Below are 112,103 nucleotides of genomic sequence, written 5' to 3'. Positions count from 1 at the left end.
CGCTCGTCCGCGATCGCCGCCATCGCATCGACGAAGCCGCGCTGGCGTTCTCGCGCGTCGCGGTTGTGCTTCGGTCCCGCGATATGGACGATCCGCCGTGCGCCGGCGGCCAGCAGCGCCTCGGTCATCGTCCAGGCGCCGCGATAATTGTCGACCGCGACATAGGGCCGGTCGAGCGTCGCCGCGTCATAGTTGAGCAGCACCGTCGGCAGCACCGGGTCGAGATGCTGGGCCAGCGTTTCGGGCTTGAGTTCGGGTGGCATGACGAGCAGCCCGTCGACCCGTCCGCGCATCGCCGCGATCGCCGCCGCCGTCTCGTGCGCGCTGCCGTGCATGTTGCCGAGCAGCAGGTGCATCCCCGATTCATGCGCGATAAGGTCGATGCCGCGGATGATCTCCGAAAAGAATTCGCCGAACAGATCGGGCAGGATCACCCCGACCGTGTCGGTGCGCCGCCGCGTCAGGCTGCGCGCGCCGCTGTGCGGCACGAAATTGAGCTTCTTGACCGCCGCGAGCACCGCCGCGCGCGTTGGCGCGGTGACGTTGCCGAGCCCGTTGATCGCGCGCGATGCGGTCGCGACCGACACGCCGGCTTCGCGGGCGACGTCCCTCAAGGTTGCCATGCGCTTTGCCCCCTCTCTCCCCGAGCCACGATGGCGACTCCATCTGGTTTTTCCGGGTGCGGACAGGTTAATAAGTAACCGGTTACATTACGGAAGTGCAAGGTCATTCGTCCACGCTCCGCAGCCTTTTTCCCGCCGCGTCGAACAGATGGAGGCGCGCCGGCGGCAGCGTCACCGGCACCGCATCGCCTTCGTTCAGACTGCCGTCGTCGCGGATCTGGCAGGTCAGCACCCCGCCCGGCCCCTCCAGATGCAGGGTCGCCAGCCCGCCGAGCCGCTCGGCGAAGGCGATGGTGAAGGGCAGGGCATTCGCCGTGGCGCCGATCGCGACATCCTCCGGCCGGATGCCGAGCGTCACTGCGGCGCCCGGCGGCGGCGGCGCGGCGAGGGGGGGCAGCGCGACGGCATGGCCGCCGGCGAGCCGCGCGCGGCCGTCCTCGGCCATGGTCGCGGGCAGGGCGGTCATTTGCGGCGTGCCGAGAAATTGCGCGACGAAGAGAGTGTCGGGCCGCGCATAGAGGTCGCGCGGCGCCCCCGCCTGCTCGATCCGCCCGTCGCGCAGCACGACGATGCGGTCGGCGAGCGTCATCGCCTCGATCTGGTCGTGGGTGACGTAGAGGGTGGTCGTGCCGAGCGTGCGGTGCAGTGCCGCGAATTCGTGGCGCATCCGCCCGCGCAGGTCGGCGTCGAGGTTCGACAGCGGCTCGTCGAACAGGAAGAGCTGCGGCTGGCGGACGATAGCGCGACCGATCGCGACGCGCTGCCGCTGCCCGCCCGACAGCGCGGCGGGCTTGCGGTCGAGCAGGCTTTCGATGGAGAGGATGGCGGCGGCTCGGCGCACCGCGGCGTCGATTTCGGCTCGACCCGCCTTCGCGATCCGCAGGCCGAACGCCATATTCTCATAGGCCGTCAGATGGGGATAGAGCGCGTAGGACTGGAACACCATCGCGATGCCGCGCTGCGACGGTGGCAGCGCGGTGACGTCGCGCGCGCCGATGCGGATGCGGCCGCTCGTCAGATGCTCGAGCCCCGCGACCGCGCGCAGCAGCGTGGACTTGCCGCAGCCCGAAGGGCCGACGATGACCGCGAACTCGCCGTCGGCGACCTCGATCGATACGTCGCGCAGCACCTCGGTCTCGCCGAAGCGCTTGCACGCGGCTGCGATCGACAGGTCCGCCACGGTTCAGCCCCCCGGCGCGCAGCGGTTCAATGCACCGTCGCGCTTGCGGCCGCCTGCGTCGGCGCCGTCCGCGCGGCGGCGATGGCGAAGACGAAGAGCAGGACATAGCAGGCCGCGGGCAGGATCAGGGCCGCCGCATAGCCGACCGCGCCCGACAGCAGGCCGATGAAATAGGGGATCACCGCGCCGCCGACGATCGCGGTGCAGAGCAGCCCCGACGTCGCCTCGGCCCGCGCGCCCGCGCGCTCGAGGGTCAGGGTGAAGATCACCGGGAACATGATCGAGTTGAACAGGCCGATCGACAGCGCGACGAAGCCGGCGGTCGCGCCGCCGACGGTCACGACATAGAGGCACAGCATCGCGGCGATCGCGGTGGAGAGCGCGAGCAGTCGCGCGGCCGACACGCGCGCGAGCAGGATCGAGCCGATCGCGCGCCCGACCATCGCGCCGCCCCAGTAGAAGGCGACCGCCTTGCCCGCCTCCTGCAGCGATACGCCGGGGACACCGTCGCTGCCCATCGCGAAGCCGAGCAGCGGGACGCCGAAGGGGGCGTCGGATTGTCCCCAGATCGCGTCGCTGTTGAGGAACAGCGCCATCTGCGTCCCGATCGCAACCTCTGCGCCGACATAGAAGAAGATGGCGAGCGCGCCGAGCCTGGCCCAGCGCGAGGCGAAGGCCTCGCCGAGCAGCGCGCCCATGGTGCCGCGCGCGCCGAACGGCGCCGGCGGCACCGCGGCATCGACGATGCGGCGGCTGAACCAGAAGAAGAGGAAGAGCGCGACGATCAGCCCGCAGATCCAGAAATAGGCCGAATCGATGCCGCCGAGCGCCTCGGCGCGCACTGCGTCGGTCACCACCGCGCCTTCCTTGACCTCGACCCCCTTCAGGAAGAGATGGGCGCCGATCAGCGGGCCGATGAAAGTGCCGAAGCTGTTGAAGGTCTGGCTGAGCGTCAGGCGGAAATGGCTGCGCTTCGGGTCGCCGAGCGCCGCGGCGAGCGGGTTCGCCGCGACCTGCAGCACGGTGATGCCGCTCGCCAGCATGAACAGGCCGAGCAGCACGAGCGGATAGACCGCGAGATTGGCAGCCGCGAGCATGACGAGGCAGCCGCCGACCATCGTCGCGAGCGCGATCAGGATCGAGGGCACCGAATGGACGCGCGCGATCAGCGCCGCCGCCGGAAAGGACATGACGAAATAGGCGATGAAGAAGGCCGAGGCCGAAAGCTGCGCCTCTGCATCGCTGAGCGTGAAGATGCCCTTCACCGCCGCGACGAGCGGGTCGATCAGCGAGGTGATGAAACCCCAGGCGAAGAAGAGGACGGTCACCGCGGAAAAGGCGGCGAGGGCGGTCGACCGGCCGCCGGGCGCGGCGGATGTCTGGCTGGGTAATTCCATCGGCTTGTCCTCTTCCCCGATCATCCTACAGGGCCGGAGGTCTAACCGGCGTTCGGACCCGTTGCAACCGGTTGCAACGGCGTCGTTTCCCGCGCATCGCCGCCGCTTTTTGCCGATCGCGAAATAATCGTGCGCGCCCTCTGGCGCGCCGCCGCGCGACTGGTTACATGGGCCGCCACCAAATGATTCGCGCGTGCCGCCCCTCGCGAGCCGGGGCAGGTGCCGCCTCGCAGCAGAAAGTGGCGCCCCATGGAAATCATCACCGGCCTGACCTTTGACGATGTGTTGCTGGTCCCCGGTCCGTCGGACATCCTGCCATCCGATGCCAATCTGTCGACGCAACTGACGAGCGAGATCAGCCTGAACATGCCGATCCTGTCGTCGGCGATGGACACGGTGACCGAGGCCGACATGGCGATATTGATGGCACAGATCGGCGGCATCGGCGTGCTCCACCGCAATCTGACGGTGGAGGAACAGGCGGCGGCGGTGCGGCAGGTCAAGCGTTTCGAGAGCGGCATGATCGTCAACCCGATCACCATCACCCCCGACGCGCCGCTATCCTATGCCACCGCGCTGATGGACCAGCACAAGATTTCCGGCATTCCCGTGGTCGAGCCGGGCGGCAAGCTGGTCGGCATCCTGACCCATCGCGACGTCCGCTTTGCCGACAATCCCGGCCAGCCGGTGCGCGAGCTGATGACCGCCGACAATCTGGCCACCGTGCGCCCCGGCGTCAGCCAGGAGGAAGCGCGCAAGCTGCTCCACCAGCGCCGTATCGAGAAACTGCTCGTGGTCGATGGCGACTATCGCTGTATCGGCCTGATCACCGTCAAGGACATGGAAAAGGCGGTGAATTTCCCCGACGCGACCAAGGACGAAAGCGGTCGGCTGCGCGTTGCGGCGGCGACCAATACCGGCGACAGCGGGGTCGAGCGTGCCGAGGCGCTGATCGACGCCGAATGCGACCTGATCGTCGTCGACACCGCGCACGGCCACAGCAAGATGGTCGGGGTGACGGTCGAGAAGATCAAGAAATTGTCGAACCGGGTGCAGGTGCTGGCGGGCAATGTCGCGACCGGCGAGGCGACCAGGGCGCTGATCGACTGCGGCGCCGACGGGGTGAAGGTCGGCATCGGTCCCGGATCGATCTGCACGACGCGCATCGTTGCCGGGGTCGGCGTGCCGCAGCTCACCGCCATCCTCGACAGCGTCGAGGCGGCATCGAAACTGAACGTGCCGGTCATCGCCGATGGCGGCCTGCGCACCTCGGGCGATATCGCCAAAGCTCTGGCCGCGGGCGCGTCGAGCGTGATGGTCGGATCGCTGCTCGCGGGCACGGCCGAGGCACCGGGCGAAACCTTCCTCTATCAGGGCCGCACCTACAAGAGCTATCGCGGCATGGGCAGCGTCGGCGCGATGGCGCGCGGGTCGGCCGACCGTTATTTCCAGCAGGATATCAAGGACCAGATGAAGCTGGTCCCCGAAGGTATCGAGGGGCAGGTGCCCTTCAAGGGACCGGCCAAGGATGTGATCCATCAGCTCGTCGGCGGCGTGAAGGCGGCAATGGGCTATACGGGCAGCCGCACGCTGAAGGATCTGCGCGAGCGCGCGAAATTCGTGCAGATCACCAATGCGGGTCTGCGTGAGAGCCATGTCCACGATGTCGCGATCACCCGCGAGGCACCCAATTATCCGGTAGGGTGAGGTGGCCGTGAATTCGTCCTCTCTGTATCCCCTCCCGCTTGCGGGAGGGGCCGCGAGACTTGCGGGCTTGCCCGCTAGTCGCAGCGGGGAGGGCCTGTGGCATAGTGTCGTCCCGGCAGCCCCCACCCCAACCCCTCCCCTGAAGGGGAGGGGCTTTGGCACGCCATGACCCCCGCCGCGCGCCTGCAGACTGCGATCGAGATTCTCGATGCCATCGCCGCCGCGGCCCGCGAGGGCGGGGCGCCGGCTGACACGATCTTTGCCGGGGCGATGCGCGCGCGGCGCTATGCGGGGTCGAAGGATCGCCGCGCGATCCGCAGTCATGTCTATGACGCGATCCGCCTCGTTCGTTCGGCGCCGCCATCGGGACGCGCGGCGATGCTGGCGCTGGCCGACCGCGATCCGGCGCTGGCGGCTTTGTTCGACGGCTCGCCCTATGGCCCCGCGCCGGTCGCGTCCGACGAGGCGCGTGCGGAAACCGGGCTGGCTTCGCCGGCGCTGATCGACCTGTTCGATCCGCTGATCGGTGCGGACGAGACGGAGGCGATGCTGGCGCGCGCGCCGCTCGACCTGCGCACCAACCGTCCTGCCGGCACGCGCGACGACCTCGCCGCGCTCTTCCCCGAGGGGCAGGCGATCGCGGGGGCGCCCGATGGTTGGCGGCTGCCGCCCGAGACCGCTGCGGTGCAGAATCCTGCCTATGCCGAGGGGCGTTTCGAGGTGCAGGACGCCGCCAGCCAATATGCGTCGTCGGCACTCGATGCCGCGCCGGACATGGCGATCGTCGACCTGTGCGCGGGCGGCGGCGGCAAGACGCTCGCCATCGCATCACTGACCGCCGATCGCGCCGATATCCTGGCCTGCGACGTCAACCGCGCGCGGCTGCGGCAATTGCCGCCGCGGGCGGAGCGGGCGAGCGCAACGCGCATCGCGACGCGGCTGCTCGACCCCGGCAAGGAAGCGGCGATGCTCGCCGACTGGCAAGGCCGCGCGACCCGCGTCTTCATCGACGCGCCCTGTTCGGGCAGCGGCACCTGGCGGCGCAGCCCCGAACTGCGCTGGCGCCTGACCCCCGCGCGGCTCGACCGCCATGTCGCCGATCAGGCGCGGCTCGTCGATATCGGCGCGGATCTGGTGGCGCCGGGGGGCAAACTCCTTTATGCCGTCTGCTCGATCATCGCGCGCGAGGGGCGAGCCCAGGTGGACGAATTTCTGAACCGGCATCCCGGCTGGACGGCCGACGACGACATGCTTCCGGCGGGCATCGGCCGCGCCGCGGGGCGCGGTTTTCTGCTGACTCCGGCGCGGGACGGCTGCGACGGCTTTTTCCTCGCAAGGCTGACGGCGCCATGTTAGCTTCCCCGCGGATCAAACGATGGGAGTATGCCATGCGCGTCAGTTTTCTGGCTATCGGAGCCGGCCTGGTCCTTGCGAGCCTGCCCACGGCCTCGGACGCGCAGCGTGCCGACAATGATATTTTTCCGGCCTCGATCGCGCTTCAAAAGCAGGGCGAGGCGGCGCAGGCGAAGGGCGACCTGAACGGCGCGGTCGACTATTATGAATCGGCGCTCGCCGCCGACCCGCGCAACCGTTCGGCGATCATCGCGCTGGCGCAGGTGGCGCGCGCGCAGGGACTGCCGGGCAAGGCGATCGGCCTTTATCGCGAAGCGCTGCTGCTCGAACCCAACGACCTCGTCGCGCTGACCGGTCAGGGCGAGGCGCTCGCCGCCAAGGGCGCGCTGGAGATCGCGCGCGAAAAGCTCGCCGACGCGCAGCGCCTGTGCAAGAGCGACTGCCCGCAGGTCGCGGCGCTGGAAAAGGCCATCGCGACCGGCGCCTCGCGGCACGTGGTCGCCGCCGAGGCGATCGCGCCGAAGCCGGTGGTAACGACCGTGACCAGCGGGCAGAACTGACGGGCGCGCATTGGCCGGTGTTGAAGGTCGCCATTCGCTAGTCTGTTCGTGTCGAGCAGAATGGAGAGGTGTCCGGAAACGACCGATAGGCGACGATCGGCGCTTTATAACCTTGTCTTTCCCGCCTTCGCGGGAATGACGAAGCTGGGGTATGGCCGCTTTCCACCCCTAACCGGTCTCGGTGCCAAGGCCGCCATTTCCCATCGCCTAACCGCCCGCCGATCCGCCCAGAACCCGCGCCAGCGCCACCCATTCGGCGACGCATACCGTTTCGGCGCGTCGCGTCGCGTCGATGCCGATGGCTTCGAGCGCGTCGACGGCGCCCGCGACGCCCTTGAGGCTCTGGCGCAGCATCTTGCGGCGCTGGCCGAAGCCCTTTTCGGTCAGGCGCGACAGCAAAGCGGGATCGACGCCCTCGGGCTGCGCCGCGGGGACGAGGTGGACGATGGCCGACATGACCTTGGGCGGCGGGGTGAAGGCGGAGCGGTGGACCTTCATCGCGATGCGCGCGGTCGCGCGCCACTGGGCGAGGACGCTGAGCCGGCCATAGGCGGGCGTGCCGACGGGGGCGACGATCCGCTCGGCGACCTCCTGCTGGAACATCAGGGTCAGCGAGCGCCATGAAGGCGGCCAGGCTGGGGGCTCGAGCCAGCGGGTGAACAGCGCGGTGCCGACATTATAGGGGAGGTTGGCGACGATGTGATAGGGACCACCGGCGGCCGCGTCGGCGTCGATCGCCATCGCGTCGCCGTCGATCACCGTCAGCCGGCCATCGAACGCCTCCGACAATTCGCCGAGGAGGGGCAGGCAGCGGTGGTCGCGCTCGACCGCGATCACCCGTGCGCCGGCACGGAGCAGCGCGCGCGTCAGGCCGCCGGGACCGGGACCGACCTCGAACACCGTCGCGCCGTCGAGATCGCCGGGCAGTGCGGCGATGCGGTCGAGGAGCTGTTCGTCGAACAGGAAATTCTGCCCGAGCGCCTTGCTCGCCGAGAGGCCGTGCGCGCGCACCGTGTCGCGAAGCGGCGGGAGCGGGCGGCGCGGCTGCGTCGTCACTTGGCGGGCGCGCAGCTTTGCTCGCGCGCCGCCGCCATCCGCGCCGCCATCGCGATCGCCGCGATCGTCGGCCCCGGATCGGCCCGGCCGCGGCCCGCGATGTTGAACGCCGTCCCGTGATCGGGCGAGGTGCGGACGATGGGCAGGCCGAGCGTCAGGTTGACGCCGTCGTGGAAATGCAGCGCCTTGAACGGCGCGAGCGCCTGATCGTGATAGGGGCAGAGCAGGGCGTCATACTGGTCGCGGATGCCCGGCGCGAACAGCGCATCGGCGGCAAGCGGCCCGTCGACGACCAGCCCTTCCTCCGCCAATTGCTCGACCGCGGGGGCGACGATGCGGATTTCCTCGTCGCCGAGCCGGCCGCTTTCGCCGGCATGGGGGTTGAGGCCCGCGATGGCAAGGCGCGGCGCGGCGACGGCGAAATCGCGGCGGAGCCCGCGCGCGACGATCCGCGCCTTGGCGACGATCAGCTCGCCGGTCAGCCGTTCGGGCACCTCGGCGAGCGGGATGTGGACGGTCAGCGGCACGACGCGCAGGGCGGGGCCTGCAAGCATCATCACCGCATTGGTCGCGGCGACACCGCAGCGTTCGGCGATGAATTCGGTCTGGCCGGGGTGGGTATAGCCGATCCCTTGCAGCGCGTGCTTCGACACCGGCCCGGTGACGAGCGCGGCGCTCGCCTGGGTGCGGGTCAGCCCGATCCCGGTCTCGAGCGCGTGGAGCGCGCAGGTCGCGCCCGCCGGCGTCGGCTCGCCCGGCGTCAGCGGTCCGCTGTCCTCCAGGTGCCAGACGGGCAGCGCCTCGGCAAAGGTCCGCACCGCCTCCTCCATGTCGCCGACGCGGGCGACCGGCCCGTCCCAGACGGCATCGATCGCCGCGATGTCGCCGATGGCGACGAAGGGCGGCAGTCCATGTTCGCGCCGCGCTGCCCAGGCACGCGCCGCGACTTCGGGGCCGACGCCGGCCGGGTCACCCATGGTGACCGCGATCGGACGTCGATGCGAAAAATCACTCATCAGCTATATTCGATCACGGCATCCCGGCGCAGGTCGCGCAGATAGCGCTGAGCCCGCTTGTTGACCTTTTCGTCGAGAAGCTGCTGCTCGATCTGCTCGGCGCTCGGCGCGCCGGCTGCCTGCGGCATGTCGCGGCCGCACAGGACGAGGACGCTGATGCCCTCATTCTCGGCACCGAAGGGCTGGGTGGTCTGGCCGACCTGCAGTGTCGCGAGCGTCTGTTGCAGCGGGGCGGGCAGTTGCCGCATCGAAATATTGTCGCGCGACACGATCTGCGCGCCCAGCGACTGCGCGACCTGATCGGCGGCGCCGCAGCCGGAAATCGCGCCCGTCGCCGTGGTGAATTTGCTCGCCAGTTCGGTCGCCTGCGCCGGGGTGGTGCCGGCCGGGAAGTCGAGCGAAATCTGCTTGAGGCTGAGGAGCGCGTCGCGCGGATCGGCGGTCAGCACCTGGCGCCGATCGACCATCAGCATGATCGAGACGCCGCCCGGCACCTCGATCGGCCCGACGAGCTGGCCTGGCCCCATCTGCGCCGCTGCCTCCGCCATCGATGCCGGGAGCTGGCCGGCGCGGACCCAGCCGAGATCGCCGCCGACGACCGCGGTCGACGCTTCGGAGAATTGGCGCGCATAGGCGGCGAAGGAGCCGCCCGCCTGCAGCGCTTCCATGATCTTGCGCGCATTCTCGACCACCGCGGCGACATTGTCCTGCGTCGCCGACAGATAGATTTCGCCGAGATGATATTCGTCCTGCCCCTTCGCCGCCTCGAGCCGCTTGAGCACCGAATCGACCTCATCGGTCGATACGTTGGTGGTCGATTGAATATTGCTCGACAGCAGGCGGTCCCACGCAAATTCGCCGCGAATCTGTTGCTTGACCGCCGCGGCGGACGAGCCCTTGGACGTCAGATATTTGGAAAAATCCTCGGGCGACTGCTTGAAGCGCGCGGCGAGCTGGGCATATTGCTGATTGATCAGATTCTCGTCGATCGTGATCTCGGCCTGCTTCGCGGCCTGAATCTGCAATTTTTCGTCGATCAGGTTGCTGAACACCTGCTGGCGCAGCCGCTCCTCTTCCTCGGGGCTGAGCTTCAGGTTCGAGTTGGCGATGCGGATCAGCGCCATGCGCTGCTCGATGTCGGTCGAGGTGATGATCTCGCCATTCACGGTTGCCGAGGGGCGATAGACGTTGGGCTTGGCATCGCCATAGAGTTTGACGTTGCCGGGAATGTCGAGGCTGGTGGTGGGCACCTCATTATCGGAAACGGTGGTTTCGGAAGCGGTCTGGGCGATCACCGGCGTCGCGCTGACGGCCGCCACGGCGATCAGGCCGATCATGGTCGAAAATCTGGTCATCTTCACCCTATTCGAGAAACAGTGGCACGCTCCGTATCAGCGGATGCGCCCGATGGTCCAGCGCAATCCGCCATCCGGACCCTTTGGCGGCACGGATAGGCTCGCGACGCTGAACGCAGGCTGAGCGAGCGGGCAGGCGAGCAAGCTAGAACCCCAGGTTGCGGAAGGCGACGCGGAAGGAGAAGCTGTTGCCGCGCCGCGCATCGCCGGTGTCGATATAGTCGCGGCGCCAGGTCAGTGCGATCGACAGGCAATCATCGTCATAGGCAAGGCCGAGCCGGTGGCGAATCGGCTCGAACCCGTCGCCGGTGCTGAGCGGGTCCTCTTTGGCGCTCGTCAGGTCGACGATCGCCGAACCGAAGATCGACCAGTTGCGCGCAAAGGCGACGCGGCCGCCGGCGCGCACTTCCTCGCGGTCCTGCAGATCCTCGGCCACGCTGACGATGTCGCGGTTGAGGCGCGAATAGCCGAGCACGGCGTAGGTCGACCGGCCGCCGATCGTCGCATCGAATTCGTTGCGGCGGACGGCCAGGCTGTCCTTGTCGAGCCGGAAGCGGTGGGTGAGGCGCAGAAAATCCCGGTAGGCGACGGTGGTGCGCCCGACGATGTCGGAGGTGCGGTCGGTCAGACCAGTGCCGTCGGGGAACAGCGTCGGCTTGCTCGACAGGCGATAGCTTTGCCCGACCACGGTGCTGATGTTGAAGCCGGGGCGGCTGTAGTTCCATTCGAAGCCATAGGTGACGCGCGCGCCGTCCTCGAACCGGTCGTAACCGTTGAAGCGGTTGATCGCGAACAGATTGCTGTCTTCGAGGTCGAAGGCGCGCGCATCCTCGTTCGGAATATCCAGATTCTCGATCGGCGGCGTCGCGACGATCTGGACGCGCGGCGTCAGCGTTTGCGTGCCGCCCAGAAATTCGCCGATGAAGGGCCAGCGCATGTCGGCCGCGACCGCGGCGATGCCGCGCGCTTGCCACCCCGACGCGCCGCGATAGCCGGGGATGGCGGTGAGGAGATTCTCGTCGCTGTGATAGACGTCGCCCCGCACCATGGCGGTCAGCGTCACCTCTTGTCCCAGCCCGGTCAGACGGCGCAGATCCCAGCGCGCGCCGGCGAAGGCACGCTGCGTATCCTGCCCCGCGGTGCGGCCAATCGCGACGGTGTTGAGTTGCAGCTCGAACTGACCGCCCAGCCACGGATCGTCGAGCCGCTGGCGGAAATCGATGATCGGCAGCGCAATCGGCTGTTGCCCCTGTTCGTCGTTGAAGCGCAGCGTCTGGGTCGCCCAGCCGGCGATCGACAAATAGCTCTGCCCGCCGATCCGCTCGACCTCGAAGGTCGAGCGCAACCGGTCGTCGCGGCTGATGTCGTAGCGGCGCATGAAGGTGCGGTCGGTCGCGATGCGACCCGAATAGCTGACGCTCCATTGGGGATCGATCTGGAACTTGCCCGCACTCTCCAGATAGCCGCGGAACTCGTTGGTCGAGGTCGTCGGCGTTCCGACCAGCGGCACGACCGAGCTATAGGTCGCATAGCCGTTGATACGGAACGATCCGAAATCGGTGAGCGCCCGGAATTCGCCCTCCAGCATCGGCGCCGCATCGGTATAGAGGTGCGGCGTGATCGTCATGTCGCGGTTCGGCGCGAGGCGAAGATAATAGGGAACCGCGATCTCGAAGCCGTTGGTGCGGTCGAGCCGGACATTGGGGACCAGAAGGCCGCTGCCCGCCTCGCTCGTCGCCGGGTGGCTGAGACCCGGCAGTGGGATCAGCGGCAGTCCGAAGACCTCGACCCGCGCACCCTTGTACTTCACCTTGTTCTTCGCCCGGTCGTACAGCACGCGCACCGCGCGAATCTGCCAGCTCGGCTTCTTGGGGCAGCCCGCCTCGTCGACGACGGGGCAGGGGGTGTAGGCGGCGTTCTCAAGCTCGATATTGCCGTTGTCGAAGCGGGTGCCGCGCACCGCGGCCAGCCGCGAGCCGTTCTCGAGCACGACGAGCAGATCCTCGACCACCCCGTCGTGCAGGCTGTCGGTCAGTTCGATCCGGTCGCCATAGGCGGTATCGCCCTCCGGATTGCGGATCGCGACGTCGCCTTCGGCGACGACCTGTCCGCTCCGGCGGTCCCATGTAACCTTGTCGGCGCGCATCGAAATGGCGTCGCGGTTCATCTCGACATTGCCCTCGGCAATCACGACGTCGCTGTCGCTGTCGTAGTGAAGATTGTCGGCGGCGAAACCGACCTGGTCCTCGGCGGCGACTTTCGGCGCATCGGTGATCACCGGCGACACGTCGGGGGTCTGCAGATCGGGCTCGCCGGGCGGGACGCTGTCGTCCGGCAGGGTCGGGACGGCGGGCGGCGGGACGACCTGCTCTTCGGGGGCGTCCTGTGCGACGGCCGGGCTTGCGGCGAACGCCAGCAAGCTTGCAGTCGCCAGCCAGAGCCGACGCTTGCCGGTCGCGCGAGGGAACAAAGCCCAGCTCATGTAAACCCTTCGTGCCAAACCTTAGGGTCCTGACCCTATATTGCGTCCACCGGACTCGAAACGGCTGCTTTGTTTTTGCAACTCGCAGGCGAAACCCCTATCGGTCCCACACGTTGCAATCAATCACCGCATAAGAGAGTTAAGGCATGGACATTCAATTTGTCGCGCAAATCGACGCGTCTGCCGACGTCGTCGCCTTTCCGGTCCGCAAGGGCGGGCTTTCGGCCGTCGCCGGCGCGCAGGCGCCGCTGCTGACGGCGGCGGCCTCGCAGGCGCGGTTCGACGGTGCGGCAGGCGCGATCGCCGAGACGACCGTGTTGGCGGGCAGCGGGGCGCAGCGGTTGCTGCTCGTCGGCATCGGCGAGGGCGGCGAGCATGATCTGGAGCGCGGCGGTGCGGCGCTGACGGCGCGGCTGCAGACCAGCGGCGTCCAGACGGTCCATGTCGATTTCGCGAGCGCCGGACAGAGCGATGCCGAGGATGTGCTGTCCTTTGCCATGGGCGCGAAGCTGCGGAACTGGCGGATCGACACCTATCGCACGCGGCTGGCCGATACTGCGAAGCCCAGCCTGACGACGGTCGTGATCGCGTCGCCCGCCGGCGACCTGTCGGCGCGCTGGGGCCGTTATTCGGCGGTCGCGGACGGCGTCGCGCTGACCCAGACGCTGGTCGCCGAGCCGCCGAACCTCCTCTATCCCGAAACCTTCGTCGAGCGCTGCCAGCATCTCGCCGACCTGGGGATCGAGCTCGAAATCCTCGACGAGCGGCAGATGAAAGCGCTCGGCATGGGGGCGCTGCTCGGCGTCGCGCAGGGCTCGACGCGGCCGCCGCGACTGCTCGCGATGCGCTGGAACGGCGGCGCGGCGGGGGAGGCGCCGGTGGTGTTCGTCGGCAAGGGCGTCACCTTCGACACCGGCGGCATCAGCCTGAAGCCAGGGCCGGGCATGGACATGATGAAGTGGGACATGGGCGGCGCGGGTGCGGTAGCGGGCGCGATGAAGGCGATCGCGGGCCGCAAGGCGAAGGCGAATGTCGTCGGCGTCGTCGGGCTGGTCGAGAATATGCCCGACGGCAACGCGCAGCGTCCGGGCGACATCGTCACCACCATGTCGGGGCAGACGGTCGAGGTGCTCAACACCGACGCCGAGGGACGGCTGGTTCTGTGCGACGCGATCGCCTGGGCGCAGAAGAGCTATGACCCCAAGGTCATCGTCGACCTTGCGACGCTGACCGGCGCGATGGTCATCTCGCTCGGCCACGAATATGCCGGCATGTTCGCGAACGACGAGGACCTGGCGGCGAAGCTGCTGAGCGCTGCGGATGCGAGCAACGACAAATTGTGGCGTTTCCCGCTGTCGCCTGCCTACGACAAGTTGCTCGACAGTCCGATCGCCGACATCAAGAATATCGGCCCGCGCGAGGCCGGCTCGATCACCGCAGCGCAGTTTCTGAAGCGCTTCGTGAACGAGGGGGTCGCCTGGGCGCATCTCGATATCGCGGGCATGGCATGGCACGACAAGGACGGTCCGACCTATGTCAAGGGCGCGACCGGCTATGGTGTGCGCCTGCTCGACCGGTTCATCGCCGATCATTGCGAAGGATAGGCTTGTGGCCTCGTCATTGCGAGCGAAGCGAAGCAATCCAGGGCGGTTACCGCCTGCTCTGGATTGCCGCGTCGCCTCCGGCTCCTCGCAATGACGACCGTGAGCTAGGCAGAAAATGGCGCGCGTCGATTTCTATCGGCTGACCCGCGATCCCGCCGAGCGGGTACTCCCCGCCATCGCGGGCCGGATATTGGACAGCGGCGAGCGGCTGTTGGTCGTCGCCGGGCCGGCGATGCAGCGTCAGGCGATCGACGAGGCGCTGTGGACGCTTCAGCCCGCGAGTTTCCTGCCGCACGCCATGGCCGAGACGGCCGATGCCGCGCTCGAACCGATCCTGATCGCCGGCGCGCTGGTGCCGCCCGCCGCCAATGGTGCGCATCATGTCGCGCTGGCCGATGGCGAATGGCGCGAAGAGGCGCTGACATTTGACCGCGTCTTTTTTCTCTTCGATAACAGCCGCATCGACGACGCGCGCGCGACCTGGCGAAAACTGGGCGCGGCGGAGGGCGTCGAACGGCATTTCTGGAAGCAGGACGACCGCGGTCGCTGGTCGGAAGGCCCCTGATCGAGAGGAGAATGAGGATGCGTACCCTGGTCCTGACGGCGGCGCTGCTGCTCGCCGCGTGCGGCTCGCAATCGGAGAAGGAGGTCGCCAGCGGCACCGTCACCGACCCCGAGACCGGCGAAACCACCGACTATAAGGTCACCGCGAGCGGCGAGGGCGACGAGGGCAATGTCAGCATCAAGACCGAAGACGGCGAGATGAGCTTTGGGGGCGGCGCTGCCAATGCGAAGCTGCCCGACGGCTTCGCGCCCTATCCAGGGTCGAAGATGACCGGCGGCTTCACCGCGACGGGCAAGGGCAGCCAGTCGGGCATGGCGAGCTTCGAGGCGCCCGGAAAGGCCGAGGACGTGATCGCCCATTTCCGCAAGCAGGCGGAAGCCGCGGGCTTCAAGGTCAATGCCGAGGTGAAGTCGGGCGACACGCTGATGATCGGTGCCGCAAAGCCGGACGACGACAAGTCCGGGGTCCAGGTCACCGCGACGCAGGAGGGCGGCAAGGTGACGGGCAGCGTCACCTATGGCGTGGGCGGATAGTCGGTTGGGGAAGCTTTCCTTCGTTCTTGCGGTGCAGCAAAAGCGCGGCTAGAGGCGCGCGCAACCCAAAGCACGATAACGCAGGAGCTTCTCTCATGGCGGTCACCCGCACCTTTTCGATCATCAAGCCCGACGCGACGCGCCGCAATCTGACCGGCGCGGTCACCAGGATGCTGGAGGAAGCCGGCCTGCGCGTCGTCGCCTCGAAGCGCATCCGCATGACCCGCGAGCAGGCCGAAGGCTTCTATGCCGTCCACAAGGAGCGCCCCTTCTTTGGCGAACTCGTCGAATTCATGACCTCGGGTCCTGTGGTCGTGCAGGTCCTCGAAGGCGAGGATGCGATGCAGCGCAACCGCGACGTCATGGGCGCGACCAACCCCAAGGACGCCGCGCCGGGCACGATCCGCAAGGAACTGGCCGAAAGCATCGAGGCGAACACGGTCCACGGGTCGGACAGCGACGAGAATGCCGCGATCGAGATCGCCTATTTCTTCAAGCCCGAAGAAATCGTCGGCTGAGCATCGCGCGAACGCAAACGTAAAAAAGGGGCCGCCGGAGCGATCCGGCGTCCCCTTTTTTGCGTCAGAACTCGTCCGCCGCCGCCATCAGCCCGGCAAGGCGTTTCGGCGCGATGGACAGCCAGCTCTTGCGCAGCCAGTCGCCGATCGCGTCCCAGTCGGTGTCGCCGAGGTCGAGGCGGATGCCGATCCAGCCATCGCCGAAATAGGCCGGGCGGTAATAACGATCGGCGTCCATCTCGATCAGCGCCGCCTGCTCGTCGGCGCCGCTGATCTTGACCAGCAGCGCGATCTTGCCGTCGCCGTGATGGTCTTCGGTGAAGTAAGCGAATTTCTTGCCCTTCACGATCCCGAAGCAGGGCATGCCGTGCGAGGTCACCTCGTCGGTTTCGGGCAGCGCCAGCGCGAGATCGCGCACGCGGCCGAGCAGCCAGCCCGCCGAGCGTTCGCGCGTCACATAGGCGGCGAGGGTCGGCGGATAGAGCTGATGCTCGGCGATCAGGACCCGCGCGGCGAGGCTGTCCGGCGTGTCGCCGGGCAGGATCGCGACCGGCGTCTGCGCGAGCACCGGGCCGTCGTCGAGGTCCGCGGTCACGACATGGACGCTGCAGCCGCCGTGGCGGTCGCCCGCCTCGATCGCCTTGCGGTGGGTGTCGAGTCCCTTGTAGAGCGGCAGCAGGCTGGGATGGATGTTGAGCATCCGGTCCTGCCATTTCGCGACGAAATCGCTGCTCAGGATGCGCATATAGCCCGCGAGTGCGACATAGTCGGCACCCACGGCGCGAAGCTGGTCGTCGACCAGCGCGTCGAAGGCGTCGCGGTTCATCCCCTTGTGCGAAAGGCTCCAGGTCGCGATGCCCTCTGCCGCGGCGAGTGCGAGCCCCGCCGCGTCGGGATTGTTGCTGGCGACAAGGACGATCTCATAAGGGCAGCTTTCGGCCTTCGCGGCGTAGAGCAGCGCGGCCATGTTCGTGCCGGTGCCCGAGATCAGGACGGCGACGCGCGCTTTCGTCATGACGCTTTCCCCTCAATCCGTCCGTGCTGAGCTTGTCGAAGCACTGTTCTGTCTTTCAACCTCAAAAGAAAAAGAGCGGCCCTTCGACAAGCTCAGGGCGAACGGGGAAAGGGGTCAGCCTTGGTACGTCGCGCTCCACGCCGCCATCGCGCTCCATGTGTCGGACCCGCCAGCCACGGTGCAGCCCTTGGCGCCCTTGGCGATATGGCCGATGCGGTGCACCGTCTCGCCCGCCGCTTCGAGCGCGGCGGTCACGTCCGCGGCGTCGTCCGGCGCGACCACGACCGCCATGCCGATGCCGCAGTTGAAAGTGCGCGCCATTTCCTCCGGCTCGATATGCCCCTGCGCCTGGAGGAAGGCCATCAGCCGCGGCTGCGGCCAGGCGTCGGCGTCGATATGCGCGTGCAGTGTCTTCGGCAGGACGCGCGGGATATTTTCGAGCAGGCCGCCGCCGGTGATATGCGCGAGCGCGTGGACCTTGCCGGTCTTCACCAGCGGCAGCAGGCTCTTCACATAGATACGCGTCGGCGCCATCAGCGCGTCGATCAGCAAAAGATTCTGGTCGAACAGGGCGGGGCGGTCGAGTTTCCACCCCTTGTCCGCCGCGAGGCGCCGCACCAGCGAAAAGCCGTTCGAATGGACGCCCGACGAGGCGAGGCCCAGGATCACGTCGCCTGCCGCGACCTTGTCGGCGGTCAGCACCGCATCGCGCTCGACCGCGCCGACGCAAAAGCCCGCAAGGTCGTAATCGCCCTCGGCATACATGCCCGGCATCTCGGCCGTCTCGCCGCCGATCAGCGCGCATCCCGCCTGCTTGCAGCCCTCGGCAATGCTGGCGACCACCGCCGTTGCGGTGTCGTTGTCGAGCTTGTCGGTCGCGTAATAGTCGAGGAAGAACAGCGGTTCGGCACCCTGGACGATCAGGTCGTTCACGCACATGGCGACGAGGTCGATGCCGACCCCGTCGTGCCGTCCCGAATCGATCGCGAGCTTGAGCTTGGTACCGACCCCGTCGTTCGCGGCGACGAGCAGCGGGTCGCGGAACCCCGCCGCCTTCAGGTCGAAGAAGCCGCCGAAGCCGCCGAGATCGGCGTCGGCGCCCGGCCGGCGCGTCGCACGGGCCAGCGGGGCGATGGCACGGACCAGCGCATTGCCGGCGTCGATCGATACGCCGGCCTGGGCATAAGTGTAGGAGGCGGGCTCGTTGTGCTTGGAATCCATGGCACGCGCGACTAACGGTTCCAGCCGACAAATGCCACGATTTCCTTGTCGCGGTCGCCGCTTCGGGGCAGAGAATAGAGAAGAGATGATTTCGGCCGTCCCCCTTCGCCCCGCTTCGCGCCTCGACCTGGCTGGCCTTTTGCGCCGCGACTGGCGAGTCGCCGCAATGATCGGCCTGCTTTTGCTCGTGCTTGGCGCCGGGATCGTCGAGGGGCAGATCGCGCGCGGCGACCGCGGTATCACCCCGATCAATAGCAGCGGCGATTTTCTGGCCAGCGGAATCAAGGTGGATGTCACCGCGAAGACCAGCGAGGAAGCGCGGCAGCTCGGGTGGCGCGAGGCGCAGCGCAAGGGTTGGGCGCAGCTCTATCGTCAGACCAATGGCAGCGCTGGCCCGGCGCTGACCGATTCGGTGCTCGACGGCATCGTCACCGCGATCGTCGTCGAACGGGAACAGATCGGCCCGCGCCGCTATATCGCGACGCTCGGCGTCCAGTTCGACCGCGTGCGCGCCGGACAGATTCTGGGCGTCAGCGGCCGGACGCTGCGCTCGCCGCCGCTGCTTGTCATTCCCGTCTATTCGGTCGCGGGCATCCCGCAGGTGTTCGAACAGCGCAGCGAATGGCAGCGCGCCTGGGCCGAATATCACACCGGGCAGAGCGCGATCGACTATGTCCGCACCGCCGGCACCGGCGTCGACACGCTGCTGCTCAATGCCGGGCAGACCGGGCGGCGCGGGCGCGTGTGGTGGCGCGTGATCCTCGATCAATATGGCGCCGCCGACGTGCTGATGCCGACCGCACGGGTCGAATACAGCTATCCGGGCGGACCGATCGCCGGCCATTTCGCGGCGCGTTTCGGCCCCGACGACAAGCTGATCGCCACCTTCACCATGACCGGCCCCAGCGCCAGGGCGTTGCCCGACATGATGGAAAAGGCGGTCGCGCGGATGGATCGCATCTATACCGACGCGCTCGCCGCCGGCGTCCTTCGCACCGACCGCTATCTGGTCCTCGAAAAGCCGGTCGAGAAGGAGGACCTGCCCGAGGAGACGATCGCCGAGGTGCCGGCGGGCGAGGTCGACGCGAGCGTGACGCCGCCCGTGGCGCAGCCCGGCGTTGTCAGCTTCACCGTCCAATATGCCTCGCCCGACGTCGGGTCGGTGTCGGCGACCGAAAGCGCGATCGGCGGCATCCCCGGCGTCCAGTCGGCGGCGACGACCAGCCTCGCGCTCGGCGGCACGTCGGTGATGCGCGTGACCTTCCGCGGCGATATCGCGGCGCTCAAGGCCGCGCTCGAAGCGCGCGGCTACAAGGTGCAGCAGGGCGGCAGTACGCTGCGGATCAGCCGCTGATGGCACGCGCCCCCCGGGATCGCCCCGCCTCCCAGATCGCCCTCCCGCTCGACTGGAGCGCCGGCGGCGCCAATGACGGGCCGCTGCTCGTCGGCACCAGCAACGCCGATGCGGTGCGCTATCTGCGTCACGTCTCGACCTGGCCGGTGCGCACCGCGGTGCTCACCGGGCCGCGCGGGTCGGGGCGCAGCCTGATGGGGCGGCTCTTCGCGCGCGAGACCGGCGGCCGGGTGATCGACGGGCATGACAGCGTGCCCGAAGAGGCGATGTTCCACGCCTGGAACGCCGCGCAGGCGAGCGGCACACCGCTGCTGATCGTCGCCGATGCGCCGCCCGCCGACTGGCAGGTCGCGCTTCCCGACCTTGCGTCGCGGCTGCGCGCGGTACCGGTGCTGACGATCGGCGAGCCCGACGACTGCCTGGCGCGCGACCTGATCGAGGCGCTGTTCGCGCAGCGCGGCATGGCGATTTCGCCCGAGGTCGCGTCCTATATCGTGCCGCGGATGGAGCGCAGCTATGCGATGCTCCACCGCATCGTCGCCGCGCTCGACGCGGCCTCGCTCGAACAGGGGCGGCGCGTGGGAGTCCGTCTTACGCGTGAAACATTACTGTCACAGGGGCTGATCGATCCCGATTTGCTCGAAAGGCAGGAACCAGGACAATGTCGTTAAACAGCAGCCCCTTGCGCGCCGACAATGACGCCGATGCGTCGCCGCCCGATTTCGGCCCCGACCGCTTCTTCAATCGCGAGCTGAGTTGGCTCGCCTTCAACCGCCGGGTGATGGAAGAGGCGCTCAATCCGGCGCATCCTTTGCTCGAACGGCTGCGTTTCCTGTCGATCTCGGGCAGCAATCTCGACGAATTCTTCATGGTCCGCGTCGCGGGCCTCAAGGGCCAGCAGCTTCAGGGAATCGACGACCCCTCGGCCGACGGCCGCTCGCCGGGACAGCAACTCGCCGAGATCGAGGCCGAGGTGAACCGCCTCGTCGACCAGCAGCAGTCCGAATGGCAACGGCTGCACCGCCTGCTCGCCGCGCAGGGAATCGTCGTTCATGGTGCGGGATCGGATGCGGAGGCGCTGCGCGCCGCGCTGCGACCCTATTTCCTCGACCAGATCTTTCCGATCCTGACCCCGCAGGTGCTCGATCCGGCGCACCCCTTTCCCTTCATCCCCAACCGCGGGCTCGGGGTGATCTTCGACCTGCAGCGCAAGGCGACCGGCGATACGGTCCGCGAACTGGTGATGATCCCCGCCTCGCTGCCGCGCTTCGCGCCGGTGCCGGGGGAAACCACGAGCTTCGTGCCGATCGAATATCTGATCGAGCTGTTCGCCGACCTGCTCTTTCCGGGCTTCACGATCCGCGCGCGCGGTGTCTTTCGCATCATCCGCGACAGCGACATCGAGATCGAGGAAGAAGCCGAGGATCTGGTGCGCCTGTTCCGCACCGCGATCCGCCGGCGCCGCCGCGGCCGCGTCATCCTGCTCGAACTCGCGGCCGACATGCCGGGCGAGCTCGCCGCGGTGCTCGGCGACGATATTCAGGGACATGAGGCGATCGTCGCGAAGCTCGACGGCTTCGTCGGGCTTGCAGCCCTCTCGGCGCTGGTCGAGGTTGATCGCCCCGACCTGAAATTCCCGGCCTATTCGCCGCGTTTCCCCGAACGCATCCGCGAACATGGCGGCGACTGTTTCGCGGCGATCCGCAGCAAGGACATCGTCGTCCACCATCCCTATGAAAGCTTCGACGTCGTCCTCTCCTTCCTCCGTCAGGCGGCGGCCGATCCCGACGTGGTGGCGATCAAGCAGACGCTCTATCGCGCCGGCAACCAGTCGCCGGTGATCCGTGCGCTGATCGAGGCGGCGGAGGCCGGCAAGTCGGTGACCGCGGTGGTCGAGCTGAAGGCGCGTTTCGACGAAGAGCAGAACATGCTGTGGGCGAACCAGCTCGAACGCGCCGGCGTGCAGGTCGTCTACGGCTTCATCGAGTGGAAGACGCACGCGAAGATCTCGATGGTCGTGCGCCGCGAGGGGCAGGGCTATCGCACCTATTGCCACTTCGGCACCGGCAACTATCACCCGATCACCGCGCGCATCTATACCGACCTCAGCTTCTTCACCGCCGACCCGCGCGCGGGGCGCGACGCGGCGCAACTGTTCAATTACATCACCGGCTATGTCGAGCCAGAGCGGCTCGAAATGCTGACCATGTCGCCGCTCAACATGCGGCAAAACATCTGCAATCTGATCGACGCAGAGATTGTCGCGGCGCGGGCCGGGCGTGCGTCGGGGCTATGGGCGAAGATGAACAGCCTCGTCGATCCCGACATCATCGACAAGCTCTATGAAGCGAGCATGGCCGGGGTGCCGATCGAACTGGTCGTGCGCGGCATCTGCTGCCTGCGGCCGGGCGTGCCGGGCCTGTCGGAAACGATCCGGGTCAAGTCGGTCGTCGGCCGCTTTCTGGAGCACAGCCGCATCTGGGCCTTTGCCAACGGTGCGCTCCTGCCGCATCAGGGGGTGAAGCTCTTCATCTCGTCGGCCGACTGGATGCCGCGCAATTTCGATCGCCGCGTCGAATATATGATTCCGATCGAGAATCCGACCGTCCACGACCAGATTCTCGATCAGGTACTCGTGGCCAATCTGATCGATAACGAGCAAAGCTGGGTATTGCAGCCAGACGGCACCTATATTCGCTTAACTCCGGATGACAAACCATTCAACTTGCATCATTATTTCATGAACAATCCTTCGCTGTCGGGGCGCGGAACCGCGCTCCACAAGCGTCACGACGTTCCGACGCTCGCTTTCACCACGCGGGATGATTGACATTTTGCCGCATCGATCCGCCGTCATCGACATCGGGTCCAACTCGGTCCGTCTCGTCGTCTATGAAGGGCCGCGGCGCGCGCCGGCGGTGATCTTCAACGAGAAGGTACCCGCCGGGCTCGGCCGCGGCCTGGCGATCGACGGGCGCATCGCCGAAGAGGACGCCGCGCGCGGCCTGTTCGCGCTGCGCCGCTATGCGCTGCTCGCGCGCCACATGGGGGTACAGGATCTGCAATGCGTCGCGACCGCCGCGGTGCGCGACGCGACCAACGGCGGCGACTTCATTGCCGGCGCCGCCGAGGCCGGTCTCGACATCCGCTTGCTCTCGGGCACGGAAGAGGCCGAGGCGGCAGGTTGCGGTGTGTTGTCCGCCATTCCCGACGCGCACGGCATCTCGGTCGACCTCGGCGGTGGCAGCCTCGAGCTTGCCGAAATAGCGAACGGCGCCGTCGGTCGCTGCGCCTCTTTTCCGCTCGGCGTGCTGAGGCTGCCGGCGCTGCGCAAGGACGGGCAGCAGGCGTTCGAACGCGCAGTACGCAAGATGCTGCGCGCGGCGGGGTGGCCAGGCGATCTGGCGGGATTGCCGCTCTATCTGGTCGGCGGTTCGTGGCGCGCGCTGGCGCGCCTCGACCTCGAACTGACCAAGAGTCCGCTCGCGGTGCTCGATCAGCACCAATTGCCGCGTCCTGCGCTGCGCCGCCTGCTCCGCGCGACCCGGCGGATGAGCTTCGAGGAATTGAAGGCGATCCCCGGCATGGCGTCGAACCGCGCCGCGACATTGCCCGATGCCGCGGCGCTGCTTGCCGCGCTGGTCAACATCATCGACGTGCCCGACATGACGGTGTCGTCCTCGGGGCTGCGCGAAGGGCTGCTCTATCAGGCGCTCGACGAGCGGACGCGCGCGCAGGACCCGCTGATCGTGGCGGCGGAGTTCGAGGGGCGCCGGCTCGCGCGCTTCGCTCCGCACGGGCGCGCGGTCGCCGACTGGATCGCGCCGCTGTTCGCCGGGGAAGCGCCCGCCGACGGCCGCGTCCGGCTCGCCGCGAGCCTGCTCAGCGACGTCGCCTGGTCGGCGAACCCCGATTTCCGGGCCGAGCGCGGAACCGAGATCGGCCTGCACGGCAACTGGCGCGGCACCGATATCGCGGGCCGTATCCTGCTCGCCCGTGCGCTGCACGCCGGTTTCGGCGGCGCCGACGCCGATTTCCCGGCGATGGGCGCGCTGGTGTCGGCCGAGCGGCTGGCGCGGGCGCGGCAATGGGGTCTGGCGATCCGCCTTGCGCAACGGCTGACCGGTGGCGTCGAGGCGCCGCTCAAGGCCAGCGCGATCGCGCGGCGGGGCGACAGCCTCGTCCTCGGCCTCGATCCCGACTGGCATCATCTGGCGGGGGAATCGGTCGACCGCCGCCTGCGCGCGCTCGCCCAGGCGCTCGACGCGAAGCCCGAACTGGTGCTGCTTTATACCAAGGTGCGGTGATCTTGACCGATGAGGATTGCCAGTCCCGCCTGCTGGACCGCGTCGGCGCGTCGCAGCGATGAACCACATCGCCGCTTCCGCTCCTCCTCGCCAGCAAGCGGGACTGGCAACCCGGCGGGCGGTTTCTGGCGGCTCTCGGACAGCGTCGCCTGCTTGGGACGATGACCCACATCGTCCCGGCGCGGCCTCCTCGCCGAGAACCACCAGAAACCGTCCTCATCGGTCAAGATCACCGCACCTTGGTATTAGGCGGCGTCGGCCGCGGCGCTTTCGATCCGGCTCATCACCAGCTTGCCGTTCTTGACGGCGAAGCCCATGCGTCCCTCGACCAGATCGAGCGCGGCGCCGCCGAACACCTCGAAGCGCCAGCCCTGCATCAGCGGGATATCGTCGCGCCGCCCCGCCGCCAGCGCTTCCAGATCGTCGCTCCGCGCGATCAGCCGCGCCGCGATGTTGAGCTCGCGCGCGCGAATCTTGAGCAGCAGCTTGAGCAGGTCGCCGACCAGCGCGCCTTCCTTGCCCAGCCCCGGTCCGCGCGGCGCGCGGTCGGGCATGTCCTCTTTCGCCAGCGGCTTGGCGACCGCGAGCGCGTCCATCAGCCGGCCGCCGATATCGTTCGTCTTCCAGGTCGCCGACAGGCCGCGCACCCCCCCGAGCCCGTCCTGGTTCTTCGGCGGATGGGCGGCGAGGTCGGCGAGCGTCTCGTCCTTGACGATGCGGCCGCGGGGCAGGTTCTTGGTCCGCGCCTCGCGCTCGCGCCACGCGGCGAGCGCCTTGAGCCGCCCGAGCACCTCCGGCTTGCGTGACGGCGCCTTGATCCGGTGCCATGCATTATCGGGGTCGACGCTGTAATGGGACGGGTCGGCGAGCTTTTCCATTTCCTCGTCGAGCCAGTGGCCGCGGCCGGTCTTGATGAGCTTCTGGAGCATCATCGGAAAGATTTTGGCGAGGTGCGTGACGTCGCCGATCGCATAGTCGATCTGCCGCTTGTCGAGCGGGCGGCGGCTCCAGTCGGTGAAGCGCGCGCCCTTGTCGAGCTGAATGCCGAGCCAGGCCTCGACCAGGTTCGAATAACCGACCTGTTCGGCCTGGCCGAGCGCCATCTGGCCGATCTGCGTGTCGAAGATGGCGTGCGGCGTCTTGCCGGTCAGATTGTAGATGATCTCGACATCCTGACCGCCGGCGTGGAAGACCTTGAGCACCGCTTCATTGTCGACGAGGAGGTCGAGCAGCGGTTTCAGGTCGATGCCGGACGCCATCGGGTCGATCGCAGCGGCATGGTGGCTGTCGGCGACCTGGATCAGGCACAATTCGGGCCAGAAGGTGTTTTCGCGCATGAATTCGGTATCGACCGCGATGAAATCGCTGTCCTTGATGAGGTCGCAGAATTCGGAGAGCGCGGTGCTGGACTCGATAAGCGGATGAATTTGCATGCGGCGCCTATACAGCGAGTCGGCGCCGACGGGCAGGAAAAATTGCCACCGCTTCGCGCAGCTATCGAAGGCGGCGCAGCAGGCGCCGAACGCCCGCCGCGAGCAGCCGCTGCGCCGCGATGCCGAGGATCACGCCGGCGAACTTGCGGCCAGGGCTTGGCGGCGATGGCGGAAGGGGTTTCGCCGGCGCCGCGGCGCGGGCAGGGGAACGCGTCTTTTCCGGTTTCGGCACGGGCGCTGTCGGCCTTGTCGCTGCCTTCCTGTCGGCGGATTTTGCCATTGCTGCCCCCTTTCGCATCCGGTCGCCCCTATCGAACCGGGTTGCGCGGGCCGAGTCAACCGCGGGCGCGGAAACTTTGCGCCCTTGACAAAAGCGCCGCTGCCCTGCCTTAGGCGCGGCCATATTGGCGCGGATCATGCCTTGCGCCTTCCCGGACATTGAAAGACGACAATATGCACGCCTATCGCACCCATCATTGCGGCCAGCTTCGCAGTCAGGACGTCGGTCAGACCGTCCGCCTTTCGGGCTGGGTGCATCGCAAGCGCGACCATGGCGGGCTGTTGTTCGTCGATCTGCGCGACCATTATGGGCTGACCCAGATCGTCGCCGACAGCAGCGATGCGGCCTTCGCGACGCTCGACGGGCTGCGCGCGGAGAGCGTGGTGACGATCACCGGCGACGTCGTCGCGCGCTCGGCCGAGACGGTCAACGCGAACCTGCCCACCGGCGAGATCGAGGTGCGCGCGCGCGAAGTGTCGGTGCAGTCGGCCGCCGCCGAACTGCCGCTGCCGGTCGCGAGCGAGCAGGAATATCCCGAGGATATCCGGCTGAAATACCGCTTCCTAGACCTGCGCCGCGACCGGCTGCACGCCAATATCCTGCTGCGCTCGAACGTGATCGCCAGCCTGCGCCGCCGCATGGTCGAACAGGGCTTCACCGAATATCAGACGCCGATCCTGACGGCTTCGTCGCCCGAAGGCGCGCGCGACTATCTGGTGCCGAGCCGCGTCCACCCCGGCAAATTCTATGCGCTGCCGCAGGCTCCCCAGATGTTCAAGCAGTTGCTGATGGTCGCGGGCTTCGACCGCTATTTCCAGATCGCGCCCTGCTTCCGCGACGAGGATGCGCGCGCCGACCGCTCGCCCGGCGAATTCTATCAGCTCGACTTCGAGATGAGCTTCGTGACGCAGGACGACGTGTTCAACGCGATCGAGCCGGTGCTGGCGGGCGTGTTCGAGGAGTTTGCGAACGGCAAGACGGTGACCCCCGCGGGATCGTTCCCGCGCATCCCCTATCGGGAATCGATGCTGAAATATGGCAACGACAAGCCGGATTTGCGCAACCCGCTGGTCATCAGCGACGTGTCGGCGCATTTCACCGGGTCGGGCTTCGGCCGCTTTGCCGATATCGTCGCGGCGGGCGACGTGGTGCGCGCCATCCCGGCACCGGGGACGGCGGAAAAGAGCCGCAAATTCTTCGACGACATGAATAGCTGGGCGCAGGGCGAAGGCTTTGCGGGGCTGGGCTATGCGACGCGCAAGGGCGGCGAATGGGGCGGGCCGATCGCCAAGAATCACGGCCCGGAGAAGATGGACGCGCTGGCCGCCGAACTGGGTCTCGGCCCCGACGACGGGCTGTTCTTTGCCGCCGGCAAGGAAGCGGTCGCCGCGAAGCTCGCGGGACTGGCGCGCACCCGCGTCGCCGAGCAACTCGACCTGATCGACGCGAACCGGTTCGCCATGTGCTGGATCGTCGATTTCCCGATGTTCGAGGCCGACGAGGACACCGGCAAGATCGACTTCAGTCACAACCCGTTTTCGATGCCGCAGGGCGAGCTCGAAGCGCTGGAGACCAAGGACCCGCTCGACATCCTCGCGTGGCAATATGACATCGTCTGCAACGGCGTCGAACTGTCGTCGGGCGCGATCCGGAACCACCGCCCCGACATCATGTACAAGGCGTTCGAGATCGCGGGCTATAGCCAGGCCGAGGTCGATGCGAACTTCAGCGGCATGATCAACGCCTTCAAGTTCGGCGCCCCGCCGCACGGCGGGTCGGCGCCGGGGGTCGACCGTATCGTGATGCTGCTCGCCGACGAGCCCAACATCCGCGAGGTCGTCGTCTTCCCGATGAACCAGAAGGCCGAGGATTTGATGATGGGCGCCCCGGCGCCGGTCACCGACAAGCAGCTCAAGGAACTCAGCATCCGGCTGGTCGACGGGCCGAAGAACTGAGCGTGAGCACCGCGCCCCGCGAACACCGGCTTGCGACGCCGGGCGGCGACATCTGCTGGTTCGAGTGGGGAACGCCGGGGGAGGGGGCTTCGCTGCTGCTGCTCCACGCGACCGGCTTTCACGCCCGGCTGTGGGATCGGGTCGTCGCGGCGCTTCCGGCAGGCACGCATGTCGTCGCGCCCGATCATCGCGGGCATGGGCGCAGCTTCCGGCCCGCGACGCTCGCCGACTGGGGCGCCAACGCCGACGTGCTGTTGCCGCTGGTCGACCGGTTCGCGGGACGGCCGCTTGTCGGCTGCGGGCACAGCATGGGCGGCTATGTGCTGACGCGCCTTTCCGCCGAGCGACCCGACGCCTTCGGGCATCTCGTCCTGATCGACCCCGTCATCATGGCCCCGGAGCTTTACGGGGGCGCCGACGCGCTGCCCGTGCCCGATCCGGCCGAGCATCCCGTCGCGCGCCGCCGCAACCGGTGGACCGGCGCGGAGGAGATGCGCGATCGCTTCGCCGATCGGGCGCCCTACAGCGGCTGGGTGCCCGAAGTCCTGGGCGATTATTGCACCCACGGGCTGCTTCCCGTCGGGGACGGTTATGAACTGGCCTGTCCGCCGGCACTCGAAGCCTCGATGTACCAGAATGCGCTGCGCACCGATCCATATCGCTGGCTCGGCGACCTCGGCGCACCGGCAACGCTGATCCGTGCGCCGACGGGAACGCGCGGCGACATGATGGATTTCTCGCAAAGCCCGACCTGGACCGGGCTCGGTCCGCATCTGGGTGTGGTGCGCGACGAATTGTGGGACGCGAACAGCCATTTCATCCCGATGGAGGACCCGGCGCGGATCGCGGCGCTGCTCGCCGAGGCGACGGCCAATCAGGGTTAACCGCGTCGCCTCGCAGCCTTCGCTGTGGTAGCAGCGGCGGGATTTCAAGGGGACGACGCGATGACCATCGAACTCGCCGATTATGAAGACGGCGCCAAATATGACGGCCAATATGGCGATGATCTGGTCGCACTCCAGGAGCGGCTCGAGCGCATCCAGGCGGCGCATATCACCCACGGCCAGCGCAGCGTCCTCATGTTCGAAGGCTGGGATGCGGCGGGCAAGGGTGGCATCATCCAGCGGCTGACCGCGCAGCTCGACCCGCGCTATTTCGAGGTGTGGCCGATCGGCGCCCCGAGCGACGAGGAAAAGGCGCGCCATTTCCTCTGGCGCTTCTGGAAGCGGCTGCCTGGCAACCGCGAGATCTCGATCTTCGACCGGAGCTGGTACGGCCGGGTGCTGGTCGAGCGCGTCGAGGGTTTCGCGAGCGAGGCCGAATGGCGCAAGGGTTATGACGAGATCAACGAGTTCGAGGCGCAACTGACCGGCAGCGGAACCAATCTGGTCAAGCTGTTCGTCCACATCACCCAGGCGGAGCAGGACGAACGCTTCGCCGACCGGCTCGACGATCCGTGGAAACGCTGGAAGACCGGGGCCGAGGATTATCGTAACCGGGCCAAGCGCAAGGATTATCTCGCCGCTATGCACGAGATGTTCGTGCAGACCGACACGCGCTGGGCGCCGTGGAAGGTGATCGACGGCAACAACAAGAAGGCGGCGCGCATCGCCGCGCTGACCCATGTCGCCGAGGCGCTGGAGGCCGCGGTGCCGATGACCCCGCCCGACCGCGATCCGGCGGTGGTGAAGCTGGCGCAGAAGGCGTTCGGATACACCGCCAAGGACTAGGGCGGATCGACACTCAGCTCTGACAGCCCGCAAATTCACCATTTTCGGCTCGCCATCCTCCGAATGTCGATCAGTCCTAGCTTTTCGGCTTCGCGCCTAGCCATGGCGAGGCGCAATCGCTACATGGGCCGGATGAGCCGCGCCAAGAGATCCGATGACTGGGGATTTCCCCGCTGGCGCGCCTATGGGCAGGGGCGCGAGGCGCAGCAGGTGCGGCTGTGCGACCGGCACGGATGCAGCGAGCCCGGCAACTGTCCCGCGCCCAAGTCGCCGAACAGCCCCGAACGCTGGTATTTCTGCGAAACGCACGCCGCCGAATATAATCGCGGCTGGGACTATTTCGCGGGGCTCAGCGCCGAGGAGGCGGCCGACCGTGCCGCCGAGGAAGCCCGTGGCGCGCGCAGCTATGCCCGTGCGCAGCATTATGGCTGGGGCGGAGCGGGCGACGGCAGCCGCAGCGCCGACGAGATGCGCGCGCTGGAGGTTCTCGATCTGGAACCCGACGCCGATTTCGAGGCGGCGAAGAAGGCGTGGCGCGGACTGGCCAAGGAGTGCCATCCCGACGTGAAACCGGGCGATGCCGAGGCGGCAAAACGCTTCGCGGCGGGGCAGGCGGCGTTCGAGGTGCTGAAGCAGGCGGAAGAACGGAAGAGCTGGAAGCCGGCGTAGGGGGTTGCTTTCCGACCGTTATACGACGATCGGCGCTTTATAACCTTGTCATTCCCGCGAAGGCGGGAATCCCGAGCGTGCGTCGGCTGACCCTACACTGGATTCCCGCCTTCGCGGGAATGACGAAGATGGGGGTATGGCAGCTTTCCACTCCAAGCGGACAACCAGCGTCACCGATAAACGCAGGCGTCCAGCCCGTCGCGCCCGACTACCCCGATCCGGGCGCGGATCGTGTTGCCGTAGCGGCGGGTGAAACCCGAGGGGCTGATCGCCTCGCGCTTCTTGGGCAGCGGCAGGATCGCGGCGATGCGCGCGGCTTCGGAGGGGGTGAGCCTGGCGGCGCCGTGCCGGAAATAGCGTTGCGCGCCCGCCTCGACGCCATAGGTACCGATGCCGGTCTCGGCGACGTTCAGATAGACCTCCATGATCCGGCGCTTTCCCCAGATCGTCTCGATCAGGAAGGTGAACCACACCTCGGGCACCTTGCGGACATAGCGGGTCCAGCCGCTGCCCTGCCACAGGAAGACATTCTTCGCGGTCTGCTGGCTGATGGTCGAGCCGCCGCGCAGCTTCCTGCCCTTCGCATTGCGCTCGATCGCATCTTCGATCGCCGCGCGGTCGAAGCCGTCATGGTTGCAGAACTTGCCGTCCTCGGCCGCGATGACCGCGCGCACCATGTTGCGGTCGATGTCCGAAAGACCGGTCCAGTCCTTGATGATGCCGCTGCTGTCGGCGAGCATGGTGAAGGTCACCGGGGGCGGCACGACGGCGTAGACCAGCACCCAGGCGATGCTGATCAGGATGAACCAGAGCAGCCATTTGAAGGGCCGCAGATACCAGGGGAGCCTGCGCTTGGTCGCGCGCGATTTGGTTGCCATGCGCGCAAACTAGCCGCTTGCCGCGGCGAGGCAAGCGGGCTTGATCGGCAGGGCGCATTGCTCGACAAGAAGCGGGGAGTGCAGGCAAGGGAGGACGGATGCCGCTTCGATCGATCATGCTGGTCGCCGCACTGGCGGCCGCGACCCCCGCGCTGGCGGAAGAGGGGCGTGCGCTTTGCCCCGACCGGCCAGGGCTCGGTACGCCGGCCTGCACCGTTGATGTCGGGGCCGTCGTGCTGGAGGTCGGGGTCGCCGACTGGACGCTCGACGACAATGCGGACAGCCGCACCGATAGCTGGGCCTTCGGCGATACGCTGCTGCGCGCGGGACTGACGCCCTCGCTCGAGGTGCAGGTCGGCTGGACGATGCTGGGCCATGTCCGCGAGCGGGACCGGGCGACGGGCGATCGGACGGGGCGGACGCGGACCGGCGACGTCACGCTGGCGCTGCGGCAAAATCTGCGCAGCCCCGACGGGTCGGGCTTCTCGCTGGCGATCATGCCTTATGCGACGCTGCCGTTGGGCGGCGATGGTGTCGGCGCGGGCGACTGGGGCGCGGGGCTGATCGTACCGGTCAGTTTCGAGCTTGGAGCGCTGTCGCTCGGGCTCTCGCCGCATGTCGACGCGGCGGTCGATGCTGACGGCGACGGACGCCATCTGGCCTATGGGTCGGTCGCCGGGCTGGGGTTCGACCTGTCGGACGATGTATCGGCGGCGGTCGAACTGTCGCTGACGCGCGACCGCGATCCGGCGGGTCATGCGACCGCGGCGCTGGCGGGCGTGTCGCTGGGATGGCAGCCCGGAGCCGACAGCCAATGGGACATCGGCGTCAATGCCGGGCTCAACCGTGCCAGCCCGGACGTTCAGCTCTACGCGGGCTACGTCCGGCGTTTCTGACCGGTCAGGCGCCGATCAGGCGGCGTTCGCCGGCCAGCTTGAGCATCGCCTTCTGAAGTTTCTCGAAGGCGCGGACCTCGATCTGGCGGACGCGTTCGCGGCTGACGTCATAGACCTGGCTCAAATCCTCGAGCGTCTTGGGGTCGTCGGTCAGGCGGCGTTCGGTCAGAATATGGCGCTCGCGCTCGTTCAGCGTTTCGAGCGCCTCGTTGAGCAGGTCGTGGCGCACGCTGCGTTCCTCGGCCTCGGCGACGCGCTCGTCCTGCAGCGGTTCCTCGTCGCCGAGCAGGTCCTGCCACTGGCTGTCGCCATCCTCGCCCATCGGCACGTTGAGCGACGTGTCGCCGCCCATCGCCATGCGGCGGTTCATGCTGACCACCTCATCCTCGGTGACGCCGAGGTCGGTCGCGATCTTGGCGACATTTTCAGGGGATAGGTCGCCATCCTCGAACGCTTCGAGGTTGTTCTTCATCCGGCGGAGGTTGAAGAACAGCTTCTTCTGCGCCGCGGTGGTGCCCATTTTGACGAGGCTCCACGAGCGCAGGATGAATTCCTGGATCGAGGCGCGAATCCACCACATCGCATAGGTGGCAAGGCGAAAGCCGCGCTCGGGGTCGAACTTCTTCACGCCCTGCATCAGGCCGATATTGCCCTCGCTGATCAGCTCGCTGACCGGCAGGCCGTAGCCGCGATAGCCCATCGCGATCTTGGCGACGAGGCGGAGGTGCGAGGTGACGAGCTGCGCCGCCGCCTCATTATCGCCATGCTCCTGAAAGCGCTTGGCGAGCATATATTCCTGCTCGGGCGTCAGCAGCGGAAATTTGCGGATTTCGGCCAGGTAGCGGTTCAGGCTCGCCTCTCCGCCGAGTGCGGGCACCGTGGCCGGAACATTGCTTTTGTCAGCCATGAAAAGCGTCTTCCCTAAATATCCAGAGGAGAAATATGCCGCGGTTGCATCCGGCGGTCGAGATAGATTTTCATTCGAAACTTAAACGCGCAATTCATCGATCAGTTCCCGCATATCGGGGGGGATTTCGCTGTCGAGCGCGATCTTCGTACCGGTGACCGGATGAATAAAACCCAAATGGGCCGCGTGCAATGCCTGACGGGCGAAGTTCCTGGCCTTGAGCAGGTCCGACAGCGGCTTTCTGGCGCGGCCATAGACCGGGTCGCCGACGAGCGGGTGGCCGATATGCGCCATATGGACGCGCACCTGATGGGTACGGCCGGTTTCGAGGCGGCATTCGACGAGCGTGGCGCCGTTCAACGGCTCGATCGTACGGTAATGGGTGATCGCATGCTTGCCGCGGCCCGCTGTGACGACCGCCATCTTCTTGCGGTTGGTCGGCGAGCGGCCGAGCGCCGCGTCGACGGTGCCGTTCGCGGGTATCGGACGCCCGGTCGCGAGCGCCAGATAGCGGCGGTCGATGCTGTGCGCGGCGAATTGTTTGGCAAGGCCTTCGTGCGCCTTGTCGTGCTTGGCAGCGACGATCAGGCCGCTGGTGTCCTTGTCGATGCGGTGGACGATGCCGGGGCGGGCGACGCCGCCGATGCCCGAAAGCTGGCCCGCGCAATGGTGGAGCAGTGCGTTGACGAGCGTGCCGTCGGCATTGCCCGCGGCGGGGTGGACGACCATGCCCGCGGGTTTGTCGACGACGATCAGATGCTCGTCCTCATAGGCGATGACGAGACTCAGGTCCTGCGCGACGTTATGCGCCGGGGCTGGGGCGGGAAGGCGGACCGCCAGCGTCGCGGGTACCGCGGCCTTCGCCGACGGGTCCCAGAGCACCGCGCCGCGTTCGTCGGCGACGCGGCCGCCCTTGATCAGCGTCTTCAGTCGTTCGCGCGAGAGGTTGGGGAGCGCTTCGGCGAGCGCCCGGTCGAGCCGCAGCCCGGCCGCGCCGACACCCAGCGTCACGGTCAAGATATCCTCGTCCCCCTGCATCGGGGAAGATGTGGTTTTGGGGCGCGGAAATTCAAGGGGGTTCGCCCTTGCTCTCGGGGGCGCGCTTGCCCTAGGGACCGGACAAGCCGGAAACGTCCGGAACCTGCGCTGGGGAGCCCATTCATCCATGACCGACGATCGCGTCGATTTCGCCTCCATGCTGGCCTCGCGCCTGTGCCACGACCTGCTGAGTCCGGTGGGGGCGTTCGCCAACGGGTTGGAACTGCTCGCCGACGAGAAGGACCCGGAGATGCGCGCGCGGTGCATCGACCTGCTCGAACAGAGCGCGCGGACCTCGGCGGCGAAGCTGAAATTCTTCCGCCTCGCCTTCGGGTCGGCGGGCGGCTTCGGCGAGGCGGTGCCGCCGGGCGAGGCCAAGGCGGCGATCGAGGGGATCATGGCCGACCGGCCGATTACGCTGAACTGGATGATCGGCGACGAGCCGCTGCCCAAGCCGGCGGTCAAGATCATCCTGAACCTCGCGCTGATCCTGGTCGACGCGCTGGTACGCGGCGGACGGCTCGACATCGGCTGCGAGCGGCAGGGCGAGGGGATCGAAATCGCGCTTCACGCCGAAGCCGAGCGCATCCTGGTCGACGCCGACGTCGAGCGCATTCTGAAGGATGGCGAGGCCAGCGCCGCCATGACGTCGCGCACCGCGCCCGCGGTGCTGGTGCAGGCGGTCGCGGCGCAGAACGGCGGGCAGGTCATGCTGGCGCGCGAGACGCCGACCTCGCTGCTCGTCGGTGCGGTGCTGAAGGGCGGCGGGTAAAGTCTCCCTTAACCATTGTCGGGCATGGTCGCGCTTCGATTTTGGGGCGCACCGGTTACCGCGATGGATGATCTGCTGAACGACTTTCTCGCCGAGACGGCGGAAATCCTTGCCGAGGCGGGGGGCGCCATCGTCGCGTGGGAGGCGGACCCCGGCGACCGCGAGCGGCTCGACGCGATCTTTCGCTTCGTTCACACGATCAAGGGCAGCTCGGGATTCCTGTCGCTGCCGCGCGTCACCGCGCTGTCGCACGCGGCCGAGGATGCGCTCGACCAGGTACGGCGCGGCAACCGGCCCGCCAATGCGGCGCTGGTCACTGCTATCCTGGGCATCGTCGATCGGTTGAGCCTGCTCTGCGACGCGCTCGGCAACGGCGGGGTCGAGCCGGCGGGCGACGATGCCGACGTGATCGACGCGCTCGCCTTCGTGAGCGAAGAACCGGCGGCGCCAGAGCCGGCCGAGATCCGGCTGCGCCGCGAGGACGATCTGGCGGCCGAATTGCAGGCTTGGCGGTCGATCCGCGTGCCGCTGCCGCTGCTAGACAGCATGATGACGGGGGTCACCGACATCGTCCTCGCGCGCAATGAATTCGCGCGGATGCTGCGCGAGGCGGGCGCCGATCCGTCAACGATCGCCGCCTTCGACCGTCTGTCCGATTCGATCGCCGCGATGCGCCAGTCGGTCAGCCAAATGCGGATGCAGCGCATCGACAAGCTGTTCGCGCCGTTGCCGCGCATCGTGCGCGATCTGGCGCAGGATCTGGGCAAGAAGATCGCGTTCAGCACCAGCGGCGGCGAGGTCGAGCTGGATCGCGAGATGATGGAGAATATCCGCGATCCGTTGATCCACATCGTCCGCAACGCCGTCGATCATGGCATCGAGCCGCTCGATCAGCGCGTCGCGGCGGGCAAGGGCGTGACGGCGAACCTGTCGGTGTCGGCGCGCCAGTCGGGCAATCAGATCGAGATCGTCGTACGCGACGACGGCCGCGGCCTGTCGCCCGACGCGCTGGTCGCCAAGGCGGTCGCGGCGCAGGTCGTCACCGCCACCGAGGCGCGGGGACTGACCCCGCGCGAGCGGCTGGAACTGATCTTCCGCCCGGGCTTTTCGACCGCGGCGAAGGTCACCTCCATCTCCGGCCGCGGCGTCGGCATGGATATCGTCAAATCGAACATCGAGAAGATCGGCGGCGTGGTCGAGCTACGCAACGAGGAGGGGCGCGGGCTGACCATCATCCTGCGCGTACCGATGACGCTGACGATCATATCGGGTCTGATGGTGCGCGCGGCAGGGCAATATTTCGCGATTCCCAGGGGCGCGGTACGCGAAATCCTGCTCGAAAGCAGCGATAGCGCGCGCGTCGACCGCGTCGGCGGCGGCGAACTGGTCACGGTGCGCGGCGAGCAATTTCCCCTGCTGCGGCTGGAAACCATCCTCGGTCGCGCGGTCGATGCCGACGACGATACCGACGACCGCGCGGTGGTGATCGTGCGGCCGGGGCAGGGACAAAGCTATGCGTTGAGTGTCGCCGCGATCCACGACCATGAGGAACTGGTCATCAAGCCCGCCGCGCCGCTGATCATGACGACGGGGCTTTATGCGGGCACGACGCTGCCCGACAGCGGGCGTCCGGTGCTGTTGCTCGACGTCCAGGGGCTGCTGGCGGCCGCCGGGGTCGATGCGTCGGAGGCCGGACGGAACCGCGAGGAAGCGGCCGAGACCGAGGCAAGTGCGCGCGGCGCGACGCAGCTCTTGTTGTTCCGCGATGCCAGCGAGCGCGTGCGCGGCGTCCGCCTGTCGGTGATCGAGCGCGTCGAGGAGGTGCCGGCGCTGGCGCTGTTCGAGAGCGCGGGCGCGATCCAGGCCCAGATCGGCGACGCTATCTTCCCGGTTCACGCCGCCGCGCTGCCCGAGGGACACGGTACGGTAAAGCTGCTCCGCCTGCACGACGGGCGGTCGGTGCTCTGCTATCCGATCGAGGCGGTGATCGACATCGTGCGGATGCCCGACGCGATGCAGCCCGCGGCGGCGCCGGGCCTGATCGCGGGCGTTGCGCTGATCGGCGGCGACCCGGTCGAACTGATCGATCCCTTCTGGCTGATGGAGCAATATGAGACGACGCGCGCCGCCGGTGCCGGGCCGCGCCGGCCGCTCTGCCGGCTGGCCGACGATGCCGACGGCTGGGGCGAGAATTTCCTGGCGCCGATCCTGCGCGACGCCGGCTATCGCGTCGCGTCGGACAAGGAGTCCGGGGACGAGGCGCCTGACGTGCTGCTCTGCCTGTCGGATGACGGCGACGCCTGCGCGAATCTGGGCGGCGACGCGCCGGTGATCCGGCTGCGCGCCTCGGTCGCCGCGGCGGGTGCCGACGACGACACCATCTATCGCTACGATCGTCAGGCGCTGCTCGATGCGCTGCGCCGCCGGGTCGGGGGAGAGCGGCGATGATGGAGAAATTATATCTGGTCGCGCGCATCGCCGACACGCGCGTCGCGCTACGCAGTCGCACCATTCATTCGGTGGTTACGGTCGGCCAGCCGGTCGAGGTGCCCGCCGCGCCGCCGCACGTCGCGGGGCTGTTCGCGCTCAGGAGCCGGGTCTTTACGCTGATCGACCCGCATGTCGTCGTCGGCCTGCCGCCGGTGGCGGTCGCGCAGGGACAGCGGGTGATTGTCGTCGACGTCGCCGATCACGGCTATGCGCTGATTGCCGACGAGATCGAGGACGTCTGCTTCATCGAGACGCCCGAAACGCGGATCGCCGGCCGGCTGTCGCCGGGCTGGGCGCGCGTCGCCGACGCGATGATCGAGCATCGGGGCGCGTCGCTGCTGGTCGTCGATCCCGCGCAGTTCGTGACCCTGCCGGTCGCGAGCGCCGCATGAATCTTGTCGCTTATTAACGGGCTGCACACCCCTTTGCCGTAGCTAGACGCAAACCCCGGGGGGTCGGAGGAACAATATGTCGAAATCCTGTCTGGTCGTCGATGACAGCAAGGTCATCCGCAAGGTCGCGCGCCATATATTGGAGAGCATGGCCTTTGCGGTCGAGGAGGCCGCCGATGGGCAGGAGGCACTGACCTTCTGCCGTGCCAACCGGCCCGACGTGATCCTGCTCGACTGGAACATGCCGGTGATGAGCGGCATGGAATTCCTGGGCGCTTTCAATGACCTGGATTTCGGAATTGCGGAGCGGCCGCGGGTCGTCTTCTGCACCACCGAGAACAGCATCGACCATATCCGCGCCGCGATCGAGGCCGGCGCCGACGAATATGTGATGAAGCCGTTCGACCGCGAAACGCTGGAAGGAAAATTGCAGCTCGTCGGCGTTGCCTGAGGTCGCGGTGAGTCAGCAATCCCCCATCATCGCCGATCCCGCATCGGCCACCGAAATTGCCTCCGTCCGCACCGTCCGCGTCATGCTGGTCGACGACAGCCTCGTCGTCCGCAGCATCCTGGAGCGCATCGTCGAGCAACGGCCCGAACTCAAGATCTGCGCCTCGGTCGCGTCGGCGCGCGAGGCGCTTGCCTATCTGGCCTGCGAACCGGTCGACGTCGTGGTTCTCGATATCGAGATGCCGGGGATGAACGGCATCGATGCGCTGCCGCACATCATCGAACGCGCGCATAATGCCCGCGTGCTGATCCTGTCGTCGAACTGCGTCGAGGGCGGACCGGCGGCGATCGAGGCACTGTCGCTCGGCGCGAGCGATACGCTCGCCAAGCCGGGGCGCGGCAGCTTTTCGGGTCGCTTCGCCGAGATATTGACCGAGCGTATCCTAACGCTGGGACAGCAGTCGGCGGCGCTGCCGGTGCTTTGCGCGCTGCCGCAGGCCGAACCGAAGCCCGTGCCGCAGATCGACACCGATCAGCCGCTCGAGTGCATTGCGGTCGCGGCGTCGACCGGCGGCATTCCGGCCTTTGCCAATTTCCTGGCCCATCTCGACCCGCGCATCGCGGCGCCGATCCTGCTGACCCAGCATCTTCCCGACGCCTTCATGGAATTCTATGCGCGCCAGATCGGGTTGACGACGCAGCGCCGGGTGCGGGTCGCCGAGGCGGGAATGGCGGTCGAGCCGCGCCACATCTATCTGGCGCCGGGCGATGCGCATCTGATGGTGGTCGCGAACGGCCGCCGCCGTGAGATCGCGCTCGACCGGCGGCCCGTCGAGAACGGCTGCTGTCCGTCGGCCGACCCCATGCTCGATTCGGTCGCCGAGGTTTATGGCAAGGGCGGCGTCGCGGTGATCCTGAGCGGCATGGGCCGCGATGGCGCGAACGGTGCGGCGCGGCTGAAGGCCGCGGGCGGCACCATCTTTGCGCAGGCGCCCGAAAGCTGCGTGATCTGGGGGATGCCGGGCGCAGTGAGCAAGGCGGGTATTGCCGCCGCGACGCTGAACCCCGACGCGATCGCGCTGATGCTCGGCGGCTTCCTGCCAAGGCGCAAGCCATGATGGGTGGCGGCAATGCGAGCGAATCGGCCTATCGCGTGCTGATGGGCGTGCTCGAATCGCGCACCGGGCAGACGCTGTCGCCCAACCGCATCTGGCGCATCGAAATGTCGCTGAAGCCGGTGATGCAGCGGCACGGCATCGAGGATCTCGACGCGCTGGTCGCGGCGCTCGTCACCTCGACGAGCCGGCAGTTGCTCGACGATACGGTCGACGCGATGCTCAACAACGAAACCTTCTTCTATCGCGAGCACAGCGTCTTCGACGATATCGCGGTGAAGGCGCTCGACCATGTCCGCGCGGCGAATGCGGCAACGCGGCGGCTGACCATCTGGCATTGCGGCGTGTCGACCGGGCAGGAAGCCTATTCGATGGCGATGCTGCTGGCCGAGCAGGGCGAGAAATGGGCCGGCTGGACGGCGCAGATCGTCGGCACCGACGTCAGCTATCAGGCGATTTCGCGGGCACGGGTCGGGCTCTATACCCAGTTCGAGATTCAGCGCGGGCTGCCGGTGCAGCGGATGGTGCGCTGGTTCGACCAGACCGAGGCGGGCTGGCTGGCCAAGGCCGACCTGCGGCGCCGGATCGACTTCACGGTGCAGAACATGCTGGTCGACCGGCCGCCGCTGACCGCGCCGGCGGACCTGATCTTCTGCCGCAACCTGCTGCTCTATTTCGCCAAGCCGATGCGCGAGAAGGCCTTTGCCCGCCTGCGCGCGATGGCAGCACCGCAGAGCTTCCTCGTGCTCGGCGCGGGGGAGACGGTGCTGGGCCAGACCGACCAGTTCGTCGCGAGCCCGCGGTTGCGCGGCCTTTACGAGCCCGCCGATCAGCAGGTTCGCCGCGTCGCGGCCTGACCTTGCAATTTGGCCGGCGCTGGCGCAAGCGGAAGGCGAGGCGGGGCAGAGACGGGCAACGACAGGCATGAGCGATTTCATCGAACGCTGGTCCCCCAATTTCGACGAGCGGTCCCTGCCTATCTCCATGATCGTGCTGCACTATACCGGCATGAAGACGGGCGCCGAGGCGATCGACCGGCTCGCCGATCCGGCCGCCAAGGTATCGGCGCATTATGTCGTCAGCGAGGATGGGCAGATCACCCATATGGTGCCCGAAGAGAAGCGCGCATGGCACGCGGGCGCGTCGCACTGGCGCGGGATCAGCGACGTCAATTCGGCGAGCGTCGGCATCGAGATCGTCAATCCGGGGCACGAATGGGGCTATGTCCCCTTTCCCGCCGAGCAGGTCGCGTCGGTGGTGCGGCTGGTCCATCTGGTCAAGGACCGGCACGCGATCACGCGCGGCAATGTCGTCGGCCATTCGGACATCGCGCCGCGGCGCAAGCAGGACCCGGGCGAGTTGTTCCCGTGGGAGGAACTGGCGCGCCGCCGCCTCGCGCTGCCGCGGCCGACCCGCAAGCTGACCGATCCGCTGTGGACCGACGCGGGCTTCCTGCTCGCGCTCGAGCGCTTCGGTTACGACGTGACCGACGGCTTCGCGGCGACGGTGGCGTTCCAGCGGCGCTTTCGGACCGAACTGATCGACGGGACGATCGACGGCGAATGCCGGGCGATCCTGCTGGCGCTGCTGCTGCCGCAGCCGGAGGGGGACTGAGACGGCGCTCGCAAATCGCGTCGAACATCGCTATATTATGCTTCGCCAGAGGGTCGGGCGATCGCCGCTTCGCGCAAGCGAGGGGGAGGAAAGTCCGGGCTCCACGGAAACCACGGTGCCGGATAACGTCCGGCGGCTTCGGGCAACCGGAGTCAGGGAAAGTGCCACAGAGAGCAGACCGCCAACGGCTTCGGCCCGGCGAAAGGTGAAAGGGTGCGGTAAGAGCGCACCGCGCGGACGGCAACGGACGCGGCATGGCAAACCCCACCGGGAGCAAGGTCGAATAGGGATGGCACGGGTTCGATCCCAGGGCTGGTTCCGGCCCCGCCGTCCGGGTTGACTGCTTGAGCGTCCGGGCAACCGGCCGCCTAGAGGAATGATCGCCCATCCCCTGAAAAGGGGTGGACAGAACCCGGCTTACAGACCCTCTGGCGCTTCTCTCCCATCGACATCGCGGGGAACGGCCGTGCGCGCGGCGCGTTTCGATCAAGGCAGACGAGAGGGAGACGCGTGATGAAAGTCGTCGACGACCATATCGAAGTCACCGATGAGGAAGCCACCAGCGCCATCAAGGGACAGGGAGTGCGCTATGTCCTGGGCATATCGCTGACCGCGGTGATTGTCGTGCTGTCCGCGATCTGGATCATCCCGGCGCTGTTGCGGACCTAGGCTCAAGCCGGATAGGCAATCGCGACGATTTCCCATTCCTTTGGACCTGCGGGCAGCACGACGGTGCGCAGATCGCCGACCGCTGCGCCGCGGAGCGCGCGGGCGAGCGGGCTGTTCCAGCCGATGCGACCGGCGCCGGCATCGGCCTCGTCGTCGCCGACCAGCGTGACGGTGCGCCGGGCGTCGTCCTCGTCGGCAAGCTCGACGGTGGCGCCGAACCGGATGCGGTCCTTGTCGAGCTGCGCCGCGGGGTCGACGACGCGCGCGGCCTTCATGCGCCGGGCGAGGAAGGCGAGGCGGCGGTCGATCTCGCGCAGCCGCTTGCGGCCATAGATATAGTCGCCATTCTCGCTGCGGTCGCCGTTGCCCGCGGCCCAACTGATGATCTCGACCAGCTTCGGGCGTTCCTCGCCCAGCAGCGCGTCATATTCGGCGCGCAGCGCGGCGAAGCCCGCCGGGCTGATGATGTTCGACCTTTCCCCCGCCATCGCCGGTCAGCCCGGATGGGACTTGCCGAGGTAGAAGCTGAGCGGCGCCTTGGGCAGCGAGCGGCCGTCCTCGCGCAGCGTGTCGTAGACGACGGCGTTTTCGAGCACGCGCTGGACGTAGTTCTTTGTCTCGAAGATCGGGATCGCCTCGATCCAGTCGAGGATGGGAACCGACCCCGTGCGCGGGTCGCCATTGGCGCGCAGCCATTTGTTCACATTGCCCGGTCCGGCGTTGTAGGCAGCGATGGCGAGCGGGTAGCTGCCGCCATAATAGCTGAGCATCTGCCGGAAATAGGTCGACCCCAGGGTCAGGTTGTAATTGGTGTCGCTGGTCAGCGAGGCGGCATTGTAGCCGAGGCCGAGCTTGCCCGCGACCTCGCGCGCGGTGCCGGGCATCAACTGCATCATGCCGCGCGCGCCGGCGTGGCTGACCGCCTGCCGGTCGAACTGGCTTTCCTGCCGCGCGATCGCGTGGATGAAGGTCCAGTTGGATTCATGGCCCGCGGGAACGCGCACGGTCGGAAAGCCCGAGACCTCGACCGCGTCGAGGCTGTTCGCCTGCGCGCTGCGACCGATCATCACGCCGAGGTCGGGGCGGCCGATCTGCGCCGCGAGCTGGCCGGCGAGAACATGGTCGGCGGGCGTCATCGCCTCTTGCGCGAGGGCGCGCAGGAAGAGCGACTGTTCGCGCCACGCGCCGATCTCTCCGAGCGCGCGCGCGGCACGGACGAGGCGGTCATCCTCGAATTCGGCCTTTTCGGTCGGGGTGACCTGAAGGGTCGGGGTCGCCGTCGGCCGGGGCTGCGGCTGGCCGAGACGTTCGAGCGAGAGTTGGCCGTAGAACTGGTCGTAATGCTGCGCAGCGTCCGCGAAATAGCTGTTGGCGGCCGTCTTGTCGCCCGCCGCGAGCGCGGCGCGGCCGGCCCAATAATAACCCTTGGTCCGCGTCTGTGCCGAACGCGCGGCGTCGCCATAGGCACGATACAGACGGGCGGCCTCGGCCGGGCGATGCAGATCCTGGAACGCGATCTGACCGGCGAGCCAGGCGAGCGAGGTGTAATCGTCGCGCACGCCGAGCGGGGTTTCGCGCACGACGGTGCCGGGCGGCAGCGCATCGTCGAGCTGCTTCGCGATATTATAGGCGGTGCGCTTGTCGCCGCCCTGATCGGCAAGCCGGGCGTTGGTGAGCAGCGTTTCGAGCCATTCCTCGGCATCGAGCGGCGCTTCTGTCAGCGCGCGCGGGCCGGCGAGCAGCGTTCGCGCCTCTCCGTCGCGGCCCGAACGGCGCAGCCAGGTCGCCTTGGCGGTGATATAGCCGGGATCGGTACGGAGGAGCGAGGGATCGGCCGCCTCGACCGCCGCTGCCTGAAGCGCCGCGTCGACGGCGCCGCTGCGCATCGCGAGGCGCGCGGCGAAGACGGCGCGCTTCGCCGGCGAGGTGAAGGCGAGCTGGCGCGCCGCGGCGCCGCTGTTGTTCGACCAAAGCAGCCGGTCCATGCGCGCGTCATGATCGGCGGGGGTGATCGCGCCGGGGAAGAGGGTAAGCACGCGGCTGACCTCGTCGTCGCTGAGCGGCCCCGAAATCCACGCACGGCGCACCGCGGCATTCGCCTCGTCGCGGCGGCCGGAGGCCTTGAGCGCGAGCGCCATGCGCAACTCGCCGCTCGGCGTCTTCGGCGGATAAGCGGCGAAATAGGCGAGGGTGCGCGCTGGGTCGAAGCTGTCGATCGCAATCGCCTTTTCGGCGCGCGCGCGCATCTTTTCGGCGTCGGGCCAGCCCTTGTTCGCCATCAGGAAGCGCGATAGCCGGTCGAAGGAGGCGGTCTGGTCCTGCGTCAGCCGGCGCCATTCGATCAGCGCGTCGCCGACCGAATTGGTCGCCGAGGGCGGCGCGGCCGACATCGAGGCGAGGCCCATCTGGGCGCGATACCAGGCCATTTGTTCGGGGGTGAGTTCGCTGGCATGGGCGATGCCGGGGATCAACAGCGCGGCGGCGAGAGCGAGGGGGGAAATCGAGGACAGCTTAATCATGCCGGGCATGTTAGTGGCAAACTCCTTGCGGGGCGCTGAATAGGCGTCCATTAGGCGGCGCGCCGTCCCTTCCTATCGGTCGCGGGGCGATTCTTGTAAAGGAGCGGAGCATGTTTTCCGGGTCGATTCCCGCCTTGGTGACCCCCTTTCGCGACGGTGCGTTCGACGCGCCTGCCTTCGCGCGGCTGGTCGAATGGCAGATCGGCGAGGGAACGAGCGCGCTGGTGCCGTGCGGGACGACCGGCGAAAGCCCGACGCTGGGCTTCGAGGAACATTATCGCGTCATCGACTGTTGCATCGAGGCCGCTGCCGGCCGCGTGCCGGTGATCGCCGGATGCGGGTCGAACGATACCGCGACCGCGATCCGCCATATGCGCCACGCTCAGGCGGCGGGCGCCGACGCCGCGCTGATCGTCGCCCCCTATTACAACCGGCCGACGCAGGAGGGGCTGCTCGCGCATTTCCGGGCGCTGGCCGAGGCGAGCGACCTGCCGATGGTCGTCTATAACGTGCCCGCGCGCACCGTGACCGACATCGGCGCCGAGACGATGTGCAAGCTGGCCGAGATTCCCTCTGTCGTCGCGGTCAAGGATGCGAGCGGCGATCTGGCGCGGGTGACGATCCATCGCGCGGGGGCGGGCCCCGATTTCTGCCAGCTCAGCGGCAATGACGATCTGTGGCTGCCGCATGCGGTGATGGGCGGCGCGGGCTGCATCTCCGTCACCGCCAATGTCGCGCCGCGACTGTGCGCCGATTTCGCCGCCGCCTGCGCCGCGAATGACTGGCCGCGCGCCCGCGCGCTGCACGACCGGCTGTTCCCGCTGCACAAGGCGATGTTCTCCGACGCCTCGCCGGCACCGCTCAAATATGCGCTGTCGCGCATCCACGACTGGTTCCATCCCGAGGTGCGCCTGCCGATCATCCCGGCGTCCGACGCGTCGCGCGTCGCCGTCGATGCGGCGCTGGACGCGGCAGGAGTGCTATAGAGCCATGGTCATGAGACTCGTCATTGCGAGCGAAGCGAAGCAATCCAGGGCTGGCGGTAACCGCCCTGGATTGCTTCGCTTCGCTCGCAATGACGATTCGGTTTCGATGACGCAAAGATATTCCTAGGTTTCGCCATGGCCCGCCCGCAGTCCGCCGCAGAATTCGACAAGAAGAAGGTCGTCGCCGAGAACCGGCGCGCGCGCTTCGACTTTGCGATCGAGCAGGTATTCGAGGCGGGGATCGCACTGCAGGGTACAGAGGTCAAATCGCTTCGGTTCGGCGAGGGAACGATCGCCGAAAGCTACGCCGAGGTGAAGGGCAATGAGGTGTGGCTGATCAACAGCAATATTCCCGAGTTCAGTCACGGCAACCGCTTCAACCACGAGCCGCGGCGGCCGCGCAAATTGCTGCTCAACGGCCGCGAGATCAACAAGCTGCACGCCGCCGTCGCGCGCCAGGGCATGACGCTGGTGCCGCTGTCGATCTATTTCAACGGCCGGGGCCGGGCGAAGGTCGAACTCGCGCTCGCCAAGGGCAAGAAAGCTCATGACAAGCGCGAATCGATCAAGGAACGCGACTGGAAGCGCGACAAGCAGCGGCTGCTGAAAGACCGCGGGTGAGCGGGAACAAGCCTCGCGACAAGGCGGCCTTGATGAACTGGATCCGCCGCAACTCGCCGACGCGCGAGGAACTGCTCGCGAGCCGTTTCATCCGGCCGTTCGCGCACCGCGTCGCGCACAGCCATTTGTGGCGCTTCACGCGCACGTCGGTGCCGCGCGGGACCGCGCTGGGCCTGTTCGTCGGCATCTTCTTCCTGATCCCAGGCGTGCAGATATTGGGAGTCGCGCTGCTCGCGCTGCCGTTTCGCGCCAATATCCCGATCGGCGCGGCGATGACCTTTTTGTCCAACCCGGTGACGACACCGTTCATCATCGCGGCCTCGGTGTGGCTCGGCGACCGGATGTTTGGGCTTCACGCCAATGTGGCGACCTTTTCGGTGATGATCGAGCAGGGCGCGACGGTTGGGCAATGGCTGCGCTGGCTGCTGTCCGATGCCGCGCCCGCGCTGATGGCGGGGCTGTTCGTCATTTCGGCGGTGTCGGCGCTCGTCGGCTATGTGTTGGCGACGCTGATCTGGGACAATTGGATCCGGCTGCGCTGGCGGCGCAAGCTGCACCGCGCGCGCGACCAACGACTTGAGGCGTCGACGAGCGACACATCGGCCGGTTGAACCCGCCCCTTGCCCGGCTATAGCTGGTGCATCCCGGTCCTGCCTGCCGAATGGCGGGCGCGGCCGATCTTTCTTGAATTGGGGACTATCATGATCCGTCTGACTTTCGATTCGCGCCTGCTGGCGAGCGCGGCGCTCGGCGTCATTTTGCTGGGAACTGTTCCCGCCTCGGCGCAGGAGGCTGCCGATCCGGCCGCCGCAGCCGCGGCGGCGGGCAAGCCTGCGATCGGCGCCTATGGCTTCGACGCCAAGGGCATGGACAGGACCGTGCTGCCGGGCAACGATTTCTATGCCTATGCCAACGGCGCGTGGGCGAAGGCGACGGCGATCCCGGCCGACAAGTCGAATTACGGCATGTTCACCGAGCTCGCCGACCTGTCGCAGCAGCGCACGCGCGACATATTGGAAGCGGCAAAGAGCGACCCGAACAGCAAGATCGGCCGCGCCTACACCGCCTATCTCGACAATGGGGCGGTCGAGGCGAAGGGGCTGGCGCCGATCGAGACGTGGCTGACCAAGGTGCGCAGCGTCGACAAGGCGGGGCTGGCAGGGCTGCTCGCCGAGGCTGACCGCAACGGCGTATCGCATTTCTTCGGCGGCTATGTCGGACAGGACGACAAGAATCCCGACGTCTATATCTATTCGCTCTATCAGGGCGGTCTGGGGATGCCCGACCGCGATTTCTATCTGAAGCCCGGCGAGCGGAACGACACGTTGCAGGCCGCCTATCTGAAGCATCTGGAAAATATGCTGGTGCTGGCAGGCGAGGCCAATGCTGCGGCGCGCGCCAAGGCGATCTACGATCTCGAAAAGCAGATCGCGACCGTCCACTGGGACAAGAACGACAGCAGCGACGCGACCAAGGTCTATAACAAGATGACGATCGCCGAGCTGGCCCAGGCGGCGCCCGGCTTCGACTGGGCCGGCTTCATCCGCGGCGTCGGCGTCAACGAGGATATGATCCTCGTCGCGCAGCCGAGCGCCTTCACCGGGGAAGCGAAGCTGATTTCCGAGGCGCCGATCGCGGTGATCCGCGACCTGCTGCTCGTCCGCAGCCTCGACGATTTTTCGGACGTGCTGCCCGACGCGGTCGCGAAGGAAAGCTTTGCCTTTTACGGCACCGCGCTGTCGGGGACGCCCGAGATGCAGGAACGCTGGAAGCGCGCGGTCGATTTCACGACCGGCAATCTCGGCGAGGCGGTCGGCCAGGACTATGTCGCCAGATATTTCCCGCCCGAAACCAAGGCGGCGATGGACAAATTGGTCAAAAATGTCATCGCCGCGCTCGGCGAGCGGATCGACCGGCTGAGCTGGATGCAACCCGAAACCAAGGTGAAGGCGCGCGCGAAGCTCGCCAGTTTCACCACCAAGATCGGCTATCCCGACAAGTGGAAGGATTACAGCAAACTGGACATCGAGGCGGACGATCTGTTCGGCAACGCCCTGCGCTCCAACCAGTTCGCGCACGACGACAATATCAGCCGCCTCGGCGGGCCGATCCGGCGCTGGGAATGGTCGATGACCCCGATGACGGTCAACGCCTATGCCAATTTCGGCATGAACGAGATTGTCTTTCCGGCCGCGATCCTGCAGCCGCCCTTCTTCGACCCCAACGCCGATCCCGCGATCAACTATGGCGGCATCGGGGCGGTCATCGGTCACGAGATCAGCCATCATTTCGACGATCAGGGCGCGAAATACGACCAGACCGGCAAGCTCGCCGACTGGTGGACGCCCGCTGACGTCAAGGCGTTCGAGGCGGCGGGCAAGGCGCTGGTCGCGCAATATGATGCCTATGAGGTGCTGCCCGGCGAGCATCTCGACGGCACTTTCACTCTGGGCGAGAATATCGGCGACCTCGCGGGGCTGACCATCGCTTATGACGCCTATAAGAAGGCGCTGGGCGGCAAGGAAGCGCCGGTGATCGACGGCACGACCGGCGACCAGCGCTTCTTCCTCGGCTGGGCGCAGGTGTGGCGGCGCAACTATCGCGAGCAGAATCTGTCGCAGCGCATCACCACCGATCCGCATTCGCCGTCGATCCAGCGGGCTTGGGTCTCGCGCAATCTTGACCCTTGGTATAAGGCCTTTCAGGTAAAGCCGGGCCAGACGCTGTATCTGGCGCCGGAAGACCGCGTCCGCATCTGGTGAGGCGCCAGCAAGGGAAAGACCAGCATTGACCGCGACGAGCCTGCCTTCCGCTGACGCAGATTTCGGCAGGGGGGCGGGTTCCGTCGCGCCGACGCTGGTGCCGGCCAGCCTGTCGCGCACCGACATGGCGCTGATCGGCGGGCTGGCTTTGCTGTCGGTCGCGCTGCTGTTCTGGGCGACGCGCGATCCGGTTCTGGCGGGCGGCTTCCTGGCGGGACTCGCGGTGGCGGCGAGCGGGCTGCTGTTCGTACGGCGGCTGTTTCCCGCGGCGGCGGCGGGCGAGGTCGCGGCACCCGACTGGGCGATGCTGCGTCAGGCGCTCGCGCACGACGATATCGCGATCGCGATTACCGACCGCGCCGGGCGGATGGTCTGCGCCAACGACCTGTTCGCGACCTGGTTCGGCGGCTTCGTGACGCCGCCCGGGCTGCCGCTGGAAGGGCAGGGCGCCGACCGACTCAAGAATGCCGGCCGCGCCGCGTGGCGCGACGGCGAAGGGCATGCCGACGATATCGCGGTCGGCGCGCTACATCTTCGCGCGCAAGTAACGCGCAGCGGACAGGCCGAAGATTATCTGGTCTGGCGCTTTTCGGCGCCCGAGCAGCTCGACCTGTTGTCGGAGATCGCGCGCCATCTCGACGGGCCGGCGGGGCGGACGCTGGGCCAGGCGGGGGTCATGGGCGCGCTGGTCAGCGCCGAGGGGCGGCTGCGCGCCGCCAATCCGGCCTTTCTGCTGCGCGCGCTCGGTGAGGGCGATCAGGCGCATTATGCGGGGCGCGACGTGTCGCCGATGCTGCGGCTGGGCGAGGGCGGGTCGCTGTTCTTCGCGCGCGAGGGCGAACGGGCGACGCCGCTGCGGCTGATCCAGATCCCGCTGGCGCCCGCCGACAGCGGCGGGCCGATCTTCCTCGCGCTGATCGACGAGGAATTCGGGCCGGCCGATCGCGGCACCGCGCAGACTTATGTCGAGACCCTGCTGTCGCTGCTGCCCTTCGGTCTTGCGATGGTCGATCGCGATGGGCGCTTCCTTTATATGAACCGCGCCTTCATTCGCGCCGCCGGCGTCGCCGAGGGGCGGATGCCGCGCTATCCGGGCGACCTTGTCGTCGGCGAGGACAAGGGGCCGCTCGCCGACATGATCCGCCGCCACAGCAGCGGCCAGCAGGTCGGCGGCGACCTGTCGATCCGCCTCGCGGGTCAGAGCGACGAGCCGGTGTCGATGCGCGTCGTCGGCGTGCGCGGGCTGGGCGAGGCGGCCGTGCTGCTGAGCCTCAAGGATTCGAGCGAGGAATCGCGCCTCAAGCGGCAGGTCGCGCAGCAGTCCAAGATGCAGGCGGTCGGTCAGCTCGCGGGCGGGGTCGCGCATGATTTCAACAATATCTTGACCGCGGTTCTTGGGAGCTGCGACCTGATGCTGATGCGCCACACGCCGGGCGACAGCGATTATGACGATATCCAGCATATCCGCAGCAACGCCAATCGCGCCGCGAGTTTGACCCGGCAATTGCTCGCCTTTTCGCGGCAGCAGACGTTGCGGCCGCAGATATTGCAGTTGCCCGACGTGATTTCGGAAGTCTCGCACCTGCTCAAGCGGCTGATGGGCGACACGGTCGAGCTGGCGGTGCATCACGGCCGCGGGCTCGGCGCGGTGCGCGCCGATCCGGTGCAGCTCGAACAGGTCATCATCAACCTTGCGGTCAACGCGCGCGACGCGATGATGCCGGGCGGCGGGACGCTGACGATCGAGACCTATCCGGTCGCGGCCTCGACGGTGCGCGAGATGGGCAGCGAGATCATGCCGCCCGCCGATTACAGCGCGCTCAAGATCAGCGACACCGGCGCCGGTATCCCTGCCGACGTGCTGCCCAAGATCTTCGAGCCCTTCTTCACCACCAAGGATGTCGGCAAGGGCACGGGGCTGGGCCTGTCGACCGTCTATGGTATCGTCAAGCAGTCGGCGGGCTTCATCTTCGCCGACAGCAAGCCGGGCGAAGGCGCCAGCTTCACCATCTATCTGCCCGTCCACCGCGCGGCCGGCGATACGCCCGCGACGCCGCCGCCCGCCGCCCGGCCGAAGAAGAGCCAGTGGGGCACCGGCACCATCCTGCTCGTCGAGGACGAGGATATGGTGCGCGCGGTCGCGGAACGTGCGCTGACCCGTGCGGGTTATAGCGTCGTGGCGGCGCGGCAGGGTGAGGAAGGGCTCGAGCGGTTCGAGACGATGGACACAGTAGACCTGGTAATCAGCGACGTGGTGATGCCGGTGATGGACGGCCCCGCGATGGTGCGCGCGATGCGCGCCAAGCGGCCGGGCCTGCCGGTGTTGTTCATGTCGGGCTATGCCGAAGAGCAGCTTCGCCAGTCGATCGACATCGCCAACGTCGCCTTCCTGCCGAAGCCCTTCTCGGTCGCGCAGTTGGCCGAGGCGGTGTCGATGGCGCTCGACGAGGCGGCGCACCGGGGCGATCATGGCTGACGAGCGCCGCATTCTGCTCGTCGAGGACGATGTGCTGATCGGCATGATGCTGGTCGATATGCTCGACACGCTCGGCTATCCCGAGCCGGCGCAGGCGGCGGCGATCGACGAGGCGCTGGCGATCGTCGATGCCGGGCCGGTCGCCGCGGCGCTGATCGACATCAACCTGGGCGAGACCAAGGGCTGGCCGGTCGCCGACGCGCTGGCCGAGCGCGGCATTCCCTTTGCCTTCACCTCGGGCGGCGGCGACGCGATCCCGCCCGTCCATGCCCATCGCCGGCTGGTGACCAAGCCATTCCGGCTGAGCGAGATCGAGACAGTGCTGGCGGAATTGTTCGCGGAATAGGCGGGGATTCGGCTGTTCAGATCGATGACATGTTCCCCCCTTGTTCTTTGAGAACAAATGCCGTACAGAGGTCGGGCGTTGCGATGCCTCTGCTGTCGCTCTAGAGCAGGAAAGGGACGGTCATGGCCGGACAATTGTCACTCGTCGAATCGGGGAAATCAGTGAACGGAACGGACAGGCAGAAGGCGCTCGACGCCGCATTGGCGCAGATCGACCGCGCCTTCGGCAAGGGCTCGGTGATGAAATTGGGCTCGAAGGAGGCGATGCAGGTCGAGGCGATCTCGACCGGTTCGCTCGGGCTCGACATCGCCCTAGGGGTCGGCGGGCTGCCGCGCGGCCGCGTCATCGAAATCTATGGACCCGAAAGCTCGGGCAAGACCACGCTGGCCCTGCATGCGATCGCCGAGGCGCAGAAGACCGGCGGCACCGCGGCCTTCGTCGATGCCGAGCATGCGCTCGATCCCGTCTATGCGAAGAAGCTGGGGGTCGATATCGACGAACTGATCGTGTCGCAGCCCGACACCGGCGAACAGGCGCTCGAAATCGTCGATACGCTGGTGCGCTCGAACGCGATCGACATCCTTGTCGTCGACTCGGTCGCAGCGCTGGTACCGCGCGCCGAGATCGAGGGCGAGATGGGCGATAGCCATGTCGGCCTGCAGGCGCGGCTGATGTCGCAGAGCCTGCGCAAGCTCACCGGTTCGATCAGCCGCTCGCGCTGCATGGTGATCTTCATCAACCAGCTTCGCATGAAGATCGGCGTGATGTACGGCAATCCCGAGACGACGACGGGCGGCAACGCACTGAAATTCTATGCCTCGGTCCGCCTCGACATCCGCCGCACCGGCCAGATCAAGGACCGCGACGAGATCGTCGGCAACACCACCCGCGTCAAGGTGGTCAAGAACAAGGTCGCGCCGCCGTTCAAGCAGGTCGAATTCGACATCATGTACGGGCAGGGCATTTCCAAGATCGGCGAGATCCTCGACCTCGGCGTCAAGGCCGGACTGGTTGAGAAATCGGGCGCCTGGTTCAGCTATGACTCGATCCGCATCGGGCAGGGCCGCGAGAATGCGAAGACCTTCCTCGCCGAAAATCCCGAACTGATGACGCGGCTCGAAACCGCGATCCGCGGCCGCACCGACGAGGTGGCCGAGGAAATGATGACCGGCCCCGACGGGGACGACGATCTGTGACCCCATCCGGCCGGGCCGCACCCGCGACCCGGCCGGCCGACGGCGGCGGGCCCTACGCCCCTTGGACCTGCATGCGGGATCGAGATTTATGCGAAGGCGTATCGGAAGCATTATTGGCTCCCGGCCACCCAGAGTATTGTGCGACAAGTCAGCGCCGTGATTCCGTTCGTGTCGAGCGAAATCGAGACACCGTGGGTCTTGCGTTGCATCGATGAGTGTCTCGACCTCCGGCAAAGCCGGAAGTGCATTCCGGGCGCCTGCAGGATGGTCGAAGGTTTGATACGCACGAGCAGATAGGCCGGATTACGCACGCTGCTCCAGGCACCGAATTTCTGGCAGCTCAATGCGAGCTGTGGCATAAGTTGGCGCGGGAGGATCGCGCTATGCGACTGGCGAATCGCAGGTGGGCTGTTGCGCGAATATTGTTCGGCCTGTTCTTCCTTTATGCGCCATTGATGGTGATCGTCCAATTCGGTGGACAGAATCCGCCCGAAACAATGCCGGCCGCCAGTGATTTCGCATCGGCGCTGGACAGGACGGGGTTCATGAACCCCCTGATCATCGGCACGATGCTGATGGGCGGTGCGGCCTTGCTGTTCGAACGCAGCGCTCCGGTCGGCCTGATTTTGCTCGGCCCTTCGATCGCCGTCATTGCGGGTTTTCACTGGTTCCTGACCGGAAAGCTTGTGTGGGGGAGCATCTGGCCCGTCTGGTTCCTGCTGTTGGTCTGGCACCATCGCGATGTTTTTTCTCGGCTCTGGGTGCCGCGAATGCGAGAGGATTGATCGCCCCGCGTTCGAAAATTCTCGGTCGGTGGCGGAGATTCGCCGAACCTCTTTCCTTTGGCGCAGGGGCGTCCCACATTGTCATCCGACCGACGTGATCCGGGGAGCGCGATATGAGCCTGATCGTCCATCACCTCAACAACAGCCGTTCGCAGCGCATATTGTGGCTGCTCGAGGAAATCGGCGCGCCTTATGAGATCAAATTCTACGACCGCGATCCGGAAACCAATCTCGCACCGCCCGAACTGCTCGCGGTGCATCCGCTCGGAAAGTCGCCGGTGATCGAGGACGATGGGCGCGTTGTCGTCGAATCGGGAGCGATCACCGAATATCTGTGCGAGCGGCACGGCGGGGGCAGTCTGGTCCCCGCGCGCGGCACCGACGATCATATCCGCCACCTCGAATGGCTGCATTTTGCGGAGGGGTCGGCGATGACGCCGATCCTGCTGCGCATCTACACCGCGAGGCTCGGCGCGGCGGCGGCGCCGATCGAGGCGCGGATCGCGCAGCAGCTCGATTCGCATTTCGCCTATATGGAAAGCCGGCTCGGTCCGAGCGGCCATTTCATCGGCGACGATCTGTCGGCCGCCGACATCATGCTGAGTTTCCCGGCAGAGATCGCGGTGATGCAGGGCATGGCGCCGCGTTATCCGGGGCTCGCCGGTTTCGTGAACATGTGTCACTCGCGCCCGGCGTGGCGGCGCGCCCGCGAGAAGGGCGGCGCCTATTATGGCTATTGACCGCCGGCATCTGGCGATGGCGGCGGCGGTCCTGGCGGCGGTCGTCGTCCCGGTCGCCGCGCAGCCGCCGCAGCTCGCGCCCGAGGTCGAGCGCGCGACGGTTGCCCCCGAGGGACGTAGCTTCGTGTCGACGCCGGCCGACGAGCGGGCCGCGATGGAGCGCTTCACCACCTATACGTTCGCGCTCGCACGGCGCGATTTCGATGCCGCCTATGCGATGCTGCGGCCAACATTGCAGGCGGCCAGCCCACGCGCGGAGTGGATCGCGACGCTGCATGCGCGCGGAGCGCTGTGGGCAGACGGGACGATCCGCATCCTGCGCCTGACCTGGTATCTCGACCCCGCGGGCCAGCCGCCGGGCGTCTATGCCGCCTTCGATTTCCGCGGCGACCGCAAGGACGGGACGATGGATTGCGGCTATATCGTCGTCCACCGTGCTGCACCGGGCGCGGCTTTCACCATCGTCCGTACCGACACCTCCGAGGTTTCACTCGACCGGATGGAGGAGGGTGTGCCCAAGGCCGACGTGCTGCACCAGCTTCCCTGCTATCTGGGCAAGGGAATCGCGACGGATTTCTGATCGAGCGGCCCGATGAGGGTGACGGTTGTTTCCCCGCTTGTCGCATACCGATAAAATCCCTAATTCGCGCGCATGACATCGACCAACGACATTCGCCGTTCCTTCCTCGACTATTTCGCGGGAACCGGGCATCATATCGAGCCATCGGCGCCGCTGGTGCCGTTCAACGACCCGACGCTGATGTTCGTCAACGCGGGCATGGTGCCGTTCAAGAATGTCTTCACGGGGCTGGAGACGCGCCCCTACAGCACCGCGGCGTCGTCGCAGAAATGTGTGCGCGCGGGCGGCAAACACAATGACCTCGATAATGTCGGCTTCACCGCGCGGCACCATACATTCTTTGAAATGTTGGGGAATTTCTCGTTCGGCGATTATTTCAAGGAACAGGCGATCCATCATGCCTGGACCCTCGTGCACAAGACCTGGGGGCTGCCGGCCGAAAAGCTGACCGCTACCGTCTATCACACCGACGACGAGGCGTATGACCTGTGGCGCAAGATTTCGGGGCTGCCCGAAGAGCGCATCATCCGCATCCCGACCAGCGACAATTTCTGGTCGATGGGCGACACCGGTCCGTGCGGGCCATGCAGCGAAATCTTCTATGACCATGGCGATCATATCTGGGGCGGCCCGCCGGGATCGCCCGAGGAGGACGGCGACCGCTTCGTCGAGATCTGGAACCTGGTGTTCATGCAATACGATCAGCAGCCGGGCGGCGCGCGCGTCGACCTGCCGCGGCCGAGCATCGACACCGGCATGGGGCTGGAGCGCGTTGCGGCGGTGCTGCAGGGCGTCCATGACAATTATGACACCGACACTTTCAAGGCACTGATCGCGGCGTCGGTCGAGCTGACCGGCGTGCCCGCCGACGAGACGCACAAGGCCAGCCACCGTGTGATCGCAGACCATCTGCGTGCGGCGAGCTTCCTGGTTGCCGACGGCGTGCTGCCGTCGAACGAGGGGCGCGGCTATGTGCTGCGCCGGATCATGCGCCGCGCGATGCGCCACGCGCATCTGCTGGGGGCGAAGGACCCGCTGATGTACCGGCTGCTGCCCGCGCTGAGCGCCGAGATGGGCGCCGCCTATCCCGAGCTGATCCGCGCCCAGCCGCTGATTTCCGAAACGCTGGAGCGCGAGGAGGTCAAGTTCCGCCAGACGCTCGACAAGGGGCTGCGGCTGCTCGACGAGGCGACGGTGGGAATGGGCGAGGGCGCGACGCTGCCCGGCGACGTCGCGTTCAGGCTTTATGACACTTTCGGCTTTCCCTATGACCTGACCGAGGATGCGCTGCGCACGCAGGGCATCACCGTCGACCGCGCGGGCTTCGACGCGGCGATGGCGCAGCAGAAGGCGGCGGCGCGCGCGGCGTGGAAGGGCAGCGGCGAAAAGGCGTCGGACGAGATCTGGTTCGACCTCGCCGAAGCGAACGGCGGCACCGAATTCACCGGCTATACGTCGACCGAGGGCGAGGGCGAGGTGATCGCGCTGGTCCGGGACGGGGCGCCGGTCGACGAGGCGAAGGTGGGCGACACGGTCGCGGTGCTGACCAACCAGACGCCCTTCTATGGAGAAAGCGGCGGCCAGATGGGCGACAGCGGCACGATCACGACGCTGGGCGGCATGACCGCGGCGGTCGGCGACACCGGCAAGCCGCTGGGGCGGCTGCACACGCATCAGGCGACGATCGAGAGCGGCGCGCTGAAGGTCGGCGACACGGTCCACCTGTCGGTCGATGCCGCGCGCCGCGACCGCATCCGCGCCAATCACAGCGCGACGCACCTGCTGCACGCCGCGCTTCGCAATCGACTGGGCGGCCATGTAACGCAGAAGGGCAGCCTGGTCGCCGAGGATCGTTTCCGTTTCGACTTTTCGCATCCCAAGGCGCTGACCGCGGACGAGATTGCCGCGGTCGAGGCCGATGTGAACGCGCAGATCCGCGCCAACGAGCCGGTGACGACGCGGCTGATGACCCCCGACGATGCGATCGAGGCGGGGGCGATGGCGCTGTTCGGCGAGAAATATGGCGACGAGGTGCGGGTGCTCTCCATGGGCAAGGCCGACGATAGAAGCTATTCGGTCGAGTTGTGCGGCGGCACCCACGTCCGGGCGCTCGGCGACATCGCGCTGTTCAAGATCGTGAGCGAAAGCGCGGTGTCCTCCGGCGTGCGGCGCATCGAGGCGCTGACCGGCGAAGCGGCGCGCGCGTGGCTGATCTGCCGAGACGAGGCGCTGAAGGCGGCGGCGGCGGCGCTCAAGACGTCGCCCGACGAGGTACCGGCGCGTGTCGCGGCGCTGGCCGATGCGCTGAAGAAGGCCGAGCGCGAGCTGGCCGAAGCGAAGAAGGCGCTGGCCCTTAGTGGTGCTGGCGGCCGCGGCGCGGCGAGTGGCGGGCCGGAGGTCGAAGAGGTCGGCGGCACGAAGTTCCTGGCGCAGGTCGTCGACGGGCTCGACCCCAAGGGGCTGCGCGGCGCGGTCGACGAGATGAAGAAGCAGGTCGGCAGCGGTGTCGCGATGCTGGTCGCGGTTAACGACGGCCGCGCTTCGGTCGCGGTCGGCGTGACCGACGATGCGACCGGCAGCCGCAACGCGGTCGATCTGGTCAAGACCGCGGTTGCGGCGCTCGGCGGGCAGGGCGGCGGCGGCCGCCCCGACATGGCGCAAGGCGGAGGGCCGGACGGCGGCGCGGCCGATGCGGCGGTGGCGGCGGTCAAGGCGGCGCTGGCGGCGTAACCTTTCCTAACTCCGTTCGTGCCGAGCCTGTGGAAGCACCGTTCTTCTTCTTGCGGCGCTGAAAGAAAGAACGGCCCTTCGATAAGCTCAGGGCGAACGGTTGTTTTAGAAGGTTCCGCTATGAGGACCGTCCTTCCGCCCATTCGGCGGCGAGGCGGGCGACGGCGGCGAGCACGGCTTCATCCTCGTCGCGCATGGTGTCGGTCGCGACCGGGCCTTCGTAATAGGCGGCGATCAGTAGCGGTGCGCCCTGCGGCGGGAAGGCGACCGCGATGTCGTTATATTTGTTCATCATGCCCGGCGCGGCGGCGGTACCGGTCTTGTGGCCGATCCGCCAGCCCGCGGGCAGACCGGCGCGCAGGCGCTTGGTGCCGGTCGTCGTCGCGAGGCCCCAGTCGACCAGCCGCGTCCGCGACGCGGGGCTGAGCGCATCGCCGAGCAGGATGGTGCGCAGCAGCGCAGCCATGGCGGCGGGGGTGGTGGTGTCGCGCACCTCGTCAGGGCCGACGCGGTTCAAATGGGGCTCGAGGCGGTCGAGGCGCGTGACCGGATCGCCCCAGGCGCGGAATTGGCGCGTCACCGCATCGGGACCGCCGACGAGCGGCAGCAGCAGGTTGGCGGCGGCGTTGTCGCTGGTCGTGATCGTCGCCTCCATCAGGTCGCCGACGGTCATGCCGCCCTTTCCGACATGGCTTTCGGTGACGGACGAATTGGGCAACAGGTCGGCCTTGCCATAGGGAATGCGCCGGTCGAGCGTCAGCTTACCGTCATCGATCGCCTTCAGCACCACCGCCGACAGCGGCCATTTGAACGTCGAGCAGAGCGCGAAGCGTTCGTCGGTGCGGTGTCCGGTCGTGCGGCCGCTGGCCGAATCGAGGAAGGCGACGCCGAGCCGACCGCCAGACTGGCGTTCGAGTCCGGCGAGATGACCGGCGATCGGGTCGGACTCTTGCGGTTCCTTCGCCGGCGCATCGCTCGCATCGGGAGTGCAGCCCGAGAGCAGAGCCCAGCCGGCCAAGCCCGCGGCGGGGACAAGCGATAGCAGGTGGCGGCGCGACAGCGAAGCGATGGTCATATCATTTTCCTCATGGGCTCGGGTTGGTGGAGCGATATTTCGCGACTTCGACCTTGCATCCAAGCGATGTTAGGTCAGAAGCGGCATTAGATTTTCTAAGGGGCCGGCATGGCGATCACCGAAATCTCGCTCAACCTGCTGCGGGCCTTCGACGCGGCGGCGCGGCTGGGGAGCTTTACCGAGGCGGCGAAGGACTTGTTCGTCACCCAGGCGGCGGTGAGCCACCAGGTCAAGGCGCTCGAAAGCTGGCTGGGCAAGAGCCTGTTCCACCGCACCTCGCGCGGGCTGATGCTGACCGACGAGGGGCTGCTGCTCGCGCCGACCGTCGCCGATGCGCTGGCGCGGATCGAGCAGGGGATCGACCTGCTGCGTGGCGGCGTCGCGCGCGAATTGCTGACGGTCGGGGTCGTCGGCACTTTCGCGGTCGGCTTCCTGATGCGACACCTGCCCGATTTCCGGCGCCGCTTTCCGCATATCGAGCTGCGGCTGCTGACCAACAACAACAAGCCCGACGCCTCGACCGACAGCCTCGACCTGTCGATCCGCTTCGGCGACGGCGCGTGGCGCAGCGTCGAGGCGGTGCGGGTGATGGCCGCGCCGATGGCGCCGCTTTGCCCGCCGGCGATCGCCGAGACGCTGCATCACCCCGCCGACCTCGCGCGCTGGCCGCTGCTGCGGTCCTATCGGGCGCAGGATTGGCCGGCGTGGTTCGCAGCGGCGGGGGTTCCGCCGGTCGTCGCGCGCGGGCCGCAGTTCGACACCTCGATCATCATGGCGCAGGCGGCGCTGATGGGTGAGGGGGTCGCGCTGGCGCCGCCCGCGATGTTCGAAAGCGAACTGGCCGACGGGCGGCTGGTGCAGCCCTTTGCCGTCGATGTCGATGTCGGCGCCTATTGGCTGACGCGGCCGCTGGCACGGGTCGAGCGCGCGGCGGAGCGGGCGTTTGCCGAATGGCTGATCGAGCGGGCGGGGGAGAGAGCGGGTGATCGTTACCCTTCGATACCCTTCGCCTTCCCCCACGCCCGCGCCGCGGTGTAGCCGAGGTAGCCGGTGCCGAAGAGCGCGTAGAGTGGTTCGGGGATGCCGGCGAGATAGGCGTTCATGCCGTCGGCGACGCCCTTCGCCATGTCGGGGCGCGCGGCGGCGATCAGGCCCATCGGGATCGCCCACAGCAGCAGCGCGTACATGACGTAGAGGAAGCTGGGCCGCGCGCGACTGGTCCACGGGTCGGCGCTGCCGGCCTCGGCGACGATCGCGGTCATTCGGGTCTTGATCGCCTCCATCTCCTGGCTGCCCTCGAGCTTGAGCAGTTCGAGCTTGGCGCGGTCGCGCGCCTCGGGGTCGGGAATGATCTTGTCGATCAGTCTGGCGACGGGGCCGATCAGGCCTTCGATGATGCTCATGATTCGATATCCTTTTGCTGAAAGGTCACAAAGGTCACGCTACCTACCCCCTCTCTTTGGAGATTCAGGCGTCGCCGACCCGGTTCGCCAGCCAGCCGTAAAGGAAGGCTTCCTGGCTGGGGCGGCGCTCGGCGAGCGCGATGTAGCGTTCGCCCTGCAGCGCCTCCATCGCGCGCAGCAGCACGGTCTCGCCGCCCGCGTGGCGCACGCGCAGGAAGGCGTCGAGCGCGGCGAGGGTGCGCGGGCCGATGATGCGGTCGACGGCGATGTCGGGATAGTCGCGCGCGGTGCGGTTGAGCGCGTTGAGCGCGCGCTGGAGAAAGCCCGCGGCGATCGCAATGCCCATGTTGACGCCGGTGTCGAACAGTTCCGCGGCGATGCGCGGGGCGCGCAGCGCGACCTTATCGAAGCCGGGGCGCTGCCAATAGAGGCGGCGATAGATGGACGCCGCCATATCGCGCGGCAGGTCGCGCATCGCGCCGACATGGCCCTCGGCGCGCGCGACCGCTTCGGTGATGCCCCAGCAGGTCGGGCCGCCGCGGTCGGCGGGATGGTTTACATAGCGGCCTTCGCGGTCGATGACGGCATCGATCAAGGCGTCGGCGTCACAGGCGGACGGGTCCGGTTTCGGCATGATTCGCTCCTTTGGTTCATGAGGATTATTAAACGAACCATATCGGGATATTGTAGGAAAGGATTTTCTTCGATGCGGGCATTGCAGGTGCGCGAACTGGCGGCGGATCACGCGGGCTGCGGCCTTGTCGATTTGCCGCGGCCCGAGCCGGGACCCGGCGAGGTGCGCGTGCGCGTCCGCGCGGCGGCGGTGAATTTCCCCGACCTGCTGATGACGCGCGGCGGCTATCAGCTCAAGCCCGAGCTGCCCTTCACGCCCGGCCTTGAATTTTCGGGCGAGGTCGACGCGCTGGGTACGGGCGTCGGGGACTGGGCGGTCGGCGACGCAGTGCTCGGCGGCAATCGGTTCGGCGCGATGGCGGACTATTGCATCGTCCCGGCGGCGGCGCTGCGCGGCAAGCCCGAGCGCTTGGGTTGGGAGGAAGCCGCCGCCTATGGCGTCGCCTATCTGACCGCCTGGGTATCGCTGGTGCGCTGCGGCCGCGTTCAGGCGGGCGAGTGGGTGCTGGTGCACGGCGCGGCGGGCGGCGTCGGGCTGGCGACCGTCGATCTGGCCGGGGCGCTCGGCGCGCGGGTGATTGCGGCGGCGAGCAGCGCGGTCAAGCGCGAGGCGATTGCACAACTCTATGCCCCCGATGCGGCGATCGCGGCGGAACCCGGCTTTCGCGAAACGGTGAAAGAACTGACCGGCGGGCGGGGCGCCGATGTGATCTTCGATCCCGTTGGCGGCGACGTCTTCGACGAATCGACGCGCTGCATTGCCTTCGACGGCCGGCTACTCGTCGTCGGTTTCGCGTCGGGACGGATTCCGCAGATTTCGGTCAACCGGCCGCTGATCAAGGGCTTCGCGATCGTCGGGGTGCGCGCGGGCGAATATGGCCGGCGCTTTCCCGAACGCGGCGCGGAGAATATTGCGGCGATCGACGCGCTTGCCGCCGAGGGTCGCATCCGGCCGCATGTCCATGCGGTGCTCGACCTCGCCGACTGGCGCGAGGGCTTTGCGATGCTCGAGCGGCGCGAGGTGGTGGGAAAGGTGGTTTTGCGGCCTTAGGACGCGGGGCAGCCTCGGAGCCAAAGCTCGACATTCATTGGCCTCGTCATTCCCGCGAAAGCGGGAATGGCCAAGAGGAAGGTGGGGCACGCGCGCTCTTGATACCATTCCCTGCATAGCTATTCGCCGGGATGTGCGGATGGTCAGCGGCGCGGGGCGGGGTTAGCGTTCGCTTCATACAGGGGGATCGATCTCCCGGACCGAACGATCAGGGAGACGATGATGGCCCTTGTGCCCGAAGCCGCCAGCAGCACCGATCCGCGCCCGTCGGACGACGGCGGAACCCATGTCGATGCGCCCGAGCTACGGCTGTTCGTGATGGGGTTGTTCTTCATCTTCGGCGGCATCACTTCGCTGAACGACGTCATCATCCCGAAGCTGAAGGAGATGTTCACGCTCAACTACACGCAGGCGATGCTGGTGCAGTTCTGCTTCTTCACCGCCTATCTGGTGATCGGCATTCCGGGAGCGAAGCTGGTCAAGAAGATCGGCTATATGCGCGGCGCGGTCGCGGGGCTGCTGACAATGCTGGTCGGCTGCCTGCTGTTCATCCCGGCGTCGCAGAACGCGATCTATGAATTGTTCCTGCTCGCGCTCTTCGTGCTCGCGAGCGGGGTGGTGATCGTGCAGGTGGTGTCCAACCCGCTGATTTCTTTGCTCGGAAAACCCGAAACGGCGCACAGCCGGTTGACCTTTGCGCAAGCGTTCAATTCGCTGGGGACGACGCTGTTTCCGCTGTTCGGCGCGGCGCTGATCCTGGGCAGCATCGCCGATGTGAAGGCCGAGGATCTGTCCGGCGCGGCGCTGGATGCGTATCGCGTGGCCGAAAGCCAGGCGATCGTCCACGGTTATCTGGGCATCGCGGCGGCGCTTGCGGTGGTCGCGGCGGCGGTGTGGCTGTTCCGCAACCGGCTGAAGGGCGAACGGCACGAAGCGAGCGCGGGGCTGGCGGGGTTCGACCTGCTGAAGCGGCCGCGCTTCGGTTTCGGCGCGCTGTGCATCTTCCTCTATGTCGGCGCCGAGGTGTCGATCGGGTCGCTGATCATCAACTATCTGGCGCAGGACCGCGTGCTCGGCCAGCCCGAGGCGGTCGTCGGCTGGATGGTCTTCTTCTATTGGGGCGGGGCGATGGTCGGCCGGTTCATCGGCTCTTTCCTGATGTATCTGCGGATCAGCCCCGGCAAGCTGCTCGCCTTCAATGCGATCGGGGCGATCGTGCTGATCCTGATCTCGGCAAACAGCAGCGGGGCGGCTGCGGCCTATTCGCTGCTCGCCATCGGCCTGATGAACTCGATCATGTTCCCGACGATCTTCAGCCTCGCGTGCGAAAGGCTCGGTCGCCGCGCGGCCGACGGGTCAGGGATCATCAACGTCGCAATCTTCGGCGGTGCGGTGGTACCGGTGGCGACCGGTGCGCTCGCCGACGCGACCGGCGGCAATCTGGCGCTCGCGCTCGGGTTGCCCGCGCTCTGCTATGCGATCATCGCGGCGTTCGGACTTTATGCGCGGCGGCCCGCCGCTGACGAGCCTGCGGTCGTCGCCGACTCCTTCGCCTGACGCCTAGGCGGAGATCGGCGCGACGACGGCGTTCAGCACCTTCGCCGCATCGCGTGGGTCGAGCCTCGCCTGCAAACCGCGCTGGCCGGCGTTGATATAGACGCGCGGGTGGGTCAGCGCATCGGCGTCGATCGCCACCGGCACGCGGCGCGGCTGACCGAAGGGGCTGACGCCGCCGACCTTGTAGCCCGAGACGCGCTCGGCCTGCGCCGCCGGCATCATCGCCGCCGACTTGCCGCCGAGCGCCGCGGCGAGCCGCTTCATCGACAACTCGCGGTCGGAGGCGAGGATCGCGCAGGCAGGCTTGCCGTCGAGGAGCAGCATCAGCGTCTTGAGCACGCGCGCGGGCGCTTCGCCGAGCGCCTCCGCGGCTTGCAGGCCAACGCGTTCGGCCGACGGATCATAGGCATAATTGTGGACGGTGAAGGCGATTCCCGCCCGTTCGAGCGCCGTGGTGGCGCGTGTCGCTCGCGACATGCCCTGCCTTTCGAGGAGATAGCGATGCGGCGGATAAATTGGTCGGGACGAGAGGATTCGAACCTCCGACCCCCACACCCCCAGTGTGATGCGCTACCAGGCTGCGCTACGTCCCGACCGGCCCATGCTGGGCAGGCGTGGCCCCTAGCGCGGCTTCGCCGGTGATGCAAGACTCTCCATGCGCGAAGGCGGAGGGTGAGCGGCGGGGCGGCGCAAAATGACGGCGCCCGGTCTTGACCGCCCCCGCGCGCACCCCATCTGCGCCTTGCCGATCCGGGGGAGGGCGCAGCCACCGGTTGCGCGCCGCGCCCCTGCGTGATAGGCGCCGCGCCATCATTTCGCGCGCCGTGATCCCGCGGGAGGCCGGCGCTTTCGAACGGAAAGTCTTTCATTCATGTCGACGAACTTGCTTCTGACCCAGGCGGCCGGATCGGGGGGCGGGGCGGCCGGTTTCATCATGCTGGTCCCCTATCTGCTGGTCTTCGTCGTGATCTGGTTCTTCATGATCCGCCCGCAGCAGGTGCGGATGAAGGATCATCGCGCCAAGGTGGCATCGGTCAAGCCGCGCGACCAGGTCGTCACCGGCGGCGGCATCGTCGGCAAGGTCACGCGCGTCGACGATGATTATGTCGACGTCGAAATCGCGCAGGGGGTGAAGATCAAGGTCGTAAAATCGACCCTGTCGGACGTCCTGCAGCCCGGCGCCAAGCCCGCCAACGACTGAGCCGGCGCGGCCCGCGCGTGCGGGTCGGCCTTCGCGAACGGACCCACACCATGCTCGATTTCCCGCGCTGGAAAACCGTCGGCATCAGCATCATCCTGCTGCTCGGCATCCTCTTCACCATCCCGAGCTTCCTGCCCGACAAGGTCTTCAACCAGCTGCCGTCCTTCGCGCAGATGAAGGTCAATCTGGGTCTCGACCTGGCTGGCGGCAGCCACCTGCTGCTCGAGGCCGACCTTGCCGACCTGCAGAAGACGCAGCTTTCCAATATGGAAAAGACGGTGCGGACCGCGATGCGCGGCGAGCATGGAGCGGACGACGATATCGCGATCGGCGAGCTCAGGCGCACCGCCAACCAGGTCAGCTTCCTGGTCCGCGACCAGCGGCAGCTCGACGAGGCGCGCGAGCGGATGTTCCGCGAAACGCGCGGCGCCGCGATGACCGGCCAGCGCGACTGGAACGTCAACATCGTCGACACGACGCGCATCGTGATGACACCGACCCGCGCGGGCCAGCAGCAGGCGATCAGCCGCGCGATGGACACCGCGCGCGACATCATCGACCGCCGCGTCAACGCGCTCGGCACGCGCGAGCCGACGATCATCCGCGAAGGCGACGACCGCATCGTCGTCCAGGTGCCGGGACTCGACGATCCGCAGCAACTGAAGGACCTGATCGGCAAGACCGCGAAGCTGGAATTCCGCATGGTCGACGCCAATGCCGACCCTGCCGCCGCGGCCGCCGGCCGTCCGCCGGTCGGCAGCGAGATCGTCCCCTATGCTCCCGGCGAGGGCAATGGGGCCGCGTTCGAGGTGCTGCGGCGCGAGGTGATGATCAACGGCGAGCAGTTGATCGACGCGCAGCAGAGCTTCGACCCGCAGAGCAATCTGCCGGTCGTCACCATCCGCTTCGATTCGGGCGGGTCGGCGACCTTCGCGCGGGTGACGTCGCAGAATGTCGGCAAGCGCTTTGCGATGGTGCTCGACGGACAGGTGCTGTCCGCGCCGTCGATCAACGAGCCGATCCTGGGCGGCAGCGCGCAGATTTCGGGCAGCTTCTCGGTCGCCAGCGCCAACGCACTTGCCATCTCGCTGCGTTCGGGCGCGCTGCCGGTGAAGATGACGGTGGTTGAGGAGCGGACGGTCAGCCCCGAACTGGGCGCCGATTCGATCGAGAAGGGCGTGATCGCGGGCATCATCGCGACCGTGTCGGTGCTCGCGCTGATGCTGGTCGTCTATGGCCGCTTCGGCGTCTATGCGAACATCGCGCTGATCTTCAACGTCTTCCTGATCATCGCGACGATGGCGGCGTTCAACGCGACGCTGACCCTCCCCGGCATTGCCGGCTTCGTACTGACCATCGGCGCCGCGGTCGATGCCAACGTGCTGATCAACGAGCGCATCCGCGAGGAACTGAAACGCGGGCGAAGGCCGTTCCAGGCGGTCGAACTCGGCTATACCGAGGCGAGCCGCGCGATTTTCGACGCCAACGTCACCAACGTCATCGCCGCCGCGCTGATGTTCTGGTTCGGCTCCGGCCCGATCAAGGGCTTTGCCGTGGTGCTGACCATCGGCATCGTCACCAGCGTCTTTACCGCCGTCACCGTCACGCGCATGTTCGTCGCCCACTGGCTGCGTGCGAAGCGCCCGGCGTCGATTCACATTTAAGGGAGCGAAACGATGCGCCTGCTGAAACTCGTCCCCGACGATACGAACATCGATTTTCTGAAGTGGCGCAAGGTCGCGTCCTTCATGAGCTTCTTTCTGGTCGTCATCTCGATCGCGCTGGTCGCGGTGCGGGGGCTGAATCTGGGCGTCGACTTCGTCGGCGGCCAGTCGGTCCACGTCGAATTCACCGGGGAGATGCCGGAGATCGGCGACATCCGCGAGGAGGTCGGCAAGATCGGCCTGGGCGAAGCGACGATCCAGCAATTCGGGTCGGACAAGGCAGTGTCGATCCGCACGGCGCTACCCGAAGGCGACCAGGCGGCCGCCGAACGCGCCGGCCAGCAACTCGTCGCCGGCATTCAGAAGGCGTTCCCGACCGCACACACCGGGCAGGTCGAGACGGTGTCGGGCAAGGTGTCGGAAGAACTGCTGCGCACCGGCGCGATCAGCCTTGCGCTCGCGATGCTGGGCATCTCCATCTATATCTGGGTTCGCTTCGAATGGCAGTTCGGTGTCGGCGCGCTTGGCCGCCTGTTCCACGAGGTGGCGCTGACCTTCGGCTTCTTTGCCGTGACCCAGATCCAGTTCGATCTGAACAGCGTCGCGGCGCTGCTGACGATCGTTGGCTATTCGCTGAACGACACGATCGTAGTGTATGACCGCATCCGCGAAAATCTGAAGAAATATCGCAAGATGGAGATCGTTCCGCTGCTCAACCTGAGCATCAACGAAACGCTTTCGCGCACGGTGATGACCAGCGTTGCGGTGCTGATGGCGCTGACGGTGCTGCTGATCTTCGGCCCCGACGTGATCTTCGGCTTTACCGCTGCGATGCTGCTTGGTGTGTTTGTCGGCACCTATTCGTCGATCCTGATGTCGACGCCGGTGCTGGTGTGGCTGAAGGTCGGTCCGCACAGCTTCGTGCCCCGTACCTCCGCCGGAGCCGACGGCGCGGAGCGGGTGGCAAGCCGGAATGACGACGGGGCGGTGGTTTGAACCGCGCCCGTTAAATTCGCAGCTTTGACTTCCCTTCGCGTCGAGCGAAGTCGAGGCACGAGCGGGGATGTGAATCCTCTTTAAAGCATCACGTTCCGGCTTCTGCGCAGCGGCGGAGGTGGTCGGCCAGCTCGCGGCCGTTGCGATCCCAGTTGAAGCGGCCGGCGAGGCTGGCGGCGACGGCGGAAGGGAGCGGCGGATCGGCGAGAATCGTCGATATGGCATCGGCGATCGTAGGCGCATCGCGCGCGACGATGCGGCCCGCGGCGGGTGAGGTGACGAGTTCGGCCGCGCCGCCCGCATCGCTGATGACGATCGGCGTGCCGCAGGCGAGTGCCTCGACCCACGCATTGGCGAGCCCTTCGCTCGCCGAGGGCATGACCACGACATCGGCGGCGCGGTAAAGCTGCGGCAGGTCGGCGTGTGCGACCGGGCCGATCAGATGGACGCGGTCGGCGACGCCGAGCCTTTGCGCGAGGGCGCGGTAATGGCCCTCTTCCTCTCCCGCGCCGGCAAGCCAGTAATGGACGCCGGGCAGCGTTGCCAGCGCCTCGATCACTAGCGCCTGGCCCTTGCGCGGGATCAGCGCGCCGACGGTGAGGATTGCGGGCGCGGCGCCCATGCCGCGCACCGCGCGCGCGGTGGCTCGGTCGCCGGGGGCGAAGCGGTCGGTGTCGATGCCGGTGTAATGGACCGCCACCTTGCCTGCGTCGATGCCGATCGCCGCCATGTCGCGGCGCAGCGCATCGGACACGGCGAGCAGGTTCGCAGCCTTGTCGGCCGCCGCCAGGAGCTGTGGACGGCTGGCGGGATCGTGACCGAAATGGCTGATATCGGCGCCGCGTGCCTTGATCGAGAAGGGGACGCCGAGCGCCGCGGCGACGCGCATCGCGGCAGGGCCGTCGGGATAGAAGAATTCGGCATCGATGATGTCGGGCGCCGCGGCACGGGCGAGCGGCATCACCGCGCCGGCGATGGCGGCGGGGTTGAAGCGCGCGCCGATGCGCGGGAGCAGCCGGAAGCGCGGACGATGGACGATGAGGCCGTTCCATTGTTCGCTGCGCGGCAGGCGGCGCAGCGCGCGATAGCGCGGATGCAGCGACAGCGGCCAGGGGGGCAGGCCGACCGGCGCGACGACGGTGAGGTCGATGCCCGGCTGCGCGGCGAGCGCGCGCAGGCTGCGCTCGACGAACAGGCCGAAATTGGGGCGCGCCGCATCGGGGAAGAGGGTGGCGATCGAGAGGACGCGTAGCGGAGCGGTCATCTCCAACTCTCGATCCGTGCGTGCCGGGCCTGTCGAAGCACTGTCCTGCCTTATCGCTCGAAGAAAAGAACGGCCCTTCGACAAGCTCAGGGCGAACGGAGATCAGAGAGTCCTTATGAGACGAACGGCGACCGCCGCCCAAGGCGGATTGCTGACCACCTGCTGCCGCTGGCCAGTGCCGAGCGGGAGCAGGTGGAGCTTTTCGCCGTCGACATTGAGCAGGCGCGCGAAGAAGAAGCGGCCGGCGGGGCGGGGGACGAGAAGGTCGCGGTTGAGCGCGCCGATCCAGTCGCCCTCGATGCGGCGGCACCAGATTTCGTCGCCGGCGCGATAGTCGCCGATCGACGAGGTGACGCGCACCGCGACCATATCTTCGCCCGGCCGCGCGGTGAGCGCCTGTTCGGTGCGTGTCGGTGCGTGCGCGCCGTCGGCGCCGAGGTGAGCGGTGATGGTGAGCTGCGTGTCCTGCGGCAGTTGCACGAGTTCGGCGGCTTCGACGCCGAGCGCCTTGGCGATGCGGTTCATCCAGCCGAGCGAGAGGGTGCGGGTGCCGGTTTCGAGGCGGCCGATCGTCTGCGCAGTGGTCGGCGGCTCGCAGCGCTGCGCGACCTCTTCCAGCGTCAGACCCTTGGCGCGGCGCACAGTACGGATGCTGTTGATCATGCAATTGTCCTGATAACCAGATTGGTTTCTTCTTTCCTACAAAATCATCCAATGTCAAGCGGGACATGTAAAGGAGATTCGCATGATCGCACGCCGCCTGGAAACCCGCCCGCATCCCGACGACCGGATCGACCCCGGCAAGACCGGCCCGCAGGTGATGCGGCATGTGACGGTCAATGTCGCCGAAAGCCCGATCGCGTGGCTCGCGGCGCGCGGCCACCTGAACGCTGCGCAGCTTGGCGCGGGCGAGCGGCTGCGTGCCGATTATGAACGCGCTGGGCTGGCGGCGCGGGTCACGATGCGCTGGGACGCGGCGCCGCCCGCCCGGAGCCGCGGCGGGGCGCGGGCGTCGGACGCCTCGCTCGCCCGGATCGACGCGCATAGGCGCTTTCACGCGGCGCTCGACGCCGCGGGGCCGGGACTTGCCGACATCTGCTGGCGGGTGATCTGCGCGGGCGAGGGGATCGGCTGCGCCGAAAAGGGGCTGGGCTGGCCGGCGCGGTCGGGGAAACTGGTGCTGGGGCTGGCGCTCGACCGGCTGGCGCGGTTTTACGGGACGGGGTGAGTGGCGACTTTCGACCGGAAGGCGACGTTTCCATCATCGTCACCCTGAACTTGTTTCAGGGTCCATGGCCTGCCGTTTCCTTCGGCGCAGCGCAGGGTGAGAGGTCCGGCCATGGATGCTGAAACAAGTTCAGCATGACGAGGCCGCGAGGCAGTTTCCCACCCCAATGCCGCCGAACATCGCTTCACCGATGCTGATATTATTGCAGCGCCTCCACCTCTTCGGCCAGCGCCAGCCAGCGGTCTTCGGCAGCGGCTTTTTCCTGGCGCAGCATTTCGAGTTTTTCTGTCAGCGCGGTGAAGCGGGCGTTGTCGCGGGTGAAGAGGCCGCCGTCGGAGAGTTCGGTTCCGATGGCCGCCATTTCCGCCTCGATCTCGTCGATGCGGCCGGGGAGGCGGTCGTAGTCACGCTGGTCTTTGTAGCTGAGTTTCTTGCGCTGTTGTGGAACAGGCCCGCCCCCGGCCCCTCCCGCAAGCGGGAGGGGGGATTTCTTTGCCTTCGCCGCGGCGGGCTTTGCGCGCTTCGCTTCCCAGTCGGCATAGCCGCCCGCGACGATGTCGATCTTGCCCGAACCGTCGAGACCGAGGGTCACGGTGACGGTGCGGTCGAGGAAATCGCGGTCGTGGCTGACGAGCAGGACGGTGCCGTCGTAATCGGCGATCACCTCTTGCAACAGGTCGAGCGTTTCGAGGTCGAGGTCGTTGGTCGGCTCGTCGAGGACGAGCAGGTTCGATTCGCGGGCGAATTCGCGCGCGAGCAGCAGGCGCGAACGCTCGCCGCCCGACAGCGCGGCGACGCTGGTTTCGGCGATGCCGGGGTCGAAGAGAAAATCCTTCAGATACCCCTGGATGTGCTTTCTGACGCCGCGCACCTCGACCCAGTCGCCGCCGTCGGCGAGGATGTCGCGTACTTTCTTGTCGGGCGACAGCAGGCTGCGCTGCTGGTCGATGACGATCCCGTCGAGCGTCGGCGCGAGGGTGATCTTGCCCTCGTCGGGCGGAATCTCGCCGGTCAGCAGCTTGAGCAGGGTCGACTTGCCCGCGCCGTTGGCGCCGACGATGCCGATGCGGTCGCCGCGCTGGATGCGGAAGGTGAAATCCCGGATGATCGTGCGGTCGCCGAAGCGCTTCGTGATTTGATCGGCCACGATCACCGATTTCGAGCGGACGTCGTCATTGGCGAGGCCGAGCTTGGCGACGCCGGGGCCGCCGATCATCGCGGCGCGGGTGGCGCGCATCTCCATCAGCTTTTCGAGCCGGCCCTGGTTGCGGCGGCGGCGCGCGGTGACGCCGCGTTCGAGCCAGTGCACCTCGAGCCGCAGTTTTGCGTCGAGTTTTTCGGCGGCGCGCGTTTCCTCGGCGGTGATCGCCTCCATCCAGGCGTCGAAGCCGCCGAAGCCGATTTCCTTGCGGCGGATATGGCCGCGGTCGAGCCACAGCGTCTGGCGCGTCAGGCGGGTCAGGAAGGTGCGGTCGTGGCTGATGACGACGAAGGCGCCCGCGAAGCGCGACAGCCAGGATTCGAGCCAGTCGATCGCGGCGAGGTCGAGGTGGTTGGTCGGCTCGTCGAGCAGCAGCACGTCTGGATTCTGCGCGAGCGCGCGGGCGATGGCGGCGCGGCGGCGCTCGCCGCCCGAGGCGCTCGCGGCCTCGCGCGCCATGTCGATGCCGAGCTGGTCGGCGATCGCGGCGACTTCATGGCTTTCGGGGGCGTGGTCGCCGCCGGTCGCATAGTCCATCAGCGTCGCATAGCCGGTGAAGTCGGGTTCCTGCTCGAGCAGCACGACATGGGTGCCGGGAACGATGGTGCGCTTGCCCTCGTCAGGGTCGATGCGGCCGGCGAGCAGCTTCAGCAGCGTCGTCTTGCCGGCGCCGTTGCGGCCGATCAGCGCGAGCCGGTCGCGCGCGCCGACATAGATGTCGAGCTCGCGGAACAGCCAGCCGCTGCCCTGGACCAGGCCGAGGCCTTCATATGATAAAATCGGTGCCGCCATGATGAACGGCTCGCTACCGATGCGTTCAGCCTGATGCAAGCGGCCTCGGCGCAAAGGCCGGAACGGGTCCGCTCCGTCGGCGTTACGAGGGTGGGCAACGAACAGGAGATTCTTACATGACGAAGCAGATGTTCATGGCCATGACGGCCGCGCTTTCGCTGGTGGCAGCGACGCCGGCGATCGCGCAACAGGGAGGGACGATGGTGACGGCAGCGACGGCGCAGGGGCCGATATTGAGCTTTTCGGTGAGCGAGGAGGTGCGCGCCCGCCCTGACCAGGCGACCATCGGTGCCGGAGTGCAAACGACCGCGCCGACCGCGGTCGCGGCGATGCAGGCCAATGCCGCCGCCATGGATAAGCTGATCGCCGCCACCAAGGCGCAGGGCATCAAGGTCGAGAATATCCAGACGAGCGGCATCAACCTGTCGCCGCAATATGACTATAGCAATCGCAGCGACGGCCAGCCGCCGCGCTTCCTGGGCTATCAGGTGTCGAACAGCGTCCGCGCGACGACGACCGACATCGCCGGGATCGGGCCGCTGCTCGATGCGCTGGTCGCGGCGGGCGGGACCAATATCGACGGACCGTGGTTCGCGATGAAGGACCCCGACGTGATGCTGGTCGGCGCGCGCGGCGCGGCGATCAAGGCGGCGGACGCCAAGGCGCAGGATTATGCGAAGCTTGCGGGTTTCCGCACTGCCGAATTGGTGGCGATCGGCGAGGGCGGCTTTGCCGGGCCGCAGCCGCCGATGCCGCGCGTGCAGATGATGGCGGCCGAAGCAAAGGCGACGCCGGTCGAGCCGGGGCAGGTCGGCAACACGCTGACGCTGAATTTCCAGTATCGGCTGGTGCGGTAACAACCTCTCGTTCCGTTCGTGTCGAGCCCTTCGACTGCCTTGGCAGGCGCTCAGGATAAACTTCCGGCTGGGCCGGACGTCGAGACACCCCGAAGGCCCGCGCGACCCGATGGGCATCTCGACTTCGCTCGATGCGAACGGGATTATATGTTCGCTTAGCCCAACTCCCCCTCCGCCCAGGGCCAGGGTCGTTCGCGGAACCATTTGGTGATGATGTACTTGCGCCCTTTGCGCACCTTCATCCCGTGGTGGAGCGTGTCGGGGTTGGGCTCGCCGTCCGACCCGACATTGTTCCAGGCGAGCAGCTTGCCGACCTCGGGCTGGTGCATCTTGCCCGTCGCGAGGAAGCGGGTCGCGCCGCCCGCGGCGGGCTGGTTCAGATAAACCATCAGCGTCCAGCTCCGCTGGCCCGGCACCGCGCAATAGGTGTCCCAGTCGCTGCCTTGCGGGTCGAAATAGTCGGTGTGCGCCTTGAACTCCTGTCCCACGTCGTAGCGCTGGCCCTGCAGCGGCTCGCCATATTCCAGCGCGATGCCGGTGAGGTCGTGAAGCCGCACGTTGACCGCGTGGACGAACGGGTCGCGGTGGTCGAGGTCGCAGGTTGTGCTGGTGCGGAACGCCTCGTCGCCATTGGGATCGGCGATCGTCGACGGGCGCGCGTCGCGGTCGATGCGCTCGATCAGTGCGGTGCAGGTCTCCGCGTCAAGGAAATGCGGCAGCATGAACTGAACCAGCTTCGGTGTTGGCGCGCGGCGGATGCCGGCGACGGCGGCAAGCCGCTCGGCGGTGCGGTCGGCGTGCGAGGTCGCCATGTCGACAAAGCTGGGTGCGGCCATGGCGCCCTGTTTAGAGCCGTCGCCGCGCGCGAACAATGCTTGACGAAGGCGGGCGTGCCGCCTATCGCCCGCCCGCTGTCGGCGGCACGTCCGTCCGGCCCCGTGGCGATCGTAGCTCAGTTGGTTAGAGCACCGGTTTGTGGTACCGGGGGTCGTGGGTTCAAGTCCCATCGGTCGCCCCATTTTCTTTCCCTTTTCGCGATTCCGCAGCTTTGGCGTGACTCGATGTCTGCGTTGCTTTATTACGTCTTCGCGTAATTTTTTAACGTGAAGGTGAGTGCCATGTCCGCTGTCTGGGATTTCGCCGATTTCGACGATCACGAGCATGTCCATATGTTCCGCGATCGGACGAGCGGGCTGACCGCGGTGATCGCGGTTCATTCGACCCACCTCGGGCCAGGCGCGGGCGGGGTGCGATACTGGCATTATCCGCAGCGCGCCTCGGCGATCACCGACGCGCTGCGCCTGTCGCGCGGGATGAGCTACAAGAATGCGATGGCCGGGCTGCCGTTGGGCGGCGGCAAGGGCGTGATCCTGGCCGACGAGGGACAGGCGAAGACCCCCGAACTGCTCGCGGCCTTCGGGCGCGCGGTCGAGTCGCTGGGCGGCGCCTATGTCACCGCGGAAGATGTCGGGATGTCGGTCGCGGACATGGTCGAGATCGCACGCGCGACGCGCCACGTCAGTGGCCTGCCCGCGGCGGGCGACGCGGTGGGCGGCAACCCCAGCCCGCTGACCGCGCTCGGCGTCTATCTGGGGATCAAGGCGGCGATCCGCGAGACGCTGGGCACCGATAGCGCGCGGGGCGTGCGCGTCGCGGTGCAGGGTGTCGGCAGCGTCGGAGAAGGCGTCGCGCGGCGGCTGGCGGACGAAGGCGCGAAGCTGACCCTCGCCGACGTCGACCTGACGCGGGCGAAGGCGCTAGCCGAGGAGCTGGGTGCCGAGCTTGTCGATTCGGCGGCGATCATGGAGGTCGAGGCCGACGTGCTGAGCCCCAATGCGCTGGGCGCGATCCTGACCGAGCAGAGCATCGAGACGCTAAAAGCGTCGATCGTCGCGGGCGCCGCCAACAACCAACTCGCGACCGCCGCCGACGGCCAGCGCATCCACGATCGCGGCATCGTCTATGCCCCCGATTATGTCATCAACGCTGGCGGCATCATCAACGTTGCATTGGAATATCTGGGGCAGGGGAGCCGCGAGGAGGTCGAGAGCCGCATTCGGCAGATCCCCGGCCGGCTCGCCGATATCTGGGCAGAGAGCCGGAAGAGCGGCACGCCGGCGGCGGCGGTGGCCGACCGGATGGCGCAAAAGCGGATCGGGCGGGGGTAGAAACGAATCTCAACCCCGTTCGTGCTGAGCTTGTCGAAGCACCGTCCTTCTTTCTTTAAGCGTCGAAAGAAAGAACGGCCCTTCGACAAGCTCAGGGCGAACGGAGTGGGATGGCGTTGGCGATTAAATTCGCTAAGTCCCTCCGCAATGAAGCGGCACTTCTATCTCGTCAGTGGCTGGGCGTCGCTCGGGCTCGGGGCGCTGGGCGCCTTTCTGCCGCTGCTGCCGACGGTGCCGTTCGTGATCCTCGCGGCCTTCTGCTTCGCGCGGTCGTCGCCGCGGCTTGAGGCATGGCTGGTGACGCACCCGCAGTTCGGGCATCATATCGTGGCGTGGCGCGAAAAGGGCGCGATCAGCCGCAAGGGCAAGATCGCCGCGACCGCCGCCTTCGCGCTAAGCATCGTGCTGGCCGCGATCTTTTCGCCATGGCCGTGGGTGATGGCGCCAGTGATCGCCGCCGCGGTGACCGGAAGCTGGATATGGACGAGGCCGGAAGCATAGCCCCCGGCCTCGCCGTTTTCACTCTGTCGCTGATTCAGAAATCGACCGAAACGCGCCCATAGACGAAGCGGCCACTGAAGCCGAAGGGCGAGTAGGACGAATAGGGCAGATAGGCGTTGTTGAGCCCGTAATCATAGCCGTCGACCACGCCATAAGGTGTGCGGTCGGGATATTCGTCGAGCAGGTTATTGGCGCCGACCGCGAGTTGGACCGCGTCGACGGGGCGGAAGCGGAATTCGAGATCGACGACCCATTTCGGCGACAGGGTGAGGTCGCCGGGCGCGGCGCCCTTGGCGACGTCGATGTCGCCCTCGCTGCCGACCGGAATGAACACCGAGCCGTAGCGATTGCCGCGCAGCGTCAGTCCCGCCGGCCCCGATTCCCAATCGAGCCCGACATTGAGTTTGTTCGACGGCTGGCCGTCGGTCAGGCGCAGGCTTTCAGGCCGGGCGAACAGGCGGTCGGCGGTGAAGCCGCTGAAGGTTCGCCGGTCGGTGATCTTGGTGTCGTTGAGGTTGTAGCCCGCGGTCAGCGTCAGCTTGCCGATGCCCATGTCGGGCAGGCGATAGCTGGCGACGACGTCGAGACCCTGGGTGCGGGTGTCGATGCCGTTGATGAAGAAGCGCGCCGACGAGCCTGCCAAACCAGCTTTCTCGAGCGCGTCGCGAATATCCTGCCCCTGCAGATTCTCGGTCAGGGTGATGCGGTCCTTGATCTTGATATTATAATAATCGACCGTGATGTTGAGCCCGCGCACCATGTTGAACACCACGCCGCCACTGAAGTTCAGCGACTTTTCGGGCTTCAGTGGTTCGGCGCCGAGCGCCACCGCGATCGGGGAGCCGACCGGGAAGGTGCCGACCTCCACCAGTCCGACGCCGGTGAGGTTGACCGTCGAGGTGGTCGAGAAGAACTGCTGCGCCATGCCCGGCGCGCGGAAGCCGGTCGATACCGAACCGCGCAGCGCGAGGCCCTCGATCGGCTCGAAGCGCGCCGCGACCTTGCCGTTCACCGTGTCGCCGAAGTCGGAGAAATGTTCGTAGCGGCCAGCGACCTGGACGTTGAACATATCGCTGAGATCGGCGTCGAGTTCGACATAGCCGGCGAAGCTGTCGCGCGAGGCGTCGACTTCGGAGCTGGGCATGAAACCGCCGAACACCTGCGAACCGACGCCCGCGCCCTCGGTATAGAAATAGGGCCCGACCGCGTAGCTCGCGGGTTCGCCCGCGACGATCTTGTAATTCTCATTCCGCCACTCGGCGCCGAGTGCGAGCGAGGTGTCGCCGAAGCCGAGGTCGAGGTCGCGCTGGGCGTCGAAATTCACCGCGGTCTGGCCGTAACGCATGCCGCCGGCGTCGAACTTGCGCGGGCTGTGATCGCCGCCGAGGGAGACGTTGACGCTGTCCTCCACACCATAGTCGAGCCGGTTCGACCCATAGTTGATCGACAGGTCGAGGTTCCAGCCGCCGGCCTCGCCGCGGAGGCCGCCGGCGACCGCGATGTCGTGGATGGTGCTGGTGATGACGGGCAGATAGCCGTCCTCATAAATCGGCGCCCCGCCATTGTCCCAATCGGCGTTGCGGGCGTCGAGCGCGCGGCGATAGAAGCCGGCGCCGTTGGCATCGCGCACGCCGTAGCTGCCGAAGCTGTAGAGTTCCCACCCGCCGACATCCATGCCGGCATTGTAAAAGAAATTCATATCTTTCGATTCGCCGTCGCCGAAGCGGTGCCAGAAGCGGTCGATGGTCGTTTCGCGCGAGTCGCCCGCCGCGGCATAGTTGCGGCGCAGGTCGGCGCCCGAGCGGTTGGTCGGCGAGCGGTCCTTATATTCGGCGGTCAGGTTCAGATAGCCATTGTCGCCGACCGGCAGGCCGATGTTGGTCGCCATGGTCAGCGTGCCGCCGTCGCGCCGCTTGCGGTCGGAGTCGGTGAGGGTGATGACGGGGTTGTCCGAAGCGCCGGTAGTCGGCGCGACGCTGGCGACGTTTTTCACATCCTCCATCGTCGTGATATATTTGCCGTAGCTGATCTGCGCGCGGCCGCCGACGCTCTTCTTGAGCTGGATGTTGATGACGCCGGCGATGGCGTCGGAGCCATATTGCGACGAGGCGCCGTCGCGCAGCACCTCGATCCGTTCGATCGCGATCGGCGGAATCGTGTTCATGTCGACGCCCGACGAGCCGCGCCCGACCGAACCGTTGAGATTGAGCAACGACGAGAGATGGCGGCGCTTGCCGTTGACGAGCACGAGCACCTGGTCGGGCGCGAGCCCGCGCAGCGTCGCGGGGCGCAGCGAGTCGGTGCCGTCGGTCAGCGACGGCTGCGGAAAGTTGAACGAGGGAACGAGCTGATTAAGCAGCCGGTTGGTTTCGGTCGATCCGCTGTTCGCTAACGAATCCGACGAAATGACGTCGATCGGCACCGCCGAGTCGGCGACGGTGCGGTCGGTGCGGCGGGTGCCTGTAACGATGATCGTCGCGCTGTCGTCGACGGCGTCGACGCCCGCGTCCTGCGCCGCGGCGGGGACGGCCCAGCCGGTGGTGGCGAGCGCGGTGGTGACGGCGAGGATGGAGAGAGGATGTGAGGTTCGCATGGTAAGCTCCCTGTTTTTGCGAAGTGGCCCGACCCTAAGGTCCGCTCTGGGCAGCGCCAAGACCACCCCTATTCGACCGGCGGCATTGGAATTGTTACATTTTGGCGGCGGCTGTGGTAATCGTGCAACAGGGGCGACCTTAGTTGATGGCATTATGTTACGCGGTCCGGAGACGCCTTCGACGGTTCGGGGCGGGCTCGCCTCATCAAAGGAAGGACAATGTGTCCACGCCATAATACTGGACCACCGGGACGCCGTCGCCTAAGGCTGCGCGCGCGATGCACGCCTATGCGAATCCGACCCGTTTTCTGGCAATCGCCCGCCCGCTGACCCCCTGGCTGCTCGGCCTGGGGCTGGCGCTGCTGCTCGTCGGCGCGTGGGCGGGGTTGATGCTGGTGCCCGGCGATTACAAGCAGGGCGAGACGGCGCGCATTCTGTATGTCCATGTGCCCTCCGCCTGGCTCGGCATGGGGGGCTGGACCGCGCTCGCGGTCGCGGGACTCGTCCAGCTCGTGTGGCGCCATCCGCTCGCCGGGATCGCGGCGCGGGCGATTGCCGTGCCGGGAATGCTCTTCACCGCGCTCTGCCTCGCCACCGGGTCGATCTGGGGCAAGCCGACCTGGGGAACCTGGTGGGAATGGGACGGGCGGATGACCTCGATGCTTGTTCTCCTCTTTCTCTATGCCGGCTTCGTCGCGCTGACGATGGGCGACGCTAATGAAAATGGGGGCCAGCGGCAGGGCGGGATGCTGTCGCGAGGCGCCGCCGTTTATGCGTTGGTCGGCGCGGTCAACATCCCGATCATCAACCGCAGCGTCGTGTGGTGGAACAGCCTGCACCAGGGGCCAAGCATCACGCTGGGGGGATCGAGCATCGATGCGGCGCTGCTGTGGCCGCTCGGGCTGACCCTGCTCGGCTTTTCATTGCTGTTCGGGGGGATCGTCCTGATGCGGATGCGGCGGATCATCGCCGACAATCGCGTTGCGGCGCGGCTGCGGCGGCTCGCGGACGACGACGAGGGGAATTGAGACCGTGACGGGGGTCATAAGCGGGGGCGGCCAATGGGCCTATGTCGCGGCGGCCTACGCGCTGACCGTGCTGTTGACCGGCGCGGTGCTGTGGCATAGCTGGCGCGCGATGCGCCGGGCCGAAACGCGCAGCGACGCGCTGCGGAGGGACCGCAAATGAAACCCAAGCATCAACGGCTGATCCTGGCCATCGTCGCGCTGGCGGGCGTGGCCGGCGCGGGCGTGCTGGGCGCCAGCGCGCTGCGCGACGAGGCCGCCTATTTCCGCACCCCTGCCGAGGTTGCCGGCGGCAAGGCGACGCCGGGCGAAGCGATGCGGCTGGGCGGCATGGTCGCCGAGGGCAGTATCCGGCATCTGGCCGACGGGGTGACGATCCGCTTCGTCGCGACCGACGGCGAGGCGTCGATCCCGGTCGAGTTCACCGGCATCGTCCCCGACCTGTTCGCGGAAAAGGCGGGGATGGTCGCCGACGGACGGATGCGCGCCGATGGCGTCTTCGCCGCCGACCGCATCCTCGCCAAGCATGACGAGCGCTATATGCCGCCACAGATGGGAGAGATGCCCACGGACATGAAGGCGGCGACAGCGGGATGATCGCCGAGCTCGGCCTTGCGCTGCTCTGGATCGCGGCGGCGCTCGCCTGCCTGTCGCTGATCGCGGGAATCGTCGTGCTGCGCGGCGGGCCGAAGGATGTGGCGGGGCTGGTACGCCCGGCGAGCGTCGCGCAGGGGGTGCTGACCGCGGCCGCCTTTGCCCTGCTGATCGCGCTCTTCGTGCGCTCCGACATGTCGGTCGAGCTGGTCGCGCGCAACAGCCACAGCCTGAAGCCGATGCTGTTCAAGGTCGCGGGGGCGTGGGGCAATCACGAAGGATCGATGCTGCTGTGGCTGACCATCCTCGGCCTGTCGGGGGGGCTGGTCGCGCTGTTCGAGAAACGGCTGCGCGCCGATACGCTGATCGCGACCCTCGCGGCGCAGGCGGCGCTCAGCCTGGGCTTTTTCGCCTTCCTGCTCTTTTCGTCCAACCCGTTCAAGCGGCTACCCATCGCGCCGCCCGACGGGCAGGGGCTCAATCCGCTGCTCCAGGACCCCGGCCTCGCCTTTCACCCGCCGACGCTCTACATCGGCTATGTCGGGCTGTCGGTCGCGTTCAGCTTCGCGGTCGGCGCGCTGGTAACGCGGGAGATCGGGCCGGCCTTCGCGCGCGCGATGCGGCCGTGGGTGCTCGGAAGCTGGATATTCCTGACGCTGGGCATCACCGCGGGCAGCTATTGGGCCTATTATGAGCTCGGCTGGGGCGGCTGGTGGTTCTGGGACCCGGTCGAGAATGTGTCGCTGGTGCCGTGGCTAGCGGGCGCCGCGCTGCTCCATTCGGTCGCGGTGACGGCGACGCGCAACGCGTTGCGTGCCTGGACGGTCATGCTCGCGGTGATCGGTTTTTCGATGTCGATGGTCGGCACCTTCATCGTGCGGTCGGGGCTGCTGACGAGCGTCCACAGCTTCGCGGTCGATCCCGAGCGCGGGACCTTTCTGCTCGTGCTGATGCTCGTCTATATCGGCGGGGCGCTGACGCTTTTCGCCTTTCGCGCCTCGGCGGTTGCCGAGGGCAAGCAGTTCGCGCTCCTCAGCCGCGAGGGGTCGCTGGTCATCAACAATCTGCTGTTGACGACGATCCTCGCGCTGGTGCTGCTCGGCACCCTCTATCCGATCGTCGCCGAAGCGATGGGGGAGAAGATTTCGGTCGGGCCGCCCTATTACAACAAGGTCGCGGGGCCGCTGGCGCTGATCCTGTGCCTGGTGATGGTCGCGGGGCCGCTGCTGCGCTGGCGGCGTGACGACGGCCGGACGCTGTGGGCACGGCTGCCGCTGGCGCTGCTTGCGGGCGCGACGGTGCTGTTCGGGCTTATCCTGTTCGGCGGGCCGATCGGTATCCTGCCGCTGCTCGGCATGACGGTCGCGGCGGTCGTCGCGGTCGCGAGCCTCGCGCCGCTGTGGAAGCGCAAGCTGCGCCGGGTGCCGTTGCCGACCTGGGGGATGGTGATCGCGCATTTCGGGGTGGCGGTCGCGCTCGCCGGGATGGCGGCAGAGAGCGCCTTCATCAAGGAAAGGCTGGTCGCCGCGGCGCCGGGCGAGACGGTGAAGGTCGCCGACTTCACGGTGAAGTTCGCGCGCGTCGAGCCGGTCGCGGGGCCGAACTACACCGCGGTGCGCGCGACTCTGGTCGCGACGACGCCTTCGGGGTCAAGCTTCATCCTGCACCCCGCGGCGCGAACCTTTCCCGGATTGATGGGCGGGGCGCCGACCGAGACCAACGAGGCGGCGTTGCTGACGCGGCCGGGCGGACAGCTCTATGCCGTGCTCGGACAGCCGGTGCCGTCGGCGGACGGGTCGGCCGACCGCTACCAGTTGCGGCTGTGGTGGAAGCCGCTGGTGTGGTGGATATGGCTCGGCGGGGCGTTGATTGCGATGGGCGGGACGTTGGCGCTGCTCGGACGCGCGCAACTGCTCGCGATCTGGCGCGCGCGCCGGGCGCGCAAGGCACAGATGAGGTTTGCGCCATGAAGCGCCGCTGGATATTGTTCGCGCCGCTGGCGATCATGGCGCTGCTATTCGGCGCTTTCCTCTATCGGCTGAGCGTTCCCGACGACCGGCTGATCGAATCGCAATGGATCGACAAGCCGATGCCGCTGTTCGACCTGCCGCCCGCGACCGCCGGGGTGGCGGGGCTGAAGAGCAGCGACTTGGCCGATGGGCGGCCCCGGCTGGTCAATGTCTTCGCGAGCTGGTGCATCCCGTGCCGCGCCGAGGCACCGCAGCTCGAGGCACTCAAGGCGGCCGGCGTGCCGATCGACGGCATCGCTATCCGCGACCGGCCCGACGATGTCGCGGCCTTCCTGCGCGAGAACGGCAATCCCTTCGACCGCATCGGATCGGACGTGCAGAGCAGCGTCCAGATTGCGCTGGGGTCGTCGGGGGTGCCCGAAACCTTTCTGATCGACGGCAAGGGGATCATCCGCGAGCAGATTCAGGGTGTGATCCTGGCCGACGACGTGCCGGGGATCATCGCCCGGCTGGAGGCGATGAAGTGAGCGCGCGGTTGCTGGTCGCGGCGATGTTGACGCTGTTCATGGCGCCGGTCGCCGCGCAGGATCGATTGCCGCCGGCGCCCTATGCCTATCAGCAACTCGCCGATCCCGCGAAGGAAGCGAAGGCGAAGGCGCTGATGGAGACGCTGCGCTGTCTGGTCTGTCAGGGCCAGTCGATCGCCGATAGCGACGCGCCGCTTGCTGGCGACATGCGGCACGAGGTGCGAAGCAAGGTCGCGGCCGGCGAGAGCCCCGACGCGATCCGCAAATGGCTCGTCGCGCGTTACGGAAACTGGGTGAGCTACGACCCGCCGTTCGATCGCGCCACGGCGCTGCTTTGGCTGGCGCCGCTTTTGTTCCTCGCCATCGGCCTGTGGCTTGCCTTTGGGCGGCTGCGCGGCGCGAACCGGGAGGAAGAGCCATGATCTGGGCGTGGATCCTGCTCGCTGCGGCGTTGACCTGGGGGGGCATCGTCTGGATCGGCCGGCCGCCCAAGACGGCGCGCCCGCTCGCCGGGGCGGCGATCATGCTCGGCATCGCGGGCTATGCGCTGCAAGGCAGTCCGGCGCTGCCGGGGCATCCGGTGGCGAAGGAAGGCGCGCCCGAGAGCTTCGGCGAAGCGTTGACCGACACGCGACAGGGCATGGCCGACCGATTCGGCCCGGCGGCGCAGTGGCTGGCGATGTCGGACGGTTTCGCGCGCACCGGCAAGACCGCGCTGGCGGCGCAGACGCTGGAAAAGGGACTGGAGAGCAATCCCGACAATGTCGATCTGTGGGTCGCGCTGGGCAATGCCCTCGTCGCGCATGGCGGCGGGGTGATGTCGCCGGCCGCGGCGCTCGCCTTCGACGAGGCGGCGAAACGCGATCCCGCGCATCCGGCGCCGCCCTTCTTCGCCGGCCTCGCCATGGCGCAGAGCGGCGACCTGAAGGGCGCGGAGGCGGTGTGGAGCGACCTGCTCGCGCGCAGCCCGGCCGACGCGCCGTGGCGCGCCGATCTCGAAATGCGGCTCGCGCAGCTTCGTCAGGCGATGGGCCCGGCGCTGCCCGCCGAGACGCCGGCGGGGCCGTGAAACGGACACTATTCTATTTGCGCGGGCTCGTCTAAAGGGCGGCGCCATGACTGCTGAGTCGCAACAGGTGGCGGCCGGCGCGGACAGCGCCGCGACCCTCGCCGACACGGGCCATCCCGGCCACGCGCATCACGGCGACGGCAAGCTGAAGCTTGCGGTCGGCGCGGTCGGCGTGGTGTTCGGCGACATCGGGACCAGCCCGCTCTACGCCTTTCGCGAAACCTTTGCCGGGCATCATTCGATCGACCCCGACCGGCTGCATATATATGGCGTGCTGAGCCTGGTCTTCTGGTCGATGATGCTGGTCGTCACCTTCAAATATGTGCTGACCATCATGAAGGCCGACAACAAGGGCGAGGGTGGCAGCCTGGCCCTGCTGGCGCTGATCAGCCGCTCGTCGGGCGGCGCGCGCTGGACCTGGCCCATCGTGCTGCTGGGGGTCTTCGCAACCGCGCTCTTCTATGGCGATTCGATGATTACCCCGGCGATGTCGGTGCTCTCGGCGACCGAGGGCCTGAGTTATGTCCACGCCGGGTTCCAGCCCTATATCGTGCCGATCGCGCTGGCGATCCTGATCGGACTGTTCGCGCTGCAATCGCACGGGACGGCGCGGGTCGGGGCATTGTTCGGGCCGATCATGCTCTGTTATTTCCTGATGCTCGCGGTGCTCGGCGTGCTGCACATCGTCGATCACCCGTCGATCATCCTCGCGACGATCAACCCGATCAACGCGCTGCGCTTCTTCTATCTCGACGGCTTCACCGCCTTCATCGCGCTCGGCGCGGTGGTGCTCGCGGTGACGGGGGCCGAAGCGCTCTATGCCGACATGGGGCATTTCGGCCGCAAGCCGATCGGGCTGTCGTGGCTGTGCTTCGTGCTGCCGGCGCTGATGCTCAATTACATGGGGCAGGGCGCGATGGTGATCGAGGCCGACATGGGCGCGCGGCTGGGGATCATCCAGGATCCCTTCTTCCTGATGATGCCCGATGCGTGGCGGATTCCGGTGGTGCTGCTCGCGATCCTCGCGACGATCATCGCGAGCCAGGCGGTGATCTCGGGCGCCTTCTCGCTGACCCAACAGGCGATCCAGCTCGGCTTCATGCCGCGGTTGCGCGTCGATCATACGAGCGCGTCGGCGCAGGGGCAGATCTATATCCCGGTGGTCAATTGGGGGCTGATGGTGATGGTGATCCTGCTCGTCCTCTTCTTCGGATCGTCGAGCAATCTTGCCGCCGCCTATGGCATCGCGGTGACGGGGGCGATGTTCATCGACACCTGCCTGATGTGCGTCGTGCTGTTCGCGCTGTGGAAATGGCCGGCGTGGAAGGCGCTGTCGTTGCTGGCGGTGTTCTTCGTCGTGGACATTGCCTATTTCGGGGCGAATCTGATCAAGGTGCCCGATGGCGGCTGGGTGCCGCTGGCGATCGGGCTTTCCATCTTCACCCTGCTGACTACCTGGTCGCGCGGGCGCAAGCTGATGCAGCAGCAGATGGCCGATGGCGCGATGCCGATCCCGGTGTTCGTGAAATCCGCGGCGAACAGCGCGACGCGCGTGCCGGGCACGGCGGTATTCATGACGTCGAGCGCCGACGGCGTGCCGCACGCGCTGCTCCACAATCTCAAGCACAACAAGGTGCTGCACGAGCGGATCATCCTGCTGACGATCAAGATCGCCGACGTTCCCTTTGTCCGCGAGGTCGATCATTGCGCGCTCGACGATCTGGGACAGGGGTTCCACCGGCTGGTGCTGAACTACGGCTTCATGCAGCCGGTCGACGTGCCCGCGGCGCTGAAGCGCGTCACCGGCTGCGGCGGCGAGTTCAAGATGCTGGAAACCAGCTTTTTCCTGTCGCGCCAGACGCTGATCGCCGCGAAATCGCCGGGGATGCCGATCTGGCGCGAGAAACTGTTCGCGTGGATGCTGCGCAATTCGGAAAGCGCGATGGAATATTTCCGCCTGCCGACGAACCGCGTCGTCGAACTGGGCAGCCAGGTCGCGATCTAGGGGCCTGACCCTAGGCGCGAGGGCGGAGTCCCCGTTTCGGACCTAATTAGCGTTTGAACATTGCCCGCCGCCCTGCGATGCAAGCGGGGTGGGGGCAGAGGTCGATACGCCTATGAACGCCGGTGACAGCGAAGCGTCCAGCCCGCCGCGGCCGGAGCCGCATGTGCTGATCACCGGCTCGGCGCTGCGATCGGGCGCGCCCGATCTTCTGGAAATCGGTTTGCGGCGCATGGGATTGCAGCCGCAGCGGATCGGTGGGGAAGGGCCAGCCGCGTTTCGACTCGCCCTCGGCCGAACGACTGCAACAATCGATGTGCCGGGGGGCGCCACACTCACGGCGGCGGACCCCGCTGACAGGGGAACGAACTCGCTGGCGACGAACCTGCCGCCCGACTGGGCCGGTGGCGGGACATGCTGGCGCGTGACGCCGGCGGCGGCGGATGCCGTGCCGATGCTCGATCCCGCGGCGACGCGCGAGTTCTTCAAACTCGTCGTGCTGCTGATCGACCTGTTCGATGCGAGCCACATTTTCTGGTCGCCCGCGCGGCTGTGGTCCGACGCGCCGCAGTTCCGCGCCGCGGTCGCGGAGATGCTGGCGAGCGGGATGCCGCCGGTGCTGCATCTGATCGCCTTTCGCCGCCGCGAAAGCACGGATGGAGAGGTTGTTGCGACGCGCGGGCTCGCCGCCTTTGCGGGGCAGGAACTGGAGGCGGCGGTGCCGCCCGGCTGGACGATGACGGACATGGTCAAGCGGCTCGCGCGGCTGGCGCTCGACCTGATGCTGAACGGCTCGGTTCGAGAGGAGCAGACGGTGGGCGGCCTGCTTGCAGGCGAGCGCGTCCGGATGACTCCGCAGGGCGATGGCGCGCCGCCGCCGGCGGTGCGCGTGGACTTCGAGCGGGCGGGCTGATGGCGGATGGCCGCCCGCCTGCGCCGACCCGGCGACGCTGGCTGGGCGCGGCGCGGGCACCGCGCGGTTATCAGCGCCATCATCTGATCCCGATCGCCCTGCTCCAGCGGCCGCAGATGGCGGTGCTGTTCGAAGCATTGCGCGGCGAAGGCTTTGCGCTGCGGCGGTTCGAGCTCAACGGGCTGATCCTGCCGGCGTGCGAGCGCACCGCGATCGAATGCGGCCACGCGCTGCACCGTGGACCGCATCACGGTTATAGCGATGTGGTCGCGGCGCGGGTCGAATGCGTACGCGCGCATTTTGCGGCGCAGGCGGTGGCCGACCCGCGCGCGGCGCGAGGGACGGCGGTGATGCGGCTCCGGTTGCTGCAGGATGCGACGCGGCGCGCACTGACCGACCGGCACCGGCTCGGCTTCTGGCTCAACCGGCGCGACCCGATGCGGCTGTTCGCCGACCGGCCTTATCTTGACGAGGCGATCGAGCGGCTGTTCGGGGGATAGGTGGGCGCGGCGCCTAGCCGATATATTTGTCCTGCAGCGCGCGGTATGCGTCGCGATATTGCGCGGAGAGTTCGGCGACGAATTCGGTGACCGGGCGAACGCCCGAGACCGAGCCGATGCCCTGGCCCGATCCCCAGATATCCTTCCACGCCTTCGCCTTCGTGTTGCCGCCCGAACCGAAGTTCATCGTTTTGAGGTCGCCTTCGGGCAGATTGTCGGGGTCCATGCCCGCCGCGACGATCGACTGGCGGAGATAGTTGCCGTGGACCCCAGTGAACAGGTTCGAATAGACGATATCACCCGCGCGGCCTTCGACGATGCCGTCCTTGTAGCCCTGGTCGGCATTGGCTTCGGCGGTCGCGATGAAGGCGCTGCCGATATAGGCGAGGTCGGCGCCGCACGCCTGCGCGGCGAGGATCGAGCGACCATGCGCGATCGCGCCCGACAGCGCGACCGTGCCCTCGAACCAGCTGCGGATTTCCTGCACCAGTGCGAAGGGCGACTGGGTGCCCGCATGGCCGCCCGCGCCGGTGGCGACGGGGATCAGCCCGTCGGCGCCCTTTTCGACCGCCTTGCGCGCGAAGCGATCATCGATGACGTCGTGGAGCGTAATGCCGCCCCAATTATGCACCGCCTGATTGAGCTCCTCGCGCGCGCCGAGCGAGGTGATGGTGATCGGCACCTTCCATTTCTCGCAGGTCGCGATGTCGGCCTCGAGCCGGTCGTTCGAGCGATGAACGATCTGGTTGACCGCGAAGGGCGCAGAGAGGCGGTCGGGATTATCGCGATCCCACGCCGCGAGTTCCTCGGTGATGCGATGGAGCCATTCGTCGAGCAGCGACTGCGGGCGGGCGTTGAGCGCGGGAAAGCTGCCGACGATCCCCGCCTTGCACTGCGCGATGACGAGCTCGGGGCCGGAGACGATGAAGAGCGGCGAGCCGATGACGGGCAGGCGCAGGCGGTCGAAGATCGCGGGAAGGGCCATGAATCACTCTCCGGTTGCGGATTTGAAGGTGACCTTAACGTAAACGGAAAGTGTGGCAAGGGGATGCGTGAGCGGCCGGTCAGGCACCGGTGGGACCCTTCAGTTCGACGATATTGCCCTCCGGATCGCGGATGTAGATCGAAGGACCTTCGCCCTCGGCCCCATAGCGCGGACCCGCCTGCTCGATCGCGACGCCGTGACGGGCGAGATGGGCGCGGATCTCGGCGTCGTCGAAGCCGTCGAGAGCGAGCGCGAAATGATCCAGGTTGCGGCCCCCGGTTCCCGGCGCTGCGCCGCCCATCGCGCCGAGCTTGCCCGCGATGGTGATAAGATCGATCAGGGCGTGACCGGCGCGAAGCTGATAGAGGCCGATCTCCGGCTGCTCGCGCTCATCGGTGCAGCCGAGAACCTCCTTGTAGAAGCTGCGCATCCGGTCAAGGTCGACGACGCGCAGCACGATATGGTCGAGGCCATGCAGCGCAAAAGGAGGCGTATCCATGAGCGACTCCTGTTGGTCAGCGCGACCCGATCCCCGGCGCGGCGGGGTCCTTCCAGTCGACGCGGTAGAGGTCGAAGCGGCGGTCGCGCAGGTTCTGGACCGCGCCGCTCTGGCGGCTGGTCAGGAGGTCGGCGAGGCTCAAGTCGGCGATTGCGATCGTCTCGGTATTCGGGGCGGTGTCGGCAGCGACGCCGTCGCGGGCGAAGGCGAAGTCCGACGGGGTCAGGATCGCGCTTTCGGCATAGTGGATGTCCATATTCTCGACGTTCGGCAGGTTTCCGACGACGCCCGAGGTGATGACATAACATTGATTTTCGACCGCGCGCGCGTGGCAGCAATAGCGGACGCGCAGGTAGCCGCGGCGCTCGTCGGTGCAGAAGGGGACGAACAACATCATCGCGCCCTGGTTGACGAGGTGGCGCGCGAGTTCGGGAAATTCGCTATCGTAGCAGATCATCACCCCGATCGGCCCGCAATCGGTGTTGATCGCGTCGGCGCCATAGCCGCCCTTGATGTTCCACCAACGGCGCTCCGACGGGGTCGGGTGCAGCTTTTCCTGGCGATGCACCGACCCGTCGCGCAGGAAGACATAGGCGATGTTGCGGATGTCGCCGCCCTCGACGCGAGTCGGGTGCGAGCCGCCCACGATGTTGATGTTGTAGCCGACCGCGAGCTTTTCCATGAAGGCGAGATAGCGGTCGGTATAGTCGGCGATCTTCAATATCGCCTTTTCGGGCGGCAGCTTGTTCTTGTCGATCGACAGCAGTTCCAGCGTGTAGAGTTCGGGAAAGACGACGAAATCGGCGGCATAGTCGGCGGCGACATCGACGAAATATTCGACCTGCTCCTCGAACTGCTCGATGCGGTCGATGCCGCGCATCTGGAACTGGACGGTCGCGACGCGCACCGAGGCGGGGAGGCGGTCGGGCGCCGAGCCGCGGGTGCGGCCGGTGGTTTCCTCGCGCGGCGAGGCGAGGGGATTTTCCCAGAGCATCAGCACGGCGTGGCCGCCGCTTTCGCGGTCGCTGGGCAGATAGTCGTGGAGGACGCCCTTGACCTGATAGCCCTGGTTGACCTGGAAATTGATGACCGGATCGCGAAGCTGCTTGTCGAGCACCGCAGCGAGATAAGCCTCGGGCTCCGGATATTTGCGGCGGCGGCGGGCGTAGCCCGGCATGCGGCCGCCGAAGGCGATACCCTGCAGCTCGAGCGCCTGACACAATTCCTGCCGCTTGCGGTAGAAGCGCTGGCCGATGCGCAGGCGGCGATAGTCGGGGTCGACGCACACCTCCATGCCGTAGAGGATGTCGCCGTCGGGGTCGTGGCGGGTGCCGAAGCCGCCGCCGCTGATCGCGGTCCAGCGATGGTCGGTCATCGCCGCCGCCTCGGGCACGATCAGGGTCGCGCAGAAGCCGACGACCTGGCCCTCATATTCGGCGAGGAACTGGCCTTCGGGGAAATTGTTGATCTGGCCGCGGATCTGCGCCGCCGAATAGGCTTCGGCGCGGCCATAGACCTTCGCGGTCAGGCGCGCGATCGCGGCGGCGTCGCGGGTTTCCGAATTGCGGATGACGAGCTTGGGCCGGGTCGATTCCATCGCTTCGATATAGGGTGCGGGGCGGGGCTGTCCAATCGGCGGCTCCGCAAAAGCGGGGCGCGGAGAAAAACGCGCGCCTGTCGATTTCGCGATCGCCCGTTCGTCGTCTACACAGGAGGCCATGTCGGCCCCGAAACGAAGGAGATGACCGATGCGTGTGATGGTGTTCGTGAAAGCGACCGAGGACAGCGAAAAGGGCCTGCCGCCCACCGCCGAGATGACCGAGATGTTCGAGGCGATGGGGGCGTTCAACGAGGAGTTGGTGAAGGCCGGCGTTATGATCGACGGCGACGGGCTGAAACCCTCGTCGGCGGGCAAAAGGATCGCCTTCGACGGCGCGAGCCGGACGGTGATCGACGGCCCCTTTGCCGAGGCGCGCGAGCTGGTCGCGGGCTATTGGGTGTGGGAGGTCAAGGACATGGACGAAGCGGTCGCCTGGGCGAAGCGCTGCCCGAATCCGATGCCAGGGCCGAGCGAGCTTGAAATCCGGCCCTTCTATGAGATGGAGGATTTCGGTGACGCGCTGACGCCCGAACTCGCCGAGCGCGAGCAGAAGCTGCGCGATCAGCTCGCGGGGCAATAAGCGCGAATGGCCGCCGCGATGCTTGCCTCGCCCGCCGATCTGGCGGACAAGGCGGGCATGGCGGCGGACCCCACCCACAGGGCGATCGAGGCGGTTTTCCGGATCGAGCGGGCGCGGCTGATCGCCGGGCTCGCGCGGTTGACCCGCGACGTCGACCGCGCCGAGGAACTAGCTCAGGAGGCGCTGCTCGCGGCGCTGACCGATTGGCCGGCGTCGGGCGTTCCAGAGCGGCCGGGGGCCTGGCTGATGGCGGCGGCGAAGCGGCGCGCGATCGACGGGTTCCGCCGCGCGGCGATGCAGGACCGCAAACATGCCGAGATCGCCCGCGAACGGGACGATGAGCGCGACATGAGCATCGAGAGCCTCGAGGCGCGGCTCGACGACGATCTGGGCGATGAGCTGCTCGGGCTGATCTTCGCGGCGTGCCATCCGGCGATATCGCCCGAGGCGCGTGCGGCGCTGACGCTGCGGCTGGTGGGCGGATTGACGGTGGAGGAGATCGCCCGCGCCTTCCTGTCGAACGAGGCGGCGATCGCGGCGCGCATCACCCGCGCCAAGAAGGCGATCGCCAAGGCTGGGGTGGCGTTCGAGGTGCCGCGCGGACGGGCGCTCGCGCCGCGGCTCGCCTCGGTGCTCGAGGTGATCTATTTGATCTTCAACGAAGGCTATGCGGCGACGAGCGGACCCGATCTGGTGCGGCCGCCGATCTGCGCCGAAGCGCAGCGGCTGGGGCGTATTTTGGCGGGACTGATGCCCGACGCGCCCGAAGTGCTGGGACTGCTCGCGCTGATGGAGATTCAGGCGTCGCGGCTGTCGGCGCGGGCCGGACCCGACGGGGCGCTGGTACCGCTGCCCGAGCAGGATCGGGCGCGCTGGGACCAGTTGCTGATCCGGCGCGGCCTGAAGGCGCTGGCGCGGGCCGAGGCGCTGGGCGGCGCCGATGGACCCTATGCGCTGCAGGCGGCGCTCGCCGCGTGCCATGCACGGGCGCGGCGCGCCGAAGAGACCGACTGGCGCCGCATCGGCGCGCTTTACGACCGGCTGGGGCAGGTGATGCCGTCGCCGGTGGTCGAACTCAACCGCGCGGTCGCGCACAGCATGGCGTTCGGCCCCGAGGCGGGGCTGGCGTTGATCGACACGATCGCCGGGGAGGCGGCGCTCCGCAATTATGCGCCGCTGCCGGCGGCACGCGGCGATTTCCTGCTCCGCGCCGGGCGAGCGGCCGAAGCGAAGCTGGCCTTCGAGGCTGCGGCGGCACTGGCGGGGAACGAGCGCGAGCGCGATTTCCTGCTGGCACGGGCTGCGGTTTGCGGAGAGCTGGTGCGATGACGCTGACGGTCGAGACGATCGGGGCCGAGGCGCAGCCCTTGTGCATCCTCGACGATTTCGCCCCGCGCCCCGATGCGCTGCGCGCGGCGGCGGCGGAAGCCGACTTCGAGTCGGCGCGCCATCATTATCCGGGGGTGCGGGCGGCGCTGCCCGGCTTTTATCTGGAGAGCCAGCTCTCGATTATTGCCGCCGCGGCACGGCTGGTGTTCGGGGTCGTGGGCGAGGTACGGCTGATCGACGCGAGCTTTTCCATCGTCGCGACGCCCGCCGCGGCGCTGAGCGTCGTGCAGCGGGTACCCCACTGCGACGCCTTCACCGCCGACCGCATCGCGCTCATCCATTATCTGTCGCCCGACGATCGCGACGGTACCGCCTTCTTCCGGCACCGCGCGACGGGGTTCGAGACGGTGAATGAGGAGCGGCGGGCCGCCTATGCGGCGGCGCTCGACGCCGAACTGGCCACCGCGCCGCCGCCGCCCGGCTATATCGCGGGCGATACCGATGCGTTCGAGCGCATCCATGCCGCCGAAGCGCGCTATAACCGGGCGCTGCTCTATCGGAGTTGGAACCTGCACAGCGGCGCGATCGCGCCCGGCGCCGCCTTGTCGGCCGATCCGCGCGACGGTCGGCTGACGGTGACCGCTTTTCTGTCGATTGTCTGAGGTCGCCCCGTCGGCTCGCCGCGTCCGCTGCACGGCCGGGCAACAGGGCATTTGGCGCGGTGCCGCGCGATGCGGCACGGGCGGCGCATTGCTATTCGACAGGAGCGTCCCATGTCCAAGCCATCCGGCCTGCTCGCAGCCCTGTGCCTCCTTGGCGTGACGCTGTCCGCCGGCCAAGCCGCGCGGGCGCAGGAGGCGGCGCCCGCCGCTTCGCTGACACCCGGCACCAAAGTCTATGACCAGGACGGCCAGGAGGTCGGCCAGATCGTCAAGGTGTCGGGCGACAAGGTGGCGGTCGCGATCGACGGCAATGGGCTGGTGGTGCCGAAGGACGCCTTTATGAAGGGCAAGAAGGGGCCGGCACTGAAGGCGCCGAAGGCGAAGATTCTCGCAGTGCTGAAAGAGGCCGAAGCCGATGCGGCGGCGGTCGACGGGGCGCTGAAGCCGGGGGCCGAGGTGCGCAGCGCCGACGGCGCGGCGGTGCTCGGCAAGGTCAAGGCTGTGGCGGCGCAGGGTGCGGTGCTGGCCACCGGCGAGGGCGACATCACCATGCCGCGCGCCGCCTTTTTCCTGTCGCAGAAGGGACTGGCGGTGAAGGTGACCCAAAAGCAGTTCGTCGAGGGCGTCAAGGCGGCGCGGGCGAAGAAGAAGGGCGGCTGAACGCTGGCGCTCAGGCGAGCGGCTTTCCCATGCGGATGAGCGGGACGGCGACTCCGTCGGATTCGGCGGTCACCGGCGCGATGGGAGTGTAGCCGCAGGCGCGATAGAGCGGTTCGCCGGCGAGGGTGGCCATCAACTCGGCGCGCGCGAAGCCTGCGGCGCGTGCGGCATCCTCGCACAGCGATATCACCAGCCGGCCGACCCCGCGACGCGCGAAATCGGGGTCGGTGTACATGGCGCGAATGCGCGCCGCATTGGTGGTGGGGTCGAGCAGCGCCGGGTCGCGCAGCTCGGTGCTGTGGTCGCCGCCATAGAGTGTCGCGCGCCGCGACCAGCCGCCGCAGCCGGCGATCCGCCCCTCCGCTTCGACGAGGAAATAGGTGCCGTCGGCGACGAGCTGGGTGTCGAGCCCCATGACCGCGCGGCTCGCGGCGATCTGGGCCGGGCCGAGGAAGTCCTTTTGCAAGTCGGCGATCGCGCGGTCCATTACGGTGCGGAGCGCAGGGAGGTCGGCGGTTACGGCGAGGCGATGGGTGAGCATCGCCCCGCTATAGGCCGCGCGGCGGCGGCGTCCAGCGGTGTACGCCGGGACGCCGCTCCTATCATGACTCTATCGGCGGTACCGTGCGGGGCCGGCGGTCGGGGCCGACGGCGACGAAGATGAAGACCGCCTGCGTGACCTTGTGCCCCTCGTCCGAGTGGCGGTCGCGTCCCCAGGTTTCGACTTCGACATGCATCGAGGTGCGGCCGACCTTGATCAGCCGCCCGAACACCGACAGCTCGTCACCGACGAAGACGGGGCGGTGGAAGGTCATGCCTTCCACCGAGATCGTCACCGCCCGGCCGCGTGCGTGAAGCGACGCGACCGAGGAGGCCGCCAGGTCCATCTGCGCCATCAGCCAGCCGCCGAAGATGTCGCCATAGACATTGGCGTTGGCGGGCATGGCGGTGACCCGGACGGCGGGCTGGCAGGCAGGCATGACCTCATTTGGCATCATAGGCGCCCTTGATGCGCATCTTGTGCGCTGCGGCGACCATCGCGATGAGCGCCGGGCGCACCTCGTCCCACTGGCGCGTCTTGAGCCCGCAATCGGGATTCACCCAGATCTGCGCGGGCGGGAGCTGTTTGCCCGCGAGCGCGAGCAGGTCGGTCATCTCGCGCTCGGCGGGAATGCGCGGGCTGTGGATGTCGTAGACGCCGGGGCCGATCTCGTTCGGATATTCATAGGTCGTGAAGGCTTCGAGCAATTCCATCCGCGAGCGTGCGGTCTCGATCGAGATGACGTCGGCATCCATCGCACCGATCGCGCGGATGATGTCGTTGAACTCCGAATAGCACATGTGGGTGTGGATCTGCGTGTCGTCGCGCACGCCCGAGGATGCGATGCGGAAGCATTCGACCGCCCAGTCCAGATAGGACTGCCATTCGGAGCGGCGCAGCGGCAGGCCTTCGCGCAGCGCCGCCTCGTCGATCTGGACGATGGCGGCGCCGGCTGCCTCGAGGTCCTGCACCTCGTCGCGGATCGCGAGCGCGATCTGGCGACAGCTCGCCTCGCGCGGTTGATCGTCGCGGACGAAGGACCAGTTGAGGATGGTGACCGGGCCGGTGAGCATCCCTTTCATCGGCTTGTCGGTGCAGCCCTGCGCATAGCGCCACCAGTCGACCGTCATCGGTACGGGGCGCGAGACGTCGCCGTAGAGGATCGGCGGGCGGACGCAGCGCGAGCCATAGCTTTGCACCCAGCCTGAGCGGGTGAAGGCGAAGCCGGCAAGCTGCTCGCCGAAATATTGTACCATGTCGTTGCGCTCGAACTCCCCGTGGACGAGGACGTCGAGGCCGATTTCCTCCTGCCAGCGCACCGCGGCCTTCGTCTCCGCCTTCAGATAGCGGTCGTAGGCGGCATCGTCTATCTCGCCGCGGATATGGGCGGCGCGCGCCTTGCGGACCTCGGGCGTCTGCGGAAAGGAGCCGATGGTCGTGGTCGGATAATCGGGGAGGCCGAGGCGCTTGCGCTGCGCCTTGCGGCGCACCGCGAACGGCGCGGTGCGGCCGCCGGCGTCCACGTCGAGCGCGGCGATGCGCGTGGCGACCGCGGGGTCGTGAATCTTCGGCGAGGTCCGGCGCGCGACCGCCGCGATGCGCGAGGCGGAGAAGGCGACGAACGCGGCGTCCTCGCCCTCGTTGAGCGCCCTGGCGAGCGCGGCCAGTTCCTCGACCTTCTGCACCGCGAAGGACAGCCATTGTCCGACCTCCGGGTCGAGGCCAGTTTCGAGCGCCACGTCGACGGGGACATGGAGAAGCGAGCAGGAGGGGGCGAGGATCAGGTCGCGCTCTGCCGCGAGCGGCTTGAGACGCCAGTAGAGATCGGGGAGGTTGGCGCGCCAGATATTGCGGCCGTCGAGGATGCCGAGCGAGAGCAGCACATGCGGCTGGATGCGGGCAAGCACCGGTTCGAGCTGGTCCGGCGCGAGGACGAGATCGAGGTGGAGACCGTGGACCGGAAGCTCGGCGACGAGATCGAGGTTGTCGCCGAGGCCGCCGAAATAGGTGGTGAGCATCAACCGCGGTCCCGCGGTGGCGAGCCTGGCGTAGGCGCGCTGGAAGGCATCGCGCTGGTCCTCGGCCAGGTCGAGGACGAGGCAGGGCTCGTCGATCTGCACCCAGTCGGCACCGCGCTTCGCAAGCCGGGCGAGAATCTCGGCATAGATGTCGAGCAGGGCGGGCAGGAGGGCCAGCGGTTCGACCGCATTGCCCTTTGCGAGCATCAGATAGCTGACGGGGCCGAGCAGGACGGGCCGGGTCTGATAGCCGAGCGCCTTCGCTTCCTCATATTCGTCGAAGATCTTGGTCGAGGCGATGCGGAAGCTCTGGCTGGCGACGAGTTCGGGAACGAGGAAATGATAGTTGGTGTCGAACCATTTGGTCATCTCCATCGCCGTCGCGTCGGCGGCATGGGCGCAGCCGGCATGGGCATGGCCGGTCTGCGAGCCGCGGGCCATGGCGAAATAGAGGTCGGGGCCGACCGTCTCGCCGCTCCAGTCATAGCGGGGCGGGATGGCGCCGATCAGGGCGGAGGTGTCGAGGACATGGTCGTAGAGCGAGAAGTCGTTCGACGGCAGGATGTCGGCACCGAGCGCCTTTTGCCGCGCCCAGTGGGCGACGCGCAGGCCGGCGGCGGCGGTTTGCAGGTCGGCGAGCGAGGATTTGCCTGCCCAGAAGGATTCAAGCGCGAATTTGAGCTCGCGGCGGGTGCCGATGCGGGGAAAACCGAGGGTGGCCGTGCTGACAGTCATCTTCTTCATCACCTTGCTGGGGCAAGGGCGATGGGCAGACGGACACGCACGGTAATCCGCGCCCGCAAGGCAAGGGCCGGGCGCAGCGGTGCATGCGGCCTGACCGGACACCCCGCCGGAGGACGTTTGCGACGAGGCAGGTCTCCTGGCTCACGGATCGTCGCGGCGGTCTGGCCTTCCCGGTCCCTTGCGGACCAGTGACACATATCGACCGCCGCTCACCGCTTACAGTTGCGGGGGCAGCGCCGGTTTTGCACCGGCTTCCCGTCTTAGCTTCGCGTCGCGCAAGCGACGCGAAGAACCTCGACAGCATCCAGCATAGGCCGGCGGCTTCGCTTGTCAATAGTCATATAAAGAATTCTTTATATGACTATAGCGCCATCGCCAGCCCCGCCACGGTCGCCGCGACGATAACGAGCAGGATCGCGGCTTTCGGAGCGTAGGTGGCGATGAGGCCTGGCCGCCGCGGCGGCGGGAAGGTCGGGACGTCGTCGTGAAGCAAGGGCTCGCCGCCGGAAAGCGAAGAGTCGTTGCCGGCCCGCTGCCGCAGCGCTGCGGGGGGCGAGGCGACGCCGGGGCCGCTGATCCCGCTGGCCAGCACCAGCTTTTCGAAAGCGACCGCCATTTTTTCCCGATCGAGATAGGCGTTGAGTATCTCGCGTGACCGGTCGGGTCCGGCCGGAGCGGACAGGTCGGCGACCTTGCGTTCGATCTCGCCGTCGAGGGCGTGGAGCCGGTCCATCGCCTCGATGATCCGTTGCCGGTCGCCGCTTTCCATCGCCAGTTCGAGGCGGATCAGCGAGAGCGTGCTCGCGCGGCAATATTGCAGGCTCCAGAACAGGTCGGCCGCCGCGGGATCGGCCGGTGCGATGGGGTCGCCCTGATCGATGGGGTGCGGTGCGCTCAACTTACTTCTCCTGCGTCCCCCGGCGCAGGGCTTAACGGCAAAGTCGCGCGCGGCGAAACGCCGATCCGGTCAGTCGTGGGTGGGATGCGGCGGAGAGCAGCCGCCCGCAGCCATGGTCAGGACTTTTCCCTTTCGGCGCGGGCGGCTTCGGCACGGATCAGCTTGTCGGCCATCGCGCGCCACGCCGCCGCGGCGCGCAGATTGCGTTCGCGCACCCGGTCAAGCGTCGAGCCGTCGGCATCGGCCTGGCATTTTTCGGCCTGCGCCAGATAGAAATCGCTGGTGGCGGCCATTGCGGCGGCTCCTTTCCGGTTAGTCGACCATGTCGGCGATCAGGCGGCGCAGCTCGCGGCGCGACAGCGTCGGAGAGGTGCGGCGTGGCGCCGGGGGAAGGGTGATCGCCTTGCCGGCGAGCGAAAGCCCCGCCAGGTGTGGGAAGAGAGGCATGTTAGGTAAGCTGTTCATTATATTTATCTTCTTCAATTCATAATCACATTTGTTTTGGTGTTGATACTCCGGTTCGCGCGGTCAGCGCCGCTTGCGCTGCCCGCCGACCGGGCTGCTGCCGCGTTCGCGATAAACGACGCGGCCCTTGCTGAGGTCATAGGGCGTCATCTCGACGCGCACGGCGTCGCCGACGACCGACCGGATGCGGAAACGCCGCATCCGGCCGGCGGTGTAGGCGATGATGCGATGGCCGTTTTCGAGCACGACGCCGAAACGGGCGTCGGGCAGGATCTCGTCGATCACACCATCGAAGGTCAGGGCTTCCTCTTTGGCCAAATATCAGGCCTGTTGGAGGTTGATCGCCGAAACCTTGCCGTTGCGGCCGGTTTCCAGTTCGTAGGAAATGCGCTGATCCTTGTTCAGCGTTTGCATTCCCGCGGCCTGGACGGCGGTGATGTGGACGAAGCTGTCGCCCGAGCCGTCTTCATTTTCGATGAAGCCATAGCCCTTGTCGGTGTTGAAGAATTTGACGGTGCCGATCGGCATGGGGTGTTTCCTTTCACGAAACGGATATCCGCCGGCAAAAGCACCGGCGGAGCTTGTAGCGTGAGAAGGCAAGAATCCACCCGAAAGGGGTATCAATTGTCCGTCGCAGGCGACGTTAGCCTCCCCAATATGGCGCATTTCCGCGAAAAGTCAAGGATGTGGCCTTTCGCGCCGCGGCGTAGCGCGGTTTTGGCGCGCTTGCCCCTCCCCCACCGCCACGCGACGGAGAACATCTTGCCTTCAAGAACCTCCCTGCACTGTAGGAGGAGACCGCGAAGCGGTGGAAGGTCGAAGGTTCAGGCGCCGTTGGCGGCGGAAAGGATCGCCCGCACGCTCGCGGTTGCAACATCCGTGTCGAGGCCGCACCCGAACAGGCTCTTGCCGTCGGCGGTGCGGCATTCGACATAGGCCGCGGCCTGGACGTTGCTGCCCTGGCCGATCGCGTGCTCCGAATAATCGACGATGTCCATCGCCGGGCCGCCGCTTTCGGCGAGCGCGGCGATGACGCTGCTCATCAGGCCGTTGCCGCGGCCGCTGACGCTGCGTTCGGCGCCGTCGATGGTGAGCTTGCCGGCGAAGATGCGGTCGGTGCCGCCCCCCGTTCCCCTGGCGTGCGTTTCGGCCCAGTCGACGAGTTGGAAGCGCTTGCCTTCGCTGGCGAGATACTGGCCCTCGAAGGCGGTCCAGATGTCGTCGGCGCCGAGCTCGCGGCTCGTTTCGTCGGCGACCGCCTGGACGACGTGGCTGAAGCTTGCCTGCATCTTCTTGGGCAGTTTCAGCCCCTTGTCCTGTTCGAGCACCCAGGCGACGCCGCCCTTGCCCGACTGGCTGTTGACGCGGATCACTGCTTCGTAGCTGCGCCCCAGGTCGGCGGGGTCGATGGGGAGGTAGGGGACCTCCCACTTGTCGTCGTTCTGGCGCTCGCGCGCGGCGAAGCCCTTCTTGATCGCGTCCTGATGGCTGCCCGAGAAGGCGGTATAGACCAACTCGCCGCCATAGGGGTGGCGCGGGTGGACAGGGAGCTGGTTGCAATATTCGACCGTGGCGATGACCTCGTCGATGTCCGAGAAGTCGAGCTGTGGGTCGACGCCCTGCGTGTACATGTTGAGCGCGATAGTGACGAGGCAGGTGTTGCCGGTGCGCTCGCCGTTGCCGAACAGGCAGCCCTCGACGCGGTCGCCGCCCGCGAGCAGTCCCAGTTCGGCCGCCGCGACGCCGGTGCCGCGGTCGTTGTGGGTGTGCAGGCTGATGATCGCGCGGTCGCGGTTCGGCAGATGCTTGCAGAAATATTCGATCTGGTCGGCGTAGATGTTCGGGGTCGCCGCCTCGACCGTCGCGGGGAGGTTGAGGATGATCGGATTGTCGGCGGTGGGCTGGAGGATGTCCATCACCGCGGCGCAGCATTCGATGCTGAAATCGAGCTCGGCGGTCGAGAAGGTTTCGGGGCTGTATTCGAAGCGCCAGTCGGTGCCGGGCAGGCGCGCGGCATTGTCGCGCAGTTGCTTCGCGCCGTCGATCGCGATCTGCTTGATCTCTGGCATCTCCATGCCGAAGACGATGCGGCGCCACGCGGGACTGACCGCGTTGTAAAGATGGACGATCGCTCTCTTCGCGCCTTCGAGGCTGTCGAAGCTGGTGCGGATCAGGTCGGCGCGAGCCTGCGTCAGCACCTGCGGCGTGACGTCGTCGGGGATGCGGCCCGAGCGGACGAGGTTCTGGATATAATCGAAGTCGGTGGCGCCCGAGGCGGGGAAGCCGACCTCGATCTCCTTGAGCCCGCATTTGACGAGCAGGTCGAAGAAGCGCGTCTTCTTTTCGGCATCCATCGGGTCGATCAGCGCCTGGTTGCCGTCGCGCAGGTCGGTCGAGAGCCAGATGGGGGCCCGGGTGGTGGTGCGGGCGGGCCACTGGCGGTTTTCCAGCGGGACTTGCGGAAAAGCGCGGTACTTGGGCGAGGGGTCGCGGAGCATGGTCATGGGTCTGGTGTCTTCTGCGGTTGAATGGCGGTGCGGTGTCGGTCGGGCCCTTGGGCGGTCGGCCCGCCGCTAGTCGCGCAGGCCTGAAGTCACGCCCAAGGGCGTGTAAGTCGCAGAAGAAGAAGGCCGCGCATGTGCATGGGGCTCTAGTGATGCAAAATGTCGCGTTTGGCAAGGGGCGCGGCGCGAAAAGTTCGCCGGATCGCATGGTGGCATGCGATCCGGCGCAGGTCAGGGGTCGGGGGCAAATGTCAGCCGTCAGGCGTCTTCATTGTCGCGCAGCGCAGTATCGTCGTCCGCATCCTCGGTAGCGTCGTCGTCGTCGTCGTCGTCTTCGTCGTCGTCCCAGGGTTCGAGCAGATCTTCCTCGACCATATTATCGACCGCGTGGACGCGGACGCCGACCTGCCACTCCTCGACCGCGCCTTCCCACGCGGCCTCGACCTCGGTCAGCGTCGCTTCGGCCGGGTGGGCGGGGCGGACGCCAACGAGGTCGAAATCCTGAAAGCCGTCCTCGGGCGGGGTCAGATGGGCATGGGGTTCGAGCCGGACCTTGCTCCAGCCGGCGGTGGCGGCAAGACCCTCGGCCTCGACGGTAAGCAGCGGATGTTTCTCGTCGCCGCCGATGAAGGCATGCACCTCGACAATTTCGCGTACCAGTTCGCTCATCACACGTACTCCTGCGAAAAGGGCGGGGGTCGCTAACGATCCCCGCCCGTCCCTAGGCGATCGGTATGACAGATTGATGCGTCATTTCTTTTCGAACGCAGCGGTAATCTCCAGCTCGACCTCGTCGCTGACCAGCGGGACGCCGAAGCCGAGGCCGAAGTCGCTGCGGCGGATCGTCGTTTCCGCCTCGAATCCGATGGTTTCGGCGTTGGTCATCGGCGCGGGGCCGGCACCGGTGAAGTCGACGTCGAGCGTCACCGGGCGGGTCACGCCGTTGAGGGTGAGGTTGCCGGTCACCTTTGCCTCGTCGCCGTCGTCGTCGACGACCACCGCGGTCGAGACGAAGCGCGCGGGCGCAGGGTTGGCGCCGAAGAAGTCGGGCTTCGCACCGTCCTTGCCGGGGCGGAGCAGGTGATCCTTGAGCCCGGCGCTGGCGACGGTGACGCTGGCGATGGGGATGGTGACGTCGAGCTTTGCCGCGGCGGGATTTTTCGGGTCGATGGTGAGCGTACCGGTCACGTCGCCGAAGACGCCGAAATAATCGTTGAAGCCCAGATGATTGAGGCGCCAGCCGACGAGGCTGTGATGATGGTCGGCCTGATAGGTGCCGCCGGTGACGCGCGACAGATCCTTCGCACCCGGCGCGGTGGTGGGCATCTGCGCGAGCAGCGGGACGGCGCCGAGCAGCGACAGCGCGAGGAGGGGGGCGACATAACGCATGGGGACAGCTCCTGTTTCGCGGGGGGTAACGGACGCTAGGCGAGCGGGCGGCGGGGCGTCAATCGTCCTTGGCGGCGCGCTCGATTTCGCGGCGCTCGGCATACCATTCGCGCAAGGCCTTGGCGAGGCAGCCGGTCGAGCCGTAGGAACCGACCGGCGAGCAACTGTTCGGGCGGCCGACGCTGGCGACATTCTGGTCGTAATCCTCGACCGCCGCGCCCCAGGCCCCGCCGCGATTGGCCTTTTTCTCCAGGGCCTCCTCGCGCAACTCCTTGGGGACGCGATAGCGTTCGGATTCGGGCTTTTGCGCGCAGACGACGATTTCGTCGCCGGTCGATTCGGGGCAGGGTTCGTCGCCGAAGGTCACGAGGACCGAGATTTTCTGTGCGCCGTCGGCGCTCGGGGCCGGGGCGTCGCTTGCGTCCTGCGCGAGGGCGGGGGCGACGAGCGCCAGCGCAGCCGCGAGCGCGAGAAGGGGAGCCGATGTCATCGTCATAAGATAGTCCCTCGAACCGTCCCCGCAATCGGCGGTAGGGGATCGAGATGAACCTCAGCCGAACGGGCGCGCCTCAGAGGCTGTCGAGCGCGGCGGCGATCGCGGCCCAGACCTCGGCTAGCTCGTCGGGGGTGATGCAATAGGGCGGCATGACGTAGATGCTGTTGCCGAGCGGGCGGAGCAGGACGCCGCGGTCGCGGAAAAAGGCGATCAGGCGCGGGGCGAGTGCGGAGAGATAGCCGCTGTCGGGCGCCGCGACGTCGAGCGCGGCGATGGTGCCTAGGCGGCGGGGGTTCACCACACGCGGATGGCCGGCGAGCAGCGACAGGTGCGCGGCCTGCGCCTCGGCGAGCGCGTCGATGCGTGCCTGCACCGGTTCCTCGTCCCAAATGGCAAGATTGGCGTTGGCGGCGGCGCAGGCGATGGGGTTCGCGGTATAGCTCGACGAATGGTAGAAGAGCCGCGCGCGGTCGGTCGACAGATGCGCGGCGAAGATCGGCTCGACACACAGCGTGACCGCGAGCGGGATCGCGCCGCCGGTCAGCCCCTTCGACAGGCAGAGGATGTCGGGGATGACGCCCGCCTGCTCGCAGGCGAAGCGGGTGCCCGTGCGGCCCCAGCCGGTCATCACCTCGTCGGCGATGAACAGCACGCGGTGGCGGGCGCAGATCGCACGCATTTCGGCGAGCACCCAGGCGGGATAGACCAGCATGCCGCCGGCGCCGAGGATCAGCGGTTCGACGATGAAGGCCGCGGGCGCGTCGCCCGTTTCCTTGGCTGCACAGGCGGCCTCGAGCGCGTCGAGGCAGGCCTGCTCCTGCCCTTCGTGCGGGAAGGGGATGGTGCCCACGTCGAACAGCAGGGGCTGATACGCGCGGTTGTAGACGCCGCGCTCGCCGACCGACATCGCGCCGATCGTGTCGCCGTGATAGCTGTACTGAAGGACGAGGATACGGTGACGATCCTCGCCGATGTTGGCGAAAGTGCCGAGCGCCATCTTGAGCGCGACCTCGACGCTGGTCGAACCCGAGTCGGAGAAGAAGACGCGGGTCAGCGGATCGGGGGTGATGCGGATCAGCCCGGCGGCAAGGCTTTCGGCGGGCTCGTGCGTCCAGCCGGCGTAGATGAGCTGGTCAAGCCTTTCGGTCTGGGCGCGGATGGCGGCCATGATGCGCGGATGGGCGTGGCCGTGAGTGGTGACCCACCAGCTCGATATCGCGTCGATCCAGCTGTTGCCCAGCGCATCGTAGAGGCGGGCGCCGGCGGCGCGCTCGATCAGGGGGATCGGTTCCCCGAGGCCGTGCTGGGTGAAGGGGTGCCAGACGGCACTTTCGGTCGCTTCGTTCATTATGCCGTTCCCGCGAAAGCGGACCATCCGCCGGCCCGCTTCTTCGTGCGCCCTGTGGCAGAGACAGGCGGCGACGAAAAGGAAAAGCGCAATCCTCCCGTGCATTCCGTATGGGAAAAGGGCGCGGCTATTGCTGGAGCGGGATCGTCACCCGACCGGTTGCCGCCCATTCGGTGCCGCGCAGCAGCAGGGTGCGGAACTGCGGATTCGCGAGGTTGGGCGACGGTTCGTCGTGCCATGTGTGCCCTAGCATGGTGACATAGACGCGTCCCTTGCCCCAGCGGCGCACCCAATCCATCGGCTCGCGTTCCTGAACCGCCTCGCACCAGGCATAGGTGAGGAAGGTGAGGGCGCCGCCGCGGATCACGGCTTCGGGGCCATGCTGGCCATAGGTGAGCTGTTCGGACTGGACCGCGAAGCGGGCGGGCAGGCCGCGGGTGATCGGATGGTTCCGGTCGCGCACGGCGACGTCGAAATCGTAGCGGCGCGGATGATTGGGATTCGGGCCGGTGTCGGCGGGAATGACGACCGGATTGCCGGCGGCGTCGAAGGTCACGCCGGGGCCAAAGCTGTTCGGCCGCCACAGGAGTCCCACCATCTCTTCATAGGCCAGCCAGCCGGGGAAGGCGTTATTGGCGGCATGAAAGCTGACGAAACCGCCACCCCGCTTCACATAGGCCTCGAAATCGGTGCGGACCGCGGCCGGCCACTGGACGACGTCGAGACCATGGTCGCCGCCGTTGAAGTTGCTGAGGACGACGTCATAGCGCGCGAAGCGAGGGCGCCAGCCCGTCCAGTCGGCCTCGGGCGCGCCGCGCGGCGGGCTGGTCGAGACATCGACGCGAAAGCGTCCGCTGTCCTCCAGAAGGCTTTTGAGCACCGGGGTGGTGGCGGGCCAGTCGTGATTGTTGACGCCGTCAACAATCAGCACCCGCAGCGGGGCGGATCGGGCGTCCGCCGGCTGGACAAGCGCCGGGATCAGCGCGATGACGGCGAGCAGCAGGCGGACGACCATCGGGTTGGCCCTAGAGGGTGAACAGCGCGGCGGAGTGCGGCGGCACGGTCACGGAGCGTCCGCCCCTGGTGGCGACATTGGTCAGGTTGGTGCCCTGCGTCGCATCGCGCGCCGGTCCGGAAAGGACAATCGCGTCGGGCTTTGCCGGGACGGGCAGGGTGATGGTGGCGGGCGTCAGATCCTTGTTGACGATCGCCACCTTGCGAACGCCATGGCGCTCAACCGCATAGGCGGTGACGAAGCGGCTGGCGCCCGTCAGCGTCGCGGGCACGAAGGTCGCGCCGGTCAGAAGCTGCGCGAACTGAATCCCATAGAATTCCGGACGACGGGAGAAGCCGGTCGAGGGCGCGCCGACGATCGGCGAATAATGGCCGTTGCCGCCGCCGTGCCAGTTGACGCCGACCCAGCCGAGCCGGGCGAAGCGCAGCATGGCGTCGGCGCACCACAGGGCCGAAGCGAGCGTGTCGGAAACGCCCGGCTGGCCGCCGTTCCAGCAACTGTTCCCCTCTGTCATGCGATAGGGAAGGCCCGAGGTCTCGACCGCCTTCTGGACCACCGGGAAGCGCTCGGACCGCATCGTCGTGGTGCTGGGATCGGGCTCCATCAACTGCTCGATCGTCGCTTCCGGATTTCCGGCGGGACCCATGGCGTAATAATGGGCGCTCAGCATCACCACGTCGGGATGCTTAGGCGCCTCGGCGGCGAAGGCGGTCAGATAGTCGAGCTTGTTCGAAATGTCCGGCCCCGCGAACTTCAGGCCGGGCGCGGCCGCCACGATCGCGTTGTGAAATTCGTTCCATTCGCGGATGAAATCGGCCGGTCCCCAGGTGTCGGGGCGATAGCGGGTACGGAAGCCGTCGACCTCGTTGCCGATCTGGATCAGCATCAGCCGGGGTCCCAGGATGCGCTGCACCGCCGCGGCTTCGGCGGCCGCATTTTCCTTGCTGCCCTGGCCGAAATTCAGACCCCAGATACAGGTCCAGCCGGTCGCGTCGAGGAACCCGCGCAGGTTGCGCAGCGCCAGCGCCGTGGTGACGGTGCCGTGCTTTTCCGTCTTGGACGTGTCCGGCCCGAACACCTCAAAGGGGGCGGGGCCCGTGGGGTCCTGCTCCGAATAGCTGGTATATTCACTCGATCCGCCGCCGATGCGCAGCACGCCCGACGGCGACAGTTCGCGGAACAGTGCGATCAGCGCCTTGTTCGACGGCGTGAAGAAATCGGGATTGGCGAATTGCGCGGCTTCGTAGGAAAGGCCGACATAATCGGCCGGGATGGTCGGGCCGCTGGCCGCGTCTTCGAGCGAGAGGCTGATCCCCGGTGTCCGGGCGAAGGCGAGACGGGGCAGGCCGGCCGCCGCGGTGGAGGCGGTGAGGATGCCGAGCAGTTGGCGACGGTTCATAATGGCTCCGAAAGATGGGGGTAAGATTAGGATGGGTTGATGCCTGACGAAAGGTCCGAAAAAGCAGGCGGGCCCGGCCTGCCGGGCCCGCCCGAGGAGGAGCTCAATCGTCCTGGGGTTGCGCCCAGCGCCGCGCGCGGGACGAAGCAAGGCGCAAGCCGAGCGTAACGGTTTGATTCGGCGGTAGCATGATGTCGCAGCTATCCTCGCCGGCGCGCGGCGCCCGCTTGAGCGTGCCGTTCGAGATCGTGGCGGATTCGATCCCGTGCCAGGCCCTCAGCCTGATCGTCTGGGGCCGGAGCGAGGTGATCCGAACCTCGGCGGTGCGGGCATCGAGGTCCCACCGCAGCCGATCTATGCGGGCGAAGGTGCGGGCGCGCATGCCGCTGATGCTGCCGCGACGCAGGTCGACGGGAAGCGCCGGCAGAATCTCGATAAGGCCGGGCCGCGAATAGCAGAGCATCTCCATCAGGATCGTGGGCAGGCCGCCCTGTGCGTCCGGCATCGGGCCGCTATGGGGATTGTGCGAGCTGCGCAACGTCTGGTTGAAATATCCCTGGTTGAGGAGCTGCTTGATCTCCCAGTCGACCAGATAATCATCCTTGAGCCGCGCCGCGGCCAGCGCCCTGTGGCACAGGCCGTGCGCCGAACTGTTGGCGGGGCCGCGCTTTCGGTCGGCGAGCAGCGCGGCGCGCGCCAGGTCGGGCGAGCGGGTCGGCTGAATCTCGTCCGAGGGCCAGGCGCCATAGAGATGCGAGACGTGGCGCTGGTCATAATTTTCGTCCAGACCCGGCCACCCCCATTCCTTGAGCGTGCCGTCCTCGGTGGTGCGATAGGGCGGCATCTTGGCCAGAATCGCCTTCCACTTCGGAATGCTGTCGGCATCGCTGCCGAGAATCTCGCACGCCTCGATCAAATGGGTGAGCACTTCGCGGCAGACCATCACGTCCATCGCCGAATTGATGACGAACGGCACCGGCGGGCTCATGTGGAAGGCGTCGTACGGGGTCAGCGGCCAGGCGTCGGTCGGCAGCGGCTCGGCATTGAGCGGCCAGTTTTCGGGGGAAAAGCTGGGCACGAAGACATAATTGCCGCGCTCATCCTCGACCGAGAGGAAATCCTCGTAGAACAGCGCCAGCTCCTTGAGTCCGGGCACCACGCGGTCGCGCAGGAATTGAAGGTCGCCGGTGACGCAATAATGGTCCCAGAAGGGGCTGTAGACCCAGCCGCCGGCGGAGATCCAATAGGGGTGGGGCCAGATTCCGGCCCCGGCCGTTGTGGCATAGTGATAGCTGACGCCCCAATCCTTGTTGGGCATGATCGGATAGACCGCCCCGCGCGCGCCGAAGATGTTCTTCGCGTTGGTTCGGCAATCGGGGAGCAGGCTTTCGATCCAGTCGTAATAGGGCGCCATCGCTTCCGGCACGTCGCCCATCTCGCCATGCGCGACCTGGAGGTTGATGTTGATATTGACCTCTCCGCTCATCGGTTGGACCGGGAATTCGCCGGACGACAGCAGCAGCCAGTAGCGGCCCATGTCGAAGATCCGTTCGAGCAGCGCGGGCGAATAGTCGGAGCGGGTGCGCTGATCGTCGAGCAACTCCTCGCCCGAATAGCCTTGCTGGCCGGTGCCGCCGAGGTCGAGGGTGACGCGGTTCATGATCTCCGCCTGTCGTGGGCGATGGCGGGCGAGCATCGCGTCATAGTCGCCATCGAGCCCTGCCATGCCGGCGACCAATTCATCGACCCGCTTGGCGTCGAAGTCCTTGAACCAGTCGATCCGGGTCAGCAGGACGATCGAGTCGGCGTTCTCGATGACCAGCTTGTTGCCGTCGAGCCGCGCGGTGCCGCCCTTGCGAACGATACGGACCACGCCGGCATAGCCGTTGCCGTTGACCGCCGGATCGAAGCGGCCGGTGAAGACGAGATGATCCTCGTCGCCGTGCTGGCGGAACGTCACCGGGCCATTGTGACGCCCGAGCGAAGGTGATTGCAGGCTGATCGTCGCACTGACCGGCTTGCCGCCGGGACCGCGAATTTCCTGCACGCCGACATTGTCGGGGCGCGAGACGAAGGTCCGCCGCATCCAGTCGCCGCGATTGTCGCGCCACATCACCCGAATCTCGCCGCTCTCGAAATCGACGGTGCGCAGATAGTCCGAGACCGCGGGCGCCTCCGCGATGTCGATCTTCATCGTGAAGGCCGGGATCGTCGGATGCGCCTTTGTGTTGACCGCCAGGCCGGCGGCGGTGAGCGCCTCGAACGCCTTGTTCACCCCCTCGCGATACTGGCCCGCCAGCAGCAGCTTGCGGATGCCCGGCAGCTCGGCGGCGACATCGGGGGCGTCGAACGGCCGGCGCCAGGGCAGCATCAGCCGCTCGTGACGGAACTGGAGCTGTTCGGCGTAGGGCGCGCCCGTGAGCTCCAGATACATCGGGCCGTTACCCGAGAGCAGCGTGTCGCGGAACGCCTGCCCGGGCGCCGTGCTGCATATGCCGCGGCGAGGGGCCAGCTTGCGGCGCAGCCGTTCGCGGCGCGGCATGGCGGCGACTTTGGGCGGAGCGTTCCTCGCCGAAAGCGGAAGTGGTGCCTTGGGCAGCAGGTCGCGTTCCAGCCCGGCCGGCAAGGGGCGGAGGGCGATGGCGGGGGGCTGCGGGGCGGGCGGCACCGGAGGGGCGTTGCCGGCGGGCGATGCCGGTTCCGCGCCCCCGGCGGCGGTCGATGGTGCCATGCCCGCCAAGGCGGCCATCGCGGCTCCCGTCTTCAAAAGTTCGCGTCGCTCCATGCTCGATCCCCTCCATTATGTTTGGAGTGAACTTAGTTATCAGATTACCTTTAAGTCAATATCAGATATATATGCAGATATATCAGGAGCGATCCCGCACCCCATAGCTGTTGGTCGCATCGGGCTGGGCGGGGAGCGGCGTCACGTCGAACCGGCCCGCAAAGCCCGGCCGATGCAGGACCGCTTCCTCGCCGGCGCGCAGCGACAAGGCGATCCGCCGGTCGCTGAGCCGGCGCATCGTGCCCGCGCCCCGGTGCGCCGGCGTTTCGCCGCCCCAGTCGCATTCGACCACGCAGGGTTCCCCCGCGAGGCTTTTCACCCGGATCCAGGCGGTGCGCCCGCCGCTGCGGCGCGCGCTGACCAGAAAGGCGCCCTCGGCCCGGAAGTCGCCGAACACCAGGTCGGGCCAGGCGGCGGGAACTGCCGGAAAGATACGGATCGCGCCGCCCCAGCTTTGTAGCACCATGTCGTGGATCGATTGCGCGGCAGAGAGCGGAGTCTCGATATTCTGCCCGCTTTCGGCATACATGGTGTTGGCGAAATTCCTGCCGATGCCGGCCTTGCCGGCGAGCAGCGCCTGCAGGTTGTCGAGCGCCGCGTCGCCGTCCCCGAAGGCCGCGTGGAACGAGGCTGCGCCCGAGAGCAGATAGCCGGCCCCCTGGCCGGCGGCCATCGCGGTGTCGACCCATCGGGCAACCGATTTTGCGAGCAACGGCAATTTGGCGGGCGTGTCGCGGTTCTTGAGATAGAGCGGGTAGATCATCATCAGGTGCGAATAGTGGCGGTGCGGCTGAACCGCCCTGTCGGCGCCGATGCGATAGCCATGCTCGTCGACCGGGTAGGGGGTCAGCCGCGCCGCGATGTCGCGCCATTTCGCGAGCGACGGGTGCGTGGTGCCGAGCGCATGGTGCCCCTCGATCAGCGCGCCCGCACCCCAGCGCAGCAACGCGAGATCATAGTTGCAGTCACTGGTGCTGCCGATCTCGGGCGAATAGGTGACGCCCAGGTGCAGCCGGCCGTCGGGCCGTTCGGACAGGATCGGATCATAGAGCGCGACCGCTTCGGCGAGCAGCGGCAGCAATCGCTCACGCAGCATCCGCCGGTCCATCGTGAAGCGATATTGCAGCCAATAGAGGTGACAGACCCAGAGCAGATTGCCCCATTCGCGTTCGTAGCGCCGATCGACCTCCATCGGCGATTCCAGGTCCTGCTGCGTGACATGGCCGATGGCGGCCGCCCCCGGCGCGACGGTGGCGGCGGTGCGGCGCAGCGCGTCGCGATGGGTGTCGAGCGCGTGGAACAGCCCTTCGGCGAGCGCGAGGCGGTTGCCCGGCTGCAGCGCATAATAGCTGAGCTGGACGTTCAGATTCCACGTCAGATAGGGCCAGTTGCTCGGCTGGAGCCAGGGGCCATGCGTGTCGATCACGCCGCCGTCGGGCCGCGCGGCGCAGCCATATTTATAGATCTGGATCCAGTAGAAGCTTTCCAATTGCGTGTCGGGCAGCGACAGGAAACTGGCGCGGTAATGGGCGGCCCACCAGCGGCGATGAGCCGCCGCCGCCTTTGCCGGATCGGCGGCGAGGGCGGCGCGGACATTGTCCGTCGCGGCCTGCAGCGAACCCGCGTCGGGGAAGGACATGACATTGCCGACGACGAGGGTGCGGCGGCCGGGGCCCCGCGTCTGCTCCGCCCAGGCCGTGGTATAGCCGCCGCCCGCCAGCAGCGGCTGGAACCAGCGGTTCACACCATCCGCGTCGCGGCGCTCGCCGGGCGGATTGTCGACCCAGATTCGGACGGGCTGGCCATAGTCGCGCTCGTATCGCGCGGCGTCCGCGGCGGTGCGGACGGGCGGCCGAGTCGAGACGGCGGGGGTGGGGTGCCAGGACCATTGGCAGCCGTCCTCGTCGCCGGACGTTTCGATCTCGATCGCCATATGGGGCTGTTCGGCATGGACGAAGGCGTGCAGCGCGATCGTGCCGCGATCGGTGACGATCTTGCCGACGAGCGCGGCGCGGTACAGGTCCAGCCGTAGCGTCGCGCAGGTGATCCGGCCGACGGGGCGGAGCAGGAAATCGCCGACATGATAGCGGGCGCGGGAATAGGCGTGCCAGCCCCAGCTGAAGTCGCGGCGGTCGAAGACATCGACATTGTCGACCGCAAAGGCGAGCGCGCCGCCGTCCTTCGCCTCGGTCATCGACAGGGCGAGTCGGCCGTTGCCGAGGAAAGGCGCCTCGCCCCAGGTCCGCGGCAGCCGATCCCAGAGCAGATCGTGGCGGGCGAGAAAATCGGCCCAATCGATGGCGTGGGCTCCCAGTGTCGGTGAAGCGGCCATGGCCGGAACGCCGACGAAGGGCACGGTCGCGCCGGCCGCCAACAGGCTGCGGCGGTCCAGCGACGGCCCCTTGCGGCCGTTCCGATCCCATATGTCGTCCATTCTCACCTCCCGCTTCGCGGAAAGTTAGCTGACAAATTTTTGGAAAGCGATCTGCATAATGACCGGCTGGCGATCGGGCTTGCCGCTGCCGGTCTTTGCGTCGCGGAACTGAGGAGTTTTCAGGCGAAGTCTGCGCGATCGAAGTGGGCTGCGAAGGCGTCCGCCAGTGTTTCGGGCGTCAGGGGATCGATGATCGGAAGGCGGCCGAGGCGGCGGAGGCCGCCGAGCTGAGCGATGATCGCCTCGCTGTCGGGGACCGGATCGCCGACGAAGGCGAGCCCGTGGAGCGGGACGCCGCGGGCGCGCAAAGTCTCGATGGTGAGCAGACTGTGGTTGATCGTGCCGAGCCCGGTGCGCGCGCAGACGATCACCGGGATTTGCCAGCGCGCGAAGAGGTCGGCGTAGAGGCAGGTACGGGTGACCGGGACGAGCGCGCCGCCGGCGCCCTCGACCAGCACGTCGCCGGGGGGTGGGGTCAGCGCGTCGGGGTCGATGATAACGCCGTCAACTTCGGCGGCGAAATGCGGCGAGGCGGGGGTGACAAGGCGCCAGGTCTCGGGGTGAACCGGGACGCGGGCGAGGCGGGCGACGACCTCGCTGTCGGTTTCCTCCTCCAGCCCCGACTGGATCGGTTTCCAGTAGGGAAGGCCGAGCGCACCCGCCAATGCCGCGGAAAAGATGGTTTTCCCGATGCCGGTGTCGGTGCCGGTGACGACGAAGCGGGTCATGCCGCCGCCATAGCCGCGGCGAGCGCCTCGGTCATCGCGTCGATGTTGTCGTTGTCAACATGGAGCGTGATCGCGATGCGCAGGCGGGCGGTTCCCTGCGGCACGGTCGGCGGGCGGATGCCGCGGATATCGAAACCGCCGGCCTGGAGCGCAGCGGCGATGCGCATCGTGCGGGCGTTGTCGCCGATGGCCACGGGCAGGATCTGGCTGCCGCTGGCGGGAAGGCCGAGCGCGGCGAGGCGCGCTTCGGCGTGGCGGATGCGGGCGTGGAGCGCCGCCTGCCGCTCGGGCTCGGTCGCGACGATCTCGAGCGCCTGGCGGACGAGCCAGGCGATCAGCGGCGAGGGCGCGGTCGAGAAGATGAAGGGGCGGCCGCGGTTGACGAGGAAGTCGGTGACGATGCGCGGCGCGCAAAGCAGCGCGCCCTCGCAGCCGAGCGCCTTGCCGCAGGTGTGGAGGGTGATGAGATTGCTGCGGCCGGCGAGGTCGTGCGCGAGGCCGGCGCCGGCGGGGCCGAAGGCGCCGGTCGCGTGCGCCTCGTCGACGACCAGCACGCCGTCGTGGCGATCGACGACGGCGGCGAGGTCGGCGAGCGGCGCCGTGTCGCCGTCCATCGAATAGAGGCTTTCCACCGCGATCCACGGCGTGCCGGTGCCACCCGCCTTGCGCCACGCGGCAATGGCATCGTCGAACGCCTGCGCGTCGTTGTGCGCGGCGGCGGCGTGCTCGGCGCGGCCGAGCTTCATACCGTCGTGCGCGCTGGCGTGGATCAGTTCGTCGTGGACGATCAGGTCGCCGCGCTGCGGCAGCGTCGCGAACAGCGCGGCGTTGGCGGCGAAGCCGGTCGCGAAGAACAGCGCCGCCTCGCTGCCGTAATGGCGCGCGGCATGGGCTTCGAGCGCTTCATGCTCTTCATGATTGCCGCGCAGCAGGCGTGAGCCGCCCGAGCCCGCGGGGAGGCCGCGAGCGATGCCGTCGGCGAGCGCGTCGCGGAGCGCGGCGGAGCCGGCGAGGCCGAGATAGTCGTTCGAGGCGAAGTCGATGCCGGTGCGCGGGGTGAGGGCGCGGCGACGATCTTCGGCCGCGAGCGCGGTAAGATCGGCGCGGTGGACGGCGAAGGGGATGTTGCTGCTCGGCATGCGCGCGCTCCCTATAACGAAAGCAGGCTACAAGAAACCGTTCACCCTGAGCTTGTCGAAGGGCCGTTCTCCCTTCGGACGCCGCGAGAAGAACAGTGCTTCGACAAGCTCAGCACGAACGGGAAAGGGGTGGTTCGGTCTTGCGATCTTGTGCAAAGCTGACGAACCCCTCCCCCGAAGGGGAGGAGATTCAACCTGTCAGTTGACGCTCTTGTCGACCAGCTTG

The 112,103-nt window shown here is 67.4% G+C and carries 106 protein-coding genes, 2 tRNA genes, 1 other RNA gene, 1 pseudogene and 1 riboswitch (2 of these 111 cut by a window edge); of the genes and pseudogenes, 61 read left to right on the top strand and 49 right to left on the bottom strand.

From position 1 onward, the window contains the following. The 3 genes from FHR21_RS09425 to FHR21_RS09415 form a co-directional block, all read right to left on the bottom strand. Positions 1-623, bottom strand: the 5' portion of a protein-coding gene (locus tag FHR21_RS09425) for a LacI family DNA-binding transcriptional regulator (RefSeq protein WP_184097535.1). Its footprint begins 388 nt before the window's first position; 623 of the gene's 1,011 nt are visible here — the first part of the coding sequence; the start codon lies at positions 621-623; its stop codon lies beyond the left edge, outside the window. A gap of 103 nt (positions 624-726) precedes the next feature. Next, complete coding sequence (locus tag FHR21_RS09420; RefSeq protein WP_184097533.1) at positions 727-1,803, bottom strand: sn-glycerol-3-phosphate ABC transporter ATP-binding protein UgpC; 1,077 nt, start codon at positions 1,801-1,803, stop codon at positions 727-729. Positions 1,804-1,829: 26 nt separating this feature from the next. Further along, on the bottom strand, positions 1,830-3,200 hold the full coding sequence (locus FHR21_RS09415) for an MFS transporter (protein WP_184097531.1): 1,371 nt from the start codon (positions 3,198-3,200) through the stop codon (positions 1,830-1,832). Positions 3,201-3,449: 249 nt separating this feature from the next. Here FHR21_RS09415 and guaB point away from each other — a divergent pair, with 249 nt between their 5' ends. The 3 genes from guaB (at position 3,450) to FHR21_RS09400 (ending at position 6,820) form a co-directional block, all read left to right on the top strand. Beyond that, on the top strand, positions 3,450-4,907 hold the full coding sequence (guaB, locus tag FHR21_RS09410) for an IMP dehydrogenase (RefSeq protein ID WP_184097529.1): 1,458 nt from the start codon (positions 3,450-3,452) through the stop codon (positions 4,905-4,907). Positions 4,908-5,072: 165 nt separating this feature from the next. Further along, on the top strand, positions 5,073-6,263 hold the full coding sequence (locus FHR21_RS09405) for an RsmB/NOP family class I SAM-dependent RNA methyltransferase (protein WP_184097527.1): 1,191 nt from the start codon (positions 5,073-5,075) through the stop codon (positions 6,261-6,263). A gap of 32 nt (positions 6,264-6,295) precedes the next feature. Next, on the top strand, positions 6,296-6,820 hold the full coding sequence (locus tag FHR21_RS09400; RefSeq protein WP_184097525.1) for a tetratricopeptide repeat protein: 525 nt from the start codon (positions 6,296-6,298) through the stop codon (positions 6,818-6,820). A gap of 207 nt (positions 6,821-7,027) precedes the next feature. Here the strand turns inward: FHR21_RS09400 and rsmA are convergent, their stop codons facing one another. The 4 genes from rsmA to FHR21_RS09380 all read right to left on the bottom strand — a co-directional run bounded on the left by rsmA (position 7,028) and on the right by FHR21_RS09380 (position 12,729). After that, complete coding sequence (rsmA, locus tag FHR21_RS09395) at positions 7,028-7,876, bottom strand: 16S rRNA (adenine(1518)-N(6)/adenine(1519)-N(6))-dimethyltransferase RsmA (RefSeq protein WP_184097523.1); 849 nt, start codon at positions 7,874-7,876, stop codon at positions 7,028-7,030. Then, positions 7,873-8,892, bottom strand: coding sequence for a 4-hydroxythreonine-4-phosphate dehydrogenase PdxA (gene pdxA, locus FHR21_RS09390; RefSeq protein WP_184097522.1), 1,020 nt, complete (start codon positions 8,890-8,892; stop codon positions 7,873-7,875). The genes rsmA and pdxA overlap by 4 nt, the downstream gene beginning before the upstream one ends. Next, positions 8,892-10,247 carry a peptidylprolyl isomerase gene (locus FHR21_RS09385; RefSeq protein ID WP_184097520.1) on the bottom strand — a complete coding sequence of 452 codons (1,356 nt, stop codon included), beginning with the start codon at positions 10,245-10,247 and terminating at the stop codon, positions 8,892-8,894. Before FHR21_RS09385 ends, pdxA begins: the two co-directional genes overlap by 1 nt. Positions 10,248-10,392: 145 nt before the next feature. Then, positions 10,393-12,729, bottom strand: coding sequence for an LPS-assembly protein LptD (locus tag FHR21_RS09380; RefSeq protein WP_246427143.1), 2,337 nt, complete (start codon positions 12,727-12,729; stop codon positions 10,393-10,395). 146 nt (positions 12,730-12,875) lie between these two features. Here FHR21_RS09380 and FHR21_RS09375 point away from each other — a divergent pair, with 146 nt between their 5' ends. From FHR21_RS09375 to ndk, 4 genes are all read left to right on the top strand, one after another. Next, complete coding sequence (locus FHR21_RS09375; protein ID WP_184097518.1) at positions 12,876-14,333, top strand: leucyl aminopeptidase; 1,458 nt, start codon at positions 12,876-12,878, stop codon at positions 14,331-14,333. A gap of 115 nt (positions 14,334-14,448) precedes the next feature. Continuing rightward, entirely contained in the window at positions 14,449-14,898 is a 450-nt protein-coding gene (locus FHR21_RS09370; RefSeq protein ID WP_184097516.1) for a DNA polymerase III subunit chi, read from the top strand. 17 nt (positions 14,899-14,915) lie between these two features. Beyond that, positions 14,916-15,431, top strand: a complete 516-nt coding sequence (locus FHR21_RS09365) for a hypothetical protein (protein WP_184097514.1) — start codon at positions 14,916-14,918, stop codon at positions 15,429-15,431. Positions 15,432-15,526: 95 nt separating this feature from the next. Continuing rightward, positions 15,527-15,949: a nucleoside-diphosphate kinase gene (ndk, locus tag FHR21_RS09360; protein ID WP_184097512.1), complete on the top strand. Its 423-nt coding sequence runs from the start codon at positions 15,527-15,529 to the stop codon at positions 15,947-15,949. A gap of 64 nt (positions 15,950-16,013) precedes the next feature. On the opposite strand, the gene purN is transcribed toward ndk, so the two are convergent. Further along, a complete protein-coding gene (gene purN, locus FHR21_RS09355) occupies positions 16,014-16,964 on the bottom strand; it encodes a phosphoribosylglycinamide formyltransferase (protein WP_184097510.1) in 951 nt (316 codons plus the stop codon). Positions 16,965-17,078: 114 nt separating this feature from the next. Beyond that, the gene (gene purM, locus FHR21_RS09350) at positions 17,079-18,185 is read right to left on the bottom strand and encodes a phosphoribosylformylglycinamidine cyclo-ligase (RefSeq protein WP_184097508.1); all 1,107 of its coding nucleotides are present in this window, start codon (positions 18,183-18,185) and stop codon (positions 17,079-17,081) included. Positions 18,186-18,270: 85 nt separating this feature from the next. Between purM and FHR21_RS09345 the strand changes: the two genes are divergently transcribed. From FHR21_RS09345 to FHR21_RS09330, 4 genes are read left to right on the top strand one after another with little or no spacing between them, the layout of a single operon-like run. Further along, positions 18,271-19,539 carry a heavy-metal-associated domain-containing protein gene (locus tag FHR21_RS09345; RefSeq protein ID WP_184097506.1) on the top strand — a complete coding sequence of 423 codons (1,269 nt, stop codon included), beginning with the start codon at positions 18,271-18,273 and terminating at the stop codon, positions 19,537-19,539. Further along, positions 19,539-20,210, top strand: coding sequence for an HdaA/DnaA family protein (locus FHR21_RS09340; protein ID WP_184097504.1), 672 nt, complete (start codon positions 19,539-19,541; stop codon positions 20,208-20,210). The genes FHR21_RS09345 and FHR21_RS09340 overlap by 1 nt, the downstream gene beginning before the upstream one ends. After that, complete coding sequence (locus tag FHR21_RS09335; RefSeq protein ID WP_246427141.1) at positions 20,201-22,369, top strand: RNA degradosome polyphosphate kinase; 2,169 nt, start codon at positions 20,201-20,203, stop codon at positions 22,367-22,369. The genes FHR21_RS09340 and FHR21_RS09335 overlap by 10 nt, the downstream gene beginning before the upstream one ends. Continuing rightward, complete coding sequence (locus tag FHR21_RS09330; RefSeq protein WP_184097502.1) at positions 22,362-23,846, top strand: Ppx/GppA family phosphatase; 1,485 nt, start codon at positions 22,362-22,364, stop codon at positions 23,844-23,846. The genes FHR21_RS09335 and FHR21_RS09330 overlap by 8 nt, the downstream gene beginning before the upstream one ends. A gap of 245 nt (positions 23,847-24,091) precedes the next feature. Here FHR21_RS09330 and rnd read toward each other — a convergent pair whose 3' ends face one another. After that, positions 24,092-25,279, bottom strand: coding sequence for a ribonuclease D (gene rnd, locus FHR21_RS09325; protein ID WP_184097500.1), 1,188 nt, complete (start codon positions 25,277-25,279; stop codon positions 24,092-24,094). Positions 25,280-25,340: 61 nt separating this feature from the next. Continuing rightward, positions 25,341-25,559 (bottom strand): hypothetical protein, encoded by a 219-nt coding sequence (locus FHR21_RS20690; RefSeq protein ID WP_221235103.1) that lies wholly within the window; start codon positions 25,557-25,559, stop codon positions 25,341-25,343. Positions 25,560-25,732: 173 nt separating this feature from the next. On the opposite strand from FHR21_RS20690, the gene aspS reads away from it, so the two are divergent. The 4 genes from aspS (at position 25,733) to FHR21_RS09305 (ending at position 29,913) form a co-directional block, all read left to right on the top strand. Continuing rightward, complete coding sequence (aspS, locus tag FHR21_RS09320) at positions 25,733-27,514, top strand: aspartate--tRNA ligase (RefSeq protein WP_184097590.1); 1,782 nt, start codon at positions 25,733-25,735, stop codon at positions 27,512-27,514. 2 nt (positions 27,515-27,516) lie between these two features. Next, positions 27,517-28,398, top strand: coding sequence for an alpha/beta fold hydrolase (locus tag FHR21_RS09315; RefSeq protein ID WP_184097498.1), 882 nt, complete (start codon positions 27,517-27,519; stop codon positions 28,396-28,398). Positions 28,399-28,458: 60 nt separating this feature from the next. After that, positions 28,459-29,244: a polyphosphate kinase 2 family protein gene (locus FHR21_RS09310; RefSeq protein WP_184097496.1), complete on the top strand. Its 786-nt coding sequence runs from the start codon at positions 28,459-28,461 to the stop codon at positions 29,242-29,244. Positions 29,245-29,376: 132 nt separating this feature from the next. Then, on the top strand, positions 29,377-29,913 hold the full coding sequence (locus FHR21_RS09305; protein WP_184097588.1) for a J domain-containing protein: 537 nt from the start codon (positions 29,377-29,379) through the stop codon (positions 29,911-29,913). 170 nt (positions 29,914-30,083) lie between these two features. Here FHR21_RS09305 and mtgA read toward each other — a convergent pair whose 3' ends face one another. Then, positions 30,084-30,791 carry a monofunctional biosynthetic peptidoglycan transglycosylase gene (gene mtgA / locus FHR21_RS09300; protein WP_184097494.1) on the bottom strand — a complete coding sequence of 236 codons (708 nt, stop codon included), beginning with the start codon at positions 30,789-30,791 and terminating at the stop codon, positions 30,084-30,086. A 98-nt stretch (positions 30,792-30,889) separates the two neighbouring features. On the opposite strand from mtgA, the gene FHR21_RS09295 reads away from it, so the two are divergent. Beyond that, the gene (locus FHR21_RS09295; protein WP_184097492.1) at positions 30,890-31,687 is read left to right on the top strand and encodes a transporter; all 798 of its coding nucleotides are present in this window, start codon (positions 30,890-30,892) and stop codon (positions 31,685-31,687) included. Positions 31,688-31,691: 4 nt separating this feature from the next. Here FHR21_RS09295 and rpoH read toward each other — a convergent pair whose 3' ends face one another. Both rpoH and FHR21_RS09285 read right to left on the bottom strand, forming a co-directional pair. Then, positions 31,692-32,594: an RNA polymerase sigma factor RpoH gene (gene rpoH, locus FHR21_RS09290; RefSeq protein ID WP_184097490.1), complete on the bottom strand. Its 903-nt coding sequence runs from the start codon at positions 32,592-32,594 to the stop codon at positions 31,692-31,694. An 81-nt stretch (positions 32,595-32,675) separates the two neighbouring features. Further along, the gene (locus FHR21_RS09285; protein WP_184097488.1) at positions 32,676-33,632 is read right to left on the bottom strand and encodes an RluA family pseudouridine synthase; all 957 of its coding nucleotides are present in this window, start codon (positions 33,630-33,632) and stop codon (positions 32,676-32,678) included. 127 nt (positions 33,633-33,759) lie between these two features. On the opposite strand from FHR21_RS09285, the gene FHR21_RS09280 reads away from it, so the two are divergent. The 9 genes from FHR21_RS09280 (at position 33,760) to FHR21_RS09240 (ending at position 41,134) form a co-directional block, all read left to right on the top strand. After that, positions 33,760-34,404, top strand: coding sequence for a histidine phosphotransferase family protein (locus FHR21_RS09280; RefSeq protein ID WP_184097486.1), 645 nt, complete (start codon positions 33,760-33,762; stop codon positions 34,402-34,404). 63 nt (positions 34,405-34,467) lie between these two features. Continuing rightward, the gene (locus tag FHR21_RS09275) at positions 34,468-36,852 is read left to right on the top strand and encodes a chemotaxis protein CheA (RefSeq protein WP_184097484.1); all 2,385 of its coding nucleotides are present in this window, start codon (positions 34,468-34,470) and stop codon (positions 36,850-36,852) included. Continuing rightward, complete coding sequence (locus FHR21_RS09270) at positions 36,849-37,286, top strand: chemotaxis protein CheW (RefSeq protein ID WP_184097482.1); 438 nt, start codon at positions 36,849-36,851, stop codon at positions 37,284-37,286. Before FHR21_RS09275 ends, FHR21_RS09270 begins: the two co-directional genes overlap by 4 nt. Before the next feature lie 76 nt (positions 37,287-37,362). Next, positions 37,363-37,737, top strand: a complete 375-nt coding sequence (locus FHR21_RS09265) for a response regulator (RefSeq protein ID WP_184097480.1) — start codon at positions 37,363-37,365, stop codon at positions 37,735-37,737. 7 nt (positions 37,738-37,744) lie between these two features. Continuing rightward, entirely contained in the window at positions 37,745-38,854 is a 1,110-nt protein-coding gene (gene cheB, locus FHR21_RS09260) for a chemotaxis-specific protein-glutamate methyltransferase CheB (RefSeq protein ID WP_338113119.1), read from the top strand. Next, on the top strand, positions 38,851-39,708 hold the full coding sequence (locus tag FHR21_RS09255) for a CheR family methyltransferase (protein ID WP_246427140.1): 858 nt from the start codon (positions 38,851-38,853) through the stop codon (positions 39,706-39,708). The genes cheB and FHR21_RS09255 overlap by 4 nt, the downstream gene beginning before the upstream one ends. A gap of 67 nt (positions 39,709-39,775) precedes the next feature. Further along, positions 39,776-40,465 carry an N-acetylmuramoyl-L-alanine amidase gene (locus FHR21_RS09250; protein WP_184097478.1) on the top strand — a complete coding sequence of 230 codons (690 nt, stop codon included), beginning with the start codon at positions 39,776-39,778 and terminating at the stop codon, positions 40,463-40,465. 45 nt (positions 40,466-40,510) lie between these two features. Further along, positions 40,511-40,901, top strand: an RNA gene (gene rnpB / locus FHR21_RS09245) — RNase P RNA component class A. Between the two features lie 77 nt (positions 40,902-40,978). Further along, positions 40,979-41,134 carry a hypothetical protein gene (locus tag FHR21_RS09240; protein ID WP_184097476.1) on the top strand — a complete coding sequence of 52 codons (156 nt, stop codon included), beginning with the start codon at positions 40,979-40,981 and terminating at the stop codon, positions 41,132-41,134. A gap of 2 nt (positions 41,135-41,136) precedes the next feature. Here the strand turns inward: FHR21_RS09240 and greB are convergent, their stop codons facing one another. Then, positions 41,137-41,622, bottom strand: coding sequence for a transcription elongation factor GreB (gene greB, locus FHR21_RS09235; protein ID WP_184097474.1), 486 nt, complete (start codon positions 41,620-41,622; stop codon positions 41,137-41,139). A gap of 6 nt (positions 41,623-41,628) precedes the next feature. Then, positions 41,629-43,662, bottom strand: coding sequence for a lytic transglycosylase domain-containing protein (locus FHR21_RS09230; RefSeq protein ID WP_184097472.1), 2,034 nt, complete (start codon positions 43,660-43,662; stop codon positions 41,629-41,631). 101 nt (positions 43,663-43,763) lie between these two features. Between FHR21_RS09230 and dapA the strand changes: the two genes are divergently transcribed. The 11 genes from dapA to alaS all read left to right on the top strand — a co-directional run bounded on the left by dapA (position 43,764) and on the right by alaS (position 56,875). Then, a complete protein-coding gene (dapA, locus tag FHR21_RS09225; protein ID WP_184097470.1) occupies positions 43,764-44,639 on the top strand; it encodes a 4-hydroxy-tetrahydrodipicolinate synthase in 876 nt (291 codons plus the stop codon). Positions 44,640-44,774: 135 nt separating this feature from the next. After that, positions 44,775-45,260: an SsrA-binding protein SmpB gene (gene smpB / locus FHR21_RS09220; protein WP_184097468.1), complete on the top strand. Its 486-nt coding sequence runs from the start codon at positions 44,775-44,777 to the stop codon at positions 45,258-45,260. A gap of 32 nt (positions 45,261-45,292) precedes the next feature. Next, complete coding sequence (locus FHR21_RS09215; protein WP_184097466.1) at positions 45,293-45,871, top strand: DUF2062 domain-containing protein; 579 nt, start codon at positions 45,293-45,295, stop codon at positions 45,869-45,871. A gap of 90 nt (positions 45,872-45,961) precedes the next feature. Beyond that, the gene (locus tag FHR21_RS09210) at positions 45,962-48,022 is read left to right on the top strand and encodes a M13 family metallopeptidase (protein ID WP_184097464.1); all 2,061 of its coding nucleotides are present in this window, start codon (positions 45,962-45,964) and stop codon (positions 48,020-48,022) included. A gap of 124 nt (positions 48,023-48,146) precedes the next feature. After that, positions 48,147-50,498 (top strand): hybrid sensor histidine kinase/response regulator, encoded by a 2,352-nt coding sequence (locus FHR21_RS09205; protein ID WP_184097582.1) that lies wholly within the window; start codon positions 48,147-48,149, stop codon positions 50,496-50,498. Then, on the top strand, positions 50,491-50,844 hold the full coding sequence (locus FHR21_RS09200; protein WP_184097462.1) for a response regulator: 354 nt from the start codon (positions 50,491-50,493) through the stop codon (positions 50,842-50,844). The genes FHR21_RS09205 and FHR21_RS09200 overlap by 8 nt, the downstream gene beginning before the upstream one ends. Positions 50,845-50,966: 122 nt before the next feature. Next, a complete protein-coding gene (gene recA, locus FHR21_RS09195; RefSeq protein ID WP_184097460.1) occupies positions 50,967-52,040 on the top strand; it encodes a recombinase RecA in 1,074 nt (357 codons plus the stop codon). A gap of 383 nt (positions 52,041-52,423) precedes the next feature. Then, positions 52,424-52,825 carry a hypothetical protein gene (locus tag FHR21_RS09190; protein ID WP_184097458.1) on the top strand — a complete coding sequence of 134 codons (402 nt, stop codon included), beginning with the start codon at positions 52,424-52,426 and terminating at the stop codon, positions 52,823-52,825. Between the two features lie 113 nt (positions 52,826-52,938). Continuing rightward, positions 52,939-53,565, top strand: coding sequence for a glutathione S-transferase family protein (locus FHR21_RS09185; RefSeq protein WP_184097456.1), 627 nt, complete (start codon positions 52,939-52,941; stop codon positions 53,563-53,565). Beyond that, positions 53,555-54,145 (top strand): hypothetical protein, encoded by a 591-nt coding sequence (locus FHR21_RS09180; RefSeq protein ID WP_184097454.1) that lies wholly within the window; start codon positions 53,555-53,557, stop codon positions 54,143-54,145. Before FHR21_RS09185 ends, FHR21_RS09180 begins: the two co-directional genes overlap by 11 nt. Positions 54,146-54,217: 72 nt before the next feature. Then, a complete protein-coding gene (alaS, locus tag FHR21_RS09175; RefSeq protein ID WP_184097452.1) occupies positions 54,218-56,875 on the top strand; it encodes an alanine--tRNA ligase in 2,658 nt (885 codons plus the stop codon). A 118-nt stretch (positions 56,876-56,993) separates the two neighbouring features. Here alaS and bla read toward each other — a convergent pair whose 3' ends face one another. Continuing rightward, positions 56,994-57,950, bottom strand: coding sequence for a class A beta-lactamase (bla, locus tag FHR21_RS09170; RefSeq protein WP_184097450.1), 957 nt, complete (start codon positions 57,948-57,950; stop codon positions 56,994-56,996). A gap of 108 nt (positions 57,951-58,058) precedes the next feature. Between bla and FHR21_RS09165 the strand changes: the two genes are divergently transcribed. Next, positions 58,059-58,988 (top strand): LysR family transcriptional regulator, encoded by a 930-nt coding sequence (locus FHR21_RS09165; protein ID WP_184097448.1) that lies wholly within the window; start codon positions 58,059-58,061, stop codon positions 58,986-58,988. Here FHR21_RS09165 and FHR21_RS09160 read toward each other — a convergent pair. Both FHR21_RS09160 and FHR21_RS09155 read right to left on the bottom strand, forming a co-directional pair. After that, positions 58,940-59,353, bottom strand: coding sequence for a holin family protein (locus FHR21_RS09160; protein ID WP_184097446.1), 414 nt, complete (start codon positions 59,351-59,353; stop codon positions 58,940-58,942). The two genes, FHR21_RS09165 and FHR21_RS09160, sit on opposite strands and share 49 nt — an antisense overlap. Positions 59,354-59,417: 64 nt before the next feature. After that, complete coding sequence (locus tag FHR21_RS09155) at positions 59,418-59,987, bottom strand: glycoside hydrolase family 108 protein (protein ID WP_184097444.1); 570 nt, start codon at positions 59,985-59,987, stop codon at positions 59,418-59,420. A 72-nt stretch (positions 59,988-60,059) separates the two neighbouring features. Between FHR21_RS09155 and FHR21_RS09150 the strand changes: the two genes are divergently transcribed. Both FHR21_RS09150 and FHR21_RS09145 read left to right on the top strand, forming a co-directional pair. Beyond that, on the top strand, positions 60,060-61,037 hold the full coding sequence (locus FHR21_RS09150) for an NADPH:quinone oxidoreductase family protein (RefSeq protein ID WP_184097442.1): 978 nt from the start codon (positions 60,060-60,062) through the stop codon (positions 61,035-61,037). Positions 61,038-61,259: 222 nt separating this feature from the next. After that, complete coding sequence (locus FHR21_RS09145) at positions 61,260-62,594, top strand: sugar MFS transporter (protein ID WP_184097441.1); 1,335 nt, start codon at positions 61,260-61,262, stop codon at positions 62,592-62,594. A gap of 3 nt (positions 62,595-62,597) precedes the next feature. On the opposite strand, the gene ybaK is transcribed toward FHR21_RS09145, so the two are convergent. Then, positions 62,598-63,071, bottom strand: a complete 474-nt coding sequence (gene ybaK, locus FHR21_RS09140) for a Cys-tRNA(Pro) deacylase (RefSeq protein WP_184097439.1) — start codon at positions 63,069-63,071, stop codon at positions 62,598-62,600. Between the two features lie 39 nt (positions 63,072-63,110). Further along, a tRNA-Pro gene (locus FHR21_RS09135) sits at positions 63,111-63,187 on the bottom strand. A 278-nt stretch (positions 63,188-63,465) separates the two neighbouring features. Here FHR21_RS09135 and yajC point away from each other — a divergent pair. Genes yajC through secF form a run of 3 tightly spaced genes read left to right on the top strand, consistent with a single transcriptional unit; the run spans position 63,466 to position 66,455 of the window. Beyond that, positions 63,466-63,795 carry a preprotein translocase subunit YajC gene (gene yajC, locus FHR21_RS09130; protein WP_184097436.1) on the top strand — a complete coding sequence of 110 codons (330 nt, stop codon included), beginning with the start codon at positions 63,466-63,468 and terminating at the stop codon, positions 63,793-63,795. Between the two features lie 50 nt (positions 63,796-63,845). After that, positions 63,846-65,459: a protein translocase subunit SecD gene (gene secD, locus FHR21_RS09125; RefSeq protein ID WP_184097434.1), complete on the top strand. Its 1,614-nt coding sequence runs from the start codon at positions 63,846-63,848 to the stop codon at positions 65,457-65,459. Between the two features lie 12 nt (positions 65,460-65,471). After that, on the top strand, positions 65,472-66,455 hold the full coding sequence (secF, locus tag FHR21_RS09120; protein WP_184097432.1) for a protein translocase subunit SecF: 984 nt from the start codon (positions 65,472-65,474) through the stop codon (positions 66,453-66,455). An 88-nt stretch (positions 66,456-66,543) separates the two neighbouring features. Here the strand turns inward: secF and FHR21_RS09115 are convergent, their stop codons facing one another. Together FHR21_RS09115 and FHR21_RS09110 are read right to left on the bottom strand one after the other, a co-directional pair. Continuing rightward, the gene (locus tag FHR21_RS09115) at positions 66,544-67,719 is read right to left on the bottom strand and encodes a glycosyltransferase (protein WP_184097430.1); all 1,176 of its coding nucleotides are present in this window, start codon (positions 67,717-67,719) and stop codon (positions 66,544-66,546) included. A 102-nt stretch (positions 67,720-67,821) separates the two neighbouring features. Beyond that, a complete protein-coding gene (locus FHR21_RS09110; RefSeq protein ID WP_184097428.1) occupies positions 67,822-68,382 on the bottom strand; it encodes a helix-turn-helix domain-containing protein in 561 nt (186 codons plus the stop codon). An 82-nt stretch (positions 68,383-68,464) separates the two neighbouring features. On the opposite strand from FHR21_RS09110, the gene FHR21_RS09105 reads away from it, so the two are divergent. After that, a complete protein-coding gene (locus FHR21_RS09105; protein WP_221235102.1) occupies positions 68,465-68,947 on the top strand; it encodes a DUF6456 domain-containing protein in 483 nt (160 codons plus the stop codon). A 199-nt stretch (positions 68,948-69,146) separates the two neighbouring features. Here FHR21_RS09105 and FHR21_RS09100 read toward each other — a convergent pair whose 3' ends face one another. After that, positions 69,147-70,940: an ABC-F family ATP-binding cassette domain-containing protein gene (locus FHR21_RS09100; RefSeq protein ID WP_184097426.1), complete on the bottom strand. Its 1,794-nt coding sequence runs from the start codon at positions 70,938-70,940 to the stop codon at positions 69,147-69,149. A gap of 116 nt (positions 70,941-71,056) precedes the next feature. Here FHR21_RS09100 and FHR21_RS09095 point away from each other — a divergent pair, with 116 nt between their 5' ends. After that, positions 71,057-71,797 carry an SIMPL domain-containing protein gene (locus FHR21_RS09095; RefSeq protein ID WP_184097424.1) on the top strand — a complete coding sequence of 247 codons (741 nt, stop codon included), beginning with the start codon at positions 71,057-71,059 and terminating at the stop codon, positions 71,795-71,797. A gap of 155 nt (positions 71,798-71,952) precedes the next feature. Here the strand turns inward: FHR21_RS09095 and FHR21_RS09090 are convergent, their stop codons facing one another. Continuing rightward, the gene (locus FHR21_RS09090; protein WP_246427139.1) at positions 71,953-72,633 is read right to left on the bottom strand and encodes a prolyl hydroxylase family protein; all 681 of its coding nucleotides are present in this window, start codon (positions 72,631-72,633) and stop codon (positions 71,953-71,955) included. A gap of 105 nt (positions 72,634-72,738) precedes the next feature. Here FHR21_RS09090 and FHR21_RS09085 point away from each other — a divergent pair. The 3 genes from FHR21_RS09085 to FHR21_RS09075 all read left to right on the top strand — a co-directional run bounded on the left by FHR21_RS09085 (position 72,739) and on the right by FHR21_RS09075 (position 74,466). After that, positions 72,739-72,815, top strand: a tRNA-His gene (locus FHR21_RS09085). Positions 72,816-72,915: 100 nt separating this feature from the next. After that, a complete protein-coding gene (locus tag FHR21_RS09080) occupies positions 72,916-73,965 on the top strand; it encodes a Glu/Leu/Phe/Val family dehydrogenase (RefSeq protein WP_184097422.1) in 1,050 nt (349 codons plus the stop codon). 147 nt (positions 73,966-74,112) lie between these two features. Further along, positions 74,113-74,466: a YbaN family protein gene (locus FHR21_RS09075; protein ID WP_184097420.1), complete on the top strand. Its 354-nt coding sequence runs from the start codon at positions 74,113-74,115 to the stop codon at positions 74,464-74,466. 34 nt (positions 74,467-74,500) lie between these two features. Here the strand turns inward: FHR21_RS09075 and FHR21_RS09070 are convergent, their stop codons facing one another. Beyond that, positions 74,501-77,059, bottom strand: coding sequence for a TonB-dependent receptor plug domain-containing protein (locus FHR21_RS09070; protein WP_184097418.1), 2,559 nt, complete (start codon positions 77,057-77,059; stop codon positions 74,501-74,503). A 278-nt stretch (positions 77,060-77,337) separates the two neighbouring features. Here FHR21_RS09070 and ccmC point away from each other — a divergent pair, with 278 nt between their 5' ends. The 10 genes from ccmC (at position 77,338) to FHR21_RS09020 (ending at position 85,659) form a co-directional block, all read left to right on the top strand. Then, positions 77,338-78,087, top strand: a complete 750-nt coding sequence (gene ccmC, locus FHR21_RS09065; RefSeq protein ID WP_184097416.1) for a heme ABC transporter permease CcmC — start codon at positions 77,338-77,340, stop codon at positions 78,085-78,087. Positions 78,088-78,091: 4 nt separating this feature from the next. Further along, a complete protein-coding gene (locus FHR21_RS09060; RefSeq protein ID WP_184097414.1) occupies positions 78,092-78,247 on the top strand; it encodes a heme exporter protein CcmD in 156 nt (51 codons plus the stop codon). Further along, on the top strand, positions 78,244-78,681 hold the full coding sequence (gene ccmE, locus FHR21_RS09055; RefSeq protein WP_184097412.1) for a cytochrome c maturation protein CcmE: 438 nt from the start codon (positions 78,244-78,246) through the stop codon (positions 78,679-78,681). Before FHR21_RS09060 ends, ccmE begins: the two co-directional genes overlap by 4 nt. Continuing rightward, on the top strand, positions 78,678-80,648 hold the full coding sequence (locus FHR21_RS09050) for a heme lyase CcmF/NrfE family subunit (RefSeq protein WP_184097410.1): 1,971 nt from the start codon (positions 78,678-78,680) through the stop codon (positions 80,646-80,648). Before ccmE ends, FHR21_RS09050 begins: the two co-directional genes overlap by 4 nt. Next, positions 80,645-81,175: a DsbE family thiol:disulfide interchange protein gene (locus FHR21_RS09045; RefSeq protein WP_184097408.1), complete on the top strand. Its 531-nt coding sequence runs from the start codon at positions 80,645-80,647 to the stop codon at positions 81,173-81,175. The genes FHR21_RS09050 and FHR21_RS09045 overlap by 4 nt, the downstream gene beginning before the upstream one ends. A gap of 23 nt (positions 81,176-81,198) precedes the next feature. Further along, a complete protein-coding gene (locus tag FHR21_RS09040; RefSeq protein ID WP_184097576.1) occupies positions 81,199-81,597 on the top strand; it encodes a cytochrome c-type biogenesis protein in 399 nt (132 codons plus the stop codon). Beyond that, entirely contained in the window at positions 81,594-82,244 is a 651-nt protein-coding gene (locus tag FHR21_RS09035) for a tetratricopeptide repeat protein (RefSeq protein ID WP_184097406.1), read from the top strand. The genes FHR21_RS09040 and FHR21_RS09035 overlap by 4 nt, the downstream gene beginning before the upstream one ends. A gap of 46 nt (positions 82,245-82,290) precedes the next feature. Then, the gene (locus tag FHR21_RS09030; RefSeq protein WP_184097404.1) at positions 82,291-84,249 is read left to right on the top strand and encodes a potassium transporter Kup; all 1,959 of its coding nucleotides are present in this window, start codon (positions 82,291-82,293) and stop codon (positions 84,247-84,249) included. Positions 84,250-84,361: 112 nt separating this feature from the next. After that, positions 84,362-85,159, top strand: a complete 798-nt coding sequence (locus tag FHR21_RS09025) for a hypothetical protein (RefSeq protein ID WP_184097402.1) — start codon at positions 84,362-84,364, stop codon at positions 85,157-85,159. Continuing rightward, the gene (locus tag FHR21_RS09020; RefSeq protein WP_184097401.1) at positions 85,159-85,659 is read left to right on the top strand and encodes an AHH domain-containing protein; all 501 of its coding nucleotides are present in this window, start codon (positions 85,159-85,161) and stop codon (positions 85,657-85,659) included. Before FHR21_RS09025 ends, FHR21_RS09020 begins: the two co-directional genes overlap by 1 nt. A gap of 13 nt (positions 85,660-85,672) precedes the next feature. Here the strand turns inward: FHR21_RS09020 and FHR21_RS09015 are convergent, their stop codons facing one another. The 3 genes from FHR21_RS09015 to FHR21_RS09005 all read right to left on the bottom strand — a co-directional run bounded on the left by FHR21_RS09015 (position 85,673) and on the right by FHR21_RS09005 (position 88,740). After that, positions 85,673-86,644: an NAD(P)H-dependent flavin oxidoreductase gene (locus tag FHR21_RS09015; RefSeq protein WP_184097399.1), complete on the bottom strand. Its 972-nt coding sequence runs from the start codon at positions 86,642-86,644 to the stop codon at positions 85,673-85,675. Between the two features lie 79 nt (positions 86,645-86,723). Then, positions 86,724-87,143 carry a VOC family protein gene (locus tag FHR21_RS09010; protein WP_184097397.1) on the bottom strand — a complete coding sequence of 140 codons (420 nt, stop codon included), beginning with the start codon at positions 87,141-87,143 and terminating at the stop codon, positions 86,724-86,726. Positions 87,144-87,159: 16 nt separating this feature from the next. Then, entirely contained in the window at positions 87,160-88,740 is a 1,581-nt protein-coding gene (locus FHR21_RS09005; RefSeq protein ID WP_184097395.1) for a bifunctional GNAT family N-acetyltransferase/carbon-nitrogen hydrolase family protein, read from the bottom strand. 151 nt (positions 88,741-88,891) lie between these two features. Here FHR21_RS09005 and FHR21_RS09000 point away from each other — a divergent pair. The 4 genes and pseudogenes from FHR21_RS09000 to FHR21_RS08985 form a co-directional block, all read left to right on the top strand. Further along, positions 88,892-89,242: pseudogene (locus tag FHR21_RS09000) on the top strand (YciI family protein); the annotation flags it as partial. An 87-nt stretch (positions 89,243-89,329) separates the two neighbouring features. Further along, on the top strand, positions 89,330-90,652 hold the full coding sequence (locus FHR21_RS08995; RefSeq protein ID WP_246427138.1) for an RNA polymerase sigma factor: 1,323 nt from the start codon (positions 89,330-89,332) through the stop codon (positions 90,650-90,652). Further along, on the top strand, positions 90,649-91,314 hold the full coding sequence (locus FHR21_RS08990; protein ID WP_184097393.1) for a DUF6445 family protein: 666 nt from the start codon (positions 90,649-90,651) through the stop codon (positions 91,312-91,314). Before FHR21_RS08995 ends, FHR21_RS08990 begins: the two co-directional genes overlap by 4 nt. Before the next feature lie 111 nt (positions 91,315-91,425). Further along, on the top strand, positions 91,426-91,974 hold the full coding sequence (locus FHR21_RS08985; RefSeq protein WP_184097391.1) for a hypothetical protein: 549 nt from the start codon (positions 91,426-91,428) through the stop codon (positions 91,972-91,974). 10 nt (positions 91,975-91,984) lie between these two features. Here FHR21_RS08985 and FHR21_RS08980 read toward each other — a convergent pair whose 3' ends face one another. From FHR21_RS08980 to ilvC, 20 genes are all read right to left on the bottom strand, one after another. Continuing rightward, the gene (locus FHR21_RS08980) at positions 91,985-92,515 is read right to left on the bottom strand and encodes a GNAT family N-acetyltransferase (RefSeq protein WP_184097389.1); all 531 of its coding nucleotides are present in this window, start codon (positions 92,513-92,515) and stop codon (positions 91,985-91,987) included. 61 nt (positions 92,516-92,576) lie between these two features. Beyond that, entirely contained in the window at positions 92,577-92,969 is a 393-nt protein-coding gene (locus FHR21_RS08975) for an acyl-CoA thioesterase (protein WP_246427137.1), read from the bottom strand. Further along, positions 92,959-95,277: a 5-methyltetrahydropteroyltriglutamate--homocysteine S-methyltransferase gene (metE, locus tag FHR21_RS08970; RefSeq protein WP_338113116.1), complete on the bottom strand. Its 2,319-nt coding sequence runs from the start codon at positions 95,275-95,277 to the stop codon at positions 92,959-92,961. The genes FHR21_RS08975 and metE overlap by 11 nt, the downstream gene beginning before the upstream one ends. Positions 95,278-95,386: 109 nt before the next feature. After that, positions 95,387-95,589: riboswitch (cobalamin riboswitch) on the bottom strand. Positions 95,590-95,638: 49 nt separating this feature from the next. Further along, a complete protein-coding gene (locus FHR21_RS08965; RefSeq protein ID WP_184097385.1) occupies positions 95,639-96,175 on the bottom strand; it encodes a hypothetical protein in 537 nt (178 codons plus the stop codon). A 116-nt stretch (positions 96,176-96,291) separates the two neighbouring features. Then, on the bottom strand, positions 96,292-96,468 hold the full coding sequence (locus tag FHR21_RS08960; protein ID WP_184097383.1) for a hypothetical protein: 177 nt from the start codon (positions 96,466-96,468) through the stop codon (positions 96,292-96,294). Positions 96,469-96,487: 19 nt separating this feature from the next. Continuing rightward, positions 96,488-96,622: a hypothetical protein gene (locus tag FHR21_RS21055; protein WP_276569258.1), complete on the bottom strand. Its 135-nt coding sequence runs from the start codon at positions 96,620-96,622 to the stop codon at positions 96,488-96,490. Positions 96,623-96,703: 81 nt separating this feature from the next. Beyond that, positions 96,704-96,958 carry a translation initiation factor IF-1 gene (infA, locus tag FHR21_RS08955; RefSeq protein WP_184097380.1) on the bottom strand — a complete coding sequence of 85 codons (255 nt, stop codon included), beginning with the start codon at positions 96,956-96,958 and terminating at the stop codon, positions 96,704-96,706. A gap of 3 nt (positions 96,959-96,961) precedes the next feature. Then, entirely contained in the window at positions 96,962-97,168 is a 207-nt protein-coding gene (locus tag FHR21_RS08950; protein ID WP_184097378.1) for a cold-shock protein, read from the bottom strand. Between the two features lie 296 nt (positions 97,169-97,464). Beyond that, complete coding sequence (gene leuA / locus FHR21_RS08945) at positions 97,465-99,144, bottom strand: 2-isopropylmalate synthase (RefSeq protein ID WP_184097376.1); 1,680 nt, start codon at positions 99,142-99,144, stop codon at positions 97,465-97,467. A gap of 258 nt (positions 99,145-99,402) precedes the next feature. Then, positions 99,403-99,813 carry a hypothetical protein gene (locus FHR21_RS08940; protein WP_184097375.1) on the bottom strand — a complete coding sequence of 137 codons (411 nt, stop codon included), beginning with the start codon at positions 99,811-99,813 and terminating at the stop codon, positions 99,403-99,405. A gap of 81 nt (positions 99,814-99,894) precedes the next feature. Then, positions 99,895-100,533: a YceI family protein gene (locus tag FHR21_RS08935; RefSeq protein ID WP_184097373.1), complete on the bottom strand. Its 639-nt coding sequence runs from the start codon at positions 100,531-100,533 to the stop codon at positions 99,895-99,897. Positions 100,534-100,591: 58 nt separating this feature from the next. After that, positions 100,592-101,029, bottom strand: a complete 438-nt coding sequence (locus tag FHR21_RS08930; protein WP_184097371.1) for a hypothetical protein — start codon at positions 101,027-101,029, stop codon at positions 100,592-100,594. A 73-nt stretch (positions 101,030-101,102) separates the two neighbouring features. Next, the gene (locus FHR21_RS08925; protein WP_184097369.1) at positions 101,103-102,377 is read right to left on the bottom strand and encodes an adenosylmethionine--8-amino-7-oxononanoate transaminase; all 1,275 of its coding nucleotides are present in this window, start codon (positions 102,375-102,377) and stop codon (positions 101,103-101,105) included. A gap of 127 nt (positions 102,378-102,504) precedes the next feature. Next, positions 102,505-103,392, bottom strand: coding sequence for a ThuA domain-containing protein (locus tag FHR21_RS08920; protein WP_184097367.1), 888 nt, complete (start codon positions 103,390-103,392; stop codon positions 102,505-102,507). A gap of 10 nt (positions 103,393-103,402) precedes the next feature. Continuing rightward, positions 103,403-104,791, bottom strand: coding sequence for a hypothetical protein (locus FHR21_RS08915; protein WP_184097365.1), 1,389 nt, complete (start codon positions 104,789-104,791; stop codon positions 103,403-103,405). A gap of 103 nt (positions 104,792-104,894) precedes the next feature. Further along, entirely contained in the window at positions 104,895-107,522 is a 2,628-nt protein-coding gene (locus FHR21_RS08910; protein WP_184097363.1) for a glycosyl hydrolase family 95 catalytic domain-containing protein, read from the bottom strand. A 136-nt stretch (positions 107,523-107,658) separates the two neighbouring features. Further along, entirely contained in the window at positions 107,659-110,010 is a 2,352-nt protein-coding gene (locus tag FHR21_RS08905) for a glycosyl hydrolase family 95 catalytic domain-containing protein (protein WP_184097361.1), read from the bottom strand. Between the two features lie 119 nt (positions 110,011-110,129). Further along, entirely contained in the window at positions 110,130-110,738 is a 609-nt protein-coding gene (gene bioD, locus FHR21_RS08900) for a dethiobiotin synthase (protein WP_184097358.1), read from the bottom strand. After that, entirely contained in the window at positions 110,735-111,877 is a 1,143-nt protein-coding gene (locus FHR21_RS08895; protein WP_184097356.1) for an 8-amino-7-oxononanoate synthase, read from the bottom strand. Before FHR21_RS08895 ends, bioD begins: the two co-directional genes overlap by 4 nt. 198 nt (positions 111,878-112,075) lie before the next feature. Next, positions 112,076-112,103 carry the 3' end of a ketol-acid reductoisomerase gene (gene ilvC, locus FHR21_RS08890; RefSeq protein WP_184097354.1) on the bottom strand. 1,007 nt of this gene lie beyond the right edge of the window, so 28 of the gene's 1,035 nt are visible here — the last part of the coding sequence; its start codon lies beyond the right edge, outside the window — the gene reads right to left on this strand; it ends in the stop codon at positions 112,076-112,078.

Origin of the sequence: Sphingopyxis panaciterrulae, assembly GCF_014199295.1 — a bacterium.
GTDB lineage: Bacteria > Pseudomonadota > Alphaproteobacteria > Sphingomonadales > Sphingomonadaceae > Sphingopyxis > Sphingopyxis panaciterrulae.
This window is presented reverse-complemented; position numbering and strand designations above follow the sequence as displayed.

Coding starts and splice junctions, on each gene's coding strand:
- FHR21_RS09415 (WP_184097531.1), bottom strand. CDS start 3,200: ATGGAATTACCCAGCCAGACATCCGCCGCGCCCGGCGGCCGGTCGACC.
- guaB (WP_184097529.1), top strand. CDS start 3,450: ATGGAAATCATCACCGGCCTGACCTTTGACGATGTGTTGCTGGTCCCC.
- FHR21_RS09405 (WP_184097527.1), top strand. CDS start 5,073: ATGACCCCCGCCGCGCGCCTGCAGACTGCGATCGAGATTCTCGATGCC.
- FHR21_RS09400 (WP_184097525.1), top strand. CDS start 6,296: ATGCGCGTCAGTTTTCTGGCTATCGGAGCCGGCCTGGTCCTTGCGAGC.
- pdxA (WP_184097522.1), bottom strand. CDS start 8,892: ATGAGTGATTTTTCGCATCGACGTCCGATCGCGGTCACCATGGGTGAC.
- FHR21_RS09385 (WP_184097520.1), bottom strand. CDS start 10,247: ATGACCAGATTTTCGACCATGATCGGCCTGATCGCCGTGGCGGCCGTC.
- FHR21_RS09380 (WP_246427143.1), bottom strand. CDS start 12,729: ATGAGCTGGGCTTTGTTCCCTCGCGCGACCGGCAAGCGTCGGCTCTGG.
- FHR21_RS09375 (WP_184097518.1), top strand. CDS start 12,876: ATGGACATTCAATTTGTCGCGCAAATCGACGCGTCTGCCGACGTCGTC.
- FHR21_RS09370 (WP_184097516.1), top strand. CDS start 14,449: ATGGCGCGCGTCGATTTCTATCGGCTGACCCGCGATCCCGCCGAGCGG.
- FHR21_RS09365 (WP_184097514.1), top strand. CDS start 14,916: ATGCGTACCCTGGTCCTGACGGCGGCGCTGCTGCTCGCCGCGTGCGGC.
- ndk (WP_184097512.1), top strand. CDS start 15,527: ATGGCGGTCACCCGCACCTTTTCGATCATCAAGCCCGACGCGACGCGC.
- purN (WP_184097510.1), bottom strand. CDS start 16,964: ATGACGAAAGCGCGCGTCGCCGTCCTGATCTCGGGCACCGGCACGAAC.
- purM (WP_184097508.1), bottom strand. CDS start 18,185: ATGGATTCCAAGCACAACGAGCCCGCCTCCTACACTTATGCCCAGGCC.
- FHR21_RS09345 (WP_184097506.1), top strand. CDS start 18,271: ATGATTTCGGCCGTCCCCCTTCGCCCCGCTTCGCGCCTCGACCTGGCT.
- FHR21_RS09340 (WP_184097504.1), top strand. CDS start 19,539: ATGGCACGCGCCCCCCGGGATCGCCCCGCCTCCCAGATCGCCCTCCCG.
- FHR21_RS09335 (WP_246427141.1), top strand. CDS start 20,201: ATGTCGTTAAACAGCAGCCCCTTGCGCGCCGACAATGACGCCGATGCG.
- FHR21_RS09330 (WP_184097502.1), top strand. CDS start 22,362: ATGATTGACATTTTGCCGCATCGATCCGCCGTCATCGACATCGGGTCC.
- rnd (WP_184097500.1), bottom strand. CDS start 25,279: ATGCAAATTCATCCGCTTATCGAGTCCAGCACCGCGCTCTCCGAATTC.
- FHR21_RS20690 (WP_221235103.1), bottom strand. CDS start 25,559: ATGGCAAAATCCGCCGACAGGAAGGCAGCGACAAGGCCGACAGCGCCC.
- aspS (WP_184097590.1), top strand. CDS start 25,733: ATGCACGCCTATCGCACCCATCATTGCGGCCAGCTTCGCAGTCAGGAC.
- FHR21_RS09310 (WP_184097496.1), top strand. CDS start 28,459: ATGACCATCGAACTCGCCGATTATGAAGACGGCGCCAAATATGACGGC.
- FHR21_RS09305 (WP_184097588.1), top strand. CDS start 29,377: ATGAGCCGCGCCAAGAGATCCGATGACTGGGGATTTCCCCGCTGGCGC.
- mtgA (WP_184097494.1), bottom strand. CDS start 30,791: ATGGCAACCAAATCGCGCGCGACCAAGCGCAGGCTCCCCTGGTATCTG.
- FHR21_RS09295 (WP_184097492.1), top strand. CDS start 30,890: ATGCCGCTTCGATCGATCATGCTGGTCGCCGCACTGGCGGCCGCGACC.
- rpoH (WP_184097490.1), bottom strand. CDS start 32,594: ATGGCTGACAAAAGCAATGTTCCGGCCACGGTGCCCGCACTCGGCGGA.
- FHR21_RS09285 (WP_184097488.1), bottom strand. CDS start 33,632: ATGCAGGGGGACGAGGATATCTTGACCGTGACGCTGGGTGTCGGCGCG.
- FHR21_RS09280 (WP_184097486.1), top strand. CDS start 33,760: ATGACCGACGATCGCGTCGATTTCGCCTCCATGCTGGCCTCGCGCCTG.
- FHR21_RS09275 (WP_184097484.1), top strand. CDS start 34,468: ATGGATGATCTGCTGAACGACTTTCTCGCCGAGACGGCGGAAATCCTT.
- FHR21_RS09270 (WP_184097482.1), top strand. CDS start 36,849: ATGATGGAGAAATTATATCTGGTCGCGCGCATCGCCGACACGCGCGTC.
- FHR21_RS09265 (WP_184097480.1), top strand. CDS start 37,363: ATGTCGAAATCCTGTCTGGTCGTCGATGACAGCAAGGTCATCCGCAAG.
- FHR21_RS09255 (WP_246427140.1), top strand. CDS start 38,851: ATGATGGGTGGCGGCAATGCGAGCGAATCGGCCTATCGCGTGCTGATG.
- FHR21_RS09250 (WP_184097478.1), top strand. CDS start 39,776: ATGAGCGATTTCATCGAACGCTGGTCCCCCAATTTCGACGAGCGGTCC.
- FHR21_RS09240 (WP_184097476.1), top strand. CDS start 40,979: ATGAAAGTCGTCGACGACCATATCGAAGTCACCGATGAGGAAGCCACC.
- greB (WP_184097474.1), bottom strand. CDS start 41,622: ATGGCGGGGGAAAGGTCGAACATCATCAGCCCGGCGGGCTTCGCCGCG.
- FHR21_RS09230 (WP_184097472.1), bottom strand. CDS start 43,662: ATGCCCGGCATGATTAAGCTGTCCTCGATTTCCCCCCTCGCTCTCGCC.
- dapA (WP_184097470.1), top strand. CDS start 43,764: ATGTTTTCCGGGTCGATTCCCGCCTTGGTGACCCCCTTTCGCGACGGT.
- smpB (WP_184097468.1), top strand. CDS start 44,775: ATGGCCCGCCCGCAGTCCGCCGCAGAATTCGACAAGAAGAAGGTCGTC.
- FHR21_RS09215 (WP_184097466.1), top strand. CDS start 45,293: ATGAACTGGATCCGCCGCAACTCGCCGACGCGCGAGGAACTGCTCGCG.
- FHR21_RS09210 (WP_184097464.1), top strand. CDS start 45,962: ATGATCCGTCTGACTTTCGATTCGCGCCTGCTGGCGAGCGCGGCGCTC.
- FHR21_RS09205 (WP_184097582.1), top strand. CDS start 48,147: ATGGCGCTGATCGGCGGGCTGGCTTTGCTGTCGGTCGCGCTGCTGTTC.
- FHR21_RS09200 (WP_184097462.1), top strand. CDS start 50,491: ATGGCTGACGAGCGCCGCATTCTGCTCGTCGAGGACGATGTGCTGATC.
- recA (WP_184097460.1), top strand. CDS start 50,967: ATGGCCGGACAATTGTCACTCGTCGAATCGGGGAAATCAGTGAACGGA.
- FHR21_RS09190 (WP_184097458.1), top strand. CDS start 52,424: ATGCGACTGGCGAATCGCAGGTGGGCTGTTGCGCGAATATTGTTCGGC.
- FHR21_RS09185 (WP_184097456.1), top strand. CDS start 52,939: ATGAGCCTGATCGTCCATCACCTCAACAACAGCCGTTCGCAGCGCATA.
- FHR21_RS09180 (WP_184097454.1), top strand. CDS start 53,555: ATGGCTATTGACCGCCGGCATCTGGCGATGGCGGCGGCGGTCCTGGCG.
- alaS (WP_184097452.1), top strand. CDS start 54,218: ATGACATCGACCAACGACATTCGCCGTTCCTTCCTCGACTATTTCGCG.
- bla (WP_184097450.1), bottom strand. CDS start 57,950: ATGACCATCGCTTCGCTGTCGCGCCGCCACCTGCTATCGCTTGTCCCC.
- FHR21_RS09165 (WP_184097448.1), top strand. CDS start 58,059: ATGGCGATCACCGAAATCTCGCTCAACCTGCTGCGGGCCTTCGACGCG.
- FHR21_RS09160 (WP_184097446.1), bottom strand. CDS start 59,353: ATGAGCATCATCGAAGGCCTGATCGGCCCCGTCGCCAGACTGATCGAC.
- FHR21_RS09155 (WP_184097444.1), bottom strand. CDS start 59,987: ATGCCGAAACCGGACCCGTCCGCCTGTGACGCCGACGCCTTGATCGAT.
- FHR21_RS09150 (WP_184097442.1), top strand. CDS start 60,060: ATGCGGGCATTGCAGGTGCGCGAACTGGCGGCGGATCACGCGGGCTGC.
- FHR21_RS09145 (WP_184097441.1), top strand. CDS start 61,260: ATGGCCCTTGTGCCCGAAGCCGCCAGCAGCACCGATCCGCGCCCGTCG.
- ybaK (WP_184097439.1), bottom strand. CDS start 63,071: ATGTCGCGAGCGACACGCGCCACCACGGCGCTCGAACGGGCGGGAATC.
- yajC (WP_184097436.1), top strand. CDS start 63,466: ATGTCGACGAACTTGCTTCTGACCCAGGCGGCCGGATCGGGGGGCGGG.
- secD (WP_184097434.1), top strand. CDS start 63,846: ATGCTCGATTTCCCGCGCTGGAAAACCGTCGGCATCAGCATCATCCTG.
- secF (WP_184097432.1), top strand. CDS start 65,472: ATGCGCCTGCTGAAACTCGTCCCCGACGATACGAACATCGATTTTCTG.
- FHR21_RS09115 (WP_184097430.1), bottom strand. CDS start 67,719: ATGACCGCTCCGCTACGCGTCCTCTCGATCGCCACCCTCTTCCCCGAT.
- FHR21_RS09110 (WP_184097428.1), bottom strand. CDS start 68,382: ATGATCAACAGCATCCGTACTGTGCGCCGCGCCAAGGGTCTGACGCTG.
- FHR21_RS09105 (WP_221235102.1), top strand. CDS start 68,465: ATGATCGCACGCCGCCTGGAAACCCGCCCGCATCCCGACGACCGGATC.
- FHR21_RS09100 (WP_184097426.1), bottom strand. CDS start 70,940: ATGGCGGCACCGATTTTATCATATGAAGGCCTCGGCCTGGTCCAGGGC.
- FHR21_RS09095 (WP_184097424.1), top strand. CDS start 71,057: ATGACGAAGCAGATGTTCATGGCCATGACGGCCGCGCTTTCGCTGGTG.
- FHR21_RS09090 (WP_246427139.1), bottom strand. CDS start 72,633: ATGGCCGCACCCAGCTTTGTCGACATGGCGACCTCGCACGCCGACCGC.
- FHR21_RS09080 (WP_184097422.1), top strand. CDS start 72,916: ATGTCCGCTGTCTGGGATTTCGCCGATTTCGACGATCACGAGCATGTC.
- FHR21_RS09075 (WP_184097420.1), top strand. CDS start 74,113: ATGAAGCGGCACTTCTATCTCGTCAGTGGCTGGGCGTCGCTCGGGCTC.
- FHR21_RS09070 (WP_184097418.1), bottom strand. CDS start 77,059: ATGCGAACCTCACATCCTCTCTCCATCCTCGCCGTCACCACCGCGCTC.
- ccmC (WP_184097416.1), top strand. CDS start 77,338: ATGCACGCCTATGCGAATCCGACCCGTTTTCTGGCAATCGCCCGCCCG.
- ccmE (WP_184097412.1), top strand. CDS start 78,244: ATGAAACCCAAGCATCAACGGCTGATCCTGGCCATCGTCGCGCTGGCG.
- FHR21_RS09050 (WP_184097410.1), top strand. CDS start 78,678: ATGATCGCCGAGCTCGGCCTTGCGCTGCTCTGGATCGCGGCGGCGCTC.
- FHR21_RS09045 (WP_184097408.1), top strand. CDS start 80,645: ATGAAGCGCCGCTGGATATTGTTCGCGCCGCTGGCGATCATGGCGCTG.
- FHR21_RS09040 (WP_184097576.1), top strand. CDS start 81,199: ATGTTGACGCTGTTCATGGCGCCGGTCGCCGCGCAGGATCGATTGCCG.
- FHR21_RS09035 (WP_184097406.1), top strand. CDS start 81,594: ATGATCTGGGCGTGGATCCTGCTCGCTGCGGCGTTGACCTGGGGGGGC.
- FHR21_RS09030 (WP_184097404.1), top strand. CDS start 82,291: ATGACTGCTGAGTCGCAACAGGTGGCGGCCGGCGCGGACAGCGCCGCG.
- FHR21_RS09025 (WP_184097402.1), top strand. CDS start 84,362: ATGAACGCCGGTGACAGCGAAGCGTCCAGCCCGCCGCGGCCGGAGCCG.
- FHR21_RS09020 (WP_184097401.1), top strand. CDS start 85,159: ATGGCGGATGGCCGCCCGCCTGCGCCGACCCGGCGACGCTGGCTGGGC.
- FHR21_RS09015 (WP_184097399.1), bottom strand. CDS start 86,644: ATGGCCCTTCCCGCGATCTTCGACCGCCTGCGCCTGCCCGTCATCGGC.
- FHR21_RS09010 (WP_184097397.1), bottom strand. CDS start 87,143: ATGGATACGCCTCCTTTTGCGCTGCATGGCCTCGACCATATCGTGCTG.
- FHR21_RS09005 (WP_184097395.1), bottom strand. CDS start 88,740: ATGGAATCGACCCGGCCCAAGCTCGTCATCCGCAATTCGGAAACCCGC.
- FHR21_RS08995 (WP_246427138.1), top strand. CDS start 89,330: ATGGCCGCCGCGATGCTTGCCTCGCCCGCCGATCTGGCGGACAAGGCG.
- FHR21_RS08990 (WP_184097393.1), top strand. CDS start 90,649: ATGACGCTGACGGTCGAGACGATCGGGGCCGAGGCGCAGCCCTTGTGC.
- FHR21_RS08985 (WP_184097391.1), top strand. CDS start 91,426: ATGTCCAAGCCATCCGGCCTGCTCGCAGCCCTGTGCCTCCTTGGCGTG.
- FHR21_RS08980 (WP_184097389.1), bottom strand. CDS start 92,515: ATGCTCACCCATCGCCTCGCCGTAACCGCCGACCTCCCTGCGCTCCGC.
- FHR21_RS08975 (WP_246427137.1), bottom strand. CDS start 92,969: ATGCCAAATGAGGTCATGCCTGCCTGCCAGCCCGCCGTCCGGGTCACC.
- metE (WP_338113116.1), bottom strand. CDS start 95,277: ATGAAGAAGATGACTGTCAGCACGGCCACCCTCGGTTTTCCCCGCATC.
- FHR21_RS08960 (WP_184097383.1), bottom strand. CDS start 96,468: ATGGCCGCCACCAGCGATTTCTATCTGGCGCAGGCCGAAAAATGCCAG.
- FHR21_RS21055 (WP_276569258.1), bottom strand. CDS start 96,622: ATGCCTCTCTTCCCACACCTGGCGGGGCTTTCGCTCGCCGGCAAGGCG.
- FHR21_RS08950 (WP_184097378.1), bottom strand. CDS start 97,168: ATGCCGATCGGCACCGTCAAATTCTTCAACACCGACAAGGGCTATGGC.
- leuA (WP_184097376.1), bottom strand. CDS start 99,144: ATGACCATGCTCCGCGACCCCTCGCCCAAGTACCGCGCTTTTCCGCAA.
- FHR21_RS08940 (WP_184097375.1), bottom strand. CDS start 99,813: ATGAGCGAACTGGTACGCGAAATTGTCGAGGTGCATGCCTTCATCGGC.
- FHR21_RS08935 (WP_184097373.1), bottom strand. CDS start 100,533: ATGCGTTATGTCGCCCCCCTCCTCGCGCTGTCGCTGCTCGGCGCCGTC.
- FHR21_RS08930 (WP_184097371.1), bottom strand. CDS start 101,029: ATGACGATGACATCGGCTCCCCTTCTCGCGCTCGCGGCTGCGCTGGCG.
- FHR21_RS08925 (WP_184097369.1), bottom strand. CDS start 102,377: ATGAACGAAGCGACCGAAAGTGCCGTCTGGCACCCCTTCACCCAGCAC.
- FHR21_RS08920 (WP_184097367.1), bottom strand. CDS start 103,392: ATGGTCGTCCGCCTGCTGCTCGCCGTCATCGCGCTGATCCCGGCGCTT.
- FHR21_RS08915 (WP_184097365.1), bottom strand. CDS start 104,791: ATGAACCGTCGCCAACTGCTCGGCATCCTCACCGCCTCCACCGCGGCG.
- FHR21_RS08910 (WP_184097363.1), bottom strand. CDS start 107,522: ATGGCACCATCGACCGCCGCCGGGGGCGCGGAACCGGCATCGCCCGCC.
- FHR21_RS08905 (WP_184097361.1), bottom strand. CDS start 110,010: ATGGACGACATATGGGATCGGAACGGCCGCAAGGGGCCGTCGCTGGAC.
- bioD (WP_184097358.1), bottom strand. CDS start 110,738: ATGACCCGCTTCGTCGTCACCGGCACCGACACCGGCATCGGGAAAACC.
- FHR21_RS08895 (WP_184097356.1), bottom strand. CDS start 111,877: ATGCCGAGCAGCAACATCCCCTTCGCCGTCCACCGCGCCGATCTTACC.